At 73.4% G+C, this 115,343-nt stretch carries 87 protein-coding genes, 1 tRNA gene and 1 other RNA gene (2 of these 89 running past the window's edge); 46 read left to right on the forward strand and 43 right to left on the reverse strand.

Annotated elements, in window-relative coordinates; genetic code table 11:
- A protein-coding gene (locus WME98_RS21875) for a CgeB family protein (protein WP_437953042.1) crosses the window boundary here: on the forward strand, positions 1–1,132 show its 3' portion. Its footprint begins 68 nt before the window's first position; only the last 1,132 of its 1,200 coding nucleotides appear in the window; its start codon lies off the left edge, out of view; it ends in the stop codon at positions 1,130–1,132.
- Positions 1,133–1,201: 69 nt separating this feature from the next.
- The gene (locus WME98_RS21880) at positions 1,202–2,212 is read left to right on the forward strand and encodes a UDP-glucuronic acid decarboxylase family protein (RefSeq protein ID WP_063823936.1); all 1,011 of its coding nucleotides are present in this window, start codon (positions 1,202–1,204) and stop codon (positions 2,210–2,212) included.
- A gap of 34 nt (positions 2,213–2,246) precedes the next feature.
- Here the strand turns inward: WME98_RS21880 and WME98_RS21885 are convergent, their stop codons facing one another.
- Both WME98_RS21885 and WME98_RS21890 read right to left on the reverse strand, forming a co-directional pair.
- On the reverse strand, positions 2,247–2,834 hold the full coding sequence (locus WME98_RS21885) for a YybH family protein (RefSeq protein ID WP_437953043.1): 588 nt from the start codon (positions 2,832–2,834) through the stop codon (positions 2,247–2,249).
- 94 nt (positions 2,835–2,928) lie between these two features.
- Positions 2,929–3,954 carry an aldo/keto reductase gene (locus WME98_RS21890; RefSeq protein ID WP_437953044.1) on the reverse strand — a complete coding sequence of 342 codons (1,026 nt, stop codon included), beginning with the start codon at positions 3,952–3,954 and terminating at the stop codon, positions 2,929–2,931.
- 733 nt (positions 3,955–4,687) lie between these two features.
- Here WME98_RS21890 and WME98_RS21895 point away from each other — a divergent pair.
- Complete coding sequence (locus tag WME98_RS21895; protein WP_437953045.1) at positions 4,688–6,010, forward strand: glycoside hydrolase family 5 protein; 1,323 nt, start codon at positions 4,688–4,690, stop codon at positions 6,008–6,010.
- 68 nt (positions 6,011–6,078) lie between these two features.
- Here WME98_RS21895 and WME98_RS21900 read toward each other — a convergent pair whose 3' ends face one another.
- The 5 genes from WME98_RS21900 to WME98_RS21920 form a co-directional block, all read right to left on the reverse strand.
- A complete protein-coding gene (locus WME98_RS21900) occupies positions 6,079–6,675 on the reverse strand; it encodes a 50S ribosomal protein L11 methyltransferase (protein ID WP_437953046.1) in 597 nt (198 codons plus the stop codon).
- A 43-nt stretch (positions 6,676–6,718) separates the two neighbouring features.
- Complete coding sequence (locus tag WME98_RS21905; RefSeq protein ID WP_437953047.1) at positions 6,719–7,390, reverse strand: DUF4291 domain-containing protein; 672 nt, start codon at positions 7,388–7,390, stop codon at positions 6,719–6,721.
- A gap of 171 nt (positions 7,391–7,561) precedes the next feature.
- Entirely contained in the window at positions 7,562–8,596 is a 1,035-nt protein-coding gene (locus WME98_RS21910) for an NADP-dependent oxidoreductase (protein WP_437953048.1), read from the reverse strand.
- 185 nt (positions 8,597–8,781) lie between these two features.
- Positions 8,782–9,384, reverse strand: coding sequence for a TetR/AcrR family transcriptional regulator (locus WME98_RS21915; protein ID WP_437953049.1), 603 nt, complete (start codon positions 9,382–9,384; stop codon positions 8,782–8,784).
- A gap of 162 nt (positions 9,385–9,546) precedes the next feature.
- On the reverse strand, positions 9,547–9,879 hold the full coding sequence (locus tag WME98_RS21920; protein ID WP_437953050.1) for a hypothetical protein: 333 nt from the start codon (positions 9,877–9,879) through the stop codon (positions 9,547–9,549).
- Between the two features lie 348 nt (positions 9,880–10,227).
- On the opposite strand from WME98_RS21920, the gene WME98_RS21925 reads away from it, so the two are divergent.
- On the forward strand, positions 10,228–11,157 hold the full coding sequence (locus WME98_RS21925; RefSeq protein WP_437953051.1) for a phosphatase PAP2 family protein: 930 nt from the start codon (positions 10,228–10,230) through the stop codon (positions 11,155–11,157).
- 70 nt (positions 11,158–11,227) lie between these two features.
- Complete coding sequence (locus tag WME98_RS21930) at positions 11,228–11,515, forward strand: TOBE domain-containing protein (protein WP_437953052.1); 288 nt, start codon at positions 11,228–11,230, stop codon at positions 11,513–11,515.
- A 42-nt stretch (positions 11,516–11,557) separates the two neighbouring features.
- Here the strand turns inward: WME98_RS21930 and WME98_RS21935 are convergent, their stop codons facing one another.
- Positions 11,558–13,048, reverse strand: coding sequence for a Do family serine endopeptidase (locus WME98_RS21935; protein ID WP_437953053.1), 1,491 nt, complete (start codon positions 13,046–13,048; stop codon positions 11,558–11,560).
- Between the two features lie 665 nt (positions 13,049–13,713).
- On the opposite strand from WME98_RS21935, the gene WME98_RS21940 reads away from it, so the two are divergent.
- Positions 13,714–17,586, forward strand: coding sequence for a DUF4215 domain-containing protein (locus tag WME98_RS21940; RefSeq protein ID WP_437954016.1), 3,873 nt, complete (start codon positions 13,714–13,716; stop codon positions 17,584–17,586).
- Positions 17,587–17,633: 47 nt separating this feature from the next.
- Here WME98_RS21940 and WME98_RS21945 read toward each other — a convergent pair whose 3' ends face one another.
- Positions 17,634–19,388, reverse strand: coding sequence for a sensor histidine kinase (locus WME98_RS21945; protein ID WP_437953054.1), 1,755 nt, complete (start codon positions 19,386–19,388; stop codon positions 17,634–17,636).
- A gap of 425 nt (positions 19,389–19,813) precedes the next feature.
- Between WME98_RS21945 and WME98_RS21950 the strand changes: the two genes are divergently transcribed.
- The 5 genes from WME98_RS21950 to WME98_RS21970 all read left to right on the forward strand — a co-directional run bounded on the left by WME98_RS21950 (position 19,814) and on the right by WME98_RS21970 (position 25,084).
- Positions 19,814–21,823 carry a methyl-accepting chemotaxis protein gene (locus tag WME98_RS21950; RefSeq protein ID WP_437316913.1) on the forward strand — a complete coding sequence of 670 codons (2,010 nt, stop codon included), beginning with the start codon at positions 19,814–19,816 and terminating at the stop codon, positions 21,821–21,823.
- A 34-nt stretch (positions 21,824–21,857) separates the two neighbouring features.
- Entirely contained in the window at positions 21,858–22,889 is a 1,032-nt protein-coding gene (locus WME98_RS21955; protein ID WP_437953055.1) for an FHA domain-containing protein, read from the forward strand.
- A 70-nt stretch (positions 22,890–22,959) separates the two neighbouring features.
- Positions 22,960–23,409 carry a 1,2-dihydroxy-3-keto-5-methylthiopentene dioxygenase gene (locus WME98_RS21960; protein ID WP_061627661.1) on the forward strand — a complete coding sequence of 150 codons (450 nt, stop codon included), beginning with the start codon at positions 22,960–22,962 and terminating at the stop codon, positions 23,407–23,409.
- Positions 23,410–23,423: 14 nt separating this feature from the next.
- The gene (locus WME98_RS21965) at positions 23,424–23,792 is read left to right on the forward strand and encodes a cupin domain-containing protein (RefSeq protein WP_437953056.1); all 369 of its coding nucleotides are present in this window, start codon (positions 23,424–23,426) and stop codon (positions 23,790–23,792) included.
- A gap of 128 nt (positions 23,793–23,920) precedes the next feature.
- Complete coding sequence (locus WME98_RS21970) at positions 23,921–25,084, forward strand: flavin reductase (RefSeq protein ID WP_437953057.1); 1,164 nt, start codon at positions 23,921–23,923, stop codon at positions 25,082–25,084.
- A gap of 35 nt (positions 25,085–25,119) precedes the next feature.
- Here the strand turns inward: WME98_RS21970 and WME98_RS21975 are convergent, their stop codons facing one another.
- The 9 genes from WME98_RS21975 to rnr all read right to left on the reverse strand — a co-directional run bounded on the left by WME98_RS21975 (position 25,120) and on the right by rnr (position 34,578).
- Positions 25,120–26,031 carry a methylenetetrahydrofolate reductase gene (locus WME98_RS21975; RefSeq protein WP_437334952.1) on the reverse strand — a complete coding sequence of 304 codons (912 nt, stop codon included), beginning with the start codon at positions 26,029–26,031 and terminating at the stop codon, positions 25,120–25,122.
- Between the two features lie 15 nt (positions 26,032–26,046).
- On the reverse strand, positions 26,047–26,334 hold the full coding sequence (locus WME98_RS21980; protein ID WP_437953058.1) for an MSMEG_0570 family nitrogen starvation response protein: 288 nt from the start codon (positions 26,332–26,334) through the stop codon (positions 26,047–26,049).
- A 12-nt stretch (positions 26,335–26,346) separates the two neighbouring features.
- Positions 26,347–27,570, reverse strand: coding sequence for an MSMEG_0565 family glycosyltransferase (locus tag WME98_RS21985; RefSeq protein WP_437953059.1), 1,224 nt, complete (start codon positions 27,568–27,570; stop codon positions 26,347–26,349).
- Positions 27,567–28,610 carry a sll0787 family AIR synthase-like protein gene (locus tag WME98_RS21990; protein ID WP_437953060.1) on the reverse strand — a complete coding sequence of 348 codons (1,044 nt, stop codon included), beginning with the start codon at positions 28,608–28,610 and terminating at the stop codon, positions 27,567–27,569. Before WME98_RS21990 ends, WME98_RS21985 begins: the two co-directional genes overlap by 4 nt.
- Positions 28,610–29,053 carry an MSMEG_0567/Sll0786 family nitrogen starvation N-acetyltransferase gene (locus WME98_RS21995; protein ID WP_437953061.1) on the reverse strand — a complete coding sequence of 148 codons (444 nt, stop codon included), beginning with the start codon at positions 29,051–29,053 and terminating at the stop codon, positions 28,610–28,612. The genes WME98_RS21990 and WME98_RS21995 overlap by 1 nt, the downstream gene beginning before the upstream one ends.
- Positions 29,013–30,374, reverse strand: a complete 1,362-nt coding sequence (locus WME98_RS22000) for an MSMEG_0568 family radical SAM protein (protein ID WP_437953062.1) — start codon at positions 30,372–30,374, stop codon at positions 29,013–29,015. Before WME98_RS22000 ends, WME98_RS21995 begins: the two co-directional genes overlap by 41 nt.
- Positions 30,319–31,347 carry a Nit6803 family nitrilase gene (locus WME98_RS22005; RefSeq protein WP_061622449.1) on the reverse strand — a complete coding sequence of 343 codons (1,029 nt, stop codon included), beginning with the start codon at positions 31,345–31,347 and terminating at the stop codon, positions 30,319–30,321. Before WME98_RS22005 ends, WME98_RS22000 begins: the two co-directional genes overlap by 56 nt.
- A 14-nt stretch (positions 31,348–31,361) precedes the next feature.
- Entirely contained in the window at positions 31,362–31,844 is a 483-nt protein-coding gene (locus WME98_RS22010; protein ID WP_020742060.1) for an MSMEG_0572/Sll0783 family nitrogen starvation response protein, read from the reverse strand.
- A 352-nt stretch (positions 31,845–32,196) separates the two neighbouring features.
- The gene (gene rnr / locus WME98_RS22015) at positions 32,197–34,578 is read right to left on the reverse strand and encodes a ribonuclease R (protein ID WP_437953063.1); all 2,382 of its coding nucleotides are present in this window, start codon (positions 34,576–34,578) and stop codon (positions 32,197–32,199) included.
- A gap of 92 nt (positions 34,579–34,670) precedes the next feature.
- On the opposite strand from rnr, the gene WME98_RS22020 reads away from it, so the two are divergent.
- Positions 34,671–36,050 carry a vitamin K epoxide reductase family protein gene (locus WME98_RS22020; protein ID WP_437953064.1) on the forward strand — a complete coding sequence of 460 codons (1,380 nt, stop codon included), beginning with the start codon at positions 34,671–34,673 and terminating at the stop codon, positions 36,048–36,050.
- Between the two features lie 58 nt (positions 36,051–36,108).
- Complete coding sequence (gene add, locus WME98_RS22025; protein ID WP_437953065.1) at positions 36,109–37,290, forward strand: adenosine deaminase; 1,182 nt, start codon at positions 36,109–36,111, stop codon at positions 37,288–37,290.
- Positions 37,291–37,344: 54 nt separating this feature from the next.
- On the opposite strand, the gene nadE is transcribed toward add, so the two are convergent.
- A complete protein-coding gene (gene nadE / locus WME98_RS22030; protein ID WP_437953066.1) occupies positions 37,345–39,264 on the reverse strand; it encodes an NAD(+) synthase in 1,920 nt (639 codons plus the stop codon).
- Positions 39,265–39,275: 11 nt separating this feature from the next.
- The gene (locus WME98_RS22035) at positions 39,276–40,247 is read right to left on the reverse strand and encodes a hypothetical protein (protein ID WP_437953067.1); all 972 of its coding nucleotides are present in this window, start codon (positions 40,245–40,247) and stop codon (positions 39,276–39,278) included.
- Positions 40,248–40,472: 225 nt separating this feature from the next.
- On the opposite strand from WME98_RS22035, the gene WME98_RS22040 reads away from it, so the two are divergent.
- From WME98_RS22040 to WME98_RS22050, 3 genes are all read left to right on the forward strand, one after another.
- Positions 40,473–41,336, forward strand: a complete 864-nt coding sequence (locus WME98_RS22040) for a Crp/Fnr family transcriptional regulator (protein WP_061622455.1) — start codon at positions 40,473–40,475, stop codon at positions 41,334–41,336.
- Positions 41,337–41,531: 195 nt separating this feature from the next.
- Positions 41,532–41,614, forward strand: a tRNA-Leu gene (locus WME98_RS22045).
- Positions 41,615–41,858: 244 nt separating this feature from the next.
- Positions 41,859–42,641: a DUF721 domain-containing protein gene (locus WME98_RS22050; protein WP_437953068.1), complete on the forward strand. Its 783-nt coding sequence runs from the start codon at positions 41,859–41,861 to the stop codon at positions 42,639–42,641.
- On the opposite strand, the gene WME98_RS22055 is transcribed toward WME98_RS22050, so the two are convergent.
- The 4 genes from WME98_RS22055 to purD form a co-directional block, all read right to left on the reverse strand.
- Entirely contained in the window at positions 42,532–43,380 is an 849-nt protein-coding gene (locus WME98_RS22055; protein ID WP_061626907.1) for an FHA domain-containing protein, read from the reverse strand. The two genes, WME98_RS22050 and WME98_RS22055, sit on opposite strands and share 110 nt — an antisense overlap.
- Positions 43,381–43,383: 3 nt before the next feature.
- Complete coding sequence (locus WME98_RS22060) at positions 43,384–44,262, reverse strand: FHA domain-containing protein (RefSeq protein WP_437953069.1); 879 nt, start codon at positions 44,260–44,262, stop codon at positions 43,384–43,386.
- Positions 44,263–44,429: 167 nt separating this feature from the next.
- Positions 44,430–44,879 carry a hypothetical protein gene (locus WME98_RS22065; protein ID WP_061626905.1) on the reverse strand — a complete coding sequence of 150 codons (450 nt, stop codon included), beginning with the start codon at positions 44,877–44,879 and terminating at the stop codon, positions 44,430–44,432.
- 202 nt (positions 44,880–45,081) lie between these two features.
- The gene (gene purD, locus WME98_RS22070) at positions 45,082–46,374 is read right to left on the reverse strand and encodes a phosphoribosylamine--glycine ligase (protein WP_437953070.1); all 1,293 of its coding nucleotides are present in this window, start codon (positions 46,372–46,374) and stop codon (positions 45,082–45,084) included.
- Positions 46,375–46,696: 322 nt separating this feature from the next.
- On the opposite strand from purD, the gene WME98_RS22075 reads away from it, so the two are divergent.
- Positions 46,697–47,137 (forward strand): deoxycytidylate deaminase, encoded by a 441-nt coding sequence (locus tag WME98_RS22075; protein WP_437953071.1) that lies wholly within the window; start codon positions 46,697–46,699, stop codon positions 47,135–47,137.
- Positions 47,138–47,216: 79 nt separating this feature from the next.
- Here the strand turns inward: WME98_RS22075 and WME98_RS22080 are convergent, their stop codons facing one another.
- A complete protein-coding gene (locus WME98_RS22080) occupies positions 47,217–48,623 on the reverse strand; it encodes a sigma 54-interacting transcriptional regulator (RefSeq protein ID WP_437953072.1) in 1,407 nt (468 codons plus the stop codon).
- Positions 48,624–48,968: 345 nt separating this feature from the next.
- Here WME98_RS22080 and WME98_RS22085 point away from each other — a divergent pair, with 345 nt between their 5' ends.
- Positions 48,969–53,264: a protein kinase domain-containing protein gene (locus WME98_RS22085; protein WP_437953073.1), complete on the forward strand. Its 4,296-nt coding sequence runs from the start codon at positions 48,969–48,971 to the stop codon at positions 53,262–53,264.
- Between the two features lie 56 nt (positions 53,265–53,320).
- Complete coding sequence (locus WME98_RS22090; protein ID WP_437953074.1) at positions 53,321–54,793, forward strand: hypothetical protein; 1,473 nt, start codon at positions 53,321–53,323, stop codon at positions 54,791–54,793.
- A gap of 88 nt (positions 54,794–54,881) precedes the next feature.
- On the opposite strand, the gene ffs is transcribed toward WME98_RS22090, so the two are convergent.
- Positions 54,882–54,971, reverse strand: an RNA gene (gene ffs, locus WME98_RS22095) — signal recognition particle sRNA small type.
- A 319-nt stretch (positions 54,972–55,290) separates the two neighbouring features.
- Here ffs and WME98_RS22100 point away from each other — a divergent pair.
- Complete coding sequence (locus WME98_RS22100; RefSeq protein WP_061626241.1) at positions 55,291–56,079, forward strand: hypothetical protein; 789 nt, start codon at positions 55,291–55,293, stop codon at positions 56,077–56,079.
- A gap of 57 nt (positions 56,080–56,136) precedes the next feature.
- Here the strand turns inward: WME98_RS22100 and WME98_RS22105 are convergent, their stop codons facing one another.
- Positions 56,137–57,060, reverse strand: coding sequence for a hypothetical protein (locus tag WME98_RS22105; RefSeq protein ID WP_437953075.1), 924 nt, complete (start codon positions 57,058–57,060; stop codon positions 56,137–56,139).
- A 113-nt stretch (positions 57,061–57,173) separates the two neighbouring features.
- Between WME98_RS22105 and def the strand changes: the two genes are divergently transcribed.
- Both def and WME98_RS22115 read left to right on the forward strand, forming a co-directional pair.
- The gene (def, locus tag WME98_RS22110; protein WP_437953076.1) at positions 57,174–57,749 is read left to right on the forward strand and encodes a peptide deformylase; all 576 of its coding nucleotides are present in this window, start codon (positions 57,174–57,176) and stop codon (positions 57,747–57,749) included.
- A gap of 27 nt (positions 57,750–57,776) precedes the next feature.
- Complete coding sequence (locus WME98_RS22115; protein ID WP_437953077.1) at positions 57,777–59,369, forward strand: bifunctional metallophosphatase/5'-nucleotidase; 1,593 nt, start codon at positions 57,777–57,779, stop codon at positions 59,367–59,369.
- 55 nt (positions 59,370–59,424) lie between these two features.
- Here WME98_RS22115 and WME98_RS22120 read toward each other — a convergent pair whose 3' ends face one another.
- The 3 genes from WME98_RS22120 to dnaK all read right to left on the reverse strand — a co-directional run bounded on the left by WME98_RS22120 (position 59,425) and on the right by dnaK (position 64,310).
- Positions 59,425–59,850, reverse strand: coding sequence for a TraR/DksA family transcriptional regulator (locus WME98_RS22120; RefSeq protein ID WP_437953078.1), 426 nt, complete (start codon positions 59,848–59,850; stop codon positions 59,425–59,427).
- A 235-nt stretch (positions 59,851–60,085) separates the two neighbouring features.
- The gene (locus WME98_RS22125) at positions 60,086–62,110 is read right to left on the reverse strand and encodes a hypothetical protein (RefSeq protein ID WP_437953079.1); all 2,025 of its coding nucleotides are present in this window, start codon (positions 62,108–62,110) and stop codon (positions 60,086–60,088) included.
- Between the two features lie 283 nt (positions 62,111–62,393).
- A complete protein-coding gene (gene dnaK, locus WME98_RS22130) occupies positions 62,394–64,310 on the reverse strand; it encodes a molecular chaperone DnaK (RefSeq protein WP_020742081.1) in 1,917 nt (638 codons plus the stop codon).
- 566 nt (positions 64,311–64,876) lie between these two features.
- Between dnaK and rpmE the strand changes: the two genes are divergently transcribed.
- From rpmE to WME98_RS22155, 5 genes are all read left to right on the forward strand, one after another.
- A complete protein-coding gene (gene rpmE / locus WME98_RS22135) occupies positions 64,877–65,083 on the forward strand; it encodes a 50S ribosomal protein L31 (protein WP_012241637.1) in 207 nt (68 codons plus the stop codon).
- 315 nt (positions 65,084–65,398) lie between these two features.
- On the forward strand, positions 65,399–66,547 hold the full coding sequence (locus tag WME98_RS22140; protein WP_437953080.1) for a DUF1385 domain-containing protein: 1,149 nt from the start codon (positions 65,399–65,401) through the stop codon (positions 66,545–66,547).
- A gap of 60 nt (positions 66,548–66,607) precedes the next feature.
- On the forward strand, positions 66,608–67,711 hold the full coding sequence (prfA, locus tag WME98_RS22145; RefSeq protein ID WP_437953081.1) for a peptide chain release factor 1: 1,104 nt from the start codon (positions 66,608–66,610) through the stop codon (positions 67,709–67,711).
- The gene (locus tag WME98_RS22150) at positions 67,708–68,271 is read left to right on the forward strand and encodes a hypothetical protein (RefSeq protein WP_437953082.1); all 564 of its coding nucleotides are present in this window, start codon (positions 67,708–67,710) and stop codon (positions 68,269–68,271) included. Before prfA ends, WME98_RS22150 begins: the two co-directional genes overlap by 4 nt.
- Positions 68,272–68,506: 235 nt before the next feature.
- Positions 68,507–68,845: a histidine triad nucleotide-binding protein gene (locus tag WME98_RS22155; RefSeq protein ID WP_020742085.1), complete on the forward strand. Its 339-nt coding sequence runs from the start codon at positions 68,507–68,509 to the stop codon at positions 68,843–68,845.
- 21 nt (positions 68,846–68,866) lie between these two features.
- On the opposite strand, the gene WME98_RS22160 is transcribed toward WME98_RS22155, so the two are convergent.
- From WME98_RS22160 to asd, 3 genes are read right to left on the reverse strand one after another with little or no spacing between them, the layout of a single operon-like run.
- On the reverse strand, positions 68,867–70,921 hold the full coding sequence (locus tag WME98_RS22160; RefSeq protein ID WP_437953083.1) for an FAD-binding protein: 2,055 nt from the start codon (positions 70,919–70,921) through the stop codon (positions 68,867–68,869).
- A gap of 22 nt (positions 70,922–70,943) precedes the next feature.
- Positions 70,944–73,265, reverse strand: a complete 2,322-nt coding sequence (locus tag WME98_RS22165; protein ID WP_437953084.1) for a methyltransferase domain-containing protein — start codon at positions 73,263–73,265, stop codon at positions 70,944–70,946.
- Entirely contained in the window at positions 73,262–73,987 is a 726-nt protein-coding gene (asd, locus tag WME98_RS22170) for an archaetidylserine decarboxylase (RefSeq protein WP_020742088.1), read from the reverse strand. Before asd ends, WME98_RS22165 begins: the two co-directional genes overlap by 4 nt.
- A gap of 555 nt (positions 73,988–74,542) precedes the next feature.
- Here asd and WME98_RS22175 point away from each other — a divergent pair.
- Positions 74,543–75,385: an MBL fold metallo-hydrolase gene (locus tag WME98_RS22175; RefSeq protein ID WP_437953085.1), complete on the forward strand. Its 843-nt coding sequence runs from the start codon at positions 74,543–74,545 to the stop codon at positions 75,383–75,385.
- Positions 75,386–75,417: 32 nt separating this feature from the next.
- Positions 75,418–76,923, forward strand: a complete 1,506-nt coding sequence (locus tag WME98_RS22180; protein WP_044987206.1) for a sigma-54-dependent Fis family transcriptional regulator — start codon at positions 75,418–75,420, stop codon at positions 76,921–76,923.
- A 111-nt stretch (positions 76,924–77,034) separates the two neighbouring features.
- Here WME98_RS22180 and WME98_RS22185 read toward each other — a convergent pair whose 3' ends face one another.
- From WME98_RS22185 to WME98_RS22200, 4 genes are all read right to left on the reverse strand, one after another.
- Positions 77,035–77,640 (reverse strand): hypothetical protein, encoded by a 606-nt coding sequence (locus WME98_RS22185; protein ID WP_437953086.1) that lies wholly within the window; start codon positions 77,638–77,640, stop codon positions 77,035–77,037.
- Positions 77,641–77,764: 124 nt separating this feature from the next.
- A complete protein-coding gene (locus WME98_RS22190) occupies positions 77,765–79,336 on the reverse strand; it encodes a hypothetical protein (RefSeq protein ID WP_437953087.1) in 1,572 nt (523 codons plus the stop codon).
- Entirely contained in the window at positions 79,333–82,194 is a 2,862-nt protein-coding gene (locus WME98_RS22195; RefSeq protein ID WP_437953088.1) for a DUF4175 family protein, read from the reverse strand. Before WME98_RS22195 ends, WME98_RS22190 begins: the two co-directional genes overlap by 4 nt.
- Before the next feature lie 78 nt (positions 82,195–82,272).
- Positions 82,273–83,559 (reverse strand): GNAT family N-acetyltransferase, encoded by a 1,287-nt coding sequence (locus WME98_RS22200; protein WP_437953089.1) that lies wholly within the window; start codon positions 83,557–83,559, stop codon positions 82,273–82,275.
- Positions 83,560–83,766: 207 nt separating this feature from the next.
- Here WME98_RS22200 and WME98_RS22205 point away from each other — a divergent pair, with 207 nt between their 5' ends.
- The 3 genes from WME98_RS22205 (at position 83,767) to WME98_RS22215 (ending at position 88,919) form a co-directional block, all read left to right on the forward strand.
- Positions 83,767–85,755, forward strand: a complete 1,989-nt coding sequence (locus WME98_RS22205) for a DsbA family protein (RefSeq protein ID WP_437953090.1) — start codon at positions 83,767–83,769, stop codon at positions 85,753–85,755.
- Positions 85,756–86,023: 268 nt separating this feature from the next.
- Entirely contained in the window at positions 86,024–87,460 is a 1,437-nt protein-coding gene (locus tag WME98_RS22210) for a DUF6882 domain-containing protein (protein ID WP_437953091.1), read from the forward strand.
- A gap of 127 nt (positions 87,461–87,587) precedes the next feature.
- Positions 87,588–88,919: a phosphoribosyltransferase family protein gene (locus WME98_RS22215; protein WP_061621667.1), complete on the forward strand. Its 1,332-nt coding sequence runs from the start codon at positions 87,588–87,590 to the stop codon at positions 88,917–88,919.
- Between the two features lie 10 nt (positions 88,920–88,929).
- On the opposite strand, the gene WME98_RS22220 is transcribed toward WME98_RS22215, so the two are convergent.
- Complete coding sequence (locus WME98_RS22220) at positions 88,930–90,480, reverse strand: hypothetical protein (RefSeq protein WP_437953092.1); 1,551 nt, start codon at positions 90,478–90,480, stop codon at positions 88,930–88,932.
- A gap of 442 nt (positions 90,481–90,922) precedes the next feature.
- Here WME98_RS22220 and WME98_RS22225 point away from each other — a divergent pair, with 442 nt between their 5' ends.
- The 9 genes from WME98_RS22225 to WME98_RS22265 all read left to right on the forward strand — a co-directional run bounded on the left by WME98_RS22225 (position 90,923) and on the right by WME98_RS22265 (position 105,229).
- Positions 90,923–92,218 carry a DUF1552 domain-containing protein gene (locus WME98_RS22225; protein WP_437334993.1) on the forward strand — a complete coding sequence of 432 codons (1,296 nt, stop codon included), beginning with the start codon at positions 90,923–90,925 and terminating at the stop codon, positions 92,216–92,218.
- Positions 92,219–92,277: 59 nt separating this feature from the next.
- The gene (locus WME98_RS22230; protein ID WP_437953093.1) at positions 92,278–94,698 is read left to right on the forward strand and encodes a DUF1592 domain-containing protein; all 2,421 of its coding nucleotides are present in this window, start codon (positions 92,278–92,280) and stop codon (positions 94,696–94,698) included.
- Between the two features lie 107 nt (positions 94,699–94,805).
- Complete coding sequence (locus WME98_RS22235; RefSeq protein ID WP_020742099.1) at positions 94,806–95,348, forward strand: inorganic diphosphatase; 543 nt, start codon at positions 94,806–94,808, stop codon at positions 95,346–95,348.
- A gap of 623 nt (positions 95,349–95,971) precedes the next feature.
- Positions 95,972–97,669, forward strand: coding sequence for a DUF1592 domain-containing protein (locus WME98_RS22240; protein ID WP_437953094.1), 1,698 nt, complete (start codon positions 95,972–95,974; stop codon positions 97,667–97,669).
- 51 nt (positions 97,670–97,720) lie between these two features.
- Entirely contained in the window at positions 97,721–99,049 is a 1,329-nt protein-coding gene (locus WME98_RS22245) for a DUF1552 domain-containing protein (RefSeq protein ID WP_437953095.1), read from the forward strand.
- Positions 99,050–99,182: 133 nt separating this feature from the next.
- Positions 99,183–100,472, forward strand: a complete 1,290-nt coding sequence (locus tag WME98_RS22250) for a DUF1552 domain-containing protein (protein WP_437953096.1) — start codon at positions 99,183–99,185, stop codon at positions 100,470–100,472.
- A gap of 163 nt (positions 100,473–100,635) precedes the next feature.
- Positions 100,636–103,080 (forward strand): methyltransferase domain-containing protein, encoded by a 2,445-nt coding sequence (locus tag WME98_RS22255; protein WP_437953097.1) that lies wholly within the window; start codon positions 100,636–100,638, stop codon positions 103,078–103,080.
- A gap of 437 nt (positions 103,081–103,517) precedes the next feature.
- A complete protein-coding gene (locus tag WME98_RS22260) occupies positions 103,518–104,195 on the forward strand; it encodes a hypothetical protein (RefSeq protein WP_437953098.1) in 678 nt (225 codons plus the stop codon).
- A 230-nt stretch (positions 104,196–104,425) separates the two neighbouring features.
- Positions 104,426–105,229 (forward strand): phytanoyl-CoA dioxygenase family protein, encoded by an 804-nt coding sequence (locus WME98_RS22265; protein WP_437953099.1) that lies wholly within the window; start codon positions 104,426–104,428, stop codon positions 105,227–105,229.
- Positions 105,230–105,637: 408 nt separating this feature from the next.
- On the opposite strand, the gene miaA is transcribed toward WME98_RS22265, so the two are convergent.
- The 3 genes from miaA to WME98_RS22280 are packed head-to-tail and all read right to left on the reverse strand — an operon-like array spanning position 105,638 to position 109,484.
- Positions 105,638–106,684 (reverse strand): tRNA (adenosine(37)-N6)-dimethylallyltransferase MiaA, encoded by a 1,047-nt coding sequence (miaA, locus tag WME98_RS22270; protein WP_437953100.1) that lies wholly within the window; start codon positions 106,682–106,684, stop codon positions 105,638–105,640.
- Positions 106,681–108,816, reverse strand: a complete 2,136-nt coding sequence (mutL, locus tag WME98_RS22275; RefSeq protein ID WP_437953101.1) for a DNA mismatch repair endonuclease MutL — start codon at positions 108,814–108,816, stop codon at positions 106,681–106,683. The genes miaA and mutL overlap by 4 nt, the downstream gene beginning before the upstream one ends.
- Complete coding sequence (locus WME98_RS22280; RefSeq protein ID WP_437953102.1) at positions 108,813–109,484, reverse strand: hypothetical protein; 672 nt, start codon at positions 109,482–109,484, stop codon at positions 108,813–108,815. Before WME98_RS22280 ends, mutL begins: the two co-directional genes overlap by 4 nt.
- Positions 109,485–109,628: 144 nt before the next feature.
- On the opposite strand from WME98_RS22280, the gene WME98_RS22285 reads away from it, so the two are divergent.
- A complete protein-coding gene (locus WME98_RS22285; RefSeq protein WP_437335004.1) occupies positions 109,629–110,924 on the forward strand; it encodes an RNA polymerase factor sigma-32 in 1,296 nt (431 codons plus the stop codon).
- A 3-nt stretch (positions 110,925–110,927) separates the two neighbouring features.
- On the forward strand, positions 110,928–111,806 hold the full coding sequence (gene rsmI / locus WME98_RS22290) for a 16S rRNA (cytidine(1402)-2'-O)-methyltransferase (RefSeq protein ID WP_437953103.1): 879 nt from the start codon (positions 110,928–110,930) through the stop codon (positions 111,804–111,806).
- Between the two features lie 16 nt (positions 111,807–111,822).
- On the opposite strand, the gene WME98_RS22295 is transcribed toward rsmI, so the two are convergent.
- A complete protein-coding gene (locus WME98_RS22295) occupies positions 111,823–112,974 on the reverse strand; it encodes a mannose-1-phosphate guanylyltransferase (RefSeq protein WP_437953104.1) in 1,152 nt (383 codons plus the stop codon).
- A 66-nt stretch (positions 112,975–113,040) separates the two neighbouring features.
- A complete protein-coding gene (locus WME98_RS22300) occupies positions 113,041–113,865 on the reverse strand; it encodes an undecaprenyl-diphosphate phosphatase (RefSeq protein WP_437953105.1) in 825 nt (274 codons plus the stop codon).
- Between the two features lie 228 nt (positions 113,866–114,093).
- On the opposite strand from WME98_RS22300, the gene WME98_RS22305 reads away from it, so the two are divergent.
- The 3 genes in view from WME98_RS22305 to WME98_RS22315 are tightly spaced (at most 49 nt apart) and all read left to right on the forward strand, a layout consistent with a single transcriptional unit that may run on beyond the window.
- Entirely contained in the window at positions 114,094–114,600 is a 507-nt protein-coding gene (locus tag WME98_RS22305) for an NADH-quinone oxidoreductase subunit A (protein ID WP_437953106.1), read from the forward strand.
- A complete protein-coding gene (nuoB, locus tag WME98_RS22310) occupies positions 114,597–115,145 on the forward strand; it encodes an NADH-quinone oxidoreductase subunit NuoB (RefSeq protein ID WP_437335009.1) in 549 nt (182 codons plus the stop codon). The genes WME98_RS22305 and nuoB overlap by 4 nt, the downstream gene beginning before the upstream one ends.
- 49 nt (positions 115,146–115,194) lie before the next feature.
- Positions 115,195–115,343: the start of an NADH-quinone oxidoreductase subunit C gene (locus WME98_RS22315; protein ID WP_437953107.1), read on the forward strand. Its footprint extends 400 nt past the window's final position; the window shows 149 of its 549 coding nt (coding positions 1–149); the start codon lies at positions 115,195–115,197; its stop codon lies off the right edge, out of view.

The raw sequence follows: 115,343 nt of genomic DNA on the forward strand, positions 1-115,343 counted from the left end.
CGGGATCGCGGCGGAGCTCGACGCCCGCGGCCACGACGTCCTCGCCTTCGAGCCGGAGGACGCCGCGGGCGCCGAGCGCTTCGAGGCCGAGAGCGGCCCGGCCGCGCCGTGGGCGTCGGCCGCCGTGTACCCGCGCCTCTGCCCGCGCCGCTACGCGCCCGCGGCGCTGGACCTCGACGCCGCGCTCGCGGGCGTCGACGTCGTGCTCGTCCACGAGCGGAACGACCCCGAGCTCGTGCGGCGCCTCGGCGAGCACCGCGCGCGCACCGATCGCTACCGCCTGCTCTTCCACGACACGCACCACCGCCTGCTCACCGATCCGGCCGCGATCGTGCGCCGCGATCTCTCGGGGTACGACTGCGTGCTCGGCTTCGGAAAGAGCCTTTGCGATCTCTACCTGCACCGCGGCGTCGCGCGGCGCGCCGTGGTGTGGCACGAGGCCGCCGACGCGCGCGTGTTCCGGCCGCTGCCGGGGGTCGAGAAGGAGCGCGACCTCGTGTGGATCGGCAACTTCGGCGACGGCGAGCGGACGGCGGAGCTCCGCGAGTTCCTGATCGAGCCGGTGAGGGCGCTCGGGCTGCGCGCGCGCGTGCACGGGGTGCGCTACCCCGACCACGCGCTCGCGGCGCTCGCGGACGCCGGCATCGAGTACGCCGGCTGGCTGCCCAACCACCTCGTCCCCGACGCCTACGCGCGCGCCCGCGTCACGGTGCACGTCCCGCGGCGGCCGTACGCCGCGCTGCTCCCCGGCATCCCCACGATCCGGCCGTTCGAGGCGCTCGCGTGCGGGATCCCGCTCGTGAGCGCGCCGTGGACCGACGCCGAGCGCCTCTTCTCGCCCGGCCGCGACTACCTGGTCGCGCGCACCGGCGCGGAGATGACGGAGCACCTGCGCGCGCTCCTCGCGGACCCCGGCTTCGCGCGCGGCGTGGCCGAGCACGGGCGCCGGACGGTGCTCTCGCGCCACACGTGCGCGCACCGGGTCGACACGCTCCTCGACGTCGTCGACGAGCTGCTCCTGCGGCCGTCGCCCTGGCTCGCCGGCGACGAGGAGGACGAGCTCGAGCGGAGCGGCGCGGCGTCCGGGGTCCGCCGCTGCGACCCGGCGCATCACCGGAGCCCGCTCGCGTGAGGCGCGGCGCGGGCGGGCGTGGTCTCGGCGCCCCGCGAGGGGCGGGCTTGCGACAACGGAGGTGTTCCGATGGTGGACGCGAACGGGAGAGCGGTGGGGAGGAGCATGCGCATCCTGGTGACGGGGGGCGCCGGCTTCGTGGGCTCGCACCTGTGCGAGCGGCTCCTCGCGGATGGCCATGAGGTCATCGCGCTCGACGACTTCTCGACGGGCTCGCCGACCAACGTGGCCCACCTGATGCGGAGCAGCCGCTTCTGGCTGGTCGAGCGCGACGTGACGCTGCCCTTCGACTACGAGATCGACCGGGTCTACAACCTGGCGTCGCCTGCGAGCCCTGCGCGTTATCAAGGCGATCCGGTGCGCACCACGATCACGAACGTGATGGGCACGCTGCACGCGCTCGAGTGCGCCGAGCGGCACGGCGCGCGGCTGCTCCAGGCGTCGACGAGCGAGGTGTACGGCGACCCGGACGTGCACCCGCAGCCGGAGAGCTACCTCGGCCGGGTCAACCCGATCGGGGTGCGCGCCTGTTACGACGAGGGCAAGCGCTGCGCGGAGTCGCTGGTGATGGACTTCCACCGTCAGGGCCGGGCGTCGGGCCGGATCGCGCGGATCTTCAACACGTATGGTCCGAGGATGGCGATCGACGACGGGCGCGCGGTGAGCAACTTCATCGTCCAGGCGCTGCGCGGGGAGGAGCTGACGATTTACGGGAGCGGGGCGCAGACGCGGAGCTTCTGTTATGTCGACGATCTCGTGGAGGGGTGTGTGCGGCTCATGGAGCACCCGGTGGAGGTGGGGCCTGTCAACCTGGGGAATCCGGTGGAGGTGACGGTGCTCGAGCTGGCGCAGGAGATCGTGCGGCTCACGGGCAGCGCGAGCCGGATCGTGTTCCGCCCGCTGCCGGAGGACGATCCGCGAAAGCGTCGGCCGGCGATCGATCTGGCCCGGCGGGCGCTGGGGTTCGAGCCGCGGGTGGCGCTCCGGCAGGGGCTCTACGCGACGATCCAGAGCTTCCGCGCGGCGCTCTCGGGGGCGGGGGAGGGGCCGCGGCGGGGCGAGGCGGCGCTGGCGAGCTGACGGCTCGGCTCGTCGAGCGCCGGCGGAGGCGGCCCTACTGGGCTGGTCTGCCCTGCGGCTCCGCGCCGCGCACCGCGCGGAAAGCGTCGGCGGTCGCCTGCGTGTTCTGCGTCGTCACGAACTGGAGCCGGTCCCCCTCGAGCCGCGCCACGTGGACCAGGATGCCCTGCATGTCGGGCGCGGGTTTGCCGTCGGGCGTGAGGACGCCTGTCAGCACCCATGCCCACCGGACCACCGCGACGTCCGGCGCGACGAAGCGCGTCTCGACGCGCACGCTCTCGAGGCGGCTCTGCCGGAAGACGGTCTTGTGAATGCCAGCGTGGTTTTCCCGGATGGTCGCGCGCCCGTGCCACCACATCCCGAAGATGTTCACGAAGTCCGCGTCCTCGGCGTGCAGGGCGGCGAACGCATCCATGTCGTGTCGGTTCCAGGTATCGTTGAACGCGGCGACGAGCTGCTCCCCGAGCGCCTGCTGCGCGCGCGCGTCGGGCGCTGCCGCGGGCGCCGCCGTGGGCGCGGGCGCCGCCGGCGCGGGCGCTGCCGGCGCGGAGGGCGGCGGTGAGGCGGTGGCGCACGCGAGCAAGAGGAGCGGCAGTGCAGCGGTGGCGAGGGCGCGATGCATCGCGTGCCATTACATCCAGGCGACGCGAGACGTCAACCTGCGGCGCGCCCCGCGGCGACCGACCTGCAGGCGACGGGGGAGGCGCTCGCCGCGCTCACCAGCGCTTCTGGATGTTCCCGATGAAGTTGTAGGGATATCCGATCTCGAACGCGCTCGCGTCGTCCAGCCTCTGCACCTCTTCGGCCGAGAGCTTCACGTCGGCGGCCTTGAGGTTGTCGTCGAGCTGCTCGAGCGAGCGCGCGCCGAAGATGACGGACGTGACCGTCGGCTTGGCGAGCAGCCAGGCGAGGGCGATGGCCGCCGGCGTGGTCTGCTTCTCCTTCGCGATCGCGTTCACCGCGTCGAGCGTCCGCCAGCCGCGGTCGTTGTCGTAATCGGCGAAGCGCTGCTTCCATTTGTCGAGGCGCACGCCCTCCGGCGGCGGCTGGTCCTTCACGTATTTCCCGGACAGGAAGCCGGAGGCGAGCGGCGACCACGGGAGGACGCCGATGCCGAACCGCTTGCACACCGGGATATGCTCGCGCTCGAGGTCGCGCACGAGCAGGCTGTATTGCATCTGCAGCGCGACGAACCGATGGAGGTGCTCGGTCTTCGCGATCCACTGGCTGTCGGTGAGGCGGTACGCCGCGTAGTTGCTCGCGCCGAGGTAGAGGACCTTGCCCGCCCTCACGAGATCGTCGAGCGCGCGGAGGGTCTCCTCCTCCGGCGTCTCGATGTCTTGCATGTGGATCTGGTAGAGATCGATGCGATCGGTCTTGAGGCGCCGCAGGCTGTCTTCGACCGTACGGACGATGCGGTAGCGGGAGGCGCCGGAGGAGTTCGGCCCTTCGCCCATGCGGAAGCGGAACTTGGTGGCGAGCACCACGCGATCGCGGCTCTTGGCCTCCGCCATCCACGCGCCCACGATGCGCTCGGACAGCCCGTCTTGGCCGTAGACGTCGGCGGTGTCGATGAAGCTCACGCCCCGCTCGAGCGCTCGGCTCATGATCGCAAACGACGTCTTTTCATCACAGCCGACCTTGTGCATGAACGACTTCTCGTCCGCCTCCCCGAAGGTCATGGCGCCGAGGCAGAGCACGGGGACCTTGAGCCCGCTGGTTCCTAGCGACCGGTACTCCATGGCGAGCAATCTCCTTTGAAATGCGCGGGAGTATAGCGCTGGGCCACGCGGCGTCGACGCGCGCATCGAGGCGCCCGGCCTCTGCGCCTGCCTCTGCGCCTGCCAACCGCTCACCTCGAGCTTCGCCGCCCGCCCCTGCGGCCGCGCCGGTACGGCAGACCTGCGCCGCATCGCGTCGGTGTGGCTGGCGTCGGTGACGCGAGCAGGAGGCTCGAGGGCGCGTCATGCCGCGCCACTAGATCCGTTCGCCAGGCGCGGACTTCGCGCCCGCGGGCGACCGCCGCGCGCCAGTTTGTGATTGACGTCGGCCATGTGAACGTTCACATTCCGCGCTGCGGAGCTCCTCTCGCCTTGCCCTGAAAGGCCCTCACGCGCACCGGGCCCTGCGCCCTCATGCGCGTTCACCTCGACGGTCGCGCCATGGCTCCAGACGAGGCGCACGCAGGGGGAGGAGCAGCAGTTGGGCTCGGCTGGGACGATATCCGGGCGCACTCCATGCGTCCAGCGACCTGCGATCGTGGCCTGGCTCCGTTGCTGGATCTACAACGACACCGGCGGGAAGCATTATTCTACGGCGATATTGCGTCATGTGCACCTCGCCCTGGGTGAATCCCCAGCGCAAGAACTGGGAGTGATCTCGCGTGGAGGGGGGCTGGAGCGCCAGCTCCCGGCACCTCCGCGCTGCCAGGGGCGAGCTTGTACTTCGCGGCGGACTTCGGTATCCATGTCGTTCATGAACTGCTTGCAACTCTGCCGCTCTGCGGCCACGTCCTGGCTCAATCTCACTGCCCCCTTGTTGATGCTCGTCGCACTGGGGTGCTCCTCGGAGAGCAGCACGAGCGGGAACGCCGGCGGCAGCGGCGGAGGCACGGACACGAGCGGTGTCGGCACGAGCGGTGTCGGCACGAGCGGTGTCGGCACGGGCGGCGCCGGCACGGGCGGCGCCGGCACGGGCGGCGCCGGCGCGGGTGACGCGGGGACGGGCGGTGCCGGCGCGGGGGGGACCGGGGGCTCCGGCGGGAGCGGCGGATCGGCGACGCCGGTGGACGCCGCAGCCATGGTCCCCGACATGGGCATCGGGACCAACATCGGCAACACGCTGGAGAACACCACCGCGTGGGAGACGGGCTGGGGCCAGCCGCTGATCACGCAAGCGTTCATCAACGGCATGGCCAGCCATGGAATCAAGACGGTGCGCGTGCCCGTGGCCTGGGACACCTACGCCGTCAACGGCACGATCGACGCCGCCAAGATGGCCCGGGTCAAGGAGGTGGTGGGCTGGATCGAGGCGGCCGGCATGTATTCGATCGTGAACATCCACTGGGACGGGGGCTGGATCTTCAACGAGGAGAACGCCAACAAGTACAAGCTCACCGACGACGTCAAGACCAAGTTCGCGTCCTACTGGACCCAGATCGCCACGGCCTTCAGCGACGTCGGTCACAAGCTGATCCTCGAGGGAATGAACGAGGAGGGGAACTACTGGGTCAACGGCGTTCGCGACGGGGGGACGCCGGACTACGCCGCCCTGAACGAGATGAACCAGCTCTTCGTCACCACCGTGCGCCAGCAGGGCGGCTACAACGCGAGCCGCGCCCTGCTCATCGCCGGCTTCGTGACGGACATCGACAGGACCTGCGTGAGCGATTTCAAGGTGCCGACCGATCCCGCCGGCACGGGTAGCCTCTTCCTCTCGATCCACTATTACACGCCCTACACCTTCTGCGGCCTCGACACGGTGGAGTCGTGGGGCTCGCCCAAGACGACGTGGGGCACGGACGCCGAAAAGGCGGAGCTGAAGGGCCTGTTCGACAAGCTCGGCGCGTTCAGCGCTGAGCGGAGCATCCCGATCATCCTCGGCGAGTTCGCCGTCACGCTGGGCGAGAACTACCCCCGCGAGCCGGCGTCGCGGAGGCTGTGGATGCAGTCGGTGGTGGAGGCGGCGCAGTCTCGCGGCATCGTCCCCGTGCTGTGGGACACAGGGTCGGAGATCAAGCGCACCGACGGCTCGTTCTCGCCGGAGTGGCAGGCCGTCATGGACGCCGTCGACCGTTAGCGCGGCTGCGGAGGTCGCCCCGGAACAGCAGAAAGGCCGCCAGGGCGCCGAGGCGAGAGGGGAAGACGCTAGGGCCCTCGTCGGGCGGCGAGGCGCCACACGAGCGTACGCCACGCGCCGCGCTCGAAGATCTCCGGCCTTCGTCCGGCGAGGAGCGGCGCATACCGCGCGACGATCTCCGGGACGTCGGTGGACACGAGGCCCGAGAGGATCAGCGTGCCGAGCGGCGCCAGGCGGGCCGCGATGAGGGGGGCGAGCTCGGTGAGCACGTCGCGAAGGATGTTGGCCACGACGATGTCGAAGCTCCCATCCGGCCACGTCGTCGCGAAGCGCACGCGCGCCTCCACGGCGCTCCGCCGGGCGTTCTCCGCCGAGATGGCGATCGCGGCGGCGTCGATGTCGACCCCGATCGCCTCGCCGCCGAGCTTCGCGGCGGCGATCGAGAGGATGCCGGTCCCGCTCCCGACGTCGAGGAGGCGGAAGCCGCCTCGCGGCGCGAACGCCGCGAGCGCCTGAAGGCACATCCGCGTGCTCTCGTGCCGGCCGTCGCCGAAGGCGTGGCTCGGGCCGAGGACGATGGTGCGCTCGTCGGCCTCCGCGTCCCACGGACCGGTGACCACGCGAAAGCGCGCCGGTACTTCGACGATGGTCGGACGGTCGCTCATGCGTCGCCGAGGCCTGCCGCCGCGCGGACGGCCCTCCCGCCGTTCATCGACCTCGCTCCTCTCCGCCCGCCCACCGCTCGAGCCCGACCCGCCTCGCCCCCTCCGCCTCCGCCGGCCAGTACACCTCTTCCCGCGGGATCACGAGCCTCGAGGCGCCCTGGCCCTTCAGCGCATCTCGCTGCTCCGCCACGAGCGCCGAGATGTCCTCCACGCCCACCGTCCACTCCTCGGCGAACCGCCGCAGCGTCGCGCCGCGCAGGCCGAGCTGGATCGCCCTCCGCGCGACCGGCGCGCCCGAGGGATGGTGGTCCGGGTCCCACTGGAGGCGCACGTCCGAGCGCTTCAGATCTCGATTCCACGCCTCCTGGTCCGGGTACAGCTCGGGGACGAAGCTCGACGGCACCGCGGCGGCCAGGATCGCGTCGAACCCCGCGCGCCGCAGGCGGATGGCGAGCACCGCCTCCTGGTCGGGCTTCGTGCCCCAGCCCGAGCGGTACATCATCCAGAGGAAGTTCGGCTTGATCCAGCTCATGCGGCCGAAGCTGAACTCGGGGCCCCCGAGGCGCTGGTGCAGCGCCGCGTGGCGGGCGATCGAGGGCCGGTACGCCTGGTAGACCACGATGGTCTCGGCGTCGAACTGCGCGAGGATGTGGCGCCCCGCGGCGGGCCAGCGGGCGGCCTGCGCAGCGTACGGCTCGAGGACCAGCTTCTCCATCGCTCCCTCTCTCGTCCCTCTCCGGCTTCCCCGGCGCGCCGACGTCGGTCGCGCGAGGCCGCCAGCATAGCGCGCCCGAGCTGCGGACGGCGCCGCGCACGGCAGAGCTGGCGGACCGAATCAGCGTCGCCGCGGAGAGCCGACCTCGCCGCGCTCGCCGGCGGCGGCGCGTCAGCCGGCCGCGACGCGCACCACGAGCTTGCCGAAGTTGCGCCCCTCGAGCAGGCCGATGAACGCCTCCGGCGCGTTCTCCAGCCCGTCGACGAGGTCCTCGCGCAGCTTCACCCGGCCATCGGCGACCCACTCGCCCATGTCGCGGCGGAAGGCCTCGAAGCGGTCGGCATAGTGATCGAGGATGACCAGGCCCTGCATGCGGATGCGCTTCTGCAGCACGGCCGTCATCAGCAGCGGCAGCCGGTTCGGGCCGGGCGGCGGCGTCTCCTCGTTGTAATGCGCGATCAGCCCGACCACCGGCACGCGCGCGCCGACGTTGAGCCGCGGCAGCACCGCGTCGAACACCGCGCCACCGACGTTCTCGAAATAGACGTCGATGCCGTCCGGGCAGGCCACAGCGAGGCGCTCGGCGAGCTGCGGATCGCGGCGGTCGAGGCACACATCGAAGCCGAGCTCCTCGACGGCGTAGCGGCGCTTGTCGGCGCCGCCGGCGATGCCGACCACGCGCGCGCCCTTCAGCTTGGCGATCTGCCCGACCACCGCGCCGACCGCGCCGGTGGCCGCGGCCACGACCACGGTCTCGCCCGGCGCGGGCCGGCCGATGTCGAGCAGGCCGACGTAGGCGGTGAACCCGGGCATGCCGAGCACGCCCAGCGCCAGCGACGGCTGCGCCAACTCGCCGAGCTGCATCAGATCCTGACCGTCCGAGAGCGCGTAGTCCTGCCAGCCGGCGTTGCCGAGCACCAGGTCGCCGTCGCGGAACTGCGGATGCTTGGAGGCGATGACGCGGTTGACCGTGCCGCCCACCATGGGGTCGCCCAGCCGCACCGACGGGGCATAGACAGGTCGGGTTTCGTCCATCACCTGACGCATGTACGGATCGAGCGAGAGGTACAGGGTGCGCAACAGCACCTGTCCTTCGCCCGGCGTCGGTACGGCGACCTCCTCGAGCCGGAAATCCTGCGGCGCCGGCAGGCCGCGCGGACGCGCGGCGAGGAGGACACGGCGGCTGACGCTATCGCTTCGAGGCATGGGCTACTCCGGGGGTGAGGTGTGGTTGACGTGGGGTGGAACAATGTTCTGCTCGCTCGCTCCGGCGCGCCCTCGGCGCACTGGCACTGGCACGGGCGAGGCGAGCGCGGCGTGGACCTTCGAGTAGACCGGTCGTCTAGAAGGCGGGCGCGACGAAAGGCGGGGATGCATGTACCTCTCCCGCCTCAGGCCGTCTGCGCCAGACCCAAGAGCTGCCGCGTGCCGGCCATGGCCGTGTCCAGCGGCGCGCGATCGCGGGCGATCTTGGCCAGCAGACTGGCGCCGAGCCAGCTCTGGTAGAGCGTGACCGCGACCGCGTGCGCGTCCGGCGCGGCCGCCAGCGAGCCGTCCGCTCTGCCCGCCTCGATGCAGCGCGCCAGGCGCTGGATGATGCCGCGGGTGCCGCGCTCCAGCGCCGCGCGCATGCTCTGGGACAGATCGGAGACCTCCGCGCCGAGCTTGACCACGAGACAACGGCTCTGCGCCTCCTCGCCGGTCTGCGAGTCGAGCCAGTCGTGGAAGTAGGCGACCAGCCGCTGCGCGGCCGTGCCCGGCTGCGCCAGGAGCGCGTCCATCCGCGCGAGGTAGCCGGCGAAATAGGCATCGAGCACCGCCTCGCCGAAGGCCTCCTTGGAACCGAAGTAGTGATAGAACGAGCCTTTCGGCACCTGCGCCGCCGTCAGCACCTCGGCCAGGCCGACGGCGGTGAAGCCCTTACGGAGCAGCAGCGGCTGGGCCACGTCGAGGATGTGCCGGCGGACGTCGGTGGCGGCGGCAGTCCCGTTCATGACGTCGCAGCGTAGCATCTAGTAGACCGGTCGTCTAGAAGGGCGAACCTCGCCCAGGCTGGGCAGCCCGGCCGCTGACGAGGCGCGGGCCCAGTTGGGAGCCCGGGGCGCAGGTGGAGCCCGGGGCGCACGTTGAGGCAGCCCGGGGCGGCGACCCGCGCGTCAGGGCGAGGCGTCCCCCTCCTGACAGCGGCCCGCAGTGCACTCGAGCGGGCCGGGCGCGACGCACTCGTACGCGCAGTACCGCCCAAAGCGCTCGTAGTCCTCGATGAGCGCGCGCGCCTCCTCTTCCACATACGCCTTCTTGGCGCTGTTCACGGCCACGAAGCACCCGAGCGGGCAGCCGGGCGACGCATAGACGCATTCCGAGGCGTCGTTGCAGGCGCTCGACTCGGCGACGATCGCGTCGAATTCGTCCTGGATCTCTTCCTCGCTCTTCGCGCAGCTCGCGCAGACGAGGCCGATGATCAAGAGCACCATCCCTTTCGCGCGCATCGACATGCTCCACCTCCGGCAAGAGACCGCGAGCCCCGCGCCTTCAAGGAGCGTTCGCTGCGGCGCGCTGTTCGGGATACCTCACCCTTCCCAGCCTTGGCCTCGCCAGCACGAAAGCGGCACGGGGACGTCCGCGCCTCGAACCCCAGCACGCCCGCCAGCGGCGCACCCCGGTGAGCACCGAGAGCACGTGCGCCGCCCGCGGCGAGCTGCGACGGGTCGAGGGGATGCTGCGCGAGCGGCCGAAGCAAGACACGCGTGTCGCTCGCCCCGTGCGCGCGACCCGCCGCGCGCGCTGCGCCGCAGCGCCGCGCCGGACCGGGCAGCCCGCGTGCTAGAGCTCCGGCCATGGAAGCGCTGGATGTCCGCGCGGATCAGCTCGCCTCGGCGGTCGGCGCGCGGCCCGTTCTGCTGCTCGCGTTGCTCTTGGCCGGGACCGTGGGGGCCCTCCTCGGGCTGGTCGCGGTCGCGCGCCTCTCCGAGCGCCACGCCCGCGCGCTGTGGGGGCGGGCCGCGGGGGCTTACCGCGCGGCGGCCGAGCACCCGATCACGCAGCGGCTCTCCGCCCGGTTCCCCGCGATCGCGCGGGTGCTCCGCGATCTCTCCGCGTCCGAGTACCTCGTCATCCACCTCGGCCTCGGCCTCGCGCTCACCCTGGCCGCGCTCGTGTTCGTCGCGATCGCGCAGGCGGTGAGCGGCGACGCGTGGATCGTTCAGGTCGATCTCGCGCTCGCGCGCGCCCTCCACGCGTCGTCGAGCAGCGCCGGCGTGACGGCGCTCGGCGCCTTCACCCACCTCGGCAGCGGCTGGGCGCTCACGGTGCTGGCCCTCGTCGTGGCCGCGCTGCTGCTGAGCCGACGGCAGCGCGTCCTCGCGGTCGGCTGGCTGATCGCGCTCGCCGGGGGCGGGCTCCTCAACCAGGCCCTCAAGGCCCTGTTCGCGCGGCCGCGGCCGCTGTTCGACGAGCCGCTCGCGGTCGCCGCGGGGTGGAGCTTCCCGAGCGGACACTCGATGGGCACGTTTGTCACGTTCGGCATGCTCTCGTACCTCGGTCTCCTGTTCCTCCGGACGCTCCGCGCTCGCCTCGCGCTCGTCGCGTTCGCGCTCAGCTGGACCGTGGCGATGGGCTTCAGCCGGATGTACCTCGGCGTGCACTACCTGAGCGACGTGCTCGCGGGGTTCGCCGCGGGCAGCATGTGGCTGGCCGTCTGCATCTCCGGGATCGAGGTCGCGCGGCGCCGGCCGGGCAGGGCCGGCGGCCAGCCGCTCCCGGCCTGAACGGTCGCGGCGCCTACGGGCTCTCGGCGCCCGCGCGGAACAATCAGTTCGCCACACTAAGTTACTCCTCGTGGCTGTGAGACTCTCGGCGAACCACGCGGGGACGATCGGACCGCTCGGCACTACGATCCCCCGGGTGAGGGTGGGGATGCAGATCAGCGGCAGGAACAAGATTCCCGGGAAGATCACGGAGATCGTGGTCGGCGACGTGATGGCCAAGGTGGTGATGGAGGGGCCGGGCGGCACGGAGCTCGTCGCGGTGATCACGAGCGACGCGGTGAAGGAGCTCGGGCTCTCGGTCGGCAAGGAGGTGCAGGCGCTCATCAAGGCGACCGAGATCATGGTGATCGCCGAGTGACCGGCGCCGGCGGCGGGCCGGCGCGGGGTGCGCCGCCCGGGCTCACCGCTCCACGAGCACGAAGCGCGTCCGCCCTTCCCGCCACGCCAGGAGGAGCACCGGCCGCTTGTCCGTGGCGTCGACCTCCTGCTTCAGCTGCTCGGGGCCCGTCAGCGGCTTCCGGTTCACCTCCAGGATGACGTCCCCCGGGCCGAGCCCCGCCCGCGCGGCCGGGCTGCCCGGGCTGAGCCCCACGACGAGCGCGCCCTTCACGTCGCCGGGGATCTCGAACCGCCGCCGCAGGTCGTCCGAGAGCGCGGCGACCTCGATGCCCAGCGCGCCCGTCGGCGTCGGCGCGGGCGTGGGCGCCTCCGCCTTCGGCTCCGGCAGCTCGTCGAGGGTCGCGGCGAGCTCCAGGCTCCGGCCGTCGCGGAGCACGCGCAGCTCGACCCGGGTGCCCGGCTTCGTCTCGGCGATGCGCATCCGCAAGTCGCGGCCGTCGTCGAGGTGCTCCCCGCGCAGCGCGACGATCACGTCGCCGCGCCGGAGGCCGGCCTTGTCGGCGGCGCTCCCCGCGGACACGTCGCTGACCACCGCGCCGCGCGTGTCCGGGGGCAGCCCGAGCGCCTCGGCGAGCCCGGGCGAGACGTCCTGGATCGCGACGCCGAGCGCGCCGCGGATCACGCGGCCGTGCTCCACGATCTGGTCCATCACCGCGCGCGCGAGCTTCGAGGGCACGGCGAACCCGATGCCCTGGTTGCCCTGCGCGCCGCGCGCGAGGATGGCCGTGTTGATCCCGATGAGCTCACCCGCCATGTTGATGAGCGCGCCCCCCGAGTTGCCCGGGTTGATGGCCGCGTCGGTCTGGAGGAAGTCCTCGTAGTCGACGATCCCCATGTTGCCGCGGCCGACGGCGCTGATGATCCCCTGGGTGACGGTCTGGCCGATGCCGAACGGGTTGCCGATCGCGAGCGCGAAGTCGCCCACGCGCACCGCGTCCGAGTCGCCGAAGGGCGCGAACGCGAACTCGCCCCCCTCGAGCTTCAGCACCGCGACGTCGGTCTTCGCGTCCACGCCGACGACCGTCGCCTTCATCTCCTGCCGCCCCGGCACGGCGACGCTGACCTGAGTTGCGCCCTGGACCACGTGCGCGTTGGTGATCACGTGGCCCTCGCGCGACACGATCACGCCCGATCCGAGGCTCTGCTCGCGCTGCACGAGCGGGCCCGGCGCCTGGCCCTCCTGGCCGCCCCTGTCGTCGCGCCCGTCGCGCCCGTCGCCGCCCATCCCGAAGAACTCGTGGAAGAACGGGTTCGAGAAGAACGGGACGCGCTCGGGCGCCGGTGGGCGCACGAACCGCACCGAGGAGACGTTCACGACCGCGGCGCTCACGCGCGACACGATCGGCGCGAAGCCCTCCTGGAGCGAGACCGCCTCGCGGGCAGAGGGCGGCACGTCGAGCGGCCCCGGAGCCGGCGGCGGGGTCGCCTCGGCGATCTGCTCGACCCGGCGCTCCGACCGATCCAGGCAGCCGAGCGGAAGCGCGGTGATCATGGCGAGAGGAACGACCCAGCGTGCGCGCATGCCGGCGCGGTATTCATCTCCCGTGCCCTCGCGCGCCGCGCCCGGCCGCCGGCGCGGAACACGGCTGAGGTGGCCAGCCGCGCGAGGTGGCGGCGTATGCATGTCCCTCCGCTCCGGAGCGAGCCGGAACGCCGAGGCCCACGGCCGACTCCGCCGCGGCGATTTGTCTCAAGCTCCCCCCGCCGCTCGCGGCACTGTGGCGCGAACGCCGCGCCGCGCGCGGGCGCGCTGGAACGCCGGCGCTGTCAAGCGCGAAGCCCTGCCGCGCTCGCCTCAGCAGCCATCCGCCAACCCCCGCCAGCACCCTGCGTCGCGTCAGGTGCGTCATCCCTTCGCGCGGCTCTCGGCCTACGCGGGTAGGACGCACGCACGCACGCACGCACGCACGACGATCCCGACGACCAGGAAAGGCCGAGGGCAGCGAGGCGCGCCGAGCACAGCCGCACGGGCACGGCGAAACGGCGAAACGTCGAAGCGGCGAAGCGTCGAAACAACGAGGTGTGATTTAACGCTAGAGGTGTGAGGCGCGTTTACGATATGGTGCATCCTAGCGCCGTTGGCCTCTGCTGAGCGCAACGTGCGTTATCGAGGTGGCTGTGGGCGTGAGAACCTCTTATCTGGCTTTGGCGTTGGGATTGCTTCAAATCACGGCGGGTTGCGGCGGGGGCGTCTCGTCCCCGGGCGACGCCACGGGCTCCGGGAGCGGCGCGGGCTCCGGCACCGGCGGGCCCGGCTCCGGCGGCGCCGGCGGCGAGCCGGAGTTCACGGTCGGCAGCGGCCCTGGCCTCGGCGGCAGCGGCGCGGGCGAGCCGGATCCGTGCGACGTCGATGAGCCGCCGCCCGAGTGCTTCCTGCCGCCCGATCCCGCGTGCGGCGACGGGGCGAAGAACCAGGAGGCCGAGACCTGCGACGACGGCAATACCCTGCCCGGCGACGGCTGTTCGGGGCAGTGCCAGGTCGAGCCCTACTGGGAGTGCACGACGCCCGGCCAGCCCTGCCGGCTGACCATCGCGTGCGGCGACGGCATCCTCCACCCCGGCGAGTTCTGCGACGACGGCAACACCGCGGACGGCGACGGCTGCAGCGCCGATTGCCTCTACGTCGACTCCTCGTACGTGTGCCCGAGGCCGGGCGAGCCGTGCCTCCTGCTCTACGACTGCGGCGACGGCCGCGTGAACGGCTCCGAGGAGTGCGAGGACGGCGACGACCCGCCCGCGTCGGGCGACGGCTGCGACGCCGAGTGCAAGCGCGAGCCGGGATATCAGTGCAGCCGGCCCGGTCAGCCGTGCACGCCGCTGCCGGTCTGCGGCAACGGCGCCAAGGAGACCGGCGAGGGGTGCGACGACGGCAACACCGCGAGCGGCGACGGCTGCTCGAGCCTGTGCCGGCAGGAGCCTTATTACTACTGCCCGACGCCCGGGTCGCCCTGCGAGCGGCTGCTCGAGTGCGGCGACGGCGAGGTGCAGCCGGGAGAGCTCTGCGACGACGGCAACGCCGCGGACGGCGACGGCTGCAGCGCCGACTGCCAGGTGCGGGACGCGTCGTACGTGTGCCCGAGGCCGGGCGAGCCGTGCATCCTGCTCTACCGCTGCGGCGACGGCCGCGTGAACGGCAGCGAGCAGTGCGACGACGGCGAGGCGGTGCCGAAGAGCGGCGACGGCTGCTCCGCGGACTGCCGCCTCGAGGAGGGCTGGGTCTGCAGGCCGGGCCAACCCTGCACCGTGAGGACCTTCTGCGGCGACGGGGTCGTGCAGGTCGGCGAGCAATGCGACGACGGCGGCGGGGCGTCGCCCGCCGGCGGCGACGGCTGCACCGCGCAGTGCAAGATCGAGCTCGGCTGGACGTGCCCGCCGGCCGGCGGCGCCTGCACGCCGCCCCCGCCCCCGGTGTGCGGCGACGGCGTGATCGGCGGCGACGAGGTGTGCGACGACGGTGAGGAGCCGGCCAGCGGCGACGGCTGCAGCGCCGATTGCCGGACCATCGAGAGGGGGTGGGACTGCTCGCGCGTTGGGTTCCCCTGCAAGACGGTCTGCGGCGACGGGATCAAGGTCGGCGCCGAGCAGTGCGACGACGGCGATCTCGTCTCCGGCGACGGCTGCGACGATCGGTGCCGGATCGAGCCCGGCCGGGTGTGCGACAATCGCGAGCCCCAGGACTGCACGGGCCGCTCCGTGTGCGGCGACGGCGTCCGCGAGGGCACCGAGGTCTGCGACGACGGCAACGGCAACTGGCGCGACGGCTGCACGCCGGACTGCAAGCGCGAGCCCGACTGCAGGGCCGGCGCGTGCCTCTCGATCTGCGGCGACGGCATCCTCCTGCCCGGCGACGCCACCGAGCAGTGCGACGACGGCAACACCGAGAGCGGCGACGGCTGCTCCGCCGACTGCCGGATCGAGCCGGGCTACGTCTGCACCGTGGCGCCCACAGAGATGCGGCTGCCGATGGTCCTCCGCGACTTCATCGGCTGGTGCCCGAGGGAGACCAGCGCGAGCAATTCCCAGTGCGACGCCCGCCTGACGGACCGCCTCATCGGGCACTTCGACTTCGAGATCACGCCCAGCGGTACCACCTTGCAGACCGACGGCACCGTCGAGTCGACGCTCGACGCCGACGGCAAGCCCGTGAACGCCCACGGTAACGGCTACTTCGAGCCGGCCAGCAGCAACGGCTGGACCACGGGGCAGGAGAACTTCCAGTGGTGGTACCGGGACAACCCGATCTTCAACAGGACGCTCGTCACGACCATCCAGCTGACCGAGACGGGCGCCGGCAGCGGCAGGTACGTGTACCAGCGGAACCCGTTCTGGCCGTTGGACCTCGACCCGCCCGGCGCCGATCCCGCGCTCGACAGCCTCGTCGCCGCCGGGCTGGAGCGGGCGCAGGACAACGGGCACAACTTCTACTTCACGAGCGAGGTCCGGTACTGGTTCCAGCACCGCTCGGACGGCAACGCGAGCAACAACCCCGTGCTCACCTTCTACGGTGACGACGACGTCTGGGTGTTCATCAAGAACACGCTGACCGCGGACATCGGCGGCATCCACGGGCAAGCCCAGGAGAGCGTGACCATCCTCGACAACGGCGACGCCCAGGTGACCCCCTGCCCCACCTCTTCCGGCTGCCCGAACCGCGCGGCCTACACCGTCGACCTCAACCTCGAGCACGGGAAGGTCTACGAGATCGCGGTGTTCCAGGCCGAGCGCCACGTCACCGGATCGAACTACCAGCTCACGCTGGCGGGCTTCAGCGCCGGAACGTCGGTGTGCACGCCGCAGTGCGGGGTCGAGCCGCCGGTCGTCACGCCGGGCGAGGAGTGCGACGACGGCCGCGCGAACGGGACCGGCTATGGCCAGTGCAACAACTGCCAGCTCGGCGCCTACTGCGGCGACGGCGTGAAGAACGGCCCCGAGGCCTGCGACAACGGCGTCAACAACAGCACCTACGCCAACGCCTCGAACGCCTGCGCGCCGGGGTGCGTGGCCCCGCCCCGCTGCGGCGACGGCCTGGTCAACGCGCCGTACGAGGCGTGCGATCTCGGCTCCGGCAACACGGCGAACGGCTACGGCGGCTGCACGACCGCGTGCGAGATCGGGCCGTCCTGCGGCGACGGCGTGGTCAACGGGCCCGAGCAGTGCGACGACGGCAAGAACGACGGCTTCTACGGCACCTGCAACCCGAACTGCACGCCTGCGTCGAGGTGCGGCGACGGCCGCGTGGACGAGGAGTGGGGCGAGGAGTGCGACGACCCCACCGACCCGAACTGCGTGGGCTGCCAGCTCGGCGCGCATTGCGGCGACGCGGTGGTGCAGTCGAATTACGGCGAGGAGTGCGACGACGGTCGCAACGACGGCGGCTACGGCGAGTGCGCCCCGATGTGCCTCTACGGCCCGCGGTGCGGCGACGGCGTGGTGCAGCCCGACGAGGAGGACTGCGACCTCGGCGAGGGGATGAACACCGGCGCGTACAACGGGTGCAGCGCCTCCTGCACCTACGGTCCGTACTGCGGCGACGCGACCATCAACGGCGCCGAGACCTGCGACGACGGCGTGAACGACGGCTTCTACGGGAGCTGCTTCCCCGACTGCACGCCGGCGGCCCGGTGCGGCGACAGCCGCATCGACGAGGAGTGGGGCGAGCAGTGCGATCCCCCGAACGAGGCGACCGGCTGCAGCAGCAACTGCCGCCTCGGCGCCCAGTGCGGCGACTCCGTCGTGCAGGCCCACCTCGGCGAGCAGTGCGACGACGGCGTGAACGACGGCGGCTACGGCGAGTGCGGCCCGCTGTGCAAGTACGGGCCGCGCTGCGGCGACGGCGTGGTCAACGGCCCCGAGCAGTGCGACGACGGCAAGAACACCGGCGGCTACGGCAAGTGCGCGCCGGGGTGCAAGTACGGGCCGCACTGCGGCGACGGCATCCGGCAGAGCCCCTACGAAGAGTGCGACGACGGGAACAACACGAGCGGCGACGGCTGCAGCTCGGCCTGCAAGTACGACAACCAGCCGCTCTAGTCAGAGAGCCCCGCGACGGGGGCGCGCGCCCGCGGGCGGCGCCCCCGTCACGGCACGTCCGGCGCCCTCGGCCGCACCGTGGTGTCCCCCGGCGGCTTCTCCAGGAGCGGCGGCCCCCCGACCGGCAGCCAGATCTCGAAGACCGCGCCCCCCTTCTGGGCCTTGCGGTAGGCGATCTCCCCCCCGTGCTCGAACACGATCCGCTGCGCGATCGCGAGCCCGAGCCCCGTCCCCTTCTCCTTGCTCGTCGCGTACGGCTCGAACAGGCGCGGCACCATGTCCTCGGCCACCCCCGGCCCGTTGTCGCGCACCACGATCCGCACGCGATCGTTCGGCAGCGGGCCGATCGTCACCGAGACGCGCGGGTCGCGCCGGACCGCGCCCGCCGCCTCCAGCCCGTTCTGGACCAGGTTCGTGAGCACCTGGATCAGCTGGTCCCGGTCCGCCGAGACCTTCGGGATCGGCTCGGCCACGAGCTCGACCCGCGGCGACGCCGCGCCGCCCGTCGTCCCGCCCGTCTCCTCGCCCGCCGGCGCCGCGTGCAGCGTGACCACCCCGCGCGCGATCGCCACGAGATCGACCGGCTCCGGGTTGGGCGCCGGCAGCCGGGCGAACCGCGTGAACTCGGTCACGATGTTCGCGATCCGGTGCACCTCGTTCAGCACCGTCGACGTCGCCTCCTCGAAGTAGTCGTCGAACGCCGGGTCCTCGCGCTGCCGCAGCCGGCGCAGCGTCTCCACCGCCGCCCGGATGGGCGCCAGCGGGTTCTTGATCTCGTGGGCGATCTGCCGGGCGACCTCGCGCCGCGCCGCGATCCGCTCCGTCGCCGCCAGGCGCTTGCGCATCGCGGCGAGCTCGTCGATGGTCGCGTTGAACGCCGCCGCGAGATCCGCGATCTCCCGCCCCCCGCGCCCCTCCACCCGCCGCGGCGCGCCGCTCATCACCTCGCGCGTCTCGCGGGCCAGCGCCGCGATCGGCCGCGACAGGCTGCGCGCCAGCACCACGGCGATCCCGAGGGCGATCGCCAGCACCGTGGCGCCGGTCAGCGCGATCGAGCGATCGAGCCGGGCCAGCGCCTGCCTCAGCGGCTCGCGCGACACCGAGGCGACCACGTCGAGCCCCGGGATCTCCGGGAAGTCGAGGACGCGCACCACCTCGGCCTCGCCGCTCCGGGGCGCGGGCCCCCCCTCGGGCGTCGCCGTGAGCCGCACGTGGTACGCGTCGCCGATGCGCGCGAGCACCGGGCCGATCCGCCGCGCCCCCACGAGGCCGATCGTCACCCCGTGCCGCGACAGGGCGCAGTGGACCTCCAGCGACGGCTCGCCGCCCGCCTTCGCCGGCCGGAGCCGCGGCGCGCCCCCCGGGGCCTTGATCGCCTCCGCGAGCCGCGGGTCGCGGGCGCCGATGCGCGAGGCGTCCTCGGCCGCGAGGACGCTTCCGTTGGCCGCCACGAGCGACAGCGCGTCGAGGCGCAGCGCCTTGGCCTGGCTCGGGACCAGGCGGCGCAGCGCGATGCGGCTCGTCGGGTCCATCGCGTCCGGGTCGCCCTTGGCCCGCTCCAGCTCGACGTGGGCCTTGTCGACGAACGTGTCGTGCTGGCAGAACGGCGGCAGGAGATCGCGCAGCGCCTCGGCCTCCCACGCGAGCTGCTGCCGCACGCCGGCGTGCGCCGCGTCGATCCGATCGGCGAAGCCGCTCTCGATGATCTCGCGCGACGCCTCGCGCAACGTCAGGCCGACGAACGCCGTCGCGATGATCGCGACGAGCCCGAAGGCGAGCAGGAGGCGAGCGGCGAGGGGCATGGCGGGGCGGCCACGGCCGCCCGGCCGCGTGGCCACCCCGGCGGCCAGGACGGCCGGGCGGCCGCCGCGGTCTGCGGCGGTGTTCAGGGTCGAGCCTGGAGGAACCGGCGCCCGCGCCGAGCCCCCGCGGCGGTCCTTCTCCGCCGCGTCTCCGTGCATACGCCATCGGGTCGAGGTCGTCCAAATTCATCGCGACTTCCCCACACGCCGGCCCTGGCCGCGCGGCCGCCCCTGCGCCCCTGCGCCCCTGCCCAGGCAGCGCTCCGGTCCGCGGCTCGCCTGCCCGCGGCCCCTCACCGCGCTTCTGCCGCGCGCTCTCCTTGCACCGGGGGGCACTCGCCTCTTACGCTCGGGCGTCCTCGGGGTCGTCGGGTGCGCGCTGGCCCACGCGCGCGCCGCCGCTCGACCGCGCTGGAACGCACGAAATGAACTCCAAGCAGCTCTCCATCCCCATCGCCGTAGTCCTCGCGCTCGTCGGCCTCGGGTTGAGTTTCGCGTCGAGGTCGCTGGCGGAGTTCTCGGGCCAGCTGTTCATGTTCTTCGGCTTCTCCGCGGCGGTGGCGGTGGTGTACGCGAGCCTCGCGGGCAAGGGCGGCGTCCCCCTCGGGGGCCTGCGCGACGCGCTCCGCGCGGCCGCGCGGGGCAAGCGGCCCAAGCTGCCCGAGGGCGCCCCCGCCGACATCGCCGAGACCTACGAGCAGATCGCCGAGCTGGCCGGCCGGCAGGCCGAGCTCGCGGAGGAGCGCCACGCGCTCGCCGAGGAGCGCGACAAGCTCGCGCGGGAGCGGGACGGCCTGAGCCGCGAGCGCGACGGGGTCGAGCGGCAGCGCGACGCCCTGGAGCGGGAGCGGGACAGCCTGAGCCGCGAGCGCGACGGGCTCCTGAAGGAGCGCGACGGGCTCACGAAGGAGCGCGACACCCTCGAGCGGGAGTGCGCGAACCTCACCCGCAAGGTGAACGACCTCGCGCAGCGCGGCCCCGACATCGACGTCGACGCGCTCGTCGACGCCGTGCTGCGCGCCACCGCCGGCGAGCGGGTGCGCGTCCCGCCGGGCGCGCCGCCGGAGCTCTCGCGCCTCTACTCGGAGCTCACCGGCATCGCGGAGCGGGTCACCCAGTCCGAGCTGCGCGATAAGCAGCGCCGGTCGGAGCTGGCCCAGGCCACCGTGCTGCTCGACGAGCTCCTGCCCAAGCTGAGCGACGGCGTGAGCAGCGTCATGCACGCGAGCGAGCAGGCGACCGTGTACATCCGCGACATGACGACCGCCCTCGCCAACATCGCCCAGTCGGTCGAGTCGCTCGCGTCGAGCGCCGAGGAGTCGAGCTCGAGCATCCTGGAGATGACCGCCACGAACGAGGAGGTCGCCGAGAACGTCGGCGAGCTCGGGTCGAGCGTGCGCGAGACGGTCTCGTCGATCGAGGAGATGGCCTACTCGATCCGCGAGGTCGCGAAGAACGTCGACGCCCTGGCGCTGACGGCCGAGGAGACGAGCTCCTCGATGAACCAGATGGACGTCTCCATCGATCAGGTCCAGTCGAACGCGAACGAGACGGCCCGGCTCTCGGAGGAGGTGGCGACCGACGCCGAGAAGGGCGCCGAGGCCATCCTGAAGACGATCGGCGAGATCTACCGCATCAAGGAGTCGAGCCAGGAGGCCGTGGCCGTCATCTCGAACCTCGGCTTCCGGATCGAGGCGATCGGGCAGATCCTGGCCGTCATCGACGACGTCGCCGAGCAGACGAACCTGCTCGCGCTGAACGCCGCGATCATCGCCGCCCAGGCCGGCGAGCACGGCAAGGGCTTCGCCGTCGTCGCCGACGAGATCAAGGACCTCGCCGAGCGCGCCGGCGGCAGCACGAAGGAGATCGCGGAGCTCATCAAGACGATCCAGTCCGAGTCGAAGAACGCGATCGCCGCCGTCGAGCGCGGCGCGCACAACGTCGACCGCGGCGTCGAGGTGTCGAACGAGGCCGAGCGGGCCCTGAAGAAGATCCTGGAGAGCTCGCAGAAGTCGACGAACATGGTGCGCGCCATCGCCCGGGCCACGGTCGAGCAGGCCAAGGGGTCGAAGCAGGTCACGGACGCGATCGGCCGCATCGCCGAGACGGTGCAGCAGATCGCCGCCGCCACGGCGGAGCAGGCGCGCGGCTCGGAGCTCATCATGAAGAGCGCGGAGAAGATGCGGACCATCACGCAGCACGTCGAGCGGTCGAGCCAGGAGCAGGCGCGCGGCGGCCGCCAGATCACGAGCGCGATCGAGCAGATCTCGAACCAGGTCCACAGCCTCAACGCCTCGCACCGCAGCCAGACGCGCGGCGGCGAGCAGCTCATCGAGGCCGGCAAGCGCATCGAGGAGGCGGCGCGGCAGCAGGATCAGGCGGTGCGGCAGCTCGTCAGCGCCACCGAGCGGATGCGTCGCACGGCGGCGATTTGACCCCCCGCGGCCCTTCCGCGCAGAGGCAGCGTCGATGGCGCTAACGATCGTGGTGCTCTCGCCCGGCGGGGCGGTGAATTCGCCCGGCGGGGCGGGGAGGGAGGGCGAGCTCTCGCTGACCCTGGACGCGCCCCGCATCATCCTCGGCCGCGCCGAGGGCTGCGAGGTCCGCCTCCCCGACACGAGCGTGAGCCCCCGGCACGCGTCGATCCGGCAGCGCGGCGCCACCTACCTGCTCCTCGACGAGGGCAGCGAGAACGGCACCTTCCTCGGCAAGACGCGCATCGCCCCGCGCACGGCGATGCCGCTGCGCACCGGCGACCGCATCCGCATCGGGCGCGTGTGGCTCGCGCTCCGGATCGAGCCGGCGGTCCCGAAGGCCTCCCCCGCCGCGGCCGCCAAGGAGCTCGCCCTCGAGCTCGTCGCCCGCGGCCTCGCCGCCCAGGGCGAGGATCCCACGCCGCGCGTCGTCGTCGTGGACGGCCCGGACCGCGGCCGCGCGCTGCACGTGGAGGCGCCCGGGCGACCCTACTTCGTCGGGCGCGCCCAGGACGCCGATCTCACGCTCGACGACCCGGACGTCTCCCGCCGCCATGTGGCCATTACGCGCAGAGGCGACCAATTCTCAGTTCAGGATCTCGGGTCGCGCTCCGGCGCCTCGCTCGACGGCGTTCCGGTGCCTCAGTTCGATACGATCTGGCGGCCTGGACAGGTGCTGGCGATCTCGGCCGATCGGCTTGTGTTCGAGCATCCGGCCGCCGAGGCGCTCGCGGAGATCGAGCGCAGCCCGTGCGAGCCGCTCCCTGCGGACTCGGCCGTCGAGCCTCCTTCGGCCGAGGAGCCGTCCGCGGCGTCCTCCGCGCCGTCATCCTCGCCGACTTCCACGCCGACGCCTTCGCCTGCCTCCGCGAGCACGTTATCGCCGCTCGCGCGGCCTGCCGCGGCGGCGCCGCGCGTTGCGCAGGGTGGCGGGTGGGGGTTCACCGAGGCGCTGATTGCGTTGCTCGCGCTGGGTGTGCTGGCTCTCAGCATCGCGGGTCTGATGTGGCTGCTTGGACGCGGTTAGCGTCTTGACGTCGCGCGCGCGCAGAGGTCGAAGAGCCCAGTCCCGGAGGGTGCGCATGCGTGCGATCCGAATGAGCGCTGAAGGCGAGATCGAGTTCACCGAGGCGGAGCTCCAGGCGGAAGGGATCCGGTGCGGCACGTTCGACCCGGGCGCAGCTGCGCTGGCCTTGCAGCGCGTGAACGCGGAGCGCGGGTGGACGGAGCACGACGAGGTCCGACGCGACACGAGCAATCCTCGCGATGAGGCGGAGAGCGCGCGGGAGGCCGACGAGCACTGCCACCTCGGCGACGAGGTGCGGCTCTTCCTCGAGGGGCAGGCCCTGTACGACGTCCGCTGCATGAACGACGAGTGGTTGCGGATCTGGGTCGGCGCGGGCGATCTCGTGGTCGTGCCGGCGCGGCGCTACCACCGCTTCGTGGCGAGCAAGGCCGCTGCGCTCCGCTACTTGCAGCCGTACGGCGGCCGCCACCTGCTCATGCAGCTCTACCGCGTGTCCGACGATCGGACGCGCGCGTTCTGATCTGGAGGTCCTCGATGGCGCGCCCTTACCGTCTCGTCACGTCCGCCACGCGCATCCCGGTGCCTGGCGGCAAGCTGATCGAGGAGCTCTTCGGCCGCGTGAACACCGGCACGGACGGCTTCAGCCTGGCGCACATGGTGGCGCCGCCCAGGTGGAGCGAGCCGGCGCAGACGCCCGCGTTCGGCGAGCTGACGCTGATGATCCGCGGCCGCATGCGCGTCGAGATCGCGGGCGAGACGGTCGACCTCTCCGCCGGGCAGGCCATCTGGACGGAGCCCGATCAGCGCGTCCGCTACAGCAACCCGTTCGACGAGGAGAGCGAGTACTTCGCTCTCTGCATACCGGCGTTCGCGCCGGACCTCGCGCGGCGCGACGCCGGGTGAGTTGCGCGCGCGGTGGCGATGGCCGCGTGGCGATGGCCGCGTGGCGATGGCCGCGTGGCGATGGACGAGAGCGCGCGCGCGGCGCAGATCCTGGATCCCGGGTGCGCGCCGAGCGCGTACTATGGCCTATGCTCTTCGATCCCGCGGAGTTCCGGAAGGTGCTGGGCCAGTTCGCGACCGGAATCACGCTCGTGACCACGGTGCAGGACGGCACGCCGCACGCGATGACGGTGAACTCGTTCAGCGCCGTCTCGCTCGATCCGCCGCTCGTGCTGTTCTGCGCGGACCGGCGCTCGCGCACGAGCGCGGCCATCGAGGCGTCGGGCGTCTTCGCGGTGAACATCCTGCGGGAGCAGCAGCGGGACATCTCGGATCTGTTCGCCGGCAAGGGCACGGACATCGATCGGCAGGCGGTGCTCACCGAGGCGCACGTGGCCGAGTCCGGCAGCCCGATCCTCAAGGACGTGCTCGCCTTCATCGACTGCAAGGTGGAGCACGCGTACGACGGCGGCGATCACATCATCTATGTCGGCCGCGCGCTCTCGTCCGGCCGGGGCGAGGCGGGCGCGCCGCTCCTGTACTACCGGGGCACGTACCAGGCGCTCGACGACGTCTGGCGGTGGCGCGACCGGTACGCGGCGAAGGAGCAGGCGACCCCGTTCCACGAGCTCGTCGACTTCTTCGATCGCATGCAGGCGGAGGGGCCGTACGCGACGCTCATCGACGAGCTCGTCACGCTGGCCGATCCTGGCGTGGAGGAGCGGTGCCTCGACCTCGGTTGCGGCACCGGCCGGCTGACGCGCGAGATGGGGCGCCGGTGCCACGAGGCGGTCGGGATCGACGCGACCGCGGCGATGGTCGAGCGCGCCGCGCAGCGGGCGAAGGCGCTCGGCCTGGACAACGTGACCTTCCGGGAGGCGCTCGCGACGCGGCTCCCGTTCCCCGACGCCTCGTTCGACGTGGTGACCGCGTCGAACCTGCTCCTGCACGTGCCCGAGCCGGGCCCGGTGCTCGCCGAGGCGGCGCGCGTGCTCCGCCCGGGCGGCCGCCTCGCGCTCCTGGAGCCCGCGCCCGGGATGAACCGCGTCGCCATGGCCGGCTACCTGCGCGGCCACCGGTACAACCCGCAGACGGCCCACGCGATGCTCGCGTGGGCCGACGCGGCGGAGGTCACCTACCGCCACACCGAGGACCGGCTCACCGCCGATCTGAGCGGCACGGGCTTCGAGATCGAGCGCCGCGAGCGCCGGATGAACGGCCTCGCGCTGCTCTGGATCGCGCACAGGGGGTGAGCCCCCGGCCGGAGGGGCTCACGCCGCCCGCCGGCTCACGCCGCGCGGCGGAGCCCCGCCTCCTCGACCAGCCGGGGCACCCAGTCCTCCGCGCCGATGGAGCGCATGTGGATGCCCGAGAGCCCGGGGACGTCGCGGAGCCCGCGGATGAGCTCCAGCGTGATCCGGTAGCTCTCGCCCTCGGCGTCGCCGCTCTGGCGGACGCGCTCGATCAGGTGCTCCGGCACCACGAGGCCCGGCACCTTCTGCAAGAAGCTCAGCCGGTCCACGCCGGCGAACGGGAAGATCGCCGCGATGAAGTGCGCGCGCTCGTGGAGCCCGCGCTCGACCACCGCGGCCATCCAGCGGCGCATCGGCGCGAGCTCGAACACCGCCTGCACCTGGATGAAGCTCGCGCCCGCGTCGATCTTCGCGCTGAGCCGGTCCATCGCCCCGGCGATCGCCTGCTCCCCGCACGGGAAATCGATGGTCCCGACGTGGAAGTAGGGCGCCGGCGAGATGACGTCTCCATTGTAGAGCCTCCCCTCGCGCGTCATCCGGCGGGTCAGCTCGATCGCCGCGTAGCTGTCGACGTCGCTCACCTCCTTGGCCTCGGGATCCGAGCCGATGGCGCACGGATAGCCGCCCAGGATGATGATGTTCGAGAGCCCGAGCGCCGCCATCCCGAGCAGGTCGCCCTGGAGGGCGATCCTGTTCTTGTGGCGGAGCGAGAACTGGAGCACCGGCTCGAGCCCCTCCTGCTTGACGAAATGGCCGACTGCCATGTTGGCGCAGCGCGCCTGGGAGAGCAGGTGATCGTTGATCTGCACCACGTCGACACACCCGGCCATGTTTCGGGCGTGCTTCAAGAGCTTCTCCAGGTCGTAGTGCCGCGGGGGCGTCAGCTCGGCGGACACGAGGAACTGGCGCTCGCTGAGGAGGCGCTCCATCTTCGACTTCGACACCATACCGTGCTCCTTCCGTCACTCGACGAACTTGAGGACCCGGACCTTGGCCCCGCTCTGGCCGTGGAATCGCGCGGCCGCGCTCGCGATGCGCGCCGCCTCCGCCCGCGCCAGGCTGCAGGGGAACCCGTACTTCTTGAGGACCCGCTCGCTCGCGATCTCGAGCGCCTTCCGGCAACGCGACACGAAATCGTCGATGGAGTAGCTCTCCCCGACGTCGAGGTGCTCTTTCACGACGAGCGACGGAGAATAACAGACCTGCTGCTCGCCGCTCGGCCACTCGATCACGAAGCGCATCTCCGGCATACGTCGCTCGTCCTAGTTATGGCGGGATCCGAGGAACTCGCGGTAGACGCCGGCCGCGATGCGCGCCGAGCGCTCCCACGTGTACCGCGCCGCGGCCTCGATCGCCGCCGCGCGCAGGCGCCGCCTCACGCCTCCCTCCAGGATAGCCTCCATCGCGGCCGCGAGATCCTCTGTTCTCGAGGGATCGACGAGCAGCGCGCTCTCCCCGTCTCGGAGGAACTCGGTGAAGGGAGGTTGAGCAGAGCTCACCACCGGCGCGCCCGACGCCATCGCCTCGAGCAGGACGAGCCCGAATCCCTCGCGGACGGACGGGAATACGAACGCGTCGGCGAGGCGGTAGAGCGGCGGGATCAGCGCGTCGGGGAGCACGCCCGCGAGGACGAGCGGCGGCGGCGCGCCCGCGGCGCCTGCCGCCGCCGTACGCGCGCCCGCGGGCGCCGGAAAGACGCCGTGTTCCCGCGCGATCGCCTCGAACTCGCGCTGGTAGGGCGCGTAATCGAACAGCGTCTCTCCGCCCGCGATGATCAGCTGGGCTCCGGGCAGCCGCCTCCGGACCGACAGGAACGCCTTGAGCAGACCGATCGAGTTCTTGCGCGGCTCGACGCCGCCCACGGTCACGTAGAGCGGCGACCCGGTCGCGTTGAGCCGCGCCCGGAGCTCCGCGTCGCGCGCGTCCGGCGCCGGCGAGTACCGCCGCAGGCTCACGCCGTTCGGGACGATCGCCGCGTCGACGCCGAGATCGGCCCGGAGCGTCCTCCGCCACGCCTCGCTGACGACGAGGCACGCGTCCGCCTCGCGCACCGAGCGCTCCTGGCAGGCGCGCAGGTAGGGGCTGTCGTAGTCGTCGAGGTGGTGCACGGTCCGGAGGAAGTGGGGCACGCGCCCCTCGGCGCGCAGCGCGGCGAGCGCGTTCGCGCTGATGCAGTCCTGGGAGTGCCAGATGTCGTGCCGCGCCCCGAGGCGGCGCAGCCCGGCCTCGAATTCCGCGATGCGCTGCCGCACGACCGCGTCGATCCCCTCCGGCGGGGGCGCGGCGGGCACGAGGACGGCGGGGCAGCGCGGCGGCCGGTAGAAGCCGCCCTGGTCCTTGTTCAGCGCGTAGATGCAGACGTCCACGCCGAGGTCGTGGAGCGCCTCCGCGAGCTCGACCGTGTGCACGACGCCGCCGCGCGGCTTTGTCGAGTAGGTGAGCAGCGCGACCGAGAGCGGCGCGCCGGGCGCGGCGCCGGCGCTCATCGCGCGCCCTCGCCCGCGAAGCCGGTGAGCGGCTCGGCCGACAGGTCCCAGAGCGTCTGCCGCTCGCCGGCGGCCTCCAGCGTGAGCCGCCGCGAGCCGTCGACGGCGCCGACCGCGGCGCTCGCGATGCCGCGCCGGGCGAAGGCCGCGAGGACCGCGCCGGCGGCGTCGGGGCGCACGCTGAGCAAAAAGCCGTAGCTCGGGAACGCGAGCAGCCAGCGCGCGATCGAGAGATCGCGCGCGTCGCCCGGCCGCGGGACGGCCGCGACGTCGAGCACCGCGCCGACGCCGGACGTCTCCAGGAGCATCAGCAGCGTCCCCGCGACGCCGCCCATGCTGATGTCCTTGCCCGCGTCGCACAGGCCCGCCTCGGCGAGGGCGGGCAGGACCTCGAGATCGCCGCGGAGCCGCGCCGGGTCGGTGCCTGTCGAGGCGTTCCAGAAGGGGTGCTCCGCGTGCATCCTGCCGCGCAGGTCGATCGCCGCGACGAGCACGTCGCCGGGGCGCGCGGCGAAGCTCGTGATGAGCCGCCGCGCCCGCCCCGCGATGGCCACGGCGAGGGCGTTGTAGGGGCTGCGCGCGCTCGTATGACCTCCGACGATCGGCACCCCGTAGGCGCGCGACGCGGCGACCATGCCCTCCCAGACCGGCTCCAGAGCGCCGGCCGAGGTCCCCCAGACGACGTCGACCACGGCGATGGGGCGGCCGCCCATCGCGTAGATGTCGCTGACGTTGACCATCACGGCGCTGTAGCCCGCGAACCGCGGGTCTCCTTCGAGGAACGTCGGCCAGATCCCCTCGGCGGCGAGGAGCAGGTAGCCGTCGCCGTCGGGGATGGCCGCGCAGTCGTCGCCGAGCGCGGCGGGCCGATGGACCGCGCCGATCGCGCAGGCGGCGCCGCTCGCGCCGGCCGCGTCGCCTGCGCCGCCCGCGCCGCCGGCGCCCGGCTTGCCGGACAGGTACCGCGCCGGGATCTGCACGTCCCGCTTCGCGAGGATCCCGAGCGCGCCCCGCAGCTCGGCCGTGATGCCGGCGAGCATCAGCGGAACCTCTGCCCGGGCGGCGGGCGGGGCTCGTCGCCCGGCGGGTAGCTCGCGAGGTCGGCCTCCATCAGGTGGTGCGGGCGATCGCGGAACGACCGCTCCTCGAGGGAGCGCCAGTGAATGCTCTCGAAGAACGGCACGTTGGCCGCCTGGACGAGCGCGAGGAACCTCTGGCACCCCCAGCCGTGGGCGGAGGTGACCGCCTTGTGGACGAGGCCGCGGCCGACCACGCCCTGCTTGCGGTGGGCGCGCTCGACGGCGAGCCGGCCGCCGTACCAGAGGCCGGGCTCCGCCTCGTAGATGCGCACCGTGCCGACGACCGCCTCGCCCCCCGGCGCCCCGCGCAGCACGGCGGCGATGGGGAGCGCCGAGGCGTCCCAGTCGTCCTCGTCGGTCGTCTTAAACAGCCCTTGCTCGTCGCAGAAGGTGGCCCGGCGCAAGCGGAGGTACGCGAGATACGTGTCCCGCGTCTGCACAAGCTCGAAGCTGTACTGAGGCGTCATCGGAGCTCTCCGAGGTTATCGTCCATGCCGCGCCCGCGTCCGGCGGTGCCGCGTCCGGCGGCGCCGCGGCCCGGCCCTCCGCCTCGAAGCCCGAGAGCCCTGAGCAGGCGCCGCAGCGGGCGCAGCCCGCCTTCACGTCGTTCGATCGCAGCCCCGCCCGCGCGAGCAGCGGGCCGATGTGCGCGTAGAGCGCCCGCATGAGCTCCCCCGAGGGCGGCGCGCGATCGGCCGCGGGCGTCCCCGGGATGGGCACGAGCGGGACGAGGAACGGATAGACCCCCATCGCGATGAGCCGCTCGCTCGCGTCGAGCAGCGACGACGGCGAGTCGCCGAGCCCCGCGATGAGGTAGGTCGACACCTGGCCGCGGCCGAACACGCGCACGGCCGCCTCGAACGCCTCGAAGTACCGGGCCACGCTCACCTCGGCCTTGCCCGGCATCGCGACCGCGCGCACCTCGTCCTCGACCGCCTCGAGGTGCATGCCCAGGCTGTCGACGCCGGCCGCGCGCATCCGCTCGAACCAGGCGAAATCGTCGGGCGGCTCGCACTGCGCCTGCACCGGCAGGTCGACGCGCGCCTTGATGCCGCGCGCGCAGTCGGCGAGGTGCGCCGCCCCGCGATCGGGCGACCGCGGCGTGCCCGTGGTGAGCGTCACGTGCCGCACCCCGTCGAGCCGGGCCGCCGCCTCGGCGACCTCGCCGAGCTGCTCCGGCGTCTTCTTCGCGGTGGTGCGCCCGGCCGCGAGCGACTGCCCGATCGCGCAGAACGTGCACGCCTTGTCGCGCTCCGAGTACCGGATGCACGTCTGGAGCACCGTCGAGGCGAGGACGTCCGCCCCGTGCAGGAGCGCGATCTTGGGGTAGGGGATGCCGTCCCTGGTCGAGAGGGCGTAGAAGCGCGGCGCCTTCACGAGGGCGATCGGCGCGAGCTCCCTGCCGTCGCGCTCGACGGTCCCCGCGCCGTCGCGCCCGATCCGCGCCACGAACGGCGACGCCGCGGCCTGGTCGGTGTGGATCGGGATCATCACCGTGGCGCCGCGGAGCGTGGCCGCCACGTGCTGGGTCGGCCCCGCCCCGCCGCGGCGCGAGGTCCACGCCGCGCGGCGGCCCTCGTCGCCTTCCGACGCGGGCGACATGGGCGACGCGGGCGACGCGGGCTCGCTCGGGGCCGCGGCGCCCGCGCCCGGGGCGCCCTCGGGGGCCTCAGCCAGCCTCAGGCCGAACGACTGGAGCTCGGTGATCAGCGTCTGGGTATCCATGGTCCACCGCCGCAGGATCGAGGGAGGAGGCCTTGGGGCTGCCCGCGCCGAGCACCATCGGTCGCTCTGCCGTGTCCATCCAAAGCCGCAGCAAGTCGGGCCGGGCGTAGTGCCCCGCCGCATCCATCATCCGTTTTCGCTTCGTGATCAGGGCGAAGTCGAGGTCCGCGACGGCCATCCCCTCGCCGTCGGTCACCGGCGGGCACGCGTGCGCGCCCTCCGGCGTCACGATCGCCGTCATGCACCCGCCGCGCAGCACGCCCTGGAGCTGCTCGTTCGGCGCGACCTCCCGGACCTGCTCCGGCGTCAGGAAGGCCGTGGCGTTCACCACGAAGCACCCCGACTCCAGCGCGTGATGCCGGATGGTCACCTCCATCTGCTCGGCGAAGATCGACCCCACCAGCGAGCCGGGGAACTGGCTGCAATGGATCTGCTCGTGCTGCGCGATGAGCGCGAACCGCGCGAGCGGGTTGTAGTGCTCCCAGCACGCGAGCGCGCCGAGCCTCCCGACCGCGGTGTCCACGGTCCTGAGGCCCGAGCCGTCGCCTTGCCCCCAGATCATCCGCTCATGGTAGGTCGGCGTGATCTTGCGCCGGTGGAGCACGAGCGCGCCGTCCCTGTCGAAGACGAGCTGCGCGTTGTACAGCGTGCCGTGATCGCGCTCGTTCACGCCGAGCACCACGACCACCCCGTGCGCGCGCGCGGCGGCGGCCACGGCCCGCGTCACCGGGCCGGGGACGGTGACCGCCTCGTCGTAAAGGCGCATGTGCTCCTTCCCCATGGCGGGCGGCGGGAGCACGAAGGAGAAGTAGGGGTAATACGGGACGAACGCCTCGGGGAAAACGCAGAGCTCGGCGCCCTCCTTCGCGGCCCTGGCGATCGCGGCGACGACGCGCTCGGTCGTCCCGTCCCTGCTGCCGAGGACGGGACTGGCCTGCACCGCGGCCGCCCGGACTTTGCGGTTGTACTCCATGGACGGCGCTCGGGTCAGAGCGTCCAGGAGTGGACCATGAACGCGTTCTCCCGGCGGTGGATCAGCTGGATGTCGAGCACGTCGAGCGGGCTGATGGGCTTGATTCCCGGGATCAGCGCGTGCTCGCCGTGGCCGTAGAGCGCCTGCAGCGCGAACCGACACGCGTACACCTTGCCGCCCTCCTCCATGAACCGCCCGATCTGCTGGTTCACGGCGAGGTGCCCGGAGAACGCCTCGCTGCCGAGCTTCGGAAAGCCGCGCTGCAGCCCCAGCGTGACGCCCGGCCCGTACAGCAAGATGGATGTCTCAAACCCTTTACGCTGAAGGCGGATCGCCGTCAGCACGTTGACGAGGCCGATCGAGCCCTCGAAGGCCACGGTGTGAAAGGTGACCAGCGCCTTCTCTCCCGGCTTCGCCTTGACGTCTTCGAAGACCTTCTCCTCGTAATCGACCAGGAAGTCACCAGCGTTGTAGGCGGGATACGTCGGCTTCGGCATTGGTTACCTCTCTCCTAGAATGAATAAGTTGAGACCATAGTGGTTTTCTGAACGCAAGGAAAATGCAGGAGCCCGCCCTCTTTTGATCGAAGCTCGATCACCAAGGAGGCGCGAAGAGGCGCGGAGGAGGTGCGATTGTGGATCTCGCGTCGACGCGCGCTGCGGGCGAACCGAGCAGCGCGCGGCGCGGGCCGGCCTCGTTGGTTTCGAGGGTCTATCTCAGCGATTTCGAGGAGGTTTCGCGCGCTTATCGGCGCGCGCGAGCGCGGCTGATCGGTGTCGCGCGCTCGTGCGTCCGAGCGGCAAAGGCCGGCGGGAATGCCGGCGGAGGGTGGCGCCCCCGGGCGCCCTGCTATCGCTGCTTCTTTCGCCCCTTGGCGCTCTTGCCGCTCTTGCCGCCGTTGCCACCCTTGCCGGCCTTCAGGCCCTTGGCGGGCTTCGTGCTCTTGCTGGTCTTGACACGACGAGTTGTCCGTGCGTCCGCCGCGTCGCGCCGCAGCCGGCGCGGCTTCGACTCGTCCGACATCCCGTCTCCGGCGAGCCGCCGGCCGTAGATGGTGCGCCGGAGGATCGCCACGTCCTCGATCTGCACGAGCATCGCGTCGCCGATCGCGATCCGGTCCCCCGACCGGCGGCCGATGACGCGCAGCCCCTCGTCGTCGATCTCGTAATCATCCCGGCCGAGCGACTCCATGCGGACGAGCACGTCGACGAAGGGATCCTCGATGTTGACGTAAACGCCCGTCCCCACGATGCCCGTCACGGTGCCCTCGAAGGTGTCCCCGAGCCGGGAGCGCATGACGAGCGCGCGGTGCAGGTCGACCACCTCGCGCTCCACCTCCATCGCCTTGCGCTCGCGCTCCGACGCCACGATGGCCGCCTCGCGCAGCCGCTCGAGCGCCGCCTCGCTCCGGTCGACGCGCTCGCCGCGCAGCACCGCGCGGATCGCGCGGTGGGCGGTGATGTCCGGGTACCGCCGGATCGGCGAGGTGAAGTGCAGGTACGCGCTCGAGGCCAGCCCGAAATGGCCCACGTTGGCCACGTCGTACACCGCCTGCTTCATGGCGCGGAGCAGGAGCATGTGCAGCACCTGCTTCTGCGGGTGCGCGTCGAGCTTCTTCAGGAACGCCGACAGCCGCTTCGGATCGGCCGCGTCCTCCGGATCGAACGCGAGCCCGAGCTCCCCGCACATCGTCGCGAAGCGCTCGAGCTTCGCCTGGTCCGGGGGCGCGTGGTACCGGAACACGGTGGGGATGCCCTGGTCGACCACGAACTGCGCGCAGGTCTCGTTCGCCAGGAGCATCATCTCCTCGATGAGCTGGTAGGCCTTCGCCACCCCGGGGTCGTGGCTGCGCTTCTGCACGTCGACGGGCGCGCCCGTCGACGGATCGAGCACCACCTTCGCCTCGGGCAGGTCGAGGTCGAGCGCGCCCCGCCGCATCCGCCGGCCGCGGAGCAGCCGGGCGAGGTCCCACATCACCTGGAGGTCGTTCCGCAGCGCCTCGGCCTCCGGGCTGCGCGGCGGATCGGGCGTGAAGCCGAGCGCGCGCGCCACGCCGGGGTAGGTGAGCTTCGCGATCGACCGGATGTACCCCTCGATGACGCGGGCGCGCCGCACCGTCGCGGTCGCGTCGAGCTCGACCTCGACGCACAGGCAGAGCCGGATCACGCCCGGCAGGAGGGAGCAGAGGTTCGACGACAGCGCCCGCGGCAGCATCGGGATCGCGCGATCGGGCAGGTAGATCGAGTTGCCCCGCCCGAGCGCCGCCTGGTCGAGCGCGCTGCCCGGCCGCACGTAGTGCGACACGTCGGCGATCGCGATCCAGGCCCGGTACGAGCCGTCGTCCTCGCGGATCACCCAGACCGCGTCGTCGTGGTCGCGCGCGTCCTCCGGGTCGATCGTCGGCATCGGCAGGTGGGTGAGGTCGGTGCGCCCCTCGAGCGCCTCGGCCGGCACCTCGCCCCCGAACGCCTCGGCCTCGGCGATCGCCTCCTTCGTGTGCTCCTCCTCGATCCCCTCGCGCAGCAGGATCTTGGCGACCTCCACGTTCGGGTCGCCGGGCGTCCCGAGCACGGCCTCGAGCACGCCCTCCGGGTTCTCGTCGGGCAGGTCCGGGAAGCGGGCGATCGACACGACCGCCGCGGCGCCGTCCTCCGCGTCGGGCGGCGCGAGCGGCCCGCCCGGCTCGCGCGGCACGATCACGATCGGCCCGCGGACGCGCCCGTCGTCCGGCTCGAGCCAGGCGCTCCTGCCTCGCCGCCTGAGCACGCCCGCCACGCGCGCGTGGCGCCGCTTGACGACGCGGACGATCTCCCCCTCCACGCCGCGCCGCGAGCGCGTCGCGATGCGCACCGCGACGGTGTCGCCGTGGAGCGCGCCGCCCATCGCCTCGGGCGAGATGTAGACGTCCTCGGCCGCCCCTCCGAGCGACACGAACCCGAAGCCGCGCGGGTGCACGGTCAGCGTCCCCTCGTGCTCCGCGCCGCGCGCCTCGACCTGCTGGCGGCTCACGCGGAACCGCTGGCCGGGGAGGGCGACGATGCTGCCCTCCGTCGACAGCTCCTCGAGCAGCCGCTGCAGCTTCGTGTAGCGGCTCGGCTCGACCCCGAGGCGCTCGGCGATCTCGTTGGCGTGCAGGGCGCGCTTGAATGACGACAGCAGGCCGACCACGGCCTCCCGGCGGCGCGCGCCGGAGCCGGTCGTCGGGGAATCTCCGCGAGATGAGGAACGCATGAAACTCGACTAGCACGAGTCTCCTCTCGCTGGCTGTCGCCGCCCGGGTCCGGTATGCCTCGAACCCACGCCTCTGGCGCCGCCACGGACCGATGCTGCTGAACTCGATCGCCCTGCTCCTCGCGCTGATGCTCCTCGTCTTCCTCGCCGGGAGGGGCAACGTCTTCGCGGTGCGTCCGGCGCGCGACAGACGCGACGCGCGTGAATCCTCGGAGGCGCATCGGGCCGGCCCCGAGGGGCCCGCGACTCAGGCGGCGGGGCCCGCGACCTCGACCGGCGAGGCGCAGGCCGGGCGCGCCCGGTTCGTCGTCACGCTCTTCCGGCTCGCGCTGTTCGTCGCCATCGCGGCGAGCGCGGCGCTCGTCGTCGAGTACCAGAACGCCGGCGACCCCGCGTTCTGCGGCGTCAGCTCGGGCTGCTTCGCCGTCCGGGTGTCGCCGTACAGCCGGCTGCTCGGGGTCCCGCTGCCGAACCTCGGCCTCGCCGCCTTCAGCACGCTCCTCGCCGCCTCGCTGCTCGCGCGGGAGCGGTGGCACCACGTCGCGATCGCGGCGGCCTCGGCCGCCGGCGGCCTCGCCGCCACGGTGCTCCTCGGCCTGCAGGCCTTCGCGATCGGCGCGTTCTGCGCGTGGTGCGTCGCGGTCGACGTCGCGGCCATCGCCGCCGCGGTCACGTCCGCGCTCGTCGCCTGGCAGGCGTGGCGCATGCCGCGCGCCGCGTTCGAGCGCGCCGCGCAGGGCGGGCTGCCCGGCACCACGGTGTGGGGCGCGGCCGCCGTCGCGGCGATCGGCCTGCCGTTCCTCTGGGGCAGCTACCCGGTCATCCCGCCGCTCCCGCCGGAGCTCGCGTCGCTGCAGGAGCCCGGCAAGATCACGGTCGTCGCCTTCACCGACTTCGAGTGTCCCTTCTGCCGCCGGCTCCACCCCGAGCTGAGCCAGATGGAGGAGCCCTACGGCGACCGGCTGCGCCACGTGCGCAAGATGGTGCCGCTGCCCAGCCACCCCGGCGCGCTCCCCGCGGCGAAGGCCTACGTCTGCGCGCCCCCGGACAAGCGCGAGCAGGCCGCGGCGCTGCTCTACAGCGCGTCGCCCGGCAAGCTCACGGACGACCGCGTCGCCTCCGTCCTCGCGCCGCTCGGGCTCCCCGCCGACTTCGAGGCCTGCCTCGCCGCGCCGGAGACCCAGGCCACGATCGACGCGGACGTCGCGCTGTATGGGCGGATGGAGGCGCGCGGGCTCCCCGCCACCTACGTCGGGCGGCGGCTCGTGGTCGGCTACAACCCCGATCGCCTCCGCGATGCGCTGCGGCGCGAGGCCGCCGGGGATCCGCTCAGCCTGCCGCTCCCGCTGCTCTTCGTCGCCCTCTTCGGCGTCTCCGCGGCCGCCGTCGTCGTGGGCAGCCGGGATCGTTCGCGCGGCGCGTCGGGCGGGTCCGCGCCGCCCCCGTCATCGGCGGCGGCGGCGGCACCGTAAGCCGCGCCGCGCCCGCCCGCCGCCTTTCGCGGCCGGTCGGCGGGTGACAGAATAGCTCATGAGTGATCATCCCGAGCTAGCCGGCAAGCTCCCGCTGGAGTTCTTCCGGCAACTACCCAAGACCGATCTGCACGTCCACCTCGACGGCTCTTTGCGCCTCGAGACGATCATCGATCTCGCCCGCAGCAACCGCGTCGAGCTCCCGACGTACGAGCCGTCGGAGCTGCGCCGGGTGATGAACCTGGGCCAGAACTGCGGCTCGCTCGTCGAGTACCTCAAGGCGTTCGACATCACGCTGCGCGTCCTCCAGACCGAGGAGGCGCTCTACCGCGTCGCCTACGAGCTCGCGGAGGACGCCGCGCGCGAGAACGTCCGTTACATGGAGGTCCGCTACTCGCCGATGCTGCACACCCGCCTCGGCCTGCGCCTCACGAGCGTCGTCGAGGCGGTGCTCTCGGGGCTCAGGGCGGCGCGCGACGCGCTGGGCATCGAGAGCAACGTCATCGTCTGCGGCATCCGGAACATCTCGCCGGAGTCGTCGCTGGAGATGGCGGAGCTCGCGGTGGCCTACAAGAGCCGCGGCGTGGTCGGGTTCGACCTCGCCGGCGCCGAGTACGACCACCCGGCGAAGCACCACAAGGCGGCGTTCCAGCTCGTGCGCCAGAACAACATCAACTGCACCATCCACGCCGGCGAGGCCTACGGCCCCGAGTCGATCGCGCAGGCGCTGCACGTCTGCGGCGCGCACCGGATCGGCCACGGCTGCCGCCTGCGCGAGGACGGGGGCCTGCTCCACTACATCAACGATCACCGGATCCCGCTCGAGTGCTGCCCGTCCTCGAACGTGCAGACCGGCGCCGTGCGCGACCTCGCCTCGCACCCGCTCAAGCTCTACCAGAGCCTCGGGCTGCGCGTGACCGTCAACACCGACAACCGGCTCGTCACCGACACGACGGTGTCGCACGAGCTCTGGCACTGCCACACGAAGATGGGATTCGGCCTGAAGGAGATCAAGTCGACCATCGTGGCCGGCTTCAAGAGCGCCTTCTTGCCGTTCCACATCAAGCAGGGCTACCTCCGCCGCGTCACCGAGGAGCTCGAGCGCTTCTCCGCCGACGGCTCGATCCGCCCCGCCCCGCCGCCGGCGCCCCCGGGCCACGAGATCCTCGAGCTCACCCCGATCGACGGGAAGGACGGCCGACAGGCGGCGCAGACGCCGGTCGAGAAGGCCCCCAACTGACGCGCTGGCCGCCCCGCGCGGCGAGGGCGGCCGCGGGGCGCGCCCGGGCGGGGCTCAGCCGCCCTTCCACTCGGTCCGCTGCACCACGGGCAGCTGCAGCGCGCGCTCCCGGTCGAGATCGAGCGAGCCGAGGTGGATCGCGATCGGCGACTGCACCCACTTGAAGATCGATCTCGAGAACAGGGTCGCGAACTTCTCGGCCCACGCCGCGAGCGCGGCGGGGTCCTTGTCCGGGAACAGGCTGGGGAGCGCGGCGGCCAGCTCGTCGGCGGCGAGCTTCTCGGCGCCGTAGAGGTAGAGGCACGCGTCGAGCACCTCGAACGGCATGAGCTCGGCTTCCCCCGACTGGTTCTCGGCGAGCTCCGGCCCCGCCGTCGTGGCGAGCGTCTGCTGGATCCCCTTGAAGCCGAAGCGCTGCGAGAGGCGCTCGATGAGCGCGATGACCACGGTCTTCGGGAGGTTGGCGATCACGCTGAACGCCCCCTCGAGATCGCCGCCCACCGTAGTGTAGCCGAGCGCCTTCTCGCTCATGTTCCCCGTCTGCAGGAACAGCGCGCCGCTCGTGTTCGCCCAGTTCCACATGCGCCCGCCGCGGATGCGGGCCTGCACGTTCTGCCGCGTGAGCTCGGTGAGCTGCCGGCCCTCGCCGACCATCGCCTGGGCGGCCTCGAGCTCCCGGGGGAACGCGTCCTCGATCGGGATCACCGCGAACGAGGCGCCGAGATCGTCGGCGATCTGCGCGGCGGCCCGGTGCGTCGCGTCGCTGGAGTAGCGCGACGGCATGAAGAACGCGTGGAGCGACGCCTTCATCTGCGCGCGCAGCGCCTCGCCCTCGAGGCCCGGGTGGAGGAGCTGCACCGCGCGCCAGGCGACGAGCAGCGTGAGGAGCGAGTCGCGGCCGCCCGAGAGCGCGAGGCCGATGCCTTTGAAGGCGCCGATCTTGCGGTAGTAGTCGGCGACGCCGAGCGCGAGCACCTCGTAGAAGTCGTCGAGCAGCTCGTCGCGCGCCGAGATCGCCGGCAGCGCCGCCGAGGGCAGGAACGGCGTCGTGCCCGGCGGCGGGGCGGGGTAGGCGAGCCGCGAGCGGTCCGCGGTCTGCCCGGTCGCCCGGAGGACCTCCACCATGTGCGGGGAGGCGCGGCGGAACTCCTCGAGGTCGCTGCGCCAGGTGCTCGCCTCGCGGCGGCAGCGCGTCGTCCGGTCGAGGTCGACCACGGCCGCGGCGTACCCCTCGCGGAAGCGCGGCGCCTCCAGCATCGGGCGGCCGTTCTGGTTGATGAACCCGCCGCCGTCGAAGACGAGGCCGTCGTTGCCGCCGACCAGGTTCGCGTAGGCGATGGTGCACTGGTTGTCGGCCGCGCGCGTCGCGATCATCTCGCGCCGGGTGCCCGTCACCCCGGCGCGGAACGGCGACGCGGAGATGTTGCAGACGATCTCGGCGCCCGCGTAGCAGCGGCGCCGCATCGGCCCGTCGGGCGACCAGATGTCCTCGCACACCTCGACGGCGATCGTCCCGAAATCGAAGGCGAGGATGCGGTCGCCGCAGATCACGCCGTCGGCGTCGAGCTCCATGAACGGCATGCCGCGCGAGAACGTGCGCGCCTCGTAGAAGATGTTGTACGTGGGCAGCTTCTCCTTCGGGGAGAAGGCGAGCACCTGGCCGGCGTGGACGATCGCGCCGGCGTTGAAGAGGTCGCCCCCCACACCGACGGTCACGCCGATGACGAACACGGTGCGGAGCGACGCGGTCTCCTCGGCGAAGCGGCGGAGCTCGCGCTGCTGGCTCGCGACGAACGCGGGCCACTGCACGAGGTCCTCGGACGCGTAGCCGCCGATCACCTGCTCCGGGAAGACCGCCAGGGTGACGTCGTCGCGCGCCATCGAGCGGGCGAGCGCGAGGCACCGGTCGGTGTTCGAGCGGACGGCGCCGACGGTCGCGTTGACGTTGGCGATTCCGATCTTGACGAGTCGCATCGGGCGGCAGCCTAGCGCGGCAGCACGGCGCTGAGCAGGGCGAAGAGCTTGTCGATCTCCCCGGGCGTCACGCGCCGGTTCGCCTTCACCCGGTCTCCCTCGGCGAAGAACTCGACCGGGTCGACGACCCGGACCGTCACGACGGCGATGCGGAACGAGGTCGCGCGCTCGATCTCCGCGTTGAGGAAGGCCGCGTCGCGGGCGGCGTCCTCAGGGCTCTGGCTCGCCCCGTCGAGCGCGACCGTGGCGCCGCCGTCCTTGGTCAGCGTCACGGCGGCCTCGAGCGATCTCAGCGTCGGCGGCACGCGGGGCGCCTCGCGCGGCCCCCGCAGCGTCCGCGCCGGGTCGATGGCCGCGGCGAGCGCGGCCTCGTCGCCGACCGGCTCGGGGAAGCCGCCCGTGCCGATGAAGCGCCGCGCCTCGCGTGCCCGCGAGACCGGCAGCACCACGAGGAAGTTCGGCTCCACGGTCGCCACCACGCGCGTGTGCCCCTTGAGGGTCACGCGCACGGCCGGCACGCCGAGCCCGCTCTCCTCGGCGCCCGGCGGCTGGCTGCGCGAGAGGAGCGTGTCGAGCCCCGTCTTCAGCCGCTCCGGCGGCACGTTGTGCTCGAGGACGATCACCGCCTCGTGGGCCGCGTCCGTGCGCGGCGCGGTGATGAAGGCGCGCTCGAGGTCCCGCTCCGGATCGAGCCCCGTGCCGGTGAGCACGGGTCCCCACAGATCGAGCGCCGCGAGCCGCGCCATGATCGGGTGGCCTCGGGTCCGGTCGGCGAAGACGAGCACCGAGACTTTCCCCCCGGCGATCGACTGCGCGATCGCGGCCGCGTTGCGCGGCTTCGGCGGCGGCGGCGCCTCCACGCCGACCGGCGCCGCCGAGGGCGCGGAGCCGCACGCGACGGCGGCGAGGGCGAGGCCGAGCGCGAGGAGCCGCAGCGGCAGGAGGCGCACCGCGGCGAAGAGCCCTTGACGAACGGACGGCATCACCCATGCGACGTTACCGGCACCCACCCGATCCCGCCAGCGGGGCAGGCCTCCCCCGCGGGCGCGCGCCGCTCGGCGAGGCGGCCATCCCTCTTCCTCGCGACGGGACCTGGAGTAGGATGCCCCTCCCGCGGTCCACGCCGAGCTCGTGCGCGCCGCATGGATCCGTGTCTCGCAACGCGGCGGACGCGGAGCCCGACCCACGTTGAAGAGGAGTGTCACCCCATGGCGGTCCGTCCATCCGACCTGCACGCGATCCCCCTGTTCGAGAGAATCACGGAGGACCACCTCGACGAGCTGATGAGGGCGTTCCAGCGCCAGGAGGTCCCGTCCGGCCACGTGCTCTTCGAGGCCGGGAGCGCGCCGGCGCACCTGTTCCTCCTGGTCCAGGGCGAGGTCGCGCTGCTCGAGGGGGGCGAGACGCGCTTCCGCCTGAGCCCCATCTCGCCGATCGGCGAGCTCGGCGCGCTCACCGGCTTCCGGCGGACGACGACCGCGGTGACGACGCAGCCCTCGGAGATCTGGCGCATCGGCGTCGCCGAGCTGCAGGACTTCTTCGAGGGGCACGGCGACGTCGCTTACCCGTTCTACAACAACCTGCTCAACGTCGTGGCCGGCAAGATCCGCCGCGACGCGCGGCGGCTCGAGGAGGTGCGCGCGAACCTCATCCGCACGCAGCGGGCGATGAAGCGGCTGCTCGAGCTCGTGCTCGACAGCGAGGAGACGCCGCTCAGCAAGGTCATCTGCGCGACGCTCGAGGAGCTCATCGAGAAGAACCGGCGCTCGCACTACATGGTCGAGCCGGCGCACACGCTGAAGAGCTCCGTCCGCCTGGACAGCGGCGCGCTCGTCCCCGTGGTCGAGCTCTCCGACGGCTGGCTGCGCCTCGCCGGCCTCCGCGACGCCGCGAAGGGCGCGCACTGGAGCGGCGTGCTCATCCTGCCCGCGCGCGAGATCCCGGTGAGCGGGACCATCGACGCGATCGACGATCACGGCGCGCTGGTGAGGCTCGATCTCCTGATCGACGAGTACGCCGCCGCGCTCCAGGACTACCTGACGCGCCTCCAGATGCTGGATTTCGTGGTGTGATCTCGCGCCGCGCGGCCGCGATCCGCGGCCGCCGCGCGCCTTCGCCGCGCCTCGCCCGCCGCTCCCCCGCGCGCGTCGCCGCGCCTCTACCGCGCTCCGATCGCCCTCAGACCGCGATCGGACGGTCGACGACCGTTGCCAGGATCGCGCCGGGTGATCTACGGTTCCCGGAGCGCACGCTCCTCGGAGCGCTGAGCCGAAGTGGCGGAATGGCAAACGCGGCGGATTCAAAATCCGCTGTCCTCACGGGCTTGTGGGTTCGAGTCCCACCTTCGGTACCGATGCGGAATCCCTGGACGAGGCGCCTCTGCGCGGATCTCGTCCTCTGCGGGCGAGCGCGCTTGCGGCTCCGGGCCGTTCCGGCGGGGTGAGGCGCCTGCGATCGATCGTCGGCTGTCCTGGTCGCAGGGCGGCGGGGCGGGGCCAGCGCGCGGCGGGGGCCGGCCGTCCGCGACGTCGGGCGAGTCGGAACGCCGCGGTCCGCCGGAGCAAGCCGCCGTCGGGCTGCTACGCTCGGCGCGCATGTCGCGTCGGAGCGGAGGTATCGAGCGGCTGGGCGCGCTGATCCAGCGGGCGTCGTCGCTGGCGGCGCCGACGGAGGTCGACACCGCGCCGATGCCGTTCCGCGATTGGGAGGCGGCCGTCGGGTCCCGGATCGCCGCGCGCGCGCGGCCGCTCAAGCTGGAGCGCGGCGTCCTTCACGTGCGCGCGGCGAGCTCGACGTGGGCGCAGGAGCTCTCGATGCTCGGCGACGTGATCACCGCGCAGCTCCGCGCGCGCGGCCTCGCGGTGCAGTCGCTCCGGTTCCGCGTCGGCAAGGTGGAGCCGGTCGCGCGCCCGCCGTGGCGCGAGGAGGTCCGCCCCGCGCCGAAGGAGGCGCCGCTCCCGTCCGAGGTGCGGCGGGAGCTCGGGAAGGTCCCGGATCCCGAGCTGCGCGACGCGATCGCGAAGGCCGCCGCGAGGAACCTCGGCTGGCAGCAAGCCGAGGGGCGCGCGAGCGCGAGCGCGCGCCCTCGCAACGAGCCGCCGGCCCCCGCCGCGGCCCCGCCGCAGCCCTCCCGGGCGCCGGCGCCGCCGACGTCGTCGCCCTCTCGGTCGACCTCGCGCGCAGCCGCTCGCGACGCCGCGCCGCCCGCCCCGCGCGCGTCGCCGCGGGCCGCCGCGCCGGCGACCGCGGCGCCGGACGACGAGGCGGCTACTTCGCCGCGACCAGCCGCTCGAGACCCTCGATCCGCTGCATCAAGAACCGCTCGGTCGGACCGAACGAAGGAGCCATCCGGCGCAGGTCGTCGAGGTAGATCCTGAGCGGCTGGATATCGAGCGACTTCACGCGGCGGACCACGGTGTAGAGCTCGTCGACGACGGGGCCGGGCAGCGGGCGGCGCGCGATCGTGAAGAGCTCGAACGCGTAGTTCACCCACGTGCCCTTGGTCGTCGCGCCCGCGAGGCGGGCCGCGTAGCGCGCGGCGAGCTCCGCGGCCGGCATCTCCAGCGGCACGTTCGTCCGCGCGCGGCTCAGGATGTCGATCAGCACGGTCTGCAGGATGCGCTCGGCCTCCTCGCTCCGCCCCATCGCGAGCGCCTTGTCGGCGAGGCTCGCGAGCAGGCGCAGCGACTGGAAGCCCTTGGAGCCGCCGTCGCCCGTCGGGCTCGTGAGCTCCGTCGGGTCGTCCGACATCTTGCGCATCTCGGTCAGCGCCATCGCGCCGAGCGTCGCGGTCGCGCGCCGGAACTCGACCCCGTAGGCGTCGTGGGGCCGCGACTCCTCGCCGCCGTAGAGCAGCATCTCCTGGCTGCCGATGATGATGCGGTCGCCGTCGACCAGCTCGCGCTGGCCGGAGATGCGCGTGCCGTTCACGTACACGCCGTTCCTGCTCTCGAGATCGAGCACGGCCACGCCGTCGCTGCGCACCTGTAGCGTGGCGTGGCGCCGGGACACCAGCGGATCGTCGAGCGAGAGCTGGCAGTCGCCGCTCCGGCCAATCACGAAGGGCCCTTCGGGGAGCTCGAAATCGTGCGCCAAGTACCGGAGGCGGAAAGGCATGGTCTATTTCAGTGCGCCGAGGCGCTCGAGCCCTTCGATTCGCTGGAGGATGAACCGCTCCGCCGGGGTACGTTCTCCCGCACGCTCGCGGAGCCGCTTCGCGTAGCCACGAAGGATGGACATGTCGACGGCCTTCACCTTGCGCAGGACACTATACAGCTCATCGACGAGGTAGGCGGGGAGCAGGAGCTCGAGCCGCGTGTTCAGCTCGAAAATATAGTTGATCCACGACCCCCGGCCGGTGGCGGCGGCGAGGCGGGCGGCGTACGTGCTGGCCTTCTCGACCAGCTCGGGCTGGACGGCCCCGACGCCCTCCTCCCGCGCCTTGGTGAGGATGTCGTTGAGCGACCGCTGGAGGATGCGCTCGGCCTCGTCGACCCGCCCGAGGGCGAGCGCCTTGTCGGCGACGCTGCCGATGAGGCTCAGCGCGTGCACGCGCTTGTCGGGGTGCTGCGGGATCAGCCCGGGCAGCGACCTGCGCGAGGCGATCGCCGTCGCGCCGTCGTCCTCGCCCGAGGACATCTCGCTCATGTCGACCGTGCGCGCGTTCGGCTGCCGGGTCCAGATCGGCGCGCTCCGCGGCGAGTGCGTCGAGCTCGGCTCGATCGCCCCGAGCAGGAACATCTCCTGCCCCCCGATCGCGATCTTGTCGCCGTCCGACAGGATCTGGCGGCCCGTGATTCGGGTCCCGTTGATGAGCACGCCGTTGCGGCTGCCGAGATCCTCGATCGCGACGCCGCCCTCGCCGACGGTCAAGAGCGCGTGCCTGCGCGACACCAGCGGGTCGTCGAGCGACAGCTGACAATCCGCGCTCCGTCCGATGAAGAACTCGCCGAGCGGCACCTCGAGATCGTGGGCGAGGTAGCGCAATCGGATGCCCATGATCGAGCCATACCAACAGCCCAACAGGCCGTCAAAAGCCAGCTTCTGGGCCGCGTTGCAAAGGTTTGCAAGCCCACAAGAACGCCCGTCGGACGCGGACGGCGAAGTCCGCTTTCGTCGTACAGTATCACACCGACGAGGCCCTGCGCGATCGGCCTGGTCGGACCTCAGGGGTGGCTCGAGAGGACCCGGAGCAGCGTGAGGATGAGCCGCGGGTGCGCGAGCAGGCCATAGATCTTGAGGTCTCCGCTGGCCACGAGCCGCGCGAGCTCGCGGAGGGGGCCGCTCTGGCGGCGGTGCAGGAGGCCGAGCTTCGGGAGGCTCAGCCAGCGGTGGAACGCGATGTCCGGAAGCCGGAGCAGCGCCGCCTCGTCGCCGCAGAACGTGACGGAGGGGATGCCGATGGCGCCGTCGTGGATGGTGAGGCGCCCGTGATCGAAGCGCATCGTCATCGACGTGCCGGTGTCCTGCGCGACGACGAGCACCGAGCCGCGCAGCGTCCGGAAATCGGACACGCGCCTCCGGTCGCGGCCGAGGTGCTCGCGGATGAGCCGGCCGAAGTGGGCGGCGAGCGCGTTGTCCTCCGCGCCCGGGGCAAGATCGACGATGGGCTCCATGGTGTCGCGCTCTCGGGTCGGGAGCGGCGCAGCGCCGCCCCCCGTCTCTCTGTCCCCGTCTCTCTGTGGCCGATGCGCTCCCCGGCAAGCCGCGTCGCCGCGCGCACCCGGCGGACGGCCTGGGCGGCGGTGGCGCGCCCTCGTGAAACGATAGGCACGACCGGCGGCCGAGGGTCAAGCGCGGCGCCGCGCGGGCCGCGCCTCACCCGGCGGCGCGCGCTCCGTCCACCCCGATGTCGCGGCGGAGCACCTTGCCGTCGAAGTCGATCGCGCTCACGGCGCGGAACGCGCGCTCCCGCGCCTCCGCGAGCGAGTCGCCCGCGGCGGTGACGGCGAGCACGCGCCCCCCCGCGGTCACGATCGCGCCGTCCCGCTCCGCCGTGCCCGCGTGGTTCACGAAGGCGCCCTCGACCGCGGCCGCGGCGTCGAGGCCGCGGATGACGTCGCCGGTCACGGGCGCCGTCGGGTAGCCGCGCGCCGCGAGGACCACGGTGAGCGCGTGCCGGCCGGGGGCGACGCGCGCCGCCCCGGGGTCGAGCGCGCCCGCCGCGGCCGACGCGCAGAGCTCGGCGACGTCGCCCTCGAGGAGCTCCATCAGCGCCTCGCACTCGGGATCGCCGAAGCGGACGTTGTGCTCGAGCAGGATGGGGTCCCCCGCGGGCGTGATCATCAGGCCCGCGAACAGCACCCCGCGGAAGGGCCTCCCCTCCGCCCGCATGCCGTCGATCGTCGGCCGGAGGATCTCGCGCTCGACGCGGGCGGTGAGCTCGGGGGTGACGCGGGCGCTCGGGGCGAACGCGCCCATGCCGCCGGTGTTCGGCCCGGTGTCGCCCTCGCCGACGCGCTTGTGATCGCGCGCCGCCGGCAGGACGAAGATCGCCTCCCCGTCGCTGATGGCGTGCACGCTGGCCTCCTCGCCGACGATCGCGTCCTCGAGGATCACGGTCGCGCCGGCGTCGCCGAAGCGGCGATCCACGAGCATGTCCTTCGCCGCCGCGAGCGCCTCGTCGACGGTCGCCGCGACGACGACGCCCTTGCCGGCGCAGAGCCCGTCGGCCTTCACGACGATGGGCGCGCCGCGCTCGCGGATGACGCGGGCCGCCTCGTCGAAGGAGCGCGCGATCCGGAACGGCGCGGTCGGGATGCCGTGGCGGGCGGCGAACTCCTTGAGGAACGCCTTCGACCCCTCGAGGCGCGCCGCCTCGCGGCTCGGCCCGAACACGGCGACGCCCGCGGCGGCGAGCGCGTCGGCGGCGCCGGCGCAGAGCGGCGCCTCGGGGCCGACGACGACCAGGTCGACGCGCTCGCGGACGGCGAGCCGGGTCGCCTCGTCGGGCGACAGCGAGGCGAGGTCGGCGCGGCGGATCGGGGCGCGGCCCGGGCCGCCTTGCGCCGTGGTGCCGGCGTTCCCGGGTGCCACGACGACCTCGGCGACCGAGGGCGATCGGGCGAGCGCGCGCGCGAGGGCGTGCTCGCGCCCCCCCGAGCCGAGCACGAGGATGCGGCGATCTGACCGGCGTGGTTTCGCAGTGGAGCTCACGCACGCGCGCTACCACGCGGCGGCCCTCGCTGTCGAGGCGCCTCGCGCGGTCGCCCGTCCGGGAGGGGCTCCGCGGCGCCCGACATCGTGATAGAAGCGCCCGCAGGGCGCGCGGCGCGGCTCGGCCAGGGCCGCGAGCGCGCGCCGCCGGGCCCCCTCGCGCGGGGACCGGAGGGCGGACCCCTGAACATTCTGGAGGGGACAGCGGGCGCGGAGCCTCGGCGTCGATCGGCGTCGAGGGGGCAGCGGGCGCGGATCCCCGCCGTGGAGACGAGCGATGACTCACCGGGCTTCGTGGGATGAATACTTCATGCGCATCGCCGAGGTCGTCGCGTCGCGGGCGACCTGCGACCGGAAGCACGTCGGCGCGGTGATCGTGCGCGACAAGAGCATCCTCGCGACCGGGTACAACGGCTCGATCCGGGGGCTGCCCCACTGCGACGAGGAGGGGCATCTCATCGAGGACGGCCACTGCGTGCGCACGATCCACGCGGAGGCGAACGCGATCATCCAGGCCGCGCGGAACGGGGTGCGGATCGACGGCGCGATGGTCTACGTCACGGCGTCGCCGTGCTGGGGGTGCTTCAAGATGATGGCGAACGCGGGGATCTCGCGGGTCGTCTTCGGCGAGTTCTACCGCGACGAGCGCATCTTCCGGTTCGCCACGGAGCTCGGGATCGAGCTCGCCCCGATCACGCGGCGCGAGACGCCCGCCTGAGGCGTTGCGCGCGGCGGCGCGCGGTCGAGCGAGCCCTCGCGCAATTTGCGCGGCGGCTCGCGCAACGCGCGGGCGACGCTCAGGCCTTGCGCGGCCGCGGCAGCCCGTACACGCGGATGCGCTCCACCAGCGTGCGCCGCGAGATCCCGAGCAGCGCCGCGGCGCGCGTCTGGTTGCCCATGCACTGCTCGAGCGCCTGGACGATGCGCTCGCGCTCGTGGGCCTCCATGGCGTCGCGCAGCCGCGTGGGGCCGGGGCCCGCGCCGTCGAGCGCGCCCTTCGCGCCGTCCGGCACGCCCCTCGCATCCCCGTGCGGGGAGCTCGGGGACGCGGCCGCCGGGGCGGGCGCCTGAGACGGTTGCACCGGAAGGGTAGGCTCATGCGAGGGACGGGTGGGATCGGCCAGCGGGGAGAGGAGCAGGTGCTCCGGCCCGATGGGCGCCCCGTTGGCGAGGATCACCGCGCGCTCGATCACGTTGCGCAGCTCCCGGATGTTGCCTGGCCAGCTGTGGCGCTGGAGCGCGGCCAGGGCCGCGGGCGAGAGCGGGACGGCCGCGGCGCTCGCCTCGCTGGGGAACAGCTCCTTCGCCGTGCGCTCCGCGAAGAGCTGCGCCAGCGCCGCGACCTCGCCGGGGCGCTCGCGCAGCGGCGGGAGGGTGAGGGTCACGCCGTTCAGCCGGAAGTACAGGTCCTGCCGGAACGCGCCGCGGCTCACCTCGGCCTCGAGGTTGCGGTGCGTCGCCGAGATGAAGCGGACGTCGATCTTCGTGGGGGTCAGGCCGCCGACCCGCATCACCTTCCGCTCCTCGATGACCCGGAGCAGCTTGGCCTGGATCGAGAGCGGCAGCTCGCCGATCTCGTCGAGGAACACCGTACCCCCCTCGGCCGTCTCGAGCAGCCCCGGCTTCGCCCGGACGGCGCCGGTGAAGGCGCCGCGCTCGTGGCCGAACAGCTCGCTCTCGAGCAGCGACTCGGAGAGCGCGACGCAGCTGAGGCGCAGGAGCGGCCGGCCCGCGCGCGGCGACGCCCTGTGGATCGACTCGGCGAGCACCTCCTTGCCGACGCCCGTCTCGCCGAGGAGCAGGATGTTGATGGGGCCCTTCGCGACGCGCTCGGCCAGCGCGTAGACGGCGCGCATCGCGTCGTCCTTGACGATGACGTCCTTGCGCGCGCCCCGCTCGCCGTCCTTCTGCCGGAGGATGACGCGCGCGGCGCCCAGGTAGATCACGTCGCCGGGCGCGAGCTCGACGGCGCCGCGCGCGGGCGCGCCCTTGCCGACGTCGATGAGGCGCTCGGTCGCCGCGCTGCTGTGCCGGGAGCGCACGCGCGTCCCGTTGCTGCTGCCGAGGTCCTCGATCCGGAGCGGCGGGCCGAGGTGCAGCACCGCGTGCCGGCGCGACACCGACGAGTCCGGCACGCAGATGCCGGCGTCCTCGTCCCTGCCGAGGACGACGCTCCCGGAGCCCGGCAGCTGCCGCGTGCTCATCGAGCTCTGCGTGATGATCAGGACCTCGAGCGGGCCACCATCGCGGGAAACAAACTCCGGCTCAGCCACATCGCACCCCAGAGTCGCGCCGGGCGCCCGAGGGCGCCCTTCCACTGCATGCGTGCGATCCGTCCCGGGGACCGTTGCGGCAGCTCGCGCAGGACGGCGGCCAGGACCGAGGGCGCGCCTTGCAGGCGGCTGCGTAGCATGGACGCGCGCGCAGGGCGACTGCCGTCGCGCTCGCTTCGCCCGCTCGACCTCCGGCGGCGGCGCAGGGCGACGATCGTCGCCCCGCCGAGGCGGCGCGCTCCCGGCGTGGCGTCGTGGGCGGTAGAATTTGCGCGGATGATCGCGCGAGACCCGTTCGGCTGGGTGGGCAGCACCATCGGCGGCAAGCTGCTGGTGGACGCCGTGGCCGGGGAGGGGGCGTTCGGCGTCGTCTACCGGGCGACGCACCTGGGCTTCCAGGAGCAGGTCGCGGTCAAGTGCTTGAAAATACCCGCGGATCTCTCGCTGGAAGAGCGGGGAGCGCTGCTCGACACGTTCGAGCGCGAGGCGCGGCTGCTGCACCGGCTCTCGCGCCGGACGACGGGCATCGTCCAGGCGCTCGACGTCGCCGCGGCGACCTCGCCGGAGGGCCACTGGACGCCGTACCTCGTCATGGAGTGGCTCGAGGGGGAGACGCTCGCGCAGCACATCGACGCGCGGAGCGCCGCCGGGCGCGGGCCGTACCCCGTCGACGCGGCGATCGAGCTCCTCGCGCCGGCGGTGTCGGCGCTCGCGATGGCGCACGACGAGCGCGTCTCGCACCGGGATATCAAGCCGGCGAACCTGTTCCTCGTCGGGTCGCCCGGCGCGACGACGATGAAGGTCGTCGATTTCGGCATCGCCAAGGTGATCGACGCATCGATGCCGCTGTCGAAGGCGCTCGTCGAGACGGCGCGCTCGGCGACGCCGGCGCCCAGCGGGGCCGCGACCGAGACGACGCAGGAGCTCGCGGCGTCGCGGACGCTGCACGCGTTCACCCCGCTCTACGGCGCCCCGGAGCAGTTCAACCCGAGGCTGGGCGCGACCGGGCCCTGGACCGACGTGTTCGCGCTGGGGCTCATCCTGCTGCAGCTCGCCTCGGGCAAGCAGCCGCTCGACGGGAGCGACTGGGCCGATCTCTACCTCGCCGCCGTCGACCCGCGCAGGCGGCCGTCGTTCGCGGGGCTGGGCGTCGCGGCGAGCCCCGCGCTCGAGGCGGTCATCGCGCGCGCCGTCGCGGTCGAGCCCGCGGCGCGCTTCCGGGACGCGCGGGAGCTCGGCGAGGCGCTCGCGCGCGTCCCGGAAGCGCGCCGCGGCGCCGCGCCGAGGCCCGCCGATGCGCTCTCGGCCACGCTGCCGGACGCCGCCTCCGCGCCCGCGCCGGGGCGAGCGCCGCCCCCGGCCTTCGCGGCGCCCGCGCGCGCCGCGAGGGCCGCGCCGCCGGCGGGCGAGCACCGCGTCTGCACCGTGCTCTCGGCGGAGATCGTGGCCGGCGGCGATGGGCAGGCGCCGCTCGATCCGGAGCAGGAGCTCGAGCTCCGCGAGGCCTGCCTCGCGCTCGTCCGCGCGCGGGTCGAGGGCCTCGGCGGCGTCGTGGACGGCCGTGGCAGCGGCGCCATCTCCGCGCTGTTCGGCGCGCCGCGCGCGAGCGACAACGACGCCGAGCGGGCGGTCCGCGCCGGGCTGGAGCTCGCCGCGATCGACGCGGCGTCGCTCGGCGCAGAGCTGCCGCCGGGGTGCCGGCCGAGGCTGCGCGTGGGCATCAGCACGGGGAGGCTGTTCGTGAGCGGCGCGGCCGCGCCGGGCGCCCCGGTCGACGCCTCCGGCGAGGCCCTGCGGGCGGCCGCGCAGCTCCAGCAGGCCGCCGCGCCGGGCGCGGTGCTGATCGCGCAGCCCACGTTCCGGCAGGTCGCCGGCCTCTTCCAGGTCGAGCCGCAGGGCGGCGACGCGCCGAGCTTCCGCGTCCTCAAGGTCGCGAGCGGATCGATCGCCGGATCCGATTTCCTCGGGCAGGGCACCCGCTTCGTCGGGCGGACGGCGGAGCTGCAGCGGCTCTCCGAGGCGCTGGAGACCGTCGTCGCGGAGCGGCGCGCGATGTTCGTCTCCGTGATCGGCGCGGGCGGCGTCGGGCGCAGCCGCCTCCTGTCGGAGATCCGGTCGATGGCGCCGCCTCTTGCGGGCCCGTGCGTCGTGCTCGGCGCGGCGTGCTCCTCGCTGTCGATGGACGCGAGCTACCACCTCGCCGCGTCGCTCCTGCGCGCCCACTTCCGCGTCCAGGACGACGACGCGCGCGACGTCGTGCTGCGCAAGCTCAGGTCCGGCGTCTCCGGAGCGGGCGCGGGCGAAGGCGCCGGCGGCGCGCCTCATCCGCTCGCCCTGGAGGACGCGCTGGACGAGATCGCGGCCGTGCTCTGCCCGCGCCGCGCGGCGCCGGCCGCGTCCGCGACCGCGATCGTCCCCGACGAGGGCGGTGCGGACGTCAAGAAGCGGGTGGCCGCGGCCGCCGCGGTGCTCCTGCGGGCCGTGGCCGCGCGCGGGGCCGTGGTCGTCCTGCTCGACGACATCCACTGGGCGGACGACGCCAGCCTCGACCTCTTCGACGACCTCGTCGTGCGCCTCTCGGACGCGCCGCTGCTCCTCGTCGGCGCCGCGCGGCCCGAGCTCTACGAGCGGCGGCCGCACTGGGGCGAGGGGAAGGCGAGCCACGCGCGCCTCGATCTCGGCCCGCTGTCGCGGCGGCACGTCGAGGACATGGCCCGCGATCGCCTGCGCCTCGCCGCGCCCTGCTCCGCGGAGGCCGTCCGCGCCCTGGCCGAGCGCGCGGAGGGCAACCCGCTCATTCTGACCGAGACGCTGTACCTGCTCATCGACGTCGGCGCCCTCGAGCGGCGCGCCGGCGAGCCGTGGATCCTGCACGAGGAGAAGCTCGCCCGGCTCTCGCTGCCGGCGACGATCCAGGGCGTCGTCCAGGCGCGGCTCGATCGGCTCGACGGCGAGGCGCGGGCCGTCCTGGCGCAGGCGGCCGTGATCGGCAGGACGTTCTGGAAGGGCGCGATCGACCACCTCCGCGGCGTCGCGCCGCTCGATGGCGGCGCGTCGAGCACCGCGGACGTGCTGCGCCGGCTCCGGGATCAGCAGCTCATCCGCGCGCGCGACGCGTCGACCTTCCCCGAGGACTGCGAGTACGTCTTCGCCGAGGCGGCGACCCAGGAGATCGCCTACGACACGCTCAGCCTCAAGGTGCGCCGCGCGATGCACCGCGCGGTCGCCGCCTGGCTCGACGGCATGTCGGCGGCGCCCCGGGGGCCCGGGGAGGTCGGGGCGGCGCTCGCGGCGCTGCACCACGATCGCGGCGGCGACGCGCGGAGCGCCGCGCTCGCCTACGCCCGCGCCGCGGCGAGCGCGGCGTCGCTCGGGCAGAACGCCGAGGCGCTGCGCCACTTCGAGCGCGCCCGGGAGATCCACGCGCGCGCCGAGGGCGGCCCCGAGGCGAGCGCCGCGTCGGCGGGCGGCGAGCGCCGGCTGTTCGCGTGTCACGAGCGCGCCGGGCTCCTGCTCGACGCCGGCGACGCGCTCCGGCGGGCAGGCCGCCTCGACGAGGCGGAGCGCGCGTACCACGAGGCGCGGGCGCGGATCCTCCGCGTGGAGCGGCGCGCCTCCGCGCCGCCCGCGCGCGACCCGAGCGCGGCGCTGCTCTGGGACGCGCGCGTCGATTACCGCCTCGCCCTCGCGCTCAAGGTGCGCGGCGCGACGGCCGAGGCGCGCGCGCTCGTCGAGCGGGCGATCGCGCTCGCCGAGCGCGGCGGCGCCGCCCCGGAGGCGCTCCCGATGGTCGGCTTGCTCGCGGCGCTCCACCGGCGCGACGGCGATCTCGACGCCTGCCGCGCGGTCGCGCTCCGGAGCCTGCGCGTCTGCGCGACGCTGCCGCCCGGCGACGGCCGCCGCCGCGAGGCCGCGTCGCAGCTGCTCCTCGCGCTCGGGACGGTGTTCTACTCGCGCGGCCGGCTGGTGCAGGCCGAGCGCTGCTACCGCCAGGCCGCGCGCGCGGTCGACGAGCGCGCGTCCCCAGAGGCGCTGAGCTTCGCGCTGAACGGCGTCGCGGCGGTGCTGTTCGCGCGGGGCGACCTCGGCGGCGCCCGCGAGGTGTTCGCCCGCGCGCTCGCGCTGAAGGAGCGGCTCGGCGATCTCCAGGCGATCGCCTCCGGGCACAACAACCTCGCGGAGGTCGAGCTCCGGCTCTCGCGCCCGCGCGCCGCGCTCGAGCACGCGCGGCGCGCGGTGACGCTGGGCGAGCAGGCCGGCGCGGGCGCCGACCTGCCGGACGCGTACCGCAACCTGGCCGCGGCGCTGCTCGCGGTCGGCCACGTCGGCGAGGCGCTCGAGTCCGGCTGCGCGGCGCTGCGTCTCGCCGAGGTGGGCGGCGGGCGCGTGTACCTCGCCGACGTGGCGCTCGGCCTCGCGACGATCTGCCGCGCGGGCCTGCGCGACGCCGCGACGCGCCCTCGCGCCGAGGCCGCCGTCGCGCAGCTCTCCGCCTCGCTGGCGGCGCATTTCGTGGAGGGCGAGCTCGCCGCGCGGGCGCGCGAGTGCCGCGCGGTGCTCGCGGGGTCCTGAGGGGCCGCGCCTCTTCTCGTTGGGCAGCGCGGCGTGCCGCGCAGGAGACGTTCGTCATGATCAAGGCTTGGAATCAGGCAGCTCTCGTTTTGACCGCCATGGCCGCGCTCGGCCCGGCGGCGCTCGGGTGCGCGTCGGACCCTGAACCGACGAAGGGCGCGTGCCCGGGCGCGCTCACGGCCTCCGGCGCGTGCATCGGCGTCCCCGCCGGCGCGCTCTGCGGCGGCGACTTCTGCGCCGGGTCCGTCGATTGCGCCGAGGTGATCGAGGTCGCGAGCCCCGCGGCGCTCTCGCCGGCCGCCGCGGCGGCGGAGCCCGGGGCGTGCATCGCGCTCGGCCCCGGCACGTACGGCGCCGTCGATCTGCCGCCCGGCGTGAGCCTGCTGGGCAGGGGCGCCGGCTCCGTGACCGTGGCGGCGGTCTCGCTCGCGGCCGGCGACGGCGCCGTCCTCCGCGGGCTCACGGTCGGCGAGGGCGGCGTCGTGGTCGCGGCCGGCGCGCGGGCGCGGATCGAGGCGGTGCGCGTCGCCGGGAGCGCGGCCGACGGCGTGACGGTCGGCCTCGGCGCGACGCTCGACCTCGTCGACGCGGCGATCGAGGGCTCGGCGCGCTACGGCCTGAGCGTGTTCGACGCCGACCGCGTCTCGGTGGTGCGGTCCGTCGTCTCCGGCTCGCGGGGGCCGGGGCTGTGGGCGCAGTGCACCGGCGGCTGCGACTGCGAGGCGACGGTGGACCTCGAGGTCGAGGACGCGGTCCTCCGCGACAACAAGGTGGTCGGCGTGTCGCTCGTCGGGGCGCGCGCCTCGCTGTCCCGCGTCGAGGTGAGCGGCAACGGCCTGACCGGGTTCGACCCGAGCGGCGGCGTCTCCGTGTCCAGCTGCTCGAGCCTCGAGGCGACGTCCCTCAAGGTGGCCGACAACAGCGGCTTCGGTCTCCTGATCGACGGCGCGAGCGCGGCCATCGGCGGGGACGGCGCGGGGTTCGAGGTGAGCGGCAACCAGCCCGGGATCTGGATCCAGAACACGACGCCGGAGCAACCCGTCGCGCTCCGCGGGGGCGTCCTCGAGAAGAACAGGGCCATCGGCCTGGGCATGAGCGGCGAGGCGCGCGGCATCATCATCGACGGCATGCGCATCGCCGGGACCTTCGCCGACTCGGCGGTGGTGAGCGCGAGCGGCGAGCAGGCCCAGGAGGTCGTGGGCGACGGCGTGAGCTGGCAGGAGCGGGCGCAGGCGGCGATCCACGGGCTCGTCCTCAGCGGCAACGGGCTCGAGTCCATCAACCCGTCCATCGAGCCGTCGCGCCGGGCGAGCATCCTCATCGACGGCGACGTCGGCCGGGACAGCCGCCTCGGGGCCATCACGCTCGAGGGCGGCGACGAGGAGGCGGGCATCGTGCAGCAGCGCCTGGCCGCCGGCGGCGTCAGCCCGCTGCGGAGCACGGATGTCCCGCGCATCACGACCAGCCCGGACGCGCTCTTCTCCGTGCCCGTCGCGCCCATCGCGCCGGCGGCGCTCGAAGCGCCTTGATGCGCCGGTCGTGCCCGCGGCAGCGACCTGGCACCGGGCTCCGCGACCGCGCCCGAGGTGGGTGCGGGAGCGCATCGAGCCCACAAAAAGCAAGTGGGCCCGCCACACCCGCTTTCCGCTACCGTTGCTCCCTTCCGGGCCTGGCGGGGTTCACGGCGCGCTGTCGGCGGACCCATGAGGTCCAGGCGCTTTCGCCTGACGCACGGACTACGTAGTCGAACCTCGGCGCCGTGTCGAGCCTTATGAAGCGCGCCGTGACGCGCTCGTGAGCGCCACGGCGTCTCGGCCGCGCGACGAACGCCCGAGGGCCTGCCTCCCCGCGTTCTTCCGCCGAGGGCCATCCGGATGCAGTCGGAGCGCAATTCCCCCCGCGCGCGCGGGGGGGAGGATGGCGGGGGGGAGGATGGCGGGGGGGAGGATGGCGGGGTGGGTGGAGCCGGAGCGCGCGTCGCCCGGGACTTGCCTCGTTCGGGAAGCCCCGTACGCTTGGAGGTGTCGTGGATCCGTTCGATTCCGAGGACGAGGGGCGGAGCAGCCGGCTGATTCCGGTGCTGCTCTTCACCGGCTCCGCAGCGCTGGCCGCGGCCGCGCTCCGGTTCGCCTGGCAGCAGCCGGTGATCATGGCGGCGGTGCTCGGCCTGGTCCTCGCGTTCGCGGCGGCCCGCTGGCTCGCTCGCCGCAAGCTGCGCCGGCTGCTCCGCTCGGGCGACGTGCGCTCGGTGCTGCAGCGCTGGTCGCCGACGCTGCATCGCATCCCGCACCCCGCCACGATGGCGCCGCTCATGACGGCGACGGCGTTCGCCGCCTACGGCTGGGTCGAGAAGGCGCGGGCGGCCATGGCGGCGGCCGAGCGGGGGCCGGCGTGGGACGCGGCGCTCGAGCACCGGCTCTTCCTGGACACGCTCCTCTACACCTTCGAGGGCGATCGCGACGCGGCTCTCGAGCGCGCCGGTCGCCTGGAGCGCCTCCCGCTCCCGAACGTCAGCTCTCCTTTCCGCAACCGGGTGGTCACCTTGCGTGCGGCGGCCGGCGCGCTCGCCCGGGCCTTCGCGCACACGAGCGTGCCGGGCGACCGCGCGCTCCTGGAGCGCGCGAGCGAGGTCAGCCCGCTCGTCTTCTGGGCCATGCGCTACGCCGCGGCCGTCATCGCCATCGACGAGGGCGAGCTCACCCGCGTCGGGGAGCTGCTCGCCAACGCGCCGTCGTGGCCGCAGGAGTCGACGTTCCGCGCCTTCCACGACGAGATCGCCGATCGCGCCGGCCTCCCGCGCCCGGCGAGCGCGTAGCGCGCCCGGCCGTCGCGCGCGGGGCCGCGAGGGGCCCCGCTCGACCGAGGGGCCCGCTCAGCCCTGGAACAGCGTGCGGATGTAGCAGTACGCGCGCGCCTCGGGGGCGGCGCTCTCGGCGCCGTGCGGCGGGTCCGGCACGAACGCGCCGAGCGCGCCGAGCGCGCCGTCGATCGCGAACGTGCGCAGCACGATCCTCGCGCGCGCGCCCGCGAAGCACGGCTTGCGGTAGGCGACCTCGACCCTGCGGGCGAGCACCGCCGTGCCGTGCCCGTGCTGCGCGAGCCGCCGGAGCGCCGCCTCCGCGAAGAGCCGCGGGTACACGAGCGAGTTCACGTGCTGGTTGCCGTCCGTGTGATCCAGGCCGAACGCGATCGGGATCGGATCCAGCGTCGGCTCCGGGTCGAACGGCTCCGCGCCCGCCGGCAGGCCCATCAGCGCCTCCGGCGAGCGCCAGGCGTAGCGCTCCGGCGGGACCGGCGGCAGGTCCGGCGCGTCGAAGCGCAGCACCTTGCGCGCGCCGGGCTCGGCGAAGGGCCGCGTGAACACGTGCTCCGCGAACACCCGGCCGACCTGGATCGGCTCGCCGGCGCCGGGCGGCGGCGGGCCGTAGGTCCGGCTGCGGCGCGCGCTGGCCGAGAGCCACATGGCCAGGATCAGCCGGTTCACCTCAGACGCGGCGTCCTCCGTGCGCGCGAGCTGGTAGCTGCCCTTGAGCGCTAGCGGCTCCCGCGCCGCGACGGGGCCGTCGCCGCCCTCGATGATGAGGCGGGTGAGGATCGGGATGATCCCCTGCGTGGTCATCAGCGCCTCGACGGGGCTCGCTCGCAGGAGCTTCACCCAGATCGCGGGCCCGAGGCCGTGCGGCAGCGCGTCCAGCATCACCCGTCCGTTTTGGCTGACGTCTTCGAAGCGGAGGTGCATGACGGCGGTCGCCTGCTGCTGCTCGGGGACGTGGGGCTCGTCGGGGAAGTAGTGCATGGCTCCTCTCCATAGCTGACGCAAAAGCGCGCCGCATGGCCGCGCGCGTGGTCGACGATCGCGCGGCCCCGCGGGACGGGGGCGGCGGCGCGCGCGTATGGTACGATCGGCGCGTGACGCTCCTGAAAATCGCCCACATCGGCAACCCCGTCCTCAGGCAGCGAGCGCGCGAGGTCACGCCGGAAGAGCTCTCGTCTCCCGCCATGCAGGCGTTCATCGACGACCTGGTCGAGACGATGCGCGACGCGAACGGCGCGGGCATCGCCGCCCCTCAGGTCCACGCGCCGCTGCGCATCTTCGCGGTCGAGGTGCAGAACAACCCACGGTATCCGTACAAGCCCAACATCCCGCTCACGATCGTGGTCAACCCCGTGATCGAGCCGCTCACGCAGGAGACGTTCGAGAACTACGAAGGGTGCCTGAGCGTCCCGAACCTGAGGGGCGTCGTCGATCGGTACACCGAGATCCGCCTGACCGGCCTGGATCGCGACGGGAAGCCGATCGACCGCGTCGTGCGCGGGCTGTCGGCGGGCACCTTCCAGCACGAGAAGGACCACGTCGACGGCATGCTCTTCGTCGATCGCGTGAAGGATCCCCGCACGCTCTGCACGTGGGCGGAGTTCGACCGCTACCACAAGCAGCCCTTCGTCGAGCGCATCGTCCCGTTCATCCAGCGGATGGGCGGCTGAGGTGCCTCGCCGCGCGGAGCCTGCGCGATGCCCCTGAGCGCGGTGCCTGCGCGACGGCCCCGCGCCGCGCGCGCGCTCGCCGCGCTCTCGCTCGGCGCGCTGGCGCTGCTGCCCCTCTCCGCGTGCGATCCCAGGGAGGCGGCGACGGCCGCGAAGGCGTCGGCTCCGGCCGAGCGCGCTCCGGCGGCGGTCACCCTCCTCTACACGACCGACGAGCACGGGTGGCTCCTGCCCACCGCCGAGGGGGGCAAGGTCCTCGGCGGCGCGGCCGAGGTGCTGGCCGTGTGGCGCTCGCGCGAGGGCCATTGCGCGGGCCCGGCGCCCGGGGCTCCGCCCGATCTCCCGCCAGCGCCGGCCTGCGAGGACCCGTCGACGCTCGCGCTCTCCGGCGGCGACAACTGGACCGGCCCCGCGATCTCTTCCTATTTCATGGGCGCGCCGATGGCCGACGCGATGGCGCGGATGGGCTACGCCGCGTCGGCCTTCGGAAATCACGAGTTCGATTTCGGCACGGACGCCTTTCTCCAGAACCGGACACGGTCTCGCGCCACCTACCTCGCGGCGAACCTGCGCGTGACCGATCCGGCGCTCTCCGCCTTCGCGTTGCCTTCCTTCGCCGTGTTCGAGCGGCGCGGGCTGCGCATCGGCGTCGTCGGCCTCTCGACCTCGCGCACCCGCGAGGCCGCGACGGCGAGCCGCTTCGAGGGCATCGATTTCGAGGGCGAGGAGGCGGCGCTCGCGCGCGCCATCCCCGAGGCGTGGCGCGCCGCGCCCGACGCGCTCGTGCTCGTCGCGCACCAGTGCCAGGACGTGCTCGAGCCGATCCTCGCGCGTCACCCCGAGTGGCGCCTGTCCTTCGTCGGCGCGGGGCACTGCCACAAGAGGGCCGAGCTGCGCGTGGGCGGCGTGCCGCTCGTCAACCCCGGCTGGCGGCTGCGCAGCTACGCCCGCGTCTCGCTCGAGATCGACCCCCGCCGTCCGCTCCAGCAGCGCGTGCTGTCGGTCGCCGCGGAGGTCGTCGACGTGGCCCACCCGGAGGGCGCGCCCGCGGCCCCGCCGGACGAGCCGCTCTCCAGGGCCGCCGCAGGCTGGCAGCGCGCGCTGGACGCGGCGCTCGGCGAGCAGATCGGGTATTCGAGCGACGGAATGGAGCGCGACTCCGCCGAGATCCAGCGCTGGATCGCGGGGTCGTGGCGCGAGCAGCTCGGGGTCGACGTCGCGATCCTCAACAAGGACGGCATCCGGCAGGCCGTCCCCAGGGGGCCCATCACGAAAGCGACGGTGTTCTCCGTCCTCCCGTTCGACAACAAGCTCGTCATCTGCTCGCTGCGGGGCAGCGACATCCTCGAGACGCTCCGCCACCGCGACGCGGTGCTCGTCGGCCTATCGCCCTCGACCGGCGGTCGTTATGTCCTGCACGACGGGCGCCTCTTGGACGAAAACCGCCGCTACACCGTCGCGACGATCGATTTCCTCTACTACGGCGGGGACGGCTTTCGCTTCCAGGCGCAGGACCCCTCCCCGCAATGGACCGGCCTCGACTGGCGCGCGCCGGTGATCGCGTGGACCAAGGCGCTCGGCACGAGCGCGAGCGCCCCGCTGGACGCGCGCATCCGCTAGCGCCCGGCCGCACGCCCGCGCTCGGCGCGGGGCGTGCGGCGCGCTGGCGTTCGGCTCAGGAGCCGCCGCCGGTCCGCTCCTCGCGCTCGATCTGCTCCTGGTAGGCGACGCTGTAGCGCGCCCACGGGCGCAGCTTGAGGCGGCGGTACCCGATGGGCTCGCCGGTGCCCTCGCACATCCCGTAGGTCCCTTCCTTCATCTTGGCGAGCGCGCGATCGATCTCGGCGAGCACCCGGACGTCGCGCTCCAGGAGCTTCGACGTCAGCGAGGTTGCGCCTTCGGCGTTCGCCTCGTCCATCTCGTCGCCCACCTCCCGCGAGACGTCGCGCTCTGCGTGCTGCCGCTCGTCGATGTTGGCGACGAGGCTCGCCCGGCGCTCCTCGAGCGCCTGCTTGAGCTCGCTCAGCTGCTCCGGCGTCAGCTCGGGCAGATCGGAGTCGTCCGCATCGGGCGCCGGGCGGCGCACGGGCGGCCTCGGCATGGGGGGTGCCGTCGTGGCGTTCCCGGACGTCTCCGGTCGCGCCGGGCTCGTTCCGTCGCGACTCGCACCTTCACGGTTGTTCATGGTTTCCTCTCATCTCTTCGGGGAGCTGGGCAATTCGCATACCGGTCTTGAACGTGGGCGGAGGGCGCACGCGGCGCGTGCGTCCTCCGGAGGACACGACCGAGCAGGAGCGGCCACGCTGGGCTCCCGCTGTGATAGCGCATCCGCGGGCTTATGGCTTCGTGATGCCGGCCATCTGGAGCCCCGCCGCGAGGAGGGCGCCGATGTCCTCGAGCACGGGCTTGGACACGTTGATGGCGATCTCGGCGCGCGGCGCGGCGCCGCCCTGCTCCTGCGTCGTGATGAACATCAGCCCTTCGCCCTTGTGGGGGAGCTTCGCCAGCGCCTCTCCGAACCGCCGCGCCTCCGGCGGCAGCGCCATCGGCGCCGCGCCGGGGCTGTCCAGGGTCGTGAGGACGCTCTGCAGCGTGCGGGTGATCGGGGCGAGCGTCGAGAATCCACCCGAGACGAACTTCCCGGTCTTCAGCTTCTCGAGCCCCGGACGCGACGCGAGCGTGTCGGTGTCGGGGGCGCCCGCTTTCACCATGGCGAGCCGCCTCAGCAGCTCGCGCTTGTCGTGGCCGAACGCGATCCACGTCGTCTTCTCGTCGCCCATGAGGAGGAGGTGCAGCGTCACCGTGGCCTTGGGCTTCGGCTTGGCCTTGCCGGCGGGGGCCTGCGCCGCGTCGGCGTCGGGCGACGGCAGCTCGCTCGTGATCTGGATCTCGACGGCGAGCGACGTCTTCCCGAGCTCCTTCGGCGCCTGCACCGTCTTGACCGTCGGCAGGTCCTTCGGATCGACGTCGAGCTCCGGGAGCCGCTTGCGCAGCGCGGGCGTGTTGTAGGCGGCGACGGCGTTCTTCAGGTACTTGATGAGCGCGTCCGGCGCCTCCTCGAACCCGAACAGGTTCCAGCCGACGAAGCCGCCCATCATGCCGTCGAGGATCTCGTTCGGCGAAGGCTTGCCGGTCTTCGCGGCGGCGGGCGGCGCGTCGACGTACCCGTGCGCGGACACGCTCGGCGTCCGGTTGATGGGCAGCGACAGGACGTCGGCGAGCGCCTTGCGATCGGCGGGCTTGCCGATCTTCTCCTTCTCGAGCCACCCCTCGAGCATCTCGCGCAGCGTCTTCAGGATGCCGGTGTAGTGCGCCGGGTCGTAGCCGTGGTCGAAGAAGGCGCCGTGGCTGTCCTTCGGCACGCGCCAGTAGAGCGCCGGCGCGGGGGCGGCGCGGCTCGCGCCGTCGGCCATCGTCTTCGCGAGCCACGACGACTGGCCCCGCAGCTCCAGGGCCGCCGTGAGGTTCACGCAGGTCTGGTTGTCGACCTTCAGATCGACGATCGCCTTGCTCGCGTCGTTGATCAGCGCCTCGAGCTCCGCCTGGACGGCGGTGGTCGCGTCGGTGAGCGCCCGGTCGAACTGGGGCTGCCCGATCGAGAGCTGGCTCTGCGCGAGGATCGGGAGGCCGCCGAGCTGCTGCTTGGCCATGTCGCCGTACTTCGTGCTGAGCGGGACGAAGCGGACCTCGCCGTGGAGGTCGCGCGCCTCGGGCGAGAGCGTCGGCAGCGTGCGCGCGAGGTACGGCCCGAGCGTCGTCACGTCCCGGTCTCGATCGCCGCAGAGGAGCCGCGCCGGCGTCGAGCCCGCGGACGCGGCGAGGAAGCAGCTCGACGACGCGGGCTCCTTGCCGCCGATCTTCCACATGCCCGGCTTCACCTCGGTCAGGGTGGCGCCGGCCTCGAGCGCGCCCCTGGCCCGCTCCAGCGACGTGAGCCCGAGCGACACGGCCGCGACCGGGTTGCCTCGCTTCGAGCTGTCGTCGAGCGCGACGACGAGGTGGACCGGCGCGTCGAGCGCGACCACCGCGGCGAGCTGGTTCGCGTCGATCGAGGGGCTCACGAGCTCGCTCAGGACGCCCGCGGAGAGCCCCTGCGCGCCCGCCTCGGCGAGCGCCGGCGGCATCCCGGCGCAGGCGGCGACGCTCGACAGCGTGGCCGCCGGGTTGCTCCAGCGGAGCACGCCCACGATGTCGGCGGGCTCGGCGACCGGGGAGAGATCGAACGCGGGGCTCGCGGGCTGGGAGGGCCCGGCCTTGACCTCGCCTTGTGCTCCTGCCGGCGTGGCAGGCGTGGGGGCCGGCCCGCAGGCGACGGGACCGGCCATCAGGACCAGGGTGGCGAGCGGCAGGAGAGTTCGCATGAGCGCCGGTTATACGGCCCCCGGACATCCGAGTCGACGCCCAAGGAGCGCGCGGCGGGGGAGATGGCGGTCCGCGCCGCCTCGGAGGGTGAGGCGCGGCCTCCAATGCAAACGAGCGCGGACGAAGCCGCGCTCGTTGCTCGTTCATCGTTGTGCCAGCCGCGCCAGCACCCTCGGGGACGTCGGTCGCGTGAGTCGCGTGAGCCGCGTCGGTTACGTCGGTTACGTCGGTTACGCCGGTTGCGCCGGCGTAACCGCTCGAGGAGCGCTCACGCCGCGGCGATCAGTTCGACTCCTCGAACTCCGCGTCGATGACCGAGTCCTTCCCCTTGCCGCCGGCGGGGGGCGGCGGCTGGCCGCCCGCGGCGCCGGGCGCGGCGCCCCCGCCGTCCTGCGGCGGGCCGGCCTTCTCGTACATGACGCTCGCGATGCGGTGCGCCTCCTTCTCGAGCCGCTCCAGCGCCGCGGTCACGGCCGCGTCGTCCTGCTTCTCGATGGCCGACCGGCTCTCGGCGATGATCCCGTTCAGCGCCGAGACGTCGCTCTCCGGCAGCTTCTCCTTGTTCTCGCTGATCGTCTTCTCCAGCGTGTAGCAGAGGTTGTCGAGCTTGTTGCGCCGCTCGATCTCCTCGCGGCGTCGCTTGTCCTCGGCCTCGTGCGTCGCCGCCTCGCTGACCATCCGGTTGATCTCGTCCTCCTTCAGGCCGCCCGACGCCGTGATCGTGATCCGCTGATCCTTGCCGGTGGCGGTGTCCTTGGCGTGCACCGACAGGATGCCGTTCGCGTCGATGTCGAAGGTCACCTCGATCTTCGGCACGCCGCGGGGCGCCGGCATGATGCCTTCCAGGTGGAAGCGGCCCAGGGTCCGGTTGTAGCGGGCCTCGGTGCGCTCGCCCTGGAGGACGTGGACCTCGACGCTCGGCTGGCTGTCGGTCGCGGTCGAGAAGATCTCCTTCTTCTGCGTCGGGATCGTCGTGTTCCTCGCGATCATCACGGTCATCACGCCGCCGAGCGTCTCGACGCCGAGCGAGAGCGGGGTGACGTCGAGCAGCACGAGGTCCTTCACGTCGCCCGAGAGCACGCCCGCCTGGACCGCGGCGCCGACGGCCACGACCTCGTCCGGGTTCACGCCCTTGTGCGGCTCCTTGCCGAAGAACTTCTTGACCGTCTCCTGGACCAGCGGGATGCGGGTCGAGCCGCCGACCAGGACGATCTCGTCGATCTGCTGCGGCGTCTTCTTCGCGTCCGCGAGCGCCTTGCGGGTCGGCTCGAGCGTGCGCTCGATGAGCGGCCGGATCATCTGCTCGAGCTTCGCCCGGGTGAGCTGCTTCTGGAGGTGCTTCGGCCCCGAGGCGTCCGCGGTGAGGAACGGCAGGTTGATCGTCGTCTCCTGCACGTTCGACAGCTCGATCTTCGCCTGCTCCGCGGCGTCCTTGAGCCGCTGCACGACCATCTTGTCGTTCGAGACGTCGATGCCCGTGTCCTTCTTGAACTCGGCCGCGAGCCAGTCCATGACGAGGTGGTCGACGTCGTCGCCGCCGAGGTGGGTGTCGCCGTTGGTCGAGATGACCTGCACGACGTTGTCGCCGACCTCGAGGATCGAGATGTCGAACGTGCCGCCGCCGAAGTCGTAGACGGCGATGACCTGCTCGTTCTTCTTGTCGAGCCCGTACGCGAGCGCGGCCGCCGTGGGCTCGTTGACGATGCGCTTCACCTCGAGGCCGGCGATGCGGCCGGCGTCCTTCGTGGCCTGCCGCTGCGAGTCGTTGAAGTACGCGGGCACGGTGATGACGGCCTCGGTCACCTTCTCGCCGAGGTAGTCCTCCGCGGCCTTCTTCAGCTTCTGCAGGACCTTCGCCGAGACCTCGGGGGGCGACAGCTGCTTGCCGCGCACCTCGATCGATGCGTCGCCGTTCTTGCCCTTGCTGACCTTGTACGGGACGCGCTTCGTCTCGTCCTGCACCTCCTCGGCGCGGCGACCCATGAAGCGCTTGGCGGAGTAGATGGTGTTGGTGGGGTTCGTGACCGCCTGGCGCTTGGCGATCTGCCCGACGAGCACCTCGCCCTTGTCGTCCCAGGCCACGACGGACGGCGTGAGGCGCGAGCCCTCCTCATTCACGATGACCTTGGGCTCCTTGCCCTCCATCACCGCGACGACGCTGTTGGTCGTGCCGAGATCGATGCCGATGATCTTGCCCATGACGTTGAACCCTCCGAGGAATGTTTGCGCGACGGCTTGGTCGCCGCCGGGGGGGCGAGAAGACCCGACCGGCCAGCAGGGCCCGGCTGACAGCTGCCGCGAGCCCCTGCTCCAGAGCCGTCAAAAACCGCTGGGAATTCGGATACTTTCGCCGGATTTCGCGAGCTCGCTGGCTCGCGACCGCGAAACTAACCATGTGCATCCGAGCGTCAACGCCGCCTCTAGCAATTGTCGTGCGCGCGGGCCAGCCGGGCCGGACGCTTGACGGGCGCGCCCTCGGGCCACACGTAGAGCGTCCGCGTTCCGCGCCGTCGAGCGCCTCGAGCCGGCGCTCCGGTTCGAGGTGCCGCGTCGGTGCGGAGCGGCGGGCTCCGCCGGCCACGCCAGGACCTCTCCGGCCGCGCGATCTCCTCACGCAACCCGCGCCGAACCCCCGTCCCGGCAGACTCCGGCGCGGGAGCACGCCGCGGGAGCACGTGAAGACGCGGCGCGCCGGAGGGGCTTCTTGCGGTCCGAGACGCCCTGAGCTATAGGCGCCCTCCCTCGCAACACCCGAAGGACTCACCATGAAGCCCGGCATCCACCCCGAGTACAAGGCCTCCACGATCACCTGCGCGTGCGGCGCCGTCGTCGAGACCCGCTCCACCCGCGGCAGCTTCACGACCGACGTGTGCTCCGCCTGCCACCCGTTCTACACGGGCAAGCACAAGATCATGGACGTCGCCGGCCGCGTCGACCGCTTCCGCAAGAAGTACGCGACCGCTGGCAAGTAGGCGGGCGGCTCGTCCCCTCCTCGACATCCCTTCTTTACAGACACGCCCGTCACGCCGCCCCGCCCGGGGCGTGGCGGAGGCCCGCGCTCGTCCCGAGCGCGCTGGCCGGCCCGAGCGGCCGACCCGCGCAGCGCGAGCGGCCGAGACGGCGCGCGCCGGACGACGACGGACGACGGACGACGTCGCCCATCCACCTTTCGCGGCGCTGATCGGCCAGGCCGATGCGAAAGCCGTGCGATGCGCTAGATTGGAACGCGTATGAGCGATCAGCCTGCACGTCCGTATATCGGCGGCCAAGCGGTGATTGAGGGGGTCATGATGCGATCGCCGAGCTCGGTCGCGATCGTCTGCCGGCGCCGCTCGGGGGAGCTCGTGGTGCGCGAGCAGCCGATGACCGCGGTCTCCAAGGGGCCGCGCACGTGGCCGTTCGTGCGGGGGGTCGCGACGCTCGTGGAGTCGCTGCGCCTCGGGTCCCAGGCGCTCCGCTGGTCCGCCGATCTCTACGAGCAGGATCTGGCGGCCGAAGAGGCGGCCTCGGCCAAGGGGCCGGCCTCCAGGCGCTCGAGCGCCGGCTCGGCGAGCGGAGCGAGCCTCACCTCCCTGGCGCTCAGCATGGCCGCGATCGCGACGCAGGACGGCGAGCCCGCGCAGGTCGCGGGCGGCCCGGCGCCCGGCGGCAGCGGCGCAGACGGAAGCGACGGAAGCGACGGAAGCGACGGAAAGAAGAGAGGCGGGGGGATGGGCATCATCCCGATCCTCTTCGCGGTCCTGCTCTTCGTGGCGGCGCCTCAGGCCGGCGCCGAGCTGGTCAACAAGGTCTTCGGCCTCGGGCTGGAGGTCACGTCGCCGGGGTTCCAGGCGATCACCGGCGTGGCGAAGCTCGCCATCGTCGTCACCTACCTCCTGCTGATCCGCCAGATCTCCGAGGTCCGGCGCGTTTTCCAGTACCACGGGGCGGAGCACAAGGCGATCTCCACCTACGAGGCGCGCGAGGCGCTCGAGGTCGAGAACGCGCGCCGCAAGACGGCCATGCACCCGCGCTGCGGGACGACGTTCCTGGTGATGGTGGCGCTCGTGTCGATCGTCGTGTTCTCGGTGGCCGGGGCGTCCCTCGGTGCGTTCCTGCCCAAGCTGCCCGGCGGCCGGCTCGTCGAGAGCGTCGGCTTCTTCTTGATGAAGCTGCCGTTCCTCCCGCTGATCGCCGCGGTGACCTTCGAGATCCAGCGGCTCTTCGCGCGCTATTGCACCACCGGCCCGCTCCGCGTGCTGCTCTGGCCGGGGTTCCTGGTCCAGAAGATCACGACGGCGGAGCCGGACGACGCGCAGCTCGAGATCGCCCTCGCCTCGCTCCGCGCGACGCTCTGGCGGGAGGCGTCGGTGACCGCGCCGGTCCAGCCCGATCGGGTGTTCGCGGACTACTCCAAGGTGCTGGCCGACCCCGGCTACGCTGGCGCCCACGGCTAGCGCGCGCCGGCGCCGCCGCACGCCGCCGCCGTCCAACTCCGCGTCGTCTTCGGATTGCAGATGCTACCTATCGCGAAACTCGAGGCGGTCCAGCGCCGCTTTCAGGAACTCGAGCACCTCATGTGCAGCCCGGCGGTGCTCTCCTCCCCGGCCGAGCTCCAGCGGCTCAACCGCGAGCGGACCGAGATCGAGCCCGTGGTCGTCGCCTTCGCGCGGCTGCGGGACGTCGACCGGCGCATCGCCGAGGACCGCGAGGCGCTGAGCGATCCCGACCTGTCCGAGCTCGCCCAGGCGGAGCTGCCCGAGCTCGAGACGGAGCGGGAGCGGCTCGCCAGCGAGCTCGAGGTGCTCCTCCTGCCGAAGGACCCGAACGACGCGCGCAACACCGTGATCGAGATCCGGAGCGGCGAGGGCGGCGAGGAGGCGGCGCTCTTCGCCGCCGACCTCTTCCGCATGCTCTGCCGCTACGCGGAGACGAAGCGGTGGAAGGTCGAGGTGCTCAACCTGAGCGAGGCCTCGGCCGGCGGCTACAAGGAGGTCGCGGCGCTGATCTCGGGGCAGGACGTCTACTCCCACCTCCGTTACGAGGGCGGCGTGCACCGCGTGCAGCGGGTCCCCACGACGGAGACGCAGGGGCGGATCCACACCTCGACCGCGACCGTGGCCGTCCTGCCCGAGGCGGACGAGGTCGACGTGCACATCGACGACAAGGACCTGGAGATCTCGATCGCCGCGTCGGGCGGCCCCGGCGGGCAGGGCGTCAACACGACGAACAGCGCCGTGCAGATCAAGCACCTGCCGACGGGCATGATCGTGAAGTGCCAGGACGAGCGCTCCCAGCTGAAGAACAAGGCGAAGGCGATGAAGGTGCTCCGGAGCCGGCTGCTCGAGATCGAGCAGCGCCGGCAGGAGGAGGCCCAGAGCGCGGAGCGAAGGACCATGGTCGGCACGGGGGAGCGCGCGCAGAAGGTGCGGACCTACAACTTCCCGCAGAACCGCGTGACGGATCACCGGATCGGCCTCACGCTGCACAAGCTCGACAAGATCATCGAGGGGGATCTCGACGAGCTCATCGGCGCGCTGCGCACGCATCGTCAGGCGGAGCTCCTGCGGCGCGGCGGGCTCTCGGGGCCCGCGGGCGGCTCGTTGGAGCCCTTGACGTGAGGGGGACGCCGCCCATCGATCTGGAGGCGCTGTTCGTCGCGCTCGTGCTGGCGCCGTCCACGTTCTCGCGGAACCGTTTTTATTCGCTCTACGCCGATCCCGAGGCGCGCCGGGTGCGGCGGCGGGCGGCGCTGCTCAGGAGCATCGTGCGGCAGCTGGTCGGCGGCGCGGGCCGCGCCGGGCTCGCGCCCGCGGCGAGCGGCGGCGCGCTCCTCACCTACGACGTGCCGTCGCTCGGGCTGAAGCGCACCGCCGCGCTCGACGACCTCGAGCTCGCCGTGCTCCGCATCGCGGTCGCGCGCGGGACGGTCCCCCGCGCCGTGCAGCAGGACGGCGGGGGCGCCGCGCCGAGCCCGCCGTCGGGCGCCGCGCTGCCCGACGACCTGCTCCCCGAGCCGGCGGACTCCTCACGGATCGAGCGAGCGCTCGCCCGGCTGCTGCCCAGGGAAGGGCAGGGCGGCGCGCTGGAGGCCCCCGGCCAGGGAGAGCCGGGAGAGCCGGACCCGGCGACCCGGGCGCTGCCCCGCGACCGGGAGCGGCGCGATACGCAGGCGCCGTAGTACCGCGGGTCGGAAATCCCGCGGGGGATCTGCCTCGCGAGCGGAGGGAGATTTCAACGCAAGGGCGCCAAGGGCGCAAAGACGCGAAAATATTCGTCTTTTTGCGCCTCTGCGTCTTTGCGCCTTTGCGTTGAGATCTCTCTCCGGCTCCCTGCCCGGACTGCTGGTGGGTGGAGCTGGCGCTGCGTGATAGGGGTTCCTGACGCGCGGTACGACGCGGTACTAGGAGGCGACCATGTGCATCTTCTGCAAGATCGCGAACAAGGAGATCCCGTCGAAGGTCGTGCTCGAGGACGAGCACGTCCTCGCCTTCCACGACCTGAACCCGCAGGCGCCCACGCACGTGCTCGTCATCCCGAAGCGCCACATCGCCGGGATCGCCCAGGCCGCGCCCGAGGACGAGGCCGTCCTCGGGCGGCTGCTGCTCGCCGCGCGGCAGGTCGCAGAGAAGACCGGCATCGCGGAGGGCGGCTTCAGGACCGTCGTGAACAGCGGCGCGAACGCCGGCCAGACCGTCTTCCACCTCCACGTCCACGTCATCGGCGGCCGGCCCATGGCCTGGCCCCCCGGCTGAGACGGCCAGCGCCGGCGCCGCTCAGCGGACGTCGCGGGCGGCGCTCACCACGGCGTCGAGCCACGCCGCCTCGGCCTGGCCGAGCGGCGGCTGCCGCGGCAGCGAGGTCGGCAGCGCGCGCGGCCGCGACGCGCCGTGGGCGCGCAGGTGCACGGACGTGACGGCGCCGACGCGCCCGCCCACGCCGAGGAACAGCGCGAAGAGATCCGGGCCGACGGCGCGCCGCGGGGCGGGGCGCACCGCGAGCTCGGCGCCCGACGCGAGCCGCGCGGTGAAGCCGGCGACGAGGTGATCGACCGGATCGCTCCACGGATCCGGCGCGCCGGGGGCGCCCGCCGCGATCCACGCGTCGAGCGTGAGCTCGCGCGAGGCCGCGTCGAAGTCGAGCCCCAGCGTGAGGCCGCGCTGCTCGAGCGCGCGCTCGACCTCGCCGAGGCGAGCCTCGCCGGCGGCGTGCACGAGCAGCGCGTCGCGGTCGATCACGGGCGACGGGGGGGGCGGCGGCACCGGGCGGCGCGCGGCGCGGGCGGCCTCGCGCGGGAGCAGGTTGCCCGGGTTCATGATGCCGGCGGGGTCGAAGACGCCCCGGAGCGCGTGGACGACGTCGGCGCCGAGGCCGAGCTCGGCGCCGAGCCGCGGCGCCTTGCTGCGGCCGACGCCGTGGTGGTGCGAGAGCGTGCCGCCGGCGTCGATCGCGGCGTCGAGGGCCGCCCGCCAGGCCGCATCGTACTTCGCCTCGGCCGCCGCCACGGTCGGCGCGCTGCCCGCGAAGGTGAAGTAGATGCTGCAGCCGTCCGGGTAGGCGTGGGACAGGTGCGCCATCACGAAGACGTGGCGCCCGAGCGCCCCGCGCACCGCGCGGTAGAGCGCGTCGAGGCGCGACCAGGGCGCGGCGACCTCCATCGTGTCGCTGAACGCGCCGGCCATGAAGACAGGCGCCTGGCGGTAGCTCACGCTGTAGCGGTGCGCGAGCCAGTGGCGCGCCGGCTCCTCGCCGAGCGGCCTGGCCCCGGCGCGCCCGGCGATCGCCGCGGCGCGGGCGAGATCCTCGGCGCTCGCGCGCGCGGTGCCTTCGAAGATGAGGATGAGCGTCGCGCCGCGGAGCACGCGCGACCCGACGGCGTCCACGGCCTGGTTGAGGAGCCCCGGCGCGCGCAGGAGGCCGCGCAGCACGGCGGCGCCGGTGCCCGGGCCCCGCGCGCCGCGCGCTCGCGCGGCCGGCCCCTCGGTCGGCTCGTCGCCCGCGCCGGCGTGGCCGCGCTGCCGGCGCACCGCGCCGAGCCGGGCCATGAAGGAGTCGAACGGGTCGTAGAGCCGCGAGACCGCCGGGCGAAGGCCGGCCTGGAACATCTCGCGCATCGCGTTCCACCCGGCCTCCAGCGTGGGGAAGGAGAAGGCGGCGAACGCGCGCGCCGGCGGGGCGGGGTGCAGCCGGAGCGTCGCGGCGGTGACCACGCCGAGCACGCCCTCGCTGCCGATGAGGAGCGGCGTCAGATCCGGGCCGCGCGTCCGCCGATCGAAGCGGACGACCTCGCCGCGGCCGACGACGCACTCGAGCGACGCGACCATGTCCTCGATCTTGCCGTAGAGCCCCGAGCACTGGCCGGCGCTGCGCGCCGCGACCCAGCCGCCCACGGTCGAGCAGAGGATCGACGACGGGAAATGGCCGAGCGTGAAGCCCTCGGCGTTGAGCTCCTCCTCGAAGCGGATGCCGAGGGCGCCGGCCTCGATCTCGACCGAGGGGGCCTGGCGATCGAGCGAGCGGCGGCGGGAGAGCCGCTTCAGATCGAGCACGACCGTGCGGTCGTCCGGCAGGACGCCGCCGCACACGCCCGAGCCCGCGCCGTACGGCACGAGCGGGAGCCCCTCGTCCGCGCAGAAGCGGACCACCCGGGCGACCTCCTCGGTCGACGCCGGCCAGAGGATCATCCCGGGCCGGTGCTCGGCGATGCGGCCCTCCGTGACGGCGAGGTGGTGCCGCGGCCAGAGATCGCGGGCGTAGGCGATCTGATCGACGGGGGAGGCGCTGGCCGGGATCCCCGGCAGCGCGCGCGAGATCGCGGCCTCGAAGCGCATGCGTCAGGAGCCCCCTAGCGCGTCAGCTGCGCTCGGCAAGGATGATGAGCCGCGGCGACTCCGAGCCGAAGAAGACGCCCGGGTGCGCGGGGTGGCCGGTCACCTCGGTGACCTTGAAGCCGGCTTCGTGGAGCATCTTGCCGAGCTCGTGCAGCCCGTAGAGGCGGATCGAGTAGTCGATCTCGCGCGAGCGGCCGTCCTCGAACATGACCGTGCGCTTCACCTTGAGCCGGCTCGTGAAGAAATCGACCTGCATCTCATCCATGCAGACGCAGCCGTCCCCCTCGAACCAGACGAGGCTCGGCTGGCGGGACGCGACGTAGTCGCGGTTCACGATGTCGAGCAGGAGCATGCCGCCCGCGCGGAGGGCGCGGCGGATGCGGGCGAGCACGTCCGCGTTCTTCTCGTCGTCGAAGTAGCCGAAGCTCGTCGACCAGCAGTAGACGCCGTCGAAGGTCTCCTCGAACGTCATCTCGCGCATGTCGCCCTGGAGGAAGTTCAGCTTCTGGCCGCGGTCCTGCGCGTCGTCGGCGGCGCGGGCCAGCATGGCGAGCGACAGGTCGAAGCCGACCACGCTGTAGCCGCGGCTCGCGATCTCGATCGCGTGGCCGCCCGCGCCGCACGCGAGGTCGAGGATCACGGCGCCCTTCTCGACGCCGAGCCGCTCCTCGATGAAGTCGACCTCGCGGCGAACCACCTTGCTGTCGATCTTGTCGAGCGTGCGCAGGAAGTCGTCGCCGAAGAGCTCTTCCCACCACGGGCGCTTGCGGCGCGCGGCGGGCTCGGTCGACGGGCCGGAGTTCGACTCGAGATCGAGCGGCTTGGCCGCGGGCTGCGCGGGCGGAGCGGAGATGCGCGCCGAGGGATCGCCGTGCGGCGGCGGCACGGACACCGGCGGAGGCGGCACGGACGTGAACGTCGCGAGATCCGGCGAGGCGAGCGCCTGCGCGCGCGGGCGCCGCGGCGGCGGCGGCGGCGGGGGCGGCGGCGGCGGCTTCTTGGGATGCGCCGCCTGGGCGTCGGCGCGGGCGGCCCGGCCCTCGTCGGTCAGCTCGGGCTCGACCTCCTCCAGCTCGACCTCGCTGCTCTTCGGCGGCAAGGTGATGCGCGTCGGGTCGGCCGGCTGCTGCTCGCCGCCGCCTGCCCCGGGCGGGGCGCTCGTCGCGTTGGCCCTGGCCTCGTCGGCCAGCTCGAGCTCGGGCTCGACCTCCGTGAGCTCTTCCGGGCTCGACCCGGGCCGCCAGTCGAGCGGGCGCGCCTCGATCTCCGGCGCCGACGGCTGGGGCCGCCGGGGCTCGGGCTGGAGGGCGTCGAAGGCGGCGTCGCGCGCCGTCGGCGGGCCCTCCCCCGGGCCCTCCTGGTACGGGTCGAGGCCCAGCACGGTCTGGCGCGAGTCCGGCCCGCTCCGGAACTGGAGCGGCGGCCACTCGTGCTCGGTCGGGTCGGTCAGCAGCGGCGGCCTGGCGGGCTCGGGCTGCGGCTCGGCCTGCGAGGTGACCGGCGGCAGGTTCGACTCGATGCTGAGGATCTGGAGCGGCCGGATCACCGCGACCGAGTCCGGGTCGATGATCAGCCCCGGCGTCGGCATCGGCGGCACGCTCGAGGACTTCGGCGACGGCCGCGGGACCGCCCGCGGCGCGACCAGCTCCGCCAGGTTCGGCGGCGGCGCCGGCTTGCTGGCGGTCTTGGGCACCTCGATCGCCGGCTCGCTGGGGGGCCTCGCGGCGGCGCTCAGCCATCCGTCGTCCTCCACCTCATCGAGCCCCAGGGATCGCGGCGTCGCCGTGTCCGCTTGCGCGACGCCCGAGTCGAGCGCGGCGCCCGAGTCGAGCGCGGCGCCCGGATCGTCGCCCTGCTGCGCCGCGTCTCCGGGCACGTTCACGAGCCGCCGCGAGCGGCGGCGCGCGATCTTCGCGCCGTCGCCGCGCTCTGCCTCCGTGGCCCGCTCCACCTCTGCGGCCAGCGATTGCCAGGCCCGCCTCGAGGTGGGCGTGGCTGGCAGGGGGGTGCCGTGGCGCGAGCGCTCCGTCGGCGGCCCGGCGATGCGCGGATCGAGATCGAGGTCCGGGATCTCCGAGGGCGGCCGGCTGGAGCTCCCGTCGGCCATGCCCGGGATGACGTCGAGGCGCGGCAGCGGCGTGGTGGTCGCGAGCTGCGGGCGCACGCTGGGCGTGCGCTCGGGCCGCGGAGCGACGGACGAGCGCGCGGGGAGCGAGCCCTCTCCCTGCGGCGCGAGCGCGGCCGCGTTCCCTGCCTCGCCCGGCGGGGGCGCGCCGGACTCTCCGGAGGCGCCGCCTTCCTGGGCGGCCTGGGCCAGGGGGTTGCGCGGCCGCTCGCTCGTCATTGCCTGCCCCCTCCGTCCATCGGCTCACCGTAGAGGACCGGCCCCGGAGCCCTGCTCCAGGGGGGCGACACCCCGCGCTCGACGAACAGGACCGCGGTGGAGCCGAGGTGGAACTTGCCGATCTCCTCGCCGCACGCGACCGGGAGGGCCGGCGAGATCGGGTGCACGCCGAGCGGCACGTCGCGCGCGTCGACGGCGCTCACCGTGATCCGTCCGACGATCATCGCGCCCACCATCACGACCGTCACGCGCCCCTGGCGCTCGGTGTCGATCACGATCGCGACGCGCCGGTTGCGCGCGAACAGGCCCGGGATGTGGCGCTCGCCGATCGCGTTCACCGGGAACAGCTCCCCCGGCATCGAGCGGATGAGGCTCACCTGGCCGGCGACGGGCGAATGGACCCGGTGGTAGTCGCGGGGGGAGAGATAGACGACCGCGAACTGCCCGCCGTCGTAGCGCGACGCCTCCGCGGGGTCGCCCACGAGGTCCTCCACGCGGTAGGGCTGCCCCTTGATGAGCAGGCGCCCGCCCTCGGTCACGGGGCCGAGCGACTCGATCCGGCCGTCGGCGGGGCTGGTGATGGCTCCGGGATCGGAGCAGACAGGGCGCATCCCCTCGCGGAGCTTGCGCGTGAAGAACGCGTCGAAGCTCTCGTAAGGGCTCGTCAGCACCTCGGCGGCGTCCATGTCGACGCGGTACGCGCGCGCGTAGAGCTTGACCACCGCGTTCAAGACGGCGGCGGGTGCTCTGGCGTCGCAGAGGCGGCCAACGGCCCGGGTAATGCGCTCTCGCGGAAGCACCCGCAACAGCTGTGCGGCGGCGTAGGTGGCAACGGTCATTGTGCGGAGCGGCGGTAACAATGCGGGAAAGAGAGCGGTGCAGGAATGCTAGGCCTCGGGACGGACCTCGGTCAACGCTCGGGTCAGGCGAACCTTTCCGCGCCGGCGCGGTCCCCCCATCCAGCGAAGGAGCTCAGCCTTGACGCGACGCGCGACGCTCAGCGCGATCCGTGGCGCGACGAAAGGCCCGTCCCCCGCGCTCCACGTTTCTCCACGTCGCCGCGAGGGCGTCAACCGCGAAGCGCCGCCCCACGCAAATGGCGGCGCGAGCGCCGACAGACCGCGCCGGCCGCGCGCTCCATTCTGAAGCGCCGATCCGGACCCGGCGCTGCAACTTCGATCGGCCCGGCCGGGGGCAGCAGAAAAGCGAAGCGATTTCAAGTCCCTGCGCCCTGGCACGCCGCTCGCTGAAGGGAGCCCAGGAGGCACGCGACGACGATGGAGATCAGGTTCTGGGGGGTTCGCGGGAGCATCGCTTCGCCTGGGCCGGAGACGGCGGCGGTGGGCGGAAACACCAGCTGCGTGGCGGTCCGCTGCGGATCGACGCGGCTCATCCTCGACGCCGGGACGGGCGTTCGCAAGCTCGGAGATGCCCTGCTCCGGGAAGGGCCGGTGGAGGCGACGGTGCTGCTCTCCCACCTGCACTGGGACCACATCCAGGGCCTGCCGTTCTTCGTGCCGGCGTACCTGCCGAGCTCGAAGCTGTCGATCGTGGGCAGCGCGCACGGGGCCGGGACCCTCCGCGAGGCGCTCTCGGCGCAGATGGCGGCGCCGAGCTTCCCGGTCCGGCTGGACGAGCTGGGCGCCCAGATCGCCCTGCGCGAGGCGCGGCCGGGCGAGGCGTTCGACGTGGGCGAGGTGCACGTGCGCACCGCCAAGCTCAACCACCCGGGCGGCGTGCTCGCCTACCGCCTCGAGCACGCGGGGAAGAGCCTCGTCTACGCGACCGACACCGAGCACTACGCCTGCGTCGATCCGGCGCTGCGCGCGCTCGCGGACGGCGCCGACGTGCTCATCTACGACGCGCAGTACACCCCGGAGGAGTACCGCGGCGACGCCGGGCGATCGAGGGTCGGATGGGGGCACTCGACGTACATCGCGGGCGCCGAGATCGCGCGGGCGTGCGGCGCGCGTCAGCTCGTACTCTTCCACCACGACCCGCAGCGGACGGACGCTGGCGTCGCCGAGATCGAGCGCCTCGCGCGTGAGCTCTTCCCTGCCTCGGTCGCCGCGCGCGAGGGGCTCTGCATCGACGTCGAGGCCGTCGCGCGGGCCGCGTGATGACGCGGGTGACGACAAGGGCGGCGACCTCTATGCTGGATCCTGCTCCGCTATCCATGTCGCGCCTCTCGCTGCTCGTCGATCTCGCCTCCCTCCTCGCCCGGGAGGTCGACTTCGACGCCCTCCTCGGCACGGCGTGCGAGCGGCTCGCGAAGGCGCTCCGCGCCGACCGCGCCACGATCTGGCTCGTCGACGCGGAGCGCGGCGATCTCGTGACGCGCGTCGCCGTCCTGCCCGAGCTCCCCGCGCTCAGGCAGCCGCTCGAGCGCGGCATCGCGGGGCACGTCGCCAGGACCGGCGAGGTCGTGCGCGTCGACGACGCGGCGCGCGATCCGCGCTTCGATCCGTCGGCCGATCGGGCGACGGGCTACACGACGCGCTCGATGCTCGTCGCGCCGATCCGCGAGGACGCCGCCGCGCCGATCCGCGGCGTCGTGCAGCTGCTGAACCGCGCGGGGGCGCCCTTCGACGAGGAGGACGAGCGCTACCTCGTCGCGCTCGCGACGCAGCTCGCCCGCGCGCTGCTCTTGACGACGCTCCGCGCGGCCGAGGGCGGCGGGCCGGGGGTCGTGCTGCAGGGGCCGTTCAACCGGATCGTGGGCCGCAGCGAGCGGCTGGCCGCCGTCTACGAGAAGGTCCAGCTCGCGGCGCAGACCGACGCGACCGTGCTCCTCCGCGGGGAGACCGGCACCGGCAAGAGCCTGTTCGCGCGGGCGATCCACGTCAACTCGCGGCGCCAGACGCGGCCCTTCGTCACGGTCGACTGCACGACGCTGCCGGCGCAGCTCGTCGAGAGCGAGCTCTTCGGCCACGAGCGCGGGGCGTTCACCGGCGCGGACCGGCGCGTGCCGGGCAAGGTCGAGCTCGCGGAGGGCGGCACGCTGTTCCTGGACGAGCTCGGGGATCTGCCGCTCGACATCCAGGGCAAGCTCCTGCGCTTCCTGCAGGATCGCTCGTTCGAGCGCGTCGGCGGCCGGCAGACGCTCCGCGCCGACGTGCGCGTCGTGTGCGCCACGCACTGCGACCTCGAGCGCGCGGTCGCCGAGGGCCGCTTCCGCAAGGATCTCTACTACCGCGCGCGCGTCGTCGAGATCGACCTGCCGGCCCTGCGCGAGCGCGGCCCCGAGGACGTCGAGACGCTGGCCCGCCACTTCGCGGACGTCTACGCGACGCGGTACGGCAGGCCCGCGCCGCGCTTCGATCTGGACGCGCTCCGCCACATCCGCGCCCACACCTGGCCGGGCAACGTGCGCGAGCTCGAGCACTGGGTGGAGAGCGCGATCGCCCTGGCGCCGGACGGCCGCATCTCCGCCGGGCACCTCCCGGCGCGCCGGCGCGGGGGCGCCCCGCCGCAGGCCGCCGCGGGGCCCGAGGGCGACGATCAGGTCGCGCTGCCGCTCGGCCTCACCCTCGACGAGGTGACGCGGCGCTACGTCGAGGCGATGGTCCGCGCGTGCGAGGGGAACAAGACGGAAGCGGCGAAGCGGCTCGGCGTCGGCAGGAACACCCTGGCGCGCGCGCTCCGCACGAAGAGCTGAGGCGGCCGCGCAGGCGCCGTCGGTGAGCCAGCCGCGCCGGCGCCGCCGGCGAGGCGCCTGCGCCGGGCGAGGGCCCGCGCCGGGGCGCCTCGGCGCGCCGGGAGGCCTGCGTCACTCCGGGTTCAGGCGGAACCAGAGGCCGACGCCGACGATCCCCGCGACGTAGGACGCCCGCCACCTCTCGATGGAGTCGACCCTCACGTGAGGGCGCTCCAGGACGGCGTGCAGCTCGAGGAAGCTGCGCAGCTCCAGGTGGCGGGCGAGGCGCCACGCGGCGCCCCCGCGCAGGCCGGAGGTGATCATCCAGGAGAGCTCGCCGCCGTACGTCGGCTTCAGGCTCCTGTCGACGTCCGCGGCGACGGCCCCGGTCTGAAAGGAGGTGCACACGAAGACGGCCTCCTCGTGCCTGCAGATCGACATGAGCCCGAGGCCGGCGGTGCTCTCCGGCCCCACGAGCGAGGCGGCGCTCGGGCCGCGGCCCAGCGCCCGGAGCACGCGCGCCTCGACCGACAGGGACGCGTCGAGCCAGCGGAGGGAGGCCTCCACCGAGGGGCCGATGCTCGCCGCAGGCAGCAAGCCGAACGCCAGCACGGACGACGCGCCGAGCTCGCCGACCCTGCGCGGCGCCGAGGAGGGCGGCGCGTCGTCGGCGCGCGACCGAGCCGGCAAGGCGAGGCTCAGCGCGACGACGAGGGCGATGCGATCCAGGTTCGGCACGCGTGCGACCGTAGGGGCGCGCTCCAGCGCGACGGAAGCCGGAGCGCGCGCGCTCGCGCAGAAACCGGTGAGCGCGCGCCATTGCGTCGAGCGGCGGCTTTTCCTCGCCTCCGCGGTCTTTTGATCAGCGCGCCCTGCGGCGCGCGGCCTCGCAGAGGGCCGACCGGGTGGGGTCGCTCGGGAGCTCCGGCGGCAGCTTCTCCTCGCAGGCCACCTCGGGGCTCAGCGGGTCGAGCGCGACGCCCGCCGAGAAGGCGCTGCCTCCGTCGGCGCCTCCGTGGAGCAGGCCGTGCAGCGACCACCACCGGCCGTGGCGGCTGTTCACGTCCTCCACCCGCTCGACCAGCGGGGCGGCGCTCGCCCGCTCGCCGGAGGCCAGCAGGGCGGCGGCGAGGAAGCAGCGCACCGCCGGCTCGTGCGGCGCGAGCGCCTGCGCGCGGGCGTGCTGGACCGCGGCGGCGGCGTGGTGGCCGCGATCGTGGAGCAGCTGCCCGAGCCGCACCCGCTTGGCGACCTCCTGCCGGTGCGGCATGTCCCCGCCCGGCGCGAGGTCGGGCGGCACGCTCGCCGGCACCGTGGCGAGGTAGGCGCGCCAGCGCTGGTCCCAGGCCGCGAGATCCGCGCCGGAGATGTCGGCGATCGCCCGCTCCAGATCCGCGTCGCTGCTCGCGTCCTTGAGCCGGCGCAAGAGCTCGGGCAGCGCCGTGTCGCCCGCCTCCCTCGTCCAGTACCGGATGAAGCTCGCGACCTCGGCGAACACGATCGCCGCCTCCTCCGCGCTCGGGAGCATCGCGATCGAGGGGCCGATCTTGTCGAGCGGGCGCCCGAGGCCCTTCTGGATGCCGACGAAGGCGACCGCGTCCGCGGACGGCACGTCGTCCAGCGGGTCGGGCTCGCGCCAGCGGACCTCCTCGCGCTTGGCCACGCCCTCCTGCAGCCACAGCGGGGCGTTGTCCCGCGTGCCGCGCGAGAGCGCGAGGTGCGTGATCTCGTGCGCGAGCGTGTCCAGCCAGGGGTAGCCGTTCGGCGTCGCGCGCGGCGAGAGCATCGTCACCCGCCCCCACTTGGCGATGGCGACGGTGCCCGTCGTCCGCGCCGCGTCCTCGGGCAGCCCGGTCATCGCGGAGAGCGTGAACTGATCGCGGACGAGATCGATCCGCAGCGGCCGGAGCAGCTCGACCCCGAGGTCCTTCGCGAGCACGTCGCGCGTCTTCGCGGCCACCTCGACGAGCAGCGGCACGAGCGCGCGATCGTCGTCGTCCTGGAGCCGCACCCACACGCCGCGCGCCTCGTCGTTCACGACGACCGTCGCGGCGGTGGCGCGGGCGCAGCCGCGCGCGATGTCGCCGAGCGCCGCGCCCTCCGCCGTCGCCGCGAGATCGGGGCGCGCGAGGATCGCCGCGGCGGCGTCGCAGTCGCCCTCGTAGATGGCGAGCCGGCCGCGCTCGAGCGCGAGCGCGAGATCGACGGGATCCGCGCCCTCGAGGATGCCCCGCGCCGCCGGGGCGTCGATCTCCAGGATCGCGGCCCGCGCCCGCGCCGCGCGATCGAGGTCGCCGACCGCGATGCGGCCGGACGCGGTCGCCGACACGGTCGCGAGCGCGGCGAGGACCACCGCCCGCAGGCCGCGCCTCGCGAGGGCCGTCGCCCCGCGCGGAGCCCTCGCCGGGGCCGCCGTAGCGCCGGCGCGCGTCATTTCAGGAGCCCCTCCGCGTAGCGCTTGACCGCCTCTCGCAGCCGCGGCTCCGAGGCGCTCCCGAGCCCCTCGAGGACGCGCCGGCGGAACTCCTCGGGGCCCTTGTGCTTGTCCTTGTCCGGGATGTCGGCCTTCCTCGCCATGTCCCTGTTCCCTTCCGACTCGGCGTCGCCGTCCTGGCTCTGGTCGTCGCTGCGCGACATCTCGAGCAGCCGCTGCGCGTCGCGCTGGCGCTCGTTGCCCTGCTCGCCTTCCCCCTCGGAGAGGGCGCGCTGGGCGTCGCGCATCGCCTGCTCGGCCTCCTCGAGGCGCTCGAGCATCTCCTCCGGCATGCGGCCGTCGCCCTGCTCGCCCCGCCTGCGCAGCTCGCGCGCGCGATCGGCGAGCGAGCCCTCGCGCTGGCTCGAGCGCGCGAGGCCCTCCCGCGCCCGCTCCGACGCCGCCTGCCGCAGCTGGCGCAGCGCCTCCTCGGCCCAGGCGAGCTCCCGGGCGAGCGCCTGCTGCGCCTCGCCCGCCTCGCGGCCGGCCCGCTCCTCGGGGAAGAAGCCGCCGCCCTGCGCGCCGAGCCGCTTCGCCTCGCCCAGCGAGCGCGCCGCGCCCTGGCCGCTCTCGACCGCCTCCTCGAGGCGGCCCTGCTCCAGCGCGCCGGCCATCGCCTCGGCCTGCTCCCTGCCGGCCGCCGCGGCGGACTCGGCCGAGCCCGGCGCCCCGCCGGGCCGCGGCAGCTCCTGCACCGCCTCGCGGATCGCCTCCGCGCGCCGCTTCGCCTCCTCGCGGAGCGCCGCGACGTCCTCGGGCCGCGAGGCGCGCATGAGCTCCTCGGCGACCGCGTTCGTCTCGGCGGCGTGATCGCGCGCGAGGTCCTCGAGCTCCCGCTCGCTCTGCGCGACGCTCTCGTCGGCGCGCGAGGCCTCTCCGGGATCGGGCCCGCCGCGCGGCGCCCCGGACTCCACCCCGCCGCGGCCGCCGCCGCCGAACGAGGGATCCGGCCGCCGGAGCCGCGCCGCGAGGTCGCGCGCCGCGAGCTCGGCGTGCGCCCAGTCGCCGGCGCCGCGGGCGCGCGCGACCCTGCGCAGGTCGCTCGCGACGATCTCGCCGAGATCGAGGCCGAGCTCGCCGAGCTTGCGCAGCTCGGCGCCCCCGCCGCCCAGCACCGTGACGGCCGCCTCGAGGCGGACCTCGCCGCCCTCGCGATCGCCGCCGCCTCGAAGGAGCTCGGCCGCGGCCGCGGCCTCGTCCGCGACGTCGGCGAGCCGCTGCGCGACGGCCCGGGCGTCCCGGACGCCGAGGCCCCGCAGGCCGGCGTCGAAGGCGAGCAGCACGCCCTCGGTCTCGTCGAGCAGCTTCTGGTGCGCCGCGCGGGTGGTCGTTTTGCGCTCGGCGCCGAGCGCCGCGTCGAGCCGGGCGAGCTGGCCGCGCGCGAGCGACGCGACGCGCCCCCGCACCCGGAGCCCGCCGTAGTCGGCGGAGAGCGCGCGCTCGACCTCCGCCTTCGCGGTCGCCTGCGCCTCGGCCTCGTGCGCGGCGTGCGCCGCGGCGCCGCCCGCCTCCGGCGTCTTCTGGCCGATGCGGTCCGCGAGCAGGTCGGTGAGGGCGTCGCGCGCCTTCGCGAGCGCGGCGTAGCGCCGCGCCTCGGGCTCGCCCACCTGCGGCGGGATGACCACGATCGCCTCGCTCCTGCCCCACTTCGGGCCCTCGATCGGATCGTTGTCGCGCGCCTCGATCCGCACCTCGACGGGCACGTACGTCCTGCGGAAGAACGGGTCGCGCGCCTTGAGCTCGTAGCCGCCGCGGTCGATCTTCGCGTCCCCCGCCGGCCGCGAGAGCACCCGCCGCTCCTCCTTCGCGCCGGCGCGCAGGACGAGGTCGACCTCGCGCAGGCCGTGATCGTCGGTGATCTCGTAGCGGAGCGGGATGCTGGGCTCGTCGAGGAGCCTGACCGTGCGCGGCGCGCCCTCGAGCGTGACGCGCGGCGCGTCGTCCGGGATCGACACGACGCGCTGCGCGTCGGCCTGCCGGACGCGGACCTGCCCGAAGCGCGCGGCCGCCTGGAGCGTCGTCGAGTCGCCGAGGGTCCAGTGGGCGATCACGCCGCCCTTGCCGTCGTCGACGAACGGGACCTCGGCGCCGCCGTCGGTCAGCACGAGCGCGCGCCCCGCCCGGACCGGGCGGCCGCGCACCGTGATCACGGTCCCCCGCGGCTGCATCGTCGTCGCGAACGGCAGGAGCACCTCGGCGCCCTCGTGCAGGTACTCGGGCGGCGTGGCCGTCATCTCGACCTCCTCGAGCCACAGCAGAGCGAGCGGCGCCTCGCCGCCGCGGGCGGCGAGGACGTCGAGCCCCTCGACGACGCGCGGCGGATCGATCGCGGCGGCCGCGAGCGCCGCCAGGCCGAGGCCGAGGCCCGCGCTCGCCCACCGCGCGGCCGACCGCTGCGCGCGCGCGAGGATGCGCGCCCGCGAGGCGCGGCCGAGCAGCCGCCGGAGGTGCAGGCCGGCGAGCTCCGGCGACCCGACCCGATCGTCGGCCGAGGCGCGATCCACGAGCGAGAGCGCCCGCAGGGTGGCCGCGCCGAGCGCCTCGTCCGTGCGACCGACGATCTCGCGCACGGTGCGCCGGGCGTCGCCGCGCCGCCGCCGCGCGACGACGACCCGCGCGACGATCGCCGCGAGCAGCAGCGCGAGGCCGGCGCCGGCGAGCCCGCGGGCGAGCGGGGAGCCCACGCGCGCCACGTGCGCCGCGCCGAACAGCCCCGCGAAGGCCGCGGCGGTGAGCGCGCGCCGCGCGGAGGGATCCACCTCCGCGTCCCAGATGGAGCGCAGCCGCGCGATGGACAGGGCCGGCGCCTCGTTATCCATGGAGAGGCAAGGGTAACCGGCGGCAGCAGGTGGTCCAGCGGATCGGTGGGATCCTCCGGGGGGCGGGCGCCCGGGCGGTCAGACGTCGAGCTCGCCGTCGGTCATGAACCAGCTGTCCGGGTCGAGGAGCACGCGCCGCAGCTCGTCCGGGAAGCTCGGGTCGAGGTGTACGATGAGCCACCGCGAGCCCACGTTCGGGGGGTGGGGGCGCGAGAAGAAGCCGAGCGCCCGCAGGCGCGCGCTGAACGCGGGCGGCGTCACGAGGAGCATCCCCACGGAGACGTGCCCCTCGCGCCGCATCGCCCGGCAGAACTCGAGGAGCAGTGCGTCGAGCAGGGGGCCGCTGTCCTCGCAGAACACGTCGGTCATCTCGACCTTGTTGTTCCGCACCGAGTAGACGGCGTAGCCGAGCAGCCGCCCGTCGTGCCTGTCGAGCATGCAGAAGAAGCGGTACCGGACGTTGCCGAGCTGCGCGTAGCGCCAGTTCAGGAACTGGGCGCTCCGCTCGCCGGCGATCGGCGACGGCTTCGCCCGCGACCACAGGTCGTCGAAGCGGTGGTCGGCGGCGTCCACGAGCTCGGTGCGCACGCGGCTCCCCCGCGCGAGCAGCGCCGCGGCGTCCCGGAGCGCCATCGAGGTGTCGACGGCGCGCCCGGCGGCGCGCACCAGGGCGTTGTCCGGCTTCACCGTCGCCCGCTGCACGGCGCGCTCGGCGGCCGTCGACAGCGCCCGCGTCAGGGGGGCGGGCGGGGCGCCCGGCGCCGCCGGCTCCCAGAGCGCGCGCCAGCGGGGGTGGGGGACCGCCGACGCGGCCCGCTCGGCGACCCGCTGCACCACCGCGGTGACGATGCTCTGCTGATCGCCGGCCGACGAGGCCGCGAGCTCGTTCAGCTTGTACGCGGCCATGAGGGGCCGCACCCAGATGGTGGAGTCCGCGATCTTCTTGTAGCCGGCGCGCTGGAAGATCGGGAACGAGGCCTTGTTGGGGAAGCCGAACAGGAAGTCGACCCCGGCGTCGCGGCAGCCCTTCGCGAGCTCGCGCTGGATGCTCATGGCGGCCCCGGCGATGCGGTGCGCCTTGGTCACGCCGAAATCGCCGAGGACGCCGGCCTTGAGCTTCCGCCCGCTGACGTAGACGTCGCGCGGGTAAAACGAGCCGCTGCCGATGATCTCCCGCGCCGGGCCGTGAAAGCCCATCCAGGTCCGCGGGGGGCCGGCCGGGTTCTGCTCCTGGAACCAGCGCATCCGCCGCTCCACGAAATCCTGCGAGACCTCGCCGTGGGCGAGGTTCTCTTTCCAGAGCTGCGCGAGGACGTCCCTGTGCGCGTCCGGCTGGACGCGGGCGGCGCTGTAGACCTTCTCCATGGCTTCCGGTGCGCTCTCCTGGCGCGGCAGAGCGGCGCGCCGGGCCCGTCATGGCCGAAGGCCGCGAGGGCGTCAATCGTGCCTGGCCCGGCCGCATCCGCGCGCTTCGCCGCTCCCGGGGCGACGCGCGGACGCATTCCGCGCCGGGCGCAGCGAGGCCGCGCGGCGACGGCCGGCGTCATCGCGGAACGCGAGTACACTCGCGCGATGCTCCGCCGCGCCCTCGCCGCCGTCGCCTGGCTCTCGCTGATCTTCGCCCTGGCCTGCAGCTCCGCGCTCCCGCCGTCCGCCCCGGGCGCGTCGCAGCCGGCGAAGGCCGCGCAGCCGCCGGGCGCGGCCGCGCGGTCTGCGACGCGCCCGACGCTCGATGAGCTCATGGTCGCGGAGGGCGAGCCAGGTCCGGTGCCGGTGACCCGCGCCGATCCGGCGCGCGGCAGCCGGCTCGCGCCCGTGACGATCGTCGTGTTCTCCGATTTCGAGTGCCCCTTCTGCAAGCACCTGGGCGGCACGCTGCGGCAGCTGGAGCGGAGCTACGGCCCGGAGCAGCTGCGGATCGTGTGGAAGAACTTCCCGCTCGCCTTCCACAAGCAGGCCCGCCCGAGCGCCGAGGCGGCGATGGCGGTGTTCGCGCACGCCGGCCCCAGCGCGTTCTGGGCGTTTCACGACGCCATCTTCGGGGCGGACGAGCGGCTCTCGCCGGAGCTCGAAGCGACGGCGCTCCGGCGCGCGGGGGTGACGCCGGGCCAGGTCGAGCAGCTCGTCGAGCGGAGCGGGGCGGCGCGCAAGGTCGACGCCGACATGGCGCTCGCCGCGCGGCTCGGCGTGGACGGCACGCCGGCTTCGTTCATCAACGGCGTCCTGCTCGTCGGCGCGCAGCCGGCGGAGCGGTTCGCCGAGATCATCGACGCGCAGCTCGCCGCGGCGCGCGCGCTCCGCGCCGCGGGGACGCCGCCGGAGCAGATCTACGCGGCGCTCGCGGCGAAGAACTTCGCGGCGCCCGCCGCGGATCCCGAGGAGGCGGCGGAGGAGGAAGAGCGCCGGGTGGTGCACCTCGTGCCGGTCGGCGACTCGCCCGTGCGCGGCAAGGACACGGCGCTCGTCACGATGGTGCTGTTCAGCGACTACCAGTGCCCGTTCTGCAGGCGGGTGACGCCGACGGTCGAGAAGCTCGCGGCGCAGTACGGCGACAAGCTGCGCGTCGTCTGGAAGGACAACCCGCTCCCGTTCCACCCCCGCGCCGAGCCCGCGGCGGAGCTCGCGCGGGAGGCGCGGGCCCAGAAGGGGGACGCCGCCTTCTGGCGGGCGAACGACCGCCTCCTCGCGCCCGAGGCCGGCCTCGACGACGCGGCGCTCGAGGCCCTCGCCGCCGAGCTCCAGCTGAACGTAGCGGCGGCGAAGCGCGCCGTCGCCTCGCGCAAGCATGCGGCCGCGATCGAGGCCGACATGGAGCTCGCCGACGATCTCGGCGCCGCGGGGACGCCGCACTTCTTCATCAACGGGCGCAGGCTGGTCGGCGCGCAGCCGATCGAGGAGTTCCAGGCGCTCATCGACGAGGAGCTCGCCAAGGCGGAGGCCATGGTCGTGGCGGGGACGCCGCGCGCGAAGGTCTACGAGGCCATCCAGAAGCAGGCTGTCCCGCCGGCGCTCCCGCCGAAGGTGTCGGTGCCGCCGCCGCCCAAGGGTCACCCCGCCAAGGGGGCGGCCGCCGGCAAGGTGGTCATCCAGATGTTCTCCGACTTCCAGTGTCCTTTCTGCGCGCGCAGCGCCGCCACGATGGATGAGCTCCTCAAGGCGTTCCCGGGCAAGGTCCGCGTGGTCTTTCGCCACCTGCCGCTCCCCTTCCACCCCGAAGCGCAGCTGGCCGCCGAAGCGGCCATGGAGGCGCTCGCGCAGCAGGGGCAGGCCGGCTTCTGGAAGATGCACGATCGGCTCTTCAAGGCCCATGACGCCGCGAACCTCGATCGCCCTGCCCTGGAGCAGCACGCCGCGAGCATCGGGCTCAACGCGGCGCGCTTCGCCCGAGCCCTCGACGAGCGCACCCACCGTGCCGCCGTCGAGGCCGACGCGGAGGCCGCGCGGAGCGCCGGCATCACCGGGACTCCGGGGTTCGTGATCAACGGTTACCTGGTCAGCGGAGCCCAACCGCTCAGGAAATTCAAGAAGGTCGTGCGCCGGGCCCTCAGCGAGGCGAACTGAACGCGAGCGACGCAAATACAGGCAGCTGGGCGCAACAAACGCAACAAACGCAACAAGACGGGCCCTGAACGCAAACGCACCTGCGCTGAAGGCGGCGTGAGCGCGCGGGGCCGGGGAGGTGCGAGCTCGGGTGATGGGCGCCGCGACGGAGCGCTCGATTGCGGGCTCCCGGGCGCGGCGCTCGGTGGACCGCCTTTCCGTTCGACATGCGCGTTTCTCGGGGCGCGTCTGTCGGTATCGCCCGCCGGGCTCGTGATACGCTGTCCCAATGCCCAAACCGCGCGGTCGAAGGACATCGGCCGAACCCAGGCGCACCGTCAAGGCATCGAGCGGGCGCGCGCGCGCGCAGCCTCGTGACAAGGCGGGCCAGCGCGGCGTCGCCGAGGCGGGCTCGCCGGCCGCGCTCCGCGACAGGCACGAGCGGCCGGCGGCCAGCGCGCGAGCGACGCCCGGGAAGGCGAAGGCAGCCGCCGCGCGGTCGGCCGCGCCGGCGAAGCGATCGGCCACGTCGCGGAAGGTCGGCACGACGGAGCGCGCGGCGGCGCCGAGGAAGGGCGCCGCGACGGAGCGCTCGTCGGCGCGGAAGGGCGCCGCGACGGAGCGCTCGTCGGCGAGGAAGGGCGCCGCGACGGAGCGCTCGTCGGCGAGGAAGGGCGCCGCGACGGAGCGCTCGTCGGCGCGGAAAGGCGCCGCGACGGAGCGCTCGTCGGCGAGGAAGGGCGCCGCGACGGAGCGCTCGTCGGCGAGGAAGGGCGCCGCGACGGAGCGGCCGGCGGCGCCGAGGCTCCGCCCCGCGAGGGCGCGCGCCGACGAGCACGCCCGGGCGACGCCGCCGAAGCGGCGACCTCGCAGCGAAAAGCCCGCGAGCGAGGCGGACGACACGGAGCTCTCGCCGCCCCGGCCGCCGGAGCTCGACTGGGACGACACGCCGTCCGACAGCGCCGAGGAGGCGCTCGCCCAGCGCTGGGCGGCGCGGGGCGAGGCGCTCTTCCAGCAGCTCGCCGAGCACGGCGCCTCGCAGCACGAGCACCGCGCCGACCTCAAGGACGGGCGCTTCGTCTGGATCGCGCCGGGCGGCCGCGTCTCCGCCGAGGCGAGGGCGCGCCTCCTGTGCAGCTGGTCGCGCACCACGTCGGTCGTGGTCATGGCGTGGGCGGATCCGCTCGTCAGCAGCGCGGGCGTCGAGCGCATCGACGGGATGCCCGCGGAGCAGGACAGCGTCGACGAGGAGGGCGCCTGGCAGGTCGCGATGAGGGCGGCCGACGCCTGCGGCGCGGCGTACCTCTACCGCGTGTCCTCGCCGCAGGCCTGGTACTTCGTCGCGCTCGACGATCTCACGTTCTCGCCGAAGCGCGCCTCGTTCCACCCCGGCGCGCCGGTCGGCCTGGTGCTGCGCGCCATCGGCGAGGTCCGCGAGGCGATCGCGTCGCGCGCCGAGCCCGCCGACGTCATCCGCGACAGGATCTCCGCGCTCAGCGACTCGCTGTTCCACCAGGCCAGGTACGCCTACCGCGACACCGACTGGGTCGCGCGCCTCGATCGGACCGGCTCGTGCCTGATGCACCTCGCCAAGCGCATCCCGCGCGCGTGCTTCAGCGCGGTCGCGGCCGGCCAGCGCGTCGACGAGTGGCTCGATCGCGAGCTCGCGATCGAGCTGATCAACGCGCTGTCGCTCATCGAGGACGAGTGGAGCCTGTTCGGCTGACGGTCCGCCGCGGCGCGCCGCGCGGTTGAGCCCGCGCCGGCGCGGCCCCCCGCCGCGCGCCGCGCGCGGCACCGCTCTTGAAAGATCGACACGATCCAAAAGGGAGCGGTGGTGAGGGGAGGCGGCGATGGGTCGAGCGAAGCTGTTCCAGGATCGCAGGGACGCCGGGCGCAGGCTCGGGCAGCTGCTCTCGGGGTACAGGAGCGAGGCGCCGCTCGTCCTCGCCCTGCCCCGCGGCGGCGTCGAGGTGGGCTACGAGGTGGCGCGTGCCCTGGGCGCGCCGCTCGATGTGTGGATCGTGCGCAAGCTCGGCGCGCCCGGGCAGCCGGAGCTCGGCGTGGGCGCGATCTCCGAGGGGGGCGAGGTGTACATCGACCGGAGCCTCGTCGCGGCGCTCGGCATCGCCGACGCGGAGCTCGCCGACATCGCGGAGCAGCAGGCCGCCGAGGTGGAGCGCGGGGTGCGGCGGTTCCGGGGCGACAGGCCGATGCCCCGCGTCGAGGGGCGGACGGTCATCGTCGTGGACGACGGCATCGCGACCGGCGGCACGGTGCGGGCCGCGCTGCGCGACCTGCGCAGGCGCTCGCCGAGGCGGATCGTGCTCGCGGCGCCGGTCGCCGCGCCATCGAGCCTGTCGTCGCTCGCCCGCGAGGTCGACTCCATCGCCTGCATCGAGGAGGACCCCGGCCTCCAGGCGATCGGCGCCTACTACGAGGACTTCTCGCAGACCTCCGACGACCTGGTCGCCTGGCTCCTCGCCGAGGCGCGGCGCGAGCTGCCGCCGCCGGAGGGCGCGGAGCGGCCGCTCCTCGTCCAGGCGGGCGCGGCGGCGCTGCCCGGGGATCTCGCGATCCCGGAGCGCGCGATCGGCCTCGTGCTCTTCGCCCACGGCAGCGGCAGCAGCCGCAGGAGCCCTCGCAACCGCTCGGTCGCGGAGGCGCTCTGGCGGTGGGGGCTGGCCACGCTGCTGTTCGATCTGCTCACCGAGGAGGAGGCCGCCGAAGATCGCCGGAGCGCTCGCCTCCGCTTCGACATCGACCTGCTCGCCCGGCGGCTGCTCGGGGTGACGGACTGGGCGCTCGCGCGCCCCGAGCTCCGTCACCTCGGCGTCGGCTACTTCGGCGCCAGCACCGGCGCGGCGGCCGCGCTCGTCGCCGCGGCGGCGCGGCCTCGCGTCGTGGGCGCCGTCGTGTCGCGCGGCGGCAGGCCGGATCTCGCGGGCGCGGCCCTGACCCGGGTGCGGGCGCCGACGCTGCTCATCGTCGGCAGCGCGGACACTACGGTGCTGGCGCTGAACCAGGGCGCGCTCGAGCGCCTCGCCGGCCCGCGCCGCCTCGCCGTGGTGCCCTCCGCGACGCACCTGTTCGAGGAGCCGGGCGCGCTCGCGGCGGTCGCCCGGCTCGCGGGGGAGTGGTTCGCGCAGCACCTGTCCCCGAGGGGCGACGAGGCGCGGGCGTGATACGCCGCGATCACCTCGAGAGCCAGACCGTGTACGCGTGCGGCATGAACGGCGCGTCGTCGGGGTCGAACGGGCGGCTCCGGATCATGCTCCCCGCGTTGACGCCCACGATGAGCAGCCCCGCGAGGCCGTCGAGCCCGACCACGGTGCGCTGCGCGCGGCTCTCGCCGAAGATGCCGGCCACCTCGACGCGGCCGGCCTCGGCGCCCTGCCGGTCGACCTTCACGATCGCCCAGCGGAACAGCGCGGGCAGCTCCCAGTCGGCCACGAGGGTGATCTCGGCCGCCTCGAGGTCCGGCCCGCCGGCCGCGCCCTCCGCGGCGAGATCGAGCCAGAGGTAGGTGGCGCCGGTCGGCTCGATCGGGCGCAGGGGCGCGACCCGCCGCGGGAGCGTCGCGTAGGGCAGCGACCACTCGAAGCGCACCCGGCCGAAGTCGCCGAAGCGCTCCACGTCGGACAGGTGGGCGCCGTCGCTGCGGCTGCCCACGAACGCCCGCGCGATCGCGAACTCGAGGAGCAGGTCGTCGAGGTCCTTGCCGCGGGACCGGAGCGACGCCCGGAGCGCGTCGAACGTGTCGGGCTCGGCGCGGAAGCGCGCCGCGCCGCCGGGCGTGGGCTGCGCCGCGATGGCGAGCAGCGACATCGCGACCTGCGCCGGCGTCCCGGTGCCGTAGGCGTCGTCGAGGTACCACGGGAAGAGCAGGGCGCCGTCGAGGGCGCCGAGCGCCGCGCCCGTGAGCGCCCGCTCGGGCGCGCGCTGGAAGGCGTCGATCGCGGCGAGCTCCTCGGCCGGGCAGGGCGCCGCGATCGCCGCGAGGTAGCTCGCCGTCATGGCGAGCGCGCCCTCCTCGGCCCCGGCGTCGAGGCGCGTCGCGACGGCGTGGCCGAGCGCGTACGCCGCGTCGGACGCGCTCGAGCACCCGCCCCGCCCCGGCGCCGCGATGATGGCGAACGCGCTCGCGGCGTCGAACCGCTCGCCGATCGCCCTGAGGTCGTGCCCGACGCGCGCCGGGCGGCGCGGGCCGCGCTCCAGGTAGAGGTCGTACGCCGGGCTGCCGCCGCGCGCCCCGTCGGGGAGCGGCCGCGGCAGGCCGAGCGCGTCGTAGGCGCGCATCGCGGCCTCGAGGTCGGCGATGCTCTCCAGGAGGGCGCTGCCGGGGACGCCCGCGGGCGCGTGCGCGCAGACGGGCAGCGCGAAGGAGCAGGCGCGCTGCGGGGCATCGCGCTCGTCGGGGCGCTGGACCGGCGAGACCACGGGGCGGCCCTCGGCCGGCGGCTCGGCGGCCTCATCGGCGGGCGCGCCGGGCTGCGCGCCCGGGGCGGGCGGCGGCGGACCGGCCGGCGCCGCGTCCGGCGCGCGCGCCGCCGCGGCGGGGGGGCCGCCGAGGGCGGCGGCCAGCGCGAGCAGCGCGAGCGCGCAGGCCGCCTTGCGCCGCGGCCGGCGCGGCGAGGGCGCGCGCTCCCGTCGCCCGGGTGGGGCGTGCGCGGGGCACGGTCTCGACTGCTCTTGGCGTCCTGGCGGTCTTCGCTCTGTGTGACTGGATCGGACACGCACGAACATCGCTGCATCGTCGTATTCTCCAGGCGAGGAGATGTCGAGCGGCCGAGGTACAAAGGATGCCAGGAGGATAAAATTGTGGCTTCTCCTCGCGTTCCTGGCGTCCTCCTGATGCAGCGTGAATGTGCCAGGCATCACCAGCGGCGCTGAGACCCCTTAAGGCATTTCCGGACGCCCGCGGCACGTGCCTTGAATATCCGCCGCTGAATGAGGGCCTGCGTCGCGCGTTTCGCGGATGAGCCCGTGCTGTGCCGCAGAGGCTCACGCATTGTGCTGAATGTGCGCCGAACTCGTTCCGGTTCAGGATCATCCTCCAAATCGACTGGATCTCGCGCCCAGAACCGCTCCGGGTTCAGGCGACATGTGGCACCCTCGCGAGCGCGATGAATTCGAGTGCTCAGGCGCCGATCGCCTCGCGGGCACGGCCTCTGCAAAGCACGCTCGCATGAACCGCATATCCCGACGTCGCTTCGCCGCCGGCCTGGGCGCTGGTCTCCTCGCCGCTCCGTTCCTCGGGAGGATCAGCCAGCTTCGCGCCGACGGTGGTACTGCGCGCAACCTCGTCATCTTTTTCTCCCCCAACGGGACTCATCATCACCTCTGGCGTCCGACGGGCTCCGGATCGAGCTTCTCTTTCCCTGCGGGCTCGATCCTCGAGCCGCTCGCTGCGCACAAGTCCGATCTCATCATCTGCGACGGCATCGACTTCAAGGGCGTCGACAACCATGAGCCCGGCATGATCAACATGCTCACGGGCGGCGGGAACGCCGGCAGCGCGAGCCGCGGCCAGAGCGTCGATTGGTACGTCGCCCAGGAGCTCGGCGTCCGGCCGGTCAACCTCGGCATCTACACGAGCCCGTGGGGGACCGGCGCCCAGACCCGCATGTCCTACAGCGCGGCGGGGCAGTTCGCGCCCGTGATCGACGAGCCGCGGACCGCCTACAACCAGATCTTCGACGGCTTCACCGGCAACGGCGGCTCGACCGGAACCGGAGGTGGCGAGATCGATCCGAAGATGAAGCGCCGGCAGAGCATCCTGCGCGTCACGAACGGCGAGATGGAGGCGCTGCGCGCCGGCGTGCCCGCGCGCGAGCAGGCGAAGCTCGACGCGCACATCGACGGCCTCAAGCAGATCGCGCCCGGCGCGAGCACCGGCGCCGGCCCCGTCGCGGCGAGCTGCGGCACGGCGCCCCCGCCGCCGCCCTCGTTCAACCCGACCGACGAGGACGCCGTGCCCGACATCGCCGTCGCGCAGATGGACCTCGTCGCCGCGGCGCTCGCCTGCGGCCGGACCCGCGTCGCGACCGTCCAGTTCTCTCACACGGTCTCGCCGCTGCACCTCCGGTGGCTCGGCCTCTCCAGCCAGGATCATCACTCGCTCTCGCACGCGAGCTCGGGGGAGGACGTCGACAGGTTCCGCATCGCGGAGCGGTGGTTCGCCGAGCAGTTCGCTTATCTCCTCAAGAAGCTGAAGTCGACCGCCGGCTCCGGCGGCGGCACCCTGCTCGACGAGACGCTGGTCGTGTGGGCCAAGGAGCTCGGCGACGCGCCGCTGCACCGGTGCGAGTCGGTCCCGTTCGTCCTCGCCGGCGGGGGAGCCTTCACGCCCGGCCGCTACATCAAGTTCGGCGGCGCTCCCCACCAGCAGCTCCTGGTCTCCATCTGCCAGGCCATGGGCCTCAGCAACAGCACCTTCGGCGACGCCTCGAAGGGCACCGGCCCGCTGGACGGGCTCGCGTGACGCGCGGTCGTCCGCACGTCCGTCCACTCAAAGCACTTGGGATTACGAGGAACAAGCTTATGAACACACACGCGAAGGGACCCTTCGACACGGCGGACGCGCCCGTCTCCCGGCCCCCGCCGGCGAGCGACCCCCCGCGGCGCCGGCGGACTCCGCGCCTCGGCTACGCGCTCCTGCTCTCGTGCGCCGCGCTGGGCGCCGCGGGCGCCGGCTGCAACGGCATGTTCGGAGGCGGCGACGAGACGAACGGCGGAGACGACACGGGCTCGCTGGACTCGGGGTGCGCCGACAACATCGAGTTCTTCAAGGCGAACCTCTGGGACCCGATCATGTCCTCGAAGTGCACCGTCTGCCACACCGCGAGCGGGCTCGCGAAGGGGACCCGCATGGTGTTCGACACCTCGGGCACCGACGAGGCGCTGCAGGCCAACTTCGAGGCGGTGCGCGCCATGGCCGCGCTCGAGGTGAACGGCGAGTCGACGCTCCTCCTGCGCCCCTCCGGACGGCACCCCGACGGCCACGCCGGCGGCGCGCTCATCCCGTTCCAGAGCGAGGAATACCAGTCCTTCGAGAAGTTCGTGAACCGCGTCAACCTGGGCGAGGGGTGCGAGGACCAGCCGACGGCCTGCGAGCCCAACATGGTGTCCGGGCGGCGCGTCCTGCGCCGGCTGTCGCGCGTCGAGTTCGACAGGACCGTGGCCGACCTCCTCGGCGTCGACACGACCGGCTACATCCTCCCGACCGACGCGAACGTCGAGGGGTTCGACAACAACGCCGACGCGCTCCTCTACGCCGGGGCCGACGTCCAGCTCATGCGGAACGCCGCCGAGGACATCGCCGCCAAGGTGGCCGCGGCGCCCGGGTCGCTCGTCCCCTGTCCGATCGAGACCGGAGACGACGCGTGCGCGACCGAGTTCTTCGAGGGCTTCGGGCGCCGCGCCTTCCGCCGGCCGCTCACGCAAGAGGACCGGTCCCGGTACATGGAGCTCTACCGCGGCGTGAAGGCCGACGAGGGCTTCGCCGGGGGCGTCCAGGCGATGATCGCCGCCGTGCTCCAGTCTCCGTACTTCCTCTATCGCCCGGAGCTCGGCGTGGCCGCGCAGGACGGCACTTACCAGCTCCTGCCGCACGAGATCGCGTCTCAGCTCTCCTACATGATCTGGAGCTCGATGCCGGACGACGAGCTGCTCAGCAAGGCGGAGTCGGGCGAGCTCGCGACGCCGGCGGCCATCTCCGCCGAGGTCGAGCGGATGATGCAGGATCCGCGGGCCGACGCCGGCGTCCTCAGGTTCTTCAGGACATGGCTCCAGCTCAGCGCCAAGCCGTCGAAGGACATGACCGCGTACCCGGAGTACACCGAGGAGATCCGGCAGGCGATCGAGAAGGAGACGGCGGCCTTCGTGCACCACCTCCTCCAGGATGGCTCCGGCTCGCTGGGCGAGATGTACACCGCGAACTACTCCTACGTGACCCCGGAGCTCGCGTCGTTCTACGGGCTCCCGGCGCCGGGCGGGGCCGCGGATCAGTACGGCACGACGCGCGTCGACCTCACCGGGTCGAACCGGATGGGCATCCTCACGCTCGGCAGCGTCCTCAGCACCCACGCGCACGCCGGCGAGTCGTCTCCGGTGCACCGCGGCAAGTTCGTGCGCGAGCAGCTCCTCTGCCAGCCGCTGCCGCCGCCGCCCGCGGGGCTCGACGTCAAGCCGCCCCAGCCCGATCCCACGAAGTCGACCCGCGAGCGGTTCTTCGAGCACTCGAACAACGAGGCGTGCGGCAGCTGCCACTCGCTCATCGACGGGATCGGCTTCGGCTTCGAGCACTTCGACGGCGTCGGCCGCTACCGCGACACCGACGACGGGCACCCGGTCGACGCGAGCGGCAACATCGTGGGGGCGGAGGGCACGAGCGGCCCGTTCGACGGCACCGGAGAGCTCGCCCAGAAGCTCGCGGAGAGCCCCGACGCGCAGGCGTGCTTCACCCTCCAGTGGCTCCGCTTCGGCTTCGGCGCCATGGACCAGGCCGAGCTCTCCTGCATGGCGGACCAGATCACCGGCCAGCTCGGGCCCGAGGACCTCACGGTCGCGGGCGTCATCAAGGCGATCGCGCAGTCGCCGCGCTTCACGAGGCGCCTCGCCGAGGCGGCGACGCAGCCGGATCCGTCGGAGGATCCCGGCGGCGGCGAGGAGGAGCCGTCGGGCACCGACAACGATCCGCCGCCCGTGAACTCGGACTTCGACGTCAAGGAGACCGTGGACACGGTGTGGGACGGCGGCGGCTGCAAGTCGGTCGACGTCACCAACGTGGGCGACGCGCCGGCGACCTGGGTGATCACCCTGCAGACCGACGGCACGCCCACCGACGTGTGGAACGCCGTGGCCGAGGCGGGCAACGCGGGCGTGAAGTTCTCCGGCATGAGCTACAACGCCGAGCTCCTGCCGGGGGCGTCCGCGCGCTTCGGGTTCTGCTGGCGGGAGTGAGCCGCGGCGTGGCGCGCGCCACGTCGCGCGCCAATTTGCCTGGAATTCTGCTATCCTGCGCGCCCCTCGTCCACACCCAGGGCGGGGCGAAAGCCCAGGACGCCTCAATGACCCATCCGCTTCACGACATCCTGCTCCCCGACAGCCGGCACGACTTCTTTCCCGTGGTGATCGAGATCCCCAAGGGGTCGAAGTGCAAGTACGAGCTCGACAAGAAGACCGGGCTCTTGATGCTCGATCGCGTGCTCTACTCGTCCGTTCATTATCCGGCCAATTACGGCTTCATCCCCCAGACGCACGCGGGCGACGGCGACCCGCTCGACGTCCTCGTCCTCATGCAGGAGCCGGTCGTGCCGCTCACGATCGTGAGGGCGCGCGCCATCGGCGGCTTCTTCATGCGCGACGACAAGGGCGTCGACGACAAGATCATCGCCGTCGCCGTCGACGACCCCTCCGTGGCCCATTACCTGACCCACGAGGAGCTGCCCCCGCATGTGACCAAGGAGCTCATGCGGTTCTTCATCGACTACAAGACGCTCGAGAACAAGCTCGCCGAGGTCGAGACGATGTACGACAGGAACCGCGCCCTGGAGGTCATCGAGGAGTCCGTCGCCAGCTATCGCTCGATCAGCGCCTGGTCCAAGGGCTGACGCGGCCGGGGTGGGGGCCCGGCCACCGATGAGCATGGATGGATCGCGACCGGGGTGGATCACGCTTCCTGGACTTTCCCGCGTCCACCCCAGCGAAACCTCCGAAAAAATCCAGAAATTGGCCCAGGACCCCGGGTTGGCATCGAGGGACGACGCGGCACAGGGGTTGCAGTTCATCTCGCCGTGGATCGCTTTTCGACACTCACGGGAAATGGCCAGCTCGCCCTGCGGCTGGCCGCGGGACCCGAGGTCGAGGCGCGCCTGGCGATCCAGCGGCTCCGGGTCGGCTCTGGGTTGGCGAGCCGGCCGAGCTCGCCCGCATGGCGCACGACAGCGTGAATCGGCTCGACGCTCTGCGTCGAGCGAGACTCCCTCTCTGGAGAGCGAACTCGGTCCTGTGACGATCCTGTGAACGATGAGGCCTGCGGAGACAGGTAGAAGCGCTGAATCAACCAACCGACGAATCGAGTCAGGGCACGTGGAAAGCACGTGAGCTCGTGAGTTATCAAGGCGACACCGCTTGATCGGGGCTTGACAACATGAGAGACATCAGCTTTTCTCAAGCAATGATGAGCACGCTTAAGAGCTTGGTTTCGGCGAAGGCGTGTCGCCGCTATTCCGCAGTGGCACTGCTCCTCGCCGGCCCGCTCGGTTGCTTGGGCAATCTGGGCAATGTCGACGGCACGCCCTCCGAGGACGATCCGAGCGATACTCCGGGCGATCAGCCGCCGATCGACGAGCCGCCGCCGCAGCCCCACGACATCCCCAAGGTGTCGGAGTGCGAGGTCGCGGACCTGAGCACCCCCGGCCCGCGCACGGTGCGGCGCCTGACGGTGGACCAGTTCGAGGCCACCGTGCGCGATCTCTTCCGGGATCCGAGCGTCACCCTGCCGAGCATCTTCAACGATCCGCAGGTGCTCGGGTTCACGGCCGACGCGAACGCGCTCGTGATCCGCGACCTGACCGCCCAGCAGATCATGGACTGGGCCGAGGCGACCGCGGACTGGGCGGTGACGAACAAGCTCGACACCCTCACCTCGGCCACCTGCCGGACGACCGACGCGGCCTGCCGCGGCCAGTTCATCCGCGACTTCGCCCGCCGCGCGTTCCGCGAGCCGCTCCCGGAGGACCGCTTCCCGTCCTACGACGGCCTGTTCGCGGCGGAGACGACGTTCGAGGACGGCGCCAAGGTGGTCGTGAGCGCCATGCTGCAGTCGCCGTACTTCCTGTACCGCCACGAGATCGGCAGGGAGGCCGGCGGCGGCGTCTACGAGCTCACCCCGCACGAGATCGCGAGCAACCTCTCGTACCTCTTGACCGGGACCATGCCGGACGCGGCGCTGCTGCAGGCCGCCGACGAGGCCGCCGCCGCGGGCACCACGCTGAGCAGCGAGCTGATCGCCCAGCACGCGCAGCGTATCCTGGAAGACCCGGCGACCCGGCCGCTCGCCGAGGCGGAGATGATGCGGTTCATGCGCGGCTGGCTCCAGCTGAACCGCCTGGTCACCGCGGTGAAGGACAACACGGCCTTCAGCCTCAGCGACGATCTGCGCAGGGACATGATGTCCGAGACGCAGGCGCTCATCGTGGACACCGCGTTCAACCTGAACGGCACCTTCGCCAACCTCTTGCAGGCGGACTACACGTTCATCAACAGCAGCCTGGCCACGCACTACGGCCTCGGCGGCGCCGGCGGCACCGAGCTCACCCGGGTGACGCTCGCCCCTGGGCAGCGCGATCGCGGCATCCTGGCCCACGGCAGCTTCCTGACCGGGCACGGCGGCGCGAAGCTGTCCTCGCCGACCCAGCGCGGCAAGATGGTCCGCACGCGCCTGCTCTGCCAGCCGCTCGCGCCCCCGCCGCCCGGCGTCGATCCGAACATCAAGCCCCTGGGGACGCCGGCGACCACGCGCCAGATGGTCGAGCAGCACACCAGCATTGAGGTCTGCAGCTCCTGCCACAAGCTCACGGACCCGATCGGCGTCGGCTTCGAGCACTACGACACGCTCGGCCGGTGGCGGAACGACGAGAACGGGATCCCCGTCGACGTGACCGGGATGATCGTCGAGCCGCCTTCCGGGGAAGACTTCAATTTCAACGGCGTGACCGAGCTGACCGACTACCTCGCGGCGAGCGACGACGTCAAGGCGTGCATGGTCCGTTACTGGTCGTACTACGCGTTCGGCGACACCTGGGAGCAGGACGGCTGCACGTACGAGAAGGTCCAGCAGGAGGCGTCGGCCGACGAGTACCGCCTGAAGAGCGTGTGGCTCGCGCTGACGCGCACGCCGCACTTCACCCGCAGAGTTCAAGGTCCGTGACCCCACGGCTGCAAACAAAGAAGAGATCGGTAGCAAGTGAAAGGATCGGTCATGCGCAGCCACAGTCGTAGGAACTTCCTTAAGGGTGTTGGGGCCAGCCTCGGGGCTAGCCTGCTGTTCTCGCCCTTCTATGACTCCATCGCCAACGCGGCTCCCGGGAAGAAGCCGAAGCGGCTCCTGATCTTCTTCACCATGGGGACGGCCCCCGAGGTCTGGAAGCCGAAGAGCGTCTCGGGGGAGACCCCCACGTTCAGCGAGGCCACCTCGCCGCTGGAGGAGGTGAAGGAGCACATCGTGATGCTGGACGGCCTCCCCAGCGCGAGCCCCGGCAACAACCACGGGTCCGCCGACGGCCTCACCGGGATGGGCTACTTCAGCAACGGCCCCTACGGGCTCATCTCGGTCGACCAGTACATCGTCGAGAAGCTGAAGGGCGCCGGGCTCGCGACCCCCATCCCCTCGCTCCTGCTCGGCGCCGACACGAGCGGCGGCAAGACGGGGTTCTACAAGAACACCAACCTGGTGCCGATCGGCTCGCCGATGTCCGCCTACTCGACCGTGTTCTCGGGGGTGACCCCGTCGAACCCGACGAACCCGAACCAACCCGACCCCGCCGCCGAGGCTCGGCTGCGCCGGCGCATGAGCATCCTCGACAACCTCAAGGGCGAGATCACGGCGCTCAAGGGGAACCTGGGCCAGGAGCAGAAGTACAAGCTGGATCTGCACCTCGAGTCGCTCCGCCAGATCGAGAACCGGCTCTCGGGCTCGATGACCGGCGGGCCCGGCGGGCCCACCGGCGGCGGCTGCTCCGTCCCGACGAGCCCCTCGGGCGACATGTCGAACCCGATGAAGGCCAACCAGCTTCACCTCGACATCATCGTGGGCGCCTTCGCGTGCGACATCACGCGCGTCGCGGCGATCCAGTGGGGCTCGGATCAGATGATGAACGTCAACCTGCCGGAGATCGGCCTGGCGGACGAGGAGCACAACGGCCTGATCCACGGCAACGACCCCGGCCACGTGAAGCTGATCAAGCTCGAGAAGTGGCTGCACGAGCAGTTCGTCGGCGTCATCAAGAAGCTGAAGGAGCTGCCCGAGGCCGACGGCTCCGGCTCGCTCCTCGACAACACGCTGATCGCCTGGTGCCGCGACATGGGCGACGCGCCGGCGCACACCCAGAACGAGATGAAGTTCGTCCTGGCGAGCGGCACCGGCGGCTACCTGAAGACCGCGCCTGGCGGCCGCTTCATCAAGAGCCAGGAGCGGCACGAGCGCGTGCTGCTCAGCCTGTGCGACGCGATGGGCGTCACGGACTACTCCGGCTTCGGCGATCCGGCCCTGGGGGCGAAGTCGCCGCTCCCGGGCCTGGCGGCTACCTGAGAGCACGGGGCGCGAGCCCCCCCGCCGCGACAGGCGCGCCCCCACGCGCCTGTCGCGGCGGTCTCCGGACCGCGCGCTTCACGCGGCACGGCTGCAAGCTGCAAGGAAATCGGTAGCGAGCGAAAGGTCGTTCATGCGCAGCCTTCATCGTCGAGCTTTTCTTCAAGGCCTGGGCGCCAGCGTCGGGGCCAGCTTCCTGTTCACGCCGTTCCTCGACTCCATCGCCCACGCGGCGCCCGGGAAGAAGCCGAAGCGGCTGCTCCTGTTCTGCACGATGGGGACCGCGCCCCAGATCTGGAAGCCCACGAGCGTCTCCGGCGAGACCCCGACGTTCAGCGAGTCCACGTCGCCGCTCGCGGACGTGAAGCAGCACGTCGTGCTCGTGGACGGCCTCCCCAGCGGCAACCCCGGGAACAACCACGGCGCCCCCGACGGCCTCACCGGGCTCGGCTTCAGCGACCCCGCCAGGCTGATCTCCGTCGATCAGTACATCGCGGACAAGCTGATCGCCGCCGGGACGAAGACGACCATCCCCTCGCTCCTGCTCGGGGCCGAGAGCACGGTGAGCGGCGGCAAGTCGCCGTACTACCGCAAGGACAACCTGCCGACGATCGCGTCCCCGAAGTCCGCCTACTCCACCCTGTTCGGCTCGGCGATCCCGGCGAACACCACCTCGGACGAGGTGCTGCGCCGCCGCAGGAGCGTGCTCGACAACCTGAAGAACGAGATCAAGGCGCTCGAGGGGAACCTCGGCGCCGAGCAGAAGTACAAGCTCGGGCTGCACCTCGATTCGATCCGGCAGATCGAGGAGCGGCTGTCGAACGCGTCGTCCGGCGGAGGCGGCGCCTGCACCGCGCCGACGGCGCCGAGCGGCGATCCGAGCAACCCGCTGGAGGCCAACCTCCTGCACATGGATCTCATCGTCGGCGCGTTCGCGTGCGACATCACGCGGGTCGCCGCGATCCAGTGGGGCTCGGATCAGGCCATGAACGTCGAGCTGGCGGACATCGGGCTGCGGGGCGAGGAGCACGGCTCGATGATCCACACCGGCGCTCCGGCGCACCTCGACCTGATCAAGCTGGAGAAGTGGCTGGCGCAGCGGTTCGTCGATCTCATCAACAAGCTGAAGGCGATCCCCGAGGCCGACGGCTCCGGGACGCTCCTCGACAACACGCTGATCGCCTGGTGCCGCGACATGGGCGACTCGCCGAACCACAACCAGAACGAGATGAAGTTCGTCCTGGCGAGCGGCGAGGGCGGTTATCTGAAGACGAGCCCCGGCGGGCGCTACGTGCGCAGCTCCGAGCGGCACGAGCGCGTGCTGCTCAGCCTCTGCGACGCGATGGGCGTCACGGACTTCAGCGGCTTCGGCGATCCGAACCTGCCGGCCAAGTCGCCGCTCCCGGGCCTCGCGGCCACCTGAGGCGGCCGGCGCGCGGCGCCCCGGCGCGGGCGCCGCCGCCATCACGCGACCGCGCCGGCGGTGACCGCGCCGGCGGTGACCGCGCCGGCGGTGACCGCGCCGGCGGTGACCGCGCCGGCGGTGCGGTCTTTCCGCGCCCCGCGCCCGGCGTACACTCGTGGCCATGACGACGAGCGCGGCGGCGGGGTACGAGGCGGATCAACGGCGAGACGACCTGTCCGCGTACGCGCGGTACCTGTCGGCGATGGACGCGTCGATGCGCCAGAAGGTCGCGCTCACGGCCGCGCACCTCCTGTGCGAGGGCCGCGTCGCCGACATGGGCATGGGCTCGGGGCAGGGCAGCGCCGCGCTGGCGCTGCTCTACCCGCGCCTCGAGGTGATCGGCGTCGACATCGATCCCACGGTCATCGAGCTCGCGCGCCGCGCTCACCGGCGCCCGAACCTCAGCTTCCAGCTGGGCGACATCGCCACGGCGGTCTTCCCGCCCGAGAGCCTCGACGGGATCTTCGACTCGTCGGTGCTGCACCACGTGACCTCGTACGGCGGCTATCGCCACGCGAACGCCGCGGACGCGCTCTCGGCGCAGGTGGAGCAGCTCGCGCCGGGCGGCGTGCTGGTGGTGCGGGACTTCGTCGACCCGGGGCCGCAGCCGGTGCTGCTCGACGTGCCCGCCGACGACGGCGACGGCGGCCCCGACCCCCGCAGCGCCTCGACCGCGGCGCTGCTCGAGCGGTTCGCCGGCGAGTTTCGCGCGCTGTCGCCCGAGCCCGGGTTCCCGCTGGAGCGGCTCTCCCCCGGGCCGTCCGGCGCGCTTCCCGCGCCGCGCCCCGGGTGGCGGCGGTATCGGCTCGCCCACAAGCACGCGGTCGAGTTCGTGTTGCGGAAGGATTACCGCGTCGACTGGGAAGCCGAGGTCAAGGAGGAGTACACCTATTTCTCGCAAGCGCAGTTCGAGGCCCTCTTCGCCCGGCTCGGCCTGCGCGTGCTGTCGTCCACGCCGCTGCGCAACCCGTGGATCGTGCGCAACCGGTTCGCCGGCCGCTTCGAGCTGCGGGACGCCGCGGGCGCGCGGCTGCCGTATCCGCCCACGAACTACCTCATCGTCGGCGAGAAGGTGAAGGCCGGTCAGGGGGTCGCGTTCCGGCTCTGTCCGGCGGAGGGCCCTCCACGGTTCCTGCGGATCGAGCACCACCAGGATCGCGCCACCGGCCGGGTGTTCGACCTGGCGGCGCGGCCCCACCCCACGCTGGACATCGTGCCGTTCTTCTTCGCCGGCGAGACGGCGTACGTGCTGGCGAGGACGAGCTACCCGCGTCCGATCGCGCGCGCCTGCCGCGAGGAGACGCCCCCCCTCGACGGCAGCGGCCCGGCCGACTACCTGGCCGAGCCGATCGCGGTCGTGCAGACCGAGCTCCCGGTCGGCCACACGGTCGAGCGGGCGCTCGGGCGCGCGGCCGGCGTGCGGGCGGAGGCGATCCAGCGGATGATCCCGGGGACGACGTACTACCCGTCGCCCGGCGGCATCCTCGAAGAGGTGCGCTCGATGCTCGTGGAGGTCGAGCCCTCGTTCGTGAACGCGCCTTCCGAGGACGTCTCCGGGTTCGGCACCTCGGGCCGCATCCGCGCGATCGAGGCGCGCCAGCTGCTGCGCGCCGCGCAGGTCGGCGGCCTGCCCGACGCGCGGCTCGAGCTGAACGTCTACGACCTGCTGGCGCGCTTCGGATTGTCGTTCGGGCCGTGGATCGGCGACGACATCGCGCTCCCCGAGGGCCCCTCCGCGCCGCCCGGAGCGGGCGCGGCAGGCGCCGCGCTCGCGAGCGCGGGCGGCGGCGCGGTGGCCGTCGTGGAGCCGACGTCGCTGCGCGCCCTGCTCGAGCGCCCGAGCCGCCGGCGGTACGCGCGGGTGGATCCGAGCGCCAGCACCGGGTTCCTCGAGGTGCGGCGGGCGCGCTTCGAGGAGCTGGCCGATGGCGGCGCCGTGGTGGCCGCGCGCGAGCTCGAGTACGTGGTGCCGCGGCCGCTCGGCGCGCTGACCGTCTCGACCGCGCTGCTCGCGCGCGCGCCGTCGGGAGAGGTGGTGCTCGGCGTGGACGACCACGACCTGCCCGCCGCCCAGAGCTTCTCGGGCAACAGCGAGCTCCTTGTCGCGCCGGCGTGGCGGCTGCCGCGGAGCGCGCGTACCCTCGCGGAGGCGGAGGCGTTCGTGCGGGCGCGGCTCCTTGTCGAGTACGGCGTTGACGCGGGCGAGGCCGTCGAGCTCGGAGGCGCCTACCGCCCCTCGGCGGGGCTGACGCCGGAGCTGGTCCATCCCATCGCCTTCGTGGTCACCGGGGTGGCCGCGGAGGCGCCGCGTGCCTCGTCGGCCGCCACGTCCCCGTCGGCAGCCACGTCGCCCTTGGCAGCCACGTCCCCGTCGGCAGCCGCGTCCCCGTCGGGCGCCGCGCCCACGGCCGCGCCGGTGTCCGCTCCGCCTCGGCGGCTTCACTGGGTGCCGCTGACCGCGCTGGTCGCGGGGCGGGAGCACCTGCCCGACGGTCATCTGCGGGTCGTGGCCCTGCGCGCGGCCCACGCGCTCGGCGCCGCCGTCTCGCCGCCGCGCCCGCAGTGATGGATTCCTCGCTGCCGAGCGGGTGAGCCGACGGCGGCCACGCATCGGGTGCTCTCATCACGATATTTCGGGGAGCTACCGGCGCGATCTCGGGGCGTCGCGGGCGGAAGATCGCCTGCGTGCCGCGCCGGCGCGCGAAACGGACCTGCTTTATCGAGCCGCGGATGACCGCAGGACGCGCGCCGAGCGCAGCTGTCGATTGCGTTCCAGCTGCCTGATGCCTGGACGCAGCAATCGCGCGCGATGGACGGCGGTCTCGAGACCTCAGCTGCATGCGCGCGCCGCGCTCTTTTGAGCGCAATCAGCGCGTCTTCGCGCGATGCGGCGCAGGGCTGACGCATCGAATGGCTGGCACGCGGGGCGCTTACAGCGCCGCACATCGCCGGCGATCGGCCGCCCCCCGCAGCGCACAGCGGGACGGAAACCCCATGGAACTTATGAGCAATTCCCTCAAGATCGCGATGGCGGGCCTCAAGCCCGCGAGCCGCTCCGTCCGACGCGAGGCCCTCGGGCAGGGCGTTCGAGCCGGCGCGGGGCGGGCCGGCTCGTTCGTCGCGCTGCGGGCGCGCCTGCTCGCGAGCCCCAGCCTGGCCGGCGCGCTCAGCTTCATGCAGGTCACCACCCGTTCGTGGGAACCCCACGAACTCGCGGCGTGGCTCCACGAGCACGTGGTCGAGCCCGGTTGGATGAAGGCCCCTCGCGCGCTGCGCGAGCCGGGCGCGGCGACCGTGGAGCTCTGCGAGCTCGACGAGCGGCACCGCGAGGTCGCGGCGCTCACCGGATGTGCGCGCCGGCGCGTGGCGCTCGCGCTGCTCGATTTCGTGGCGCCGAACCCCGATCGCGGGTTTCTCCGCGCGGCGCTGTACAGCGCGCGCGTGCGGTGGAGCGTCGTCGAAGGCCGCTCGGGCTGGATCCCGGCGCCGCGCGAGAGCGACCTCCTGAGCGACATCGTGCTCAGCCTGTTCGCCGCGGAGATCCTCTCCGACGCGGAGCTCTACCGGAGCCACATGACCGTCTGCGCTGGCTGCGGCCGGGTCGCGTTCGCGCAGGAGCCGCGGCCGCGCGGCGCGGGCTGCCCGCGCTGCGACGGCGAGGTCAGGTGGCAGTCGCGCTGACAGCGAGGAATCGGCGCCGACGCGGCGTCCTAAGGACATCGAACAGGACCTCCGGAGATTGAACGGGATGAGAGCGCTCGTCCGTCCCGCGCGTGCTCCAGCTCCCTGACGCGGCGACTTCTCTTTCGAAGACGACGATTCCGGGAAAGGTGGGGTCGTCACGAATCGGCAGAGGGCGAGTGATGAGCTTGACGACTCGGCGTGAGCCACTCCAAGCTTGGCGCCGAGCCATGAACCTCGCCCGCCGCACCAGCGCCGAATTGGATGAGCTTGCCCACGCGGCGCAGCGCGATGGGTTTTGCTTGATCAAGAGCCTCATCCCGAAGAGCCTGCTGCTCTCGTGGCGTGAGGCCTTCGCGCCGCTCCTCGACGCGCACATCGCGCGCGAGGGGCACCTCAAGAACCGGGGGCCAGGGCGGTATTACGTCACGCTCCCCTTCAAAGCCCCCTTCGCGGAGCCGCGCATCTACGAAGACGAGACGATCCTGGGCGTCGTCGAGCGCCTGGTCGGCGCCGACATGACCATGGTCCAGCTCGCGACCGACACCCCGCTCCTCGGGTCCGATTACCAGGACGTCCACCGCGACACGCCGCCGCTCTTCCCGGAGACCGGCAAGGAGACGCCTGCATTCCAGCTCGCCGTCAACTTCCCCCTGGTCGACGTCACCGCCGAGAACGGCCCGATCGAGATCGCCCGTGGCACGCACATGCTCTCCAAGGCCGAGGGGATGCGGCGCCTCGAGCAGGGCGAGGTCGCGCTCGAGCCGATCCCCATGGAGCTCGGCGACGTCATGGTCCGCGACGTTCGCGGCCTGCACCGCGGAACCCCGAACCGCTCGCGCGAGCCGCGGCCCATGGTCGTCATCGGCTACAGCCGCCGCTGGCTCTTCCGGCCGGAGGTCTCGATCCGGGTGCCCCGCGAGAGCCTCCCCCACCTGTCGGAGCGGGCGAAGCGCATGCTCCGCTTCAACCCGATCGTCGAGTCGCTCGACGGGCCCGACGAGACCGAGGTCTACCAGGCCTTCGCCTATTGACCCGCGCCGTCGCGCGCCGGACCGCCCGTGCCCGCGACGCCCTGTGGCTGCCTCGGGGCTCGTGGGGGGGGCCGCCGCGTCGGCTCCATGCGGTTCGTTAGCCTATCTAACTATCGACGCTCCGCGCGCGTGACATACGCGAACGAATGATCCGTCGACTGCGCGTGGAGGGGGCTTCCACGGCGCGATATGGATCGTTAGTCTATCTAACTATCAACGCCATCTGCGAGCGTGGCTTGCGCGACGGCCCGCTCCCTCGACCGCTCCTGGAGAGGCCGCCTCGCGGCGCGATATGGTTCGTTAGCCTATCTAACTATTCCCGCCGTCTGCGAGCATGACGCGTGCGGCCGCCCGCTCCTTGGACCTCGCCTGGAGGGGCCGCCGCGTAGTGCGATATGGTTCGTTAGCCTAACTATCAACGCTGTCTGCGAGCGTGACGTGTGCGACCGGCTGATCCCTCAGCCAGGTGCGCTGCCGCCGCACGAAGACGCGCGTGGAGCGCACGATGGCCGGCGCGAGCTCCGCGGCCGGCAGGCCACCTTCCAGGTGCTCCCGCACCTCGCGGTAGCCCACCGAGCCCATCGCTCGCGCGCCGCCGTAACCGCGCGCCAGGAGCGAGCGGACCTCGTCCACCCAGCCCTGCTCCAGCCACCCGGAGACGCGCGCCTCGATGCGGCGGTCGAGCTCGGCGCGGTCCCGGTGCACCGCGAGCAGGCGCGAGGCGTGGCGGCGCTCCCGGAAGCCGTGCTCGGCGTGCCACGCGCTCTGCGTCCGGCCCGAGCGCTCGTAAATCTCCAGCGCCCGGCTCACGCGCACGAGATCGTTCGGCGCGAGGCGCGCCGCGCTCGCCGGATCCACCTCGGCCAGGCGCGCGTGGAGGGCAGCGCGCCCCTCGGCCTCGGCGATCGCGCGGTGGCGCGCCCGCACCTCGGGGTCGGCGGGCGGCGCCGGCGACAGACCAAAGAGCAGCGCCTTCACCCACAGGAACGTGCCGCCGCAGACGATGGGCACCCGGCCCCGGCCGCGGATATCGCCGATCGCCGCCTCCGCGAGCTCCGCGAAGCGCTGGGCGTCGATCGCCTCCAGCGGATCGGCCGCGTCGATCAGGTGGTGCGGCGCGCGCGCCCGCTCGGCGGGCGTCGGCTTGCCGGAGCCGAGGTCGAATTCCCGGTAGATCTGCACGCTGTCGGCGCTCACCACCTCGCCGCCGAAGCGCTCCGCGAGCCGGATCGCGAGCTCGGTCTTGCCGCTCGCCGTCGGGCCGACCACGACGAGCAGCTCGCCCGGCGACGGCGGCGCGATCGTCTCCCACGACGGCGGCGCGGCGGCCGCGCACGGCGGCGCAGCGGCCGCGCACGGCGGCGCGGCGGCCGCGCACGGCGGCGCAGCGGCCGCGCACGGCGACGCGGCGGCCGCGCTCGCCTCCGGGGCGAGCCCGCGCTCGGCCTCGATCACCGCCGCCCCACGCGGTGCTCCAGCTCCGGCCAGCCGACGCGCATCACGATCGGCCGGCCGTGCGGGCAATGGCCGGCGAAATCCACCTCGTCGAGCGCCGCGAGCAGCGCGCGCGCCTCGTCCGGCGCCACCGGGTCTCCGGCGCGCAGCGAGCCGTGGCAGGCCATCGTCGCCAGCGCGAGGTCCACCGCGCCCGAGAAGGCGCGCTCGCCCGAGTGGCTCAGCTCGTCCACGAGGTCGCGCACGAGGCGCTCGGGGGCCGCGCGGCGGAGCAGCGTCGGCACCGCGTGCACCGCGAGCTGCGCCGCGCCCGCCGGGCGGACGTCGAGCCCGAGCCGCGCGATCGCCTCCTGCGCCTCCTCGACCAGCGACACCTCCGCGGGCGCCGCCGGGACCAGCACCGGGAAGAGCAGCTTCTGCGTCGCGACGTCGCGCCCGTCGTACGCCGCGCGCAGCCGGTGGAACGTCACGCGCTCCGCCGCCGCGTGCTGGTCGAGGAAGTAGATCCCGTCCGGGCCCTCGCACACGAAGTAGGTGTTGCGCACCTGCGCGAGGAAGCGCAGCGATTTCCAGGCGAGGACGCGCTCGGCCGCGGCGAGCACGGACGCGCTGCCGGTCGGGTACGGCACGTTCGCCGGCCCGCCCGGCACGTTCGCGGGCGCGCCCGGCACGTTCGCGGGCGCGCCCGGCACGTTCGCCAGCCCGCCCGGCACGTTCGCGGGCTCGTCTGGCGCGATCGCCGGCTCCACCGCCCCGCCGCGCCGTTCGGCGAGCGCGATGTCGTCCCACACCCCGAGCTGCGCCGGCGCGCCCGCGCCGCTCGCGGCGGACCCGGGGCGCGCGGCCTCCGGGCGCCCCGGCGGGATCCCGACGAGGTCGCCGCCGAGGCCCCACGGGTCGGCCGGCGGCTCCCGGCGCTCGCTCGGCGCGCCCGCCGCGGGGGTGCCCGCCGCCGCGGGCGGGCCCGCCGCGGGCGCCCCCGCGGAGGGGCCGCTCGACCATACCCAGGCGTCTCCGGGCGGCGAGGCCGCGTCCTCGAAGAGCTTGCCCTTGCGGCCCTGGAAGCCGCCAGGAGCCGGCGCGGGCAGGCCGAACGCCGCGGCCACCTGCGCGGCGACGATCTTGTAGAGCGCGTCGGCGACGGCGCGGCCGTCGGCGAAGCGGACCTCGGCCTTCTGCGGGTGGACGTTCACGTCCACGAGCTCGGGAGGAAGATCGATGAACACCGCGCCGATGGGGTACCGGCCCGGCTCGAGCACGCTGCCGTAGGCGAGCGCGATCGAGCGCGCCAGCGACCGGTCGCGCACGTGCCGCCCGTTCACGAACATCCACAGCCAGCCGGCGCCCGAGCGGGCGCGCTCCGGCCGCGACACGAACGCCTCGACCGTGAGCGGCCCCCGCTGCCCGGCGCACGTCGCGAGCTCCTCGCCCGCGAGCATCGCGCGCACCCGCTCCGCGCGGCTCGCGGCGCGCAGCCACTCCCGCGCGACGCGCCCGTCGCGCGAGAGCACCACCGTCACGCCCGGCTCGCCGAGCGCGACCGCCTGCGCGATCTCGGTCACGTGCGCCGACTCGGTCCCGACGGCGCGCAGGAACTTGCGCCGCGCGGGGACGTTGTAGAAGAGGTCGCGCACCTCGACCACGGTGCCGGCGGCGCACCCGCAGGGGACCACCTGCGCGGCGCCGCCGCCCTCGATCCGGATCTCCGTCCCCTCCGACTCGCCGTCGCGCCGCGTGCGCAGCGAGAAGCGGCTCACCGAGGCGATGCTCGGGAGCGCCTCGCCGCGGAAGCCGAAGCTCTGGATGCAGCGGAGGTCGTCGATCTGCGCGATCTTGCTCGTCGCGTGGCGCAGCACCGCGAGCGACGCGTCCTCGCGGCTCATCCCGCACCCGTCGTCCGCGATGCGCACCAGGCCGACGCCGCCCCCCTCGATGTCGACGCGGATGCGGCGCGCGCCCGCGTCGAGCGCGTTCTCGACCAGCTCCTTGACCACGCTCGCCGGCCGCTCGACCACCTCGCCGGCCGCGATCTGGTTGGCGAGGTCGTCCGGCAGGACGGCGACCCTTCGCGCCTCGGGCTGGGCGGGCTTCGATCGAGGATCCGCGCCGGCGATCCTCTCCGCGGAGCTCATGGCTCTTCGCCGGAGTCGACCGTCGTCCGGGCGACCGCCTGAAAGTAGAGCTTGGTGCGCTCCCGCGTCAGCGCGAGCGCCGCGGAGCCGAGGATGGCAAGCTCGAAGATGACGAAGCGCACCCGCTCGGCGGTCCACCAGAGGTCCGGGTTCGTGAGGCCGGCGCGCTCGGGGACGTCCGGCGGCAGGAGCGCCCCCGCCTGCGCCACCATGTCGATCCACGCGCCGCGGACGCCCCGGGTGAGCGCGTAATCGACCGCGGCGAAGGCCAGGTTGGCGAAGAGGACCTGGAGCACGAAGCCGCGCGTGCCGGGCCGCCCGCCGAGCGCCAGGCCGCTCGCGACGACGAGCAGCCCGCCGAGGAGCACCTTGCCGATGCTGAGCGGGAAGGAGACGTCCTGGTGCAGGCTGAGGGCGCGCGCCTGGGCCGCCTCGAGCACCAGGTACGTGAACTGGAATGGCTCCCCCTGGTCGCGTGCTTGCTGGGCGACGGCCATCACGTCGGGGGCCATGCCGCCGCGCAGGTACATGGCCGTCCCGCACCCCGCCATGAAGCCGCGCACGCCGATGAGCCAGGTGAGCAGCATGGTGGCCACCAGGTACCAGGGGCGCAGCGAGCGCGGGCGCGGGGGGCGGTGCGAGTCCACGTGGAGGCTGGCGTGTAGCACGTTCTCCGAACCCGCGCGCTCTCTTCCATACCTGCTTACCTGCGGATCGCGGAGCGGGTAGCCTCGGATCGCGAGGTGCCTGCGCGCCGGCGCAGGTGGCGCGGTGCGGCGGGCCTGTACTAGAACTTCGAGGACGAGGTCCTGGTGGCGAAGAGCAAGAGCGAGCCGCGAACGAAGCGAACGAAGGGGACCGGTGCGCCGCAGCCCGCGGGGGCCGCGGAGGCGGGCCCGCTGCCCGAGCCGGAGGACGAAGGCGCGGACCGGAGCGCGGGCACGGACGAGGTCGCGGGCGCGGCCCCCCGGCCCGCCGCGAAGCGCCGCGCGCGCTCCGCGGCGAAGAACGCCGGCGGCGCGCGCGCCGAGGCGCAGCCCGCGGCCAGCGACGACGACGGCGCGCGCGACGACGAGGACGAGGGAGACGCCCCGCCCGAGAGCGGCGCCGCGCCGGCCGGCGACGTCGACGAGGGCGACGTCGTGGAGGTCGTCGGCGAGGTCATCGACGACGCGAGCCTCGATGTGAACGACATCGAGCTCCCGCGCGCCGCGCGCGCCGGCGCCGCCGGCGAGGGGCGCGGCGGCGACGCGGCGCTGTCGCGCACGGACCCGCTGCAGGCCTACCTGCGCGAGGTGCAGCGCCACCCGCTGCTCACGGCGGACGAGGAGAAGGAGCTGACGATCAAGTACTCGAAGACGCAGGACGTCGCGACCGCCGCGCGGCTCGTGACGGCGAACCTGCGGCTCGTGGTCAAGCTCGCGTACGAGTACCGGCGCGCCTACAAGAACATCATGGACCTCATCCAGGAGGGGAACATCGGCCTGATGCAGGCCGTGAAGCGCTACGACCCGTACCGCGGCGTGAAGCTCTCCTCGTACGCGGCGTGGTGGATCCGCGCGTACATCCTGCGCTTCATCCTCAACAACTGGCGCCTCGTGAAGCTCGGCACGACGCAGGCGCAGCGGAAGCTCTTCTTCAACCTCAACAAGGAGAAGGCGAAGCTCTCGGCGATGGGCATCGAGCCGACGGCGGCGGAGATCGCGAAGCGCCTCTCGGTCGAGGAGAAGGAGGTGGTCGACATGGACCGCCGCCTCGCGAGCGGCGAGGCGTCGCTCGACGCCCCGGTCGGCGATCTCGAGGGCCGGACGATCCCGCGCGTCGAGCTGCTCGTCTCGTCGGGGGCGAGCCCGGACAGCGCGTTCGAGGCGAGCGAGATGGGGATGCTCGTCCACGACCGGCTCTCGAAGTTCCGCGAGACGCTGAAGGGCAAGGACGTGATCATCTTCGACAAGCGCATGGCCGCGGAGGATCCGCTCACGCTCCAGGAGCTCGGCAACGAGTTCGGCATCTCGCGCGAGCGCGTGCGCCAGCTCGAGGCGCGGCTCCAGTCGAAGCTGCGGACGTACCTGCAAGAGGAGCTCGGCGACGCCGTCGAAGCGGACTAGGCCTTGTCGACCGTCGGCGAGCAGGGCGGGGCGAGCGATCGCGGGTGCCTCTACGTGGTGGCGACGCCGATCGGCAACCTCGGCGACATCACGCTGCGCGCGGTCGAGACGCTGCGCGCGGCGGACCGGATCCTCGCCGAGGACACGCGGCGCGCCCGCGCGCTGCTCGGCCACCTCGGCGTCTCGGGCAAGCCGGTCGACCGCTTCGACGCGCACGCCTCCGAGGCGGACGCCGCGCGGGCGGCCGCGCGGCTCGCGGCGGGCGAGTCGATCGCCTTCATGACCGACGCCGGCACGCCGGTCGTGAGCGATCCGGGGACGGCGCTCGTGCGCGCGGCCAAGGACGCCGGGGCGCGCGTCGTGGCGATCCCCGGGCCGAGCGCGGTGATGGCCGCGGTGAGCGCGTCGGGGCTCGTGACCGGGGGCTTCCGCTTCGTGGGGTTCTTGCCCCGCGGCGGGCGCGAGCGGCGCGAGGCGCTGGCCCTCGTCACGTCGACGCCGGAGGCGGTGGTGCTGTTCGAGTCGCCGCGGCGCTTCCGCGAGACGCTGGCCGAGCTGGTCGAGCGCATGCGCGGCCGCCGCGCGGTCGTCGCGCGCGAGCTGACGAAGGTGCACGAGGAGATCCTGGGCGGCACCGTGGAGGAGCTCGCGGCGCTCGAGCGGGAGTGGCTCGGCGAGATCACGCTGGTGCTCGCGCCCGCCGAGCCGGCCGCGGAGGGCGCGCGCCCGAGCGACGAGGAGCTCGACGCGCGCATCGACCGCGAGCTCGCCCAGGGGAGGCGGGCGAAGCACATCGCCGAGGAGCTGTCGGTCGAGCTCGGGCTCCCGCGGCGCGAGCTCTACGCGCGCGCGGTGGCGCGGCGAGGCTCGCCGCGCGAGTAGGGCGGGCGGCGCGCCGTCAGGTGTGCCGCCCCTGCCCCCGCGCCTTGAGGGCGTCGACCACGCGCTTCACGTCCTGCGCCCGGTCGCGCGGCACGATCAGGAGCGCGTCGTCGGTCTCGACCACCACGAGGCCCTCCACGCCGACGAGCGCGATCACCCGGCGATCGTCCGGCGCGCCGCCGGACCGCGCGCGCAGATCGACCACGTGGTTGCCCTGCGCGTCGACGAGCACCGACCCCGCGGGCGCGCTGTTGCCGCGCTCGTCCTTCTCGGCGAGCTCCCAGGCGCTCTGCCAGCTGCCGACGTCGCTCCAGCCGAAATCGCCGGGCACCACCGCGAGCCCGGCGACGTGCTCCATCACGCCGTGATCGACGCTCACGGCCGGCAGCCGCGGGAACACCCGCAGCACCGCCTCGGCCTCGGCGCCCTGCGCGGCGGCGCGGTCGATCTCGTCGAGCCCCTCGGCGAGCGCCGGCAGGTGGGCGCGGATCGCCGCCCGCATGTCGCCCGCGCGGAAGATGAACATCCCCGCGTTCCAGAGGAAGCGGCCGCTCGCCACGAACTCCTCGGCGCGCTCGCGGCTCGGCTTCTCGACGAAGCGCAGCACTTTGCAGGGCGCCGCGGGCGCCGCAGGCGCCGCGGGCGCCGCGCTCCCGGCGCCGTCCGCGCCGTCCGCCTCGATGTAGCCGAAGCCCGTCTCCGGGTGCGTCGGGCGGATGCCGATGGTCGTGATCGCGCCGCCCCGGGCCGAGGCGACGGCGGCCTCCAGCACCTCGAGGAACCGCGGCACGTCGGCGATGTGATGATCGCTCGGGAGCACGACCACGACCGCCTCGGGATCCTCGCGCGCGATGGTCGCCGCCGCCCAGCCGATGCACGGCGCCGTGTTGCGCGGCGCGGGCTCGACGAGCAGGCGCCGCTCGGAGACGTCGGGCAGCGCGGCCCGCGTGGGCGAGAGGAGGTGCTGGCCGGTCGCGATCCAGATGCGCTCCCAGCCCGCGCCTCCGCACAGCGGGAGCACCCGCCGCGCCGTCGCGGTGATGAGCGGCTCGCCGCCGAGCAGCGGCAGGAGCTGCTTCGGGCGCGCCGCGCGCGACGCCGGCCAGAAGCGCGTGCCCGCGCCGCCGGCGAGGATCAGGACATGGACGGGGGTCTCGGTCGAGCTCATGGGCGAACGTCGAGGGTTACACGCTGGAGGGTACCGCAGGGACGCGGCGCCGGGGCAGGGGGCCGCTCAGGTGGGGCCCGGCAGCGCGTACGCGTAAGCCACCATCGCGAGGCCGAGCGGGACGACCCACAGCGCGAGCGCGCCGGTGCGCCGCCGCTCGGCGAGCGCGCGGAGCGCGGCGGCCGCCGCGAGGGCGCTCAGGAAGGCGGCGAGCAGGCTCAGCGCCGCGGCGCCCGCCCCGGGCGGCGGGGCGCGGAGCGCGGGCGCCTCCGCGAGCGCCGCGGCGGCGAGCGCGGGGATGCTCAGCGCGAGCGCGAGCTCGACGGCGCGCGCGGGCCGGACGCCGAGCCAGAGCAGGAGCACGAGCGCCGCCCCGACGCGCGACCCGCCCGGCAGCGCCGCGGCCCCGTGCGCCGCGCCGACCGCGAGCATCCCGACGAGCGACGGCGCGTCGGTCGCGTCGCGCCCGTCGCGCCGCGGCGCGATCGCGGTGCTCGCGAGCGCCGCGCCGGTCGCGAGCAGGCCGAGCCCCACCGCGAGCGGATCCTGCCCCCACCGCGCGACGTACGGCCGGAGCACCGCCGCGACGATCAGGCTCGCGGCGGCGCCCAGCGCGAGCAGCGCCGCGTCGCGCGCCGGCGGCGACGCCCGGAAGAGCGACGGCCGCCCGAGCGCGCGGGCGCCCTCGCCGAGCGCGCGGAGGAGCCGCCGCCGCGCCGCGACCGCGAGCGCCGCGGCCGCCGCGAGCGCCTGCGCGGCGGCGGCCCAACCATCGCCGTCGGTCGCGCGGAGCCAGAGCCGCGCCGCCGCGGCGTGCCCCGTGGCCGAGATGGGCAGCGCCTGCGCCGCCCCGTCCACGGCCGCGAGCACCGCCACGTCCACGAGACCCACGTCCGACCGATACCCCAGCGCGGCGCGTCCTGTCGATCCCGAGCAGCGGCCCCGCGAGCCGCCTCCCCCAGCGCGGCCCGAGGCACCGCGCGAGGGAGCGGGCTCAGCGCGCGCTCGCTCCCGGGTCTGCTGGCTTGCCGCGCTTCATCTTTTCACCTACATACCGCCCCTGATCTGGCGCTCTCTCGCCCGGAGCGAGCGAGGGCGAGCCGAGCGAGGTTCCGTCCGATGTTGATGGCATATGCCAGCGTTGCCGCGTTCTTCCTGGTGGCGATCGGCTTCGTCCTCGGCTCTCTGCTGTTCGGGAAGCTGCTGCGCCCGAGCAACCCGTACCCCGAGAAGGTCGAGACGTACGAGTGCGGGGAGGCGCCCGTCGGGCCCGCGTGGTTCAACTTCAACCCGCGTTTTTACATCATCGCGCTCGTCTACATCGTCTTCGACGTCGAGATCGCCTTCATCTACCCGGTCGCGGCGGTGTTCAAGCGCTGGGTCGACCAGGGCAGCGGCCTCTTCGCGCTGATCGAGATCTTCCTCTTCGTGGCCATCCTGATGCTCGGCTTCGCCTACGTCTGGGCGAAGGGCGATCTCGACTGGATCCGCGCCATCAAGGGCGATCCGCGCGGGGCCCAGAACGTGAGCAGCCGGTCCCGGGCGCGCGCGCCGATCGCGGGCGCGGCGGGCGAGGGCGCGCCGGTCGGGGCGGCCGCGGTCGCCGACGGAGGTGCGGAGTCATGACATCGAACCTGAACCTGATGGCCCCGCCCCGCGGGTGGGAGGCGAAGTACGAGAGCGACGGCGGCGGCGTCATCACGACGAGCGTCGACCAGACGGTGAACTGGCTGCTCAACTGGGGCCGGTCGAACAGCGTCTGGTACATGCTCTTCGGCCTGGCCTGCTGCGCCATCGAGCTCATGCAGACCGGCGGCCCCCGCGGCGACCTCGAGCGCTTCGGCGCGGCCCCGCGGCCGAGCCCCCGCTCGAGCGATCTCTTCATCATCGCGGGGACGCTGACGTACAAGATGGCGACCCGGGTGAAGCGCCTCTATGACCAGATGTCGGAGCCCCGCTACGTCATCTCCATGGGCAGCTGCTCGAACTGCGGCGGCCTCTTCCAGTACGCCTACTCGGTCTGCAAGGGCGTGGATCAGATCATCCCCGTCGACGTCTACGTGCCCGGCTGCCCCCCGCGCCCCGAGGCGCTCCTCGAAGGGCTCCTGAAGATCCAGGAGAAGATCAAGAGCGAGCGGGCCCTCGGCCGCCGCGGCGCGCAGGGCGGCTGAGCCGCCCTATCGTGCTCGTCTCCATGCTCGTCCCGCGCTCCCGCACCCCATGACACCCGAAGAGATCTTCCAGGCGCTCCAGGCGAAGCTCGGCGAAGACGCGGTCTTCGACCTCCACCCCGTGTCCGCGAAGGATCGCGACGCCTGGTTCCAGGTCGCGCCGGACAAGATCCAGGCCGTGGGCCAGCACCTGCGCGA

The organism is Sorangium sp. So ce296, from assembly GCF_051529605.1.
In the GTDB taxonomy this organism is placed as follows: domain Bacteria; phylum Myxococcota_A; class Polyangia; order Polyangiales; family Polyangiaceae; genus Sorangium; species Sorangium cellulosum_D.

Bases quoted from the DNA above. Each gene is read 5' to 3' on its own strand.
- WME98_RS21880 (WP_063823936.1), top strand. From the start codon at position 1,202: ATGGTGGACGCGAACGGGAGAGCGGTGGGGAGGAGCATGCGCATCCTG.
- WME98_RS21885 (WP_437953043.1), bottom strand. From the start codon at position 2,834: ATGCATCGCGCCCTCGCCACCGCTGCACTGCCGCTCCTCTTGCTCGCG.
- WME98_RS21890 (WP_437953044.1), bottom strand. From the start codon at position 3,954: ATGGAGTACCGGTCGCTAGGAACCAGCGGGCTCAAGGTCCCCGTGCTC.
- WME98_RS21895 (WP_437953045.1), top strand. From the start codon at position 4,688: ATGAACTGCTTGCAACTCTGCCGCTCTGCGGCCACGTCCTGGCTCAAT.
- WME98_RS21900 (WP_437953046.1), bottom strand. From the start codon at position 6,675: ATGAGCGACCGTCCGACCATCGTCGAAGTACCGGCGCGCTTTCGCGTG.
- WME98_RS21905 (WP_437953047.1), bottom strand. From the start codon at position 7,390: ATGGAGAAGCTGGTCCTCGAGCCGTACGCTGCGCAGGCCGCCCGCTGG.
- WME98_RS21910 (WP_437953048.1), bottom strand. From the start codon at position 8,596: ATGCCTCGAAGCGATAGCGTCAGCCGCCGTGTCCTCCTCGCCGCGCGT.
- WME98_RS21915 (WP_437953049.1), bottom strand. From the start codon at position 9,384: ATGAACGGGACTGCCGCCGCCACCGACGTCCGCCGGCACATCCTCGAC.
- WME98_RS21920 (WP_437953050.1), bottom strand. From the start codon at position 9,879: ATGCGCGCGAAAGGGATGGTGCTCTTGATCATCGGCCTCGTCTGCGCG.
- WME98_RS21925 (WP_437953051.1), top strand. From the start codon at position 10,228: ATGGAAGCGCTGGATGTCCGCGCGGATCAGCTCGCCTCGGCGGTCGGC.
- WME98_RS21935 (WP_437953053.1), bottom strand. From the start codon at position 13,048: ATGATCACCGCGCTTCCGCTCGGCTGCCTGGATCGGTCGGAGCGCCGG.
- WME98_RS21945 (WP_437953054.1), bottom strand. From the start codon at position 19,388: ATGCCCCTCGCCGCTCGCCTCCTGCTCGCCTTCGGGCTCGTCGCGATC.
- WME98_RS21950 (WP_437316913.1), top strand. From the start codon at position 19,814: ATGAACTCCAAGCAGCTCTCCATCCCCATCGCCGTAGTCCTCGCGCTC.
- WME98_RS21955 (WP_437953055.1), top strand. From the start codon at position 21,858: ATGGCGCTAACGATCGTGGTGCTCTCGCCCGGCGGGGCGGTGAATTCG.
- WME98_RS21960 (WP_061627661.1), top strand. From the start codon at position 22,960: ATGAGCGCTGAAGGCGAGATCGAGTTCACCGAGGCGGAGCTCCAGGCG.
- WME98_RS21965 (WP_437953056.1), top strand. From the start codon at position 23,424: ATGGCGCGCCCTTACCGTCTCGTCACGTCCGCCACGCGCATCCCGGTG.
- WME98_RS21970 (WP_437953057.1), top strand. From the start codon at position 23,921: ATGCTCTTCGATCCCGCGGAGTTCCGGAAGGTGCTGGGCCAGTTCGCG.
- WME98_RS21975 (WP_437334952.1), bottom strand. From the start codon at position 26,031: ATGGTGTCGAAGTCGAAGATGGAGCGCCTCCTCAGCGAGCGCCAGTTC.
- WME98_RS21980 (WP_437953058.1), bottom strand. From the start codon at position 26,334: ATGCCGGAGATGCGCTTCGTGATCGAGTGGCCGAGCGGCGAGCAGCAG.
- WME98_RS21985 (WP_437953059.1), bottom strand. From the start codon at position 27,570: ATGAGCGCCGGCGCCGCGCCCGGCGCGCCGCTCTCGGTCGCGCTGCTC.
- WME98_RS21990 (WP_437953060.1), bottom strand. From the start codon at position 28,610: ATGCTCGCCGGCATCACGGCCGAGCTGCGGGGCGCGCTCGGGATCCTC.
- WME98_RS22000 (WP_437953062.1), bottom strand. From the start codon at position 30,374: ATGGATACCCAGACGCTGATCACCGAGCTCCAGTCGTTCGGCCTGAGG.
- WME98_RS22005 (WP_061622449.1), bottom strand. From the start codon at position 31,347: ATGGAGTACAACCGCAAAGTCCGGGCGGCCGCGGTGCAGGCCAGTCCC.
- WME98_RS22010 (WP_020742060.1), bottom strand. From the start codon at position 31,844: ATGCCGAAGCCGACGTATCCCGCCTACAACGCTGGTGACTTCCTGGTC.
- rnr (WP_437953063.1), bottom strand. From the start codon at position 34,578: ATGCGTTCCTCATCTCGCGGAGATTCCCCGACGACCGGCTCCGGCGCG.
- WME98_RS22020 (WP_437953064.1), top strand. From the start codon at position 34,671: ATGCTGCTGAACTCGATCGCCCTGCTCCTCGCGCTGATGCTCCTCGTC.
- add (WP_437953065.1), top strand. From the start codon at position 36,109: ATGAGTGATCATCCCGAGCTAGCCGGCAAGCTCCCGCTGGAGTTCTTC.
- nadE (WP_437953066.1), bottom strand. From the start codon at position 39,264: ATGCGACTCGTCAAGATCGGAATCGCCAACGTCAACGCGACCGTCGGC.
- WME98_RS22035 (WP_437953067.1), bottom strand. From the start codon at position 40,247: ATGCCGTCCGTTCGTCAAGGGCTCTTCGCCGCGGTGCGCCTCCTGCCG.
- WME98_RS22040 (WP_061622455.1), top strand. From the start codon at position 40,473: ATGGCGGTCCGTCCATCCGACCTGCACGCGATCCCCCTGTTCGAGAGA.
- WME98_RS22050 (WP_437953068.1), top strand. From the start codon at position 41,859: ATGTCGCGTCGGAGCGGAGGTATCGAGCGGCTGGGCGCGCTGATCCAG.
- WME98_RS22055 (WP_061626907.1), bottom strand. From the start codon at position 43,380: ATGCCTTTCCGCCTCCGGTACTTGGCGCACGATTTCGAGCTCCCCGAA.
- WME98_RS22060 (WP_437953069.1), bottom strand. From the start codon at position 44,262: ATGGGCATCCGATTGCGCTACCTCGCCCACGATCTCGAGGTGCCGCTC.
- WME98_RS22065 (WP_061626905.1), bottom strand. From the start codon at position 44,879: ATGGAGCCCATCGTCGATCTTGCCCCGGGCGCGGAGGACAACGCGCTC.
- WME98_RS22075 (WP_437953071.1), top strand. From the start codon at position 46,697: ATGACTCACCGGGCTTCGTGGGATGAATACTTCATGCGCATCGCCGAG.
- WME98_RS22080 (WP_437953072.1), bottom strand. From the start codon at position 48,623: ATGAGCACGCGGCAGCTGCCGGGCTCCGGGAGCGTCGTCCTCGGCAGG.
- WME98_RS22085 (WP_437953073.1), top strand. From the start codon at position 48,969: ATGATCGCGCGAGACCCGTTCGGCTGGGTGGGCAGCACCATCGGCGGC.
- WME98_RS22090 (WP_437953074.1), top strand. From the start codon at position 53,321: ATGATCAAGGCTTGGAATCAGGCAGCTCTCGTTTTGACCGCCATGGCC.
- WME98_RS22105 (WP_437953075.1), bottom strand. From the start codon at position 57,060: ATGCACTACTTCCCCGACGAGCCCCACGTCCCCGAGCAGCAGCAGGCG.
- WME98_RS22115 (WP_437953077.1), top strand. From the start codon at position 57,777: ATGCCCCTGAGCGCGGTGCCTGCGCGACGGCCCCGCGCCGCGCGCGCG.
- WME98_RS22120 (WP_437953078.1), bottom strand. From the start codon at position 59,850: ATGCCGAGGCCGCCCGTGCGCCGCCCGGCGCCCGATGCGGACGACTCC.
- WME98_RS22125 (WP_437953079.1), bottom strand. From the start codon at position 62,110: ATGCGAACTCTCCTGCCGCTCGCCACCCTGGTCCTGATGGCCGGTCCC.
- dnaK (WP_020742081.1), bottom strand. From the start codon at position 64,310: ATGGGCAAGATCATCGGCATCGATCTCGGCACGACCAACAGCGTCGTC.
- rpmE (WP_012241637.1), top strand. From the start codon at position 64,877: ATGAAGCCCGGCATCCACCCCGAGTACAAGGCCTCCACGATCACCTGC.
- WME98_RS22140 (WP_437953080.1), top strand. From the start codon at position 65,399: ATGATGCGATCGCCGAGCTCGGTCGCGATCGTCTGCCGGCGCCGCTCG.
- prfA (WP_437953081.1), top strand. From the start codon at position 66,608: ATGCTACCTATCGCGAAACTCGAGGCGGTCCAGCGCCGCTTTCAGGAA.
- WME98_RS22155 (WP_020742085.1), top strand. From the start codon at position 68,507: ATGTGCATCTTCTGCAAGATCGCGAACAAGGAGATCCCGTCGAAGGTC.
- WME98_RS22160 (WP_437953083.1), bottom strand. From the start codon at position 70,921: ATGCGCTTCGAGGCCGCGATCTCGCGCGCGCTGCCGGGGATCCCGGCC.
- WME98_RS22165 (WP_437953084.1), bottom strand. From the start codon at position 73,265: ATGACGAGCGAGCGGCCGCGCAACCCCCTGGCCCAGGCCGCCCAGGAA.
- WME98_RS22175 (WP_437953085.1), top strand. From the start codon at position 74,543: ATGGAGATCAGGTTCTGGGGGGTTCGCGGGAGCATCGCTTCGCCTGGG.
- WME98_RS22180 (WP_044987206.1), top strand. From the start codon at position 75,418: ATGCTGGATCCTGCTCCGCTATCCATGTCGCGCCTCTCGCTGCTCGTC.
- WME98_RS22190 (WP_437953087.1), bottom strand. From the start codon at position 79,336: ATGACGCGCGCCGGCGCTACGGCGGCCCCGGCGAGGGCTCCGCGCGGG.
- WME98_RS22195 (WP_437953088.1), bottom strand. From the start codon at position 82,194: ATGGATAACGAGGCGCCGGCCCTGTCCATCGCGCGGCTGCGCTCCATC.
- WME98_RS22200 (WP_437953089.1), bottom strand. From the start codon at position 83,559: ATGGAGAAGGTCTACAGCGCCGCCCGCGTCCAGCCGGACGCGCACAGG.
- WME98_RS22205 (WP_437953090.1), top strand. From the start codon at position 83,767: ATGCTCCGCCGCGCCCTCGCCGCCGTCGCCTGGCTCTCGCTGATCTTC.
- WME98_RS22210 (WP_437953091.1), top strand. From the start codon at position 86,024: ATGCCCAAACCGCGCGGTCGAAGGACATCGGCCGAACCCAGGCGCACC.
- WME98_RS22215 (WP_061621667.1), top strand. From the start codon at position 87,588: ATGGGTCGAGCGAAGCTGTTCCAGGATCGCAGGGACGCCGGGCGCAGG.
- WME98_RS22220 (WP_437953092.1), bottom strand. From the start codon at position 90,480: ATGTTCGTGCGTGTCCGATCCAGTCACACAGAGCGAAGACCGCCAGGA.
- WME98_RS22225 (WP_437334993.1), top strand. From the start codon at position 90,923: ATGAACCGCATATCCCGACGTCGCTTCGCCGCCGGCCTGGGCGCTGGT.
- WME98_RS22230 (WP_437953093.1), top strand. From the start codon at position 92,278: ATGAACACACACGCGAAGGGACCCTTCGACACGGCGGACGCGCCCGTC.
- WME98_RS22235 (WP_020742099.1), top strand. From the start codon at position 94,806: ATGACCCATCCGCTTCACGACATCCTGCTCCCCGACAGCCGGCACGAC.
- WME98_RS22245 (WP_437953095.1), top strand. From the start codon at position 97,721: ATGCGCAGCCACAGTCGTAGGAACTTCCTTAAGGGTGTTGGGGCCAGC.
- WME98_RS22250 (WP_437953096.1), top strand. From the start codon at position 99,183: ATGCGCAGCCTTCATCGTCGAGCTTTTCTTCAAGGCCTGGGCGCCAGC.
- WME98_RS22255 (WP_437953097.1), top strand. From the start codon at position 100,636: ATGACGACGAGCGCGGCGGCGGGGTACGAGGCGGATCAACGGCGAGAC.
- WME98_RS22260 (WP_437953098.1), top strand. From the start codon at position 103,518: ATGAGCAATTCCCTCAAGATCGCGATGGCGGGCCTCAAGCCCGCGAGC.
- WME98_RS22265 (WP_437953099.1), top strand. From the start codon at position 104,426: ATGAACCTCGCCCGCCGCACCAGCGCCGAATTGGATGAGCTTGCCCAC.
- mutL (WP_437953101.1), bottom strand. From the start codon at position 108,816: ATGAGCTCCGCGGAGAGGATCGCCGGCGCGGATCCTCGATCGAAGCCC.
- WME98_RS22295 (WP_437953104.1), bottom strand. From the start codon at position 112,974: ATGAGCTCGACCGAGACCCCCGTCCATGTCCTGATCCTCGCCGGCGGC.
- WME98_RS22305 (WP_437953106.1), top strand. From the start codon at position 114,094: ATGTTGATGGCATATGCCAGCGTTGCCGCGTTCTTCCTGGTGGCGATC.
- nuoB (WP_437335009.1), top strand. From the start codon at position 114,597: ATGACATCGAACCTGAACCTGATGGCCCCGCCCCGCGGGTGGGAGGCG.